This window comes from Chryseobacterium artocarpi (assembly GCF_001684975.1).
Taxonomy (GTDB): domain Bacteria; phylum Bacteroidota; class Bacteroidia; order Flavobacteriales; family Weeksellaceae; genus Chryseobacterium; species Chryseobacterium artocarpi.
In genome coordinates this window covers 1-115,343 of sequence record NZ_MAYH01000051.1, presented here as the reverse complement: position 1 = coordinate 115,343, position 115,343 = coordinate 1, and the positions used below count along the sequence as shown (strand labels likewise).

Here is a 115,343-nt window from a genome sequence, read left to right as displayed (position 1 = left end):
TACAGCCGGCTCACATTTACCATCTTTACTTTCATAATTCACAACATTTACTTCAGTTTCATTATACTCAACAGTATTTTGAGACTCACAGCCATTAGGATAAACAGTTTGGGTTTTGTTATCATAAGTAGTATAAAACTCTCCTTTATACTGATTCCATGTTCCAATGAGTAAAGCCGCTTCTTCTTTTTTAGGACTATCATCATCATTACTACAGGATACCATTGCTGAAAACACAGCAAATGGAAGAAATAATTTTTTCATGATTATAATTTAAAATTGCATTTAAAGCCTTAAGATAATACAATTTCATTTACTTCCCCATTGTTTGAAGTATGAGATTTCTCAGAATCTGTTCAGTTGATAATTCACTGTACTTATGAATAGACTGCCCCGCCCAGATTCCTACAAAATCAAGATTCTGCTGAGATTTTGCTTCTTTGCGTAATGCATTTGTCAGTTTATTCTGATACGGATAAGGTAAAATATAGTCTGAATTTTCCACAATCTGAGTATATTTATTTTTAATCCCTCTTGCATATCGCCCGGAAAAGCTCTTCATTAACATAATTTCATCCTCAGTTACCTGTTTAAGTTTGTCTTTTTCAAAAGGCTCTAAAGCACTTTCCTGAGAAGCTAATAATAGATTTCCAACCTGAAATCCCTGTGCTCCCAATTCTTTTACCGCCTGTAAAGTTTTACCATTATAAATTCCCCCTGCATAAACCAATGGAGCCTTTGTATGATCATAAACCTGTGATAATAAAGACAATCCTCCTATCTGCGGAACATGATCAGGATCAAAAGTTCCTCTGTGTCCTCCAGCTTCCGTTCCTTGTACACAAATGATATCAATTCCTGATTTTTCGAGAATTACAGCTTCTTTTACGGAAGTGCAGGTTCCGATAAGCGTTACTTCATTCTCCTTTAATTTCTGAATGCTCTGGTCGTCAAGATTTCCAAAAGTAAAGCTTACAATTTTACAGTTTTCTTCTATAATCACATCAATTAACTCATGATATCCATTTATTCTAAGAGCTGATAAATCAGGAAGTTTAACCTCAATATTATTTTCTTTGGCTAATTGTTCAAGGAAATTCTTTGTTTTAGAGAAATGATCTTTTAAAGCATCTGTGATTTCAGGAATATAATGAGCAAAAATATTGACAGCAAAAGGTTTATCTGTCAGTTTTTTTGTTGCCCGAATCAATTCAGTAGATTCATTTGATGAAAGATCTCCCAATGCCAATGAACCTAAACAATCTGCTCTCGCAGCCGCTGCTACCATCTGTATCGTACTCACGCCAAACATCGGAGCCTGAATGACAGGATATTTTACACCCACTCTTTTACTGATTGTATCTGACCAAAACATAACAAATTATTTTAATTAAAAAGATACAAAAAATAGGACGATCTCAGTTTCAACAGAATATGACATTCCTCACCATTACATAAAATAAAAATCCCGCAGATTTCACAATATGTGTAATCTGCGGGAAATATTTCATTAATTAAGCTTAAATATCTGCTACAGCATTCAGCATTTTCTGCTCCCATTCAGGATCTTTCGGATCAAAGAATAATCGTTTTCCTGTATCTAAAGAACGAACGACATTCATTTCATCTTCTGTCAGTTCAAAATCAAATACATTAAAATTTTCTTCAATTCTTGACGGAGTTACAGATTTCGGGATCACAACAAAACCTTCCTGTAAATGCCATCTCAGAATTACCTGAGCTACTGTTTTACCATATTTTTCAGCAATTGCTTTTAATTCTGCATTGGATAAAAGGTTTGCATTTCCGTTTCCAAGAGGACTCCAAGGCTGAGTGACGATATTATTTTCTCTATCATAAACCTGCAACTCTTTTTGTTGGAATACCGGATGCAACTCAATTTGATTGATCACCGGAAGAACTGTAGAATTCGCCTTCAATTCATCTAGTTTTTCAACCGTAAAATTACAAACACCAATTGCTTTGATTTTTCCTTCGTTATAAAGTTCCTCCAAAGCCTTCCATGTTCCCAGAAAATCGCCGTAAGGCCAGTGGATAAGATACATATCCAGGTAATCCATCTGCAATCTGTCTAATGTTCTCTGAAAAGCACTTTTTGCCTTTTCATATCCATGATCCTGAACCCAAACTTTTGAAGTAATAAACAATTCGTCTCTATTCACTCCACTATTTTTTACCGCTGCTCCTACCGCAGTTTCATTCTGATAAATAGCTGCTGTATCAATCATTCTGTACCCAGTTTGAATTGCTTTGATAACTGCATTTTCACATTCTTTCAGATCTTCCATCTGCCATACTCCAAAGCCTAAAGCAGGAATATCTACTCCATTATTTAAGGTAACTACAGGCTGCCCTGCATATATTTTCTTTTGCATAAATCTTTATTTTAATGATTAATATAAAGTGATTAAACAAATTTGCGACAAAAAATCGGAAATTATGCTTACCAATTTTACTGTTTCCTGTTAAAAGTTACTTTTAAACTGCCACTAATGCACAAATATTTTTTTAACAGTTAAAAAATAATCAATCATTTATTACTGCATTCGTGTCAAAAAAAATCAGTTGTATATTAAAGTCCATCATTATTGCTTTTTTCAAACTAAAAAATCTTCCATACTATCCCTGATCTCTGGCTTCAATACCCTATTTTCATTATTTTTGTGAAAATTTAAAATCATGTCACATCAATTTAGACTTGCCAATACAGAAGATTATCCAAAAATCATGGAAATCTGGGAATCTGCAGTAAAAGCCACACATAACTTCCTTGCCGAAGAAGATTTCAATGAGTTCAAAGAAGCTATTCCAAGAGATTATCTTCCTCATCTGAACGTTTATTTAATTACAGAAAACAATGATCCAAAGGGTTTTGCTTCCGTAGCTGAAGGCAATCTTGAAATGCTTTTCATTCATGATGATATGCGTGGAAAAGGCTACGGTAAAAAGCTTTATCAATTTATGAAAGAGCAAACCGGACTTACCAAAGTAGATGTTAATGAGCAAAATCCACAGGCTATTGGATTTTATGAAAAGATGGGCTTCAAAAAGGTAGGAAGATCAGAAAAAGACGGCTCAGGGAAAGATTATCCACTTATCCATATGAGTTTGTAGCATGGAACAGTTTACCTTTAATAAAATCGATCAAGACTCGGGAATCCCTTATGAACTGTTGTTGTTAGCAGATGAAACAAGAGATGCTATTTATCAGTATATTTTTAAATGTGATATCTATTTGCTCCACGACGGAAAGGAAAATATTGCTGTAATGGCTTTATATAAAAACAGTGATTCTGAACTTGAAATTAAAAACATTGCGGTTATTGAAAGCTATAGAAGTAAAGGAATTGGAAGTATTTTAATCAATAAAGCGAAAGAAATTGCCCTTGACAGTCATTACAAAATTCTGAGTGTCGGGACTTCCGATACCGGATTTCAGCAGATCAGGTTTTATGAAAAAAACGGTTTCAAAAAAACAGGGATACGTAAAGATTTCTTTATTGAAAATTACCCATCCCCAATTTATGAAAACGGTTTGCAGATGAAAGATATGGTTTTACTTACCCATCATCTTACGGAATAATCCTTTTATATGATCTATTTCTGTTTGATAATTAGTTTTTTTTCTGCAACCAAAATATAAGGTATTTTCCAGTTTTTTCTTGCCTTCCCAGATTAGTTTTACATCTCCGTTATCTATCTCATTTTTGCATAAAAAGTCAGGAACTACAGCCAGTCCAGTACCTCCTTTCAAACAACGGATGATTGAATTTAAGTTAGGAACTATATAATTCGGACGGAAATTCGGTTTGTGACCAAAATTTAAAGTCCAATACTGGAAAAGATGTTCCATATCTCCGGTGGTTCCGTACCATTTCTCATTCTTCAGCCACTCTTCAATCTGTTCTGCATCTTTTGTTTTTAAAACCTTTTTGAATGCATCCGTATCCACATCTTTTCCACCTACCAGAATGATCTGTTCCGAAGAAAACGCTTCATGTTCTATATTGGGTGAAGAGCCTTTTTTAGGAGTAATGATAAGGTCCAAAATCCCTTTATCCAACTGATCCAGCATTTCAGGATATTCTCCAAAACTGATAATCAGATTGAAAGGTAATGAAGATACATATTGCTCCAAAGTCGTCTGAAAAGTTTCAAAGCACATTCCCACACTGATCGTAGGTGTATGCTTTTCCGTAGACTTTTGAAAATTCTTTTCTACATCTTCCAGTTTCGTAAGAGGTTCTGCTACGGCATTAAATAATACCTTTCCTCTTTCCGTAGGAATCATTTTTCTTCCGGTTCTGTCAAACAGCTTATATCCAACATATGCTTCCAGTGAACTTAAATGCAGACTCACACCCGGTTGTGAAATAAATAAAGAATCTGCTGCTCCCGTCAGTGTCCCGGTTTTATAGATCGCCTTAAAAGTACGATACCATTCTAAATTAACCATGACTTAATTATTAATATTATAATGCAAAGTTACAAAATAATTATAATATTAATACATTATCATTTTTTATAAATGAAGCATAATAATCCGGAATATCACTGTCTTGGATTTTCTGTACTACTTCTTCGATCGGGTAACTTAACTGTATGATTTCAGGAATAATCCTTTCTTCAGTCAAGGTCAATATTAAGTACGAAGCCAGCCTGTTTTCTTCTTTGGATCTTCCAACGGAACCACAATTAACAGCCCACTTTTTATTTTCAAACTGTTTTTTGAATGAAAGATGAGTATGTCCCATCACAATCAGATCAGATTTTGATTCTTCCAACTGTTTCATGAATACTTCATCACTTTCTGTTTCATATAGATAAGTATCATTAGTTTCCAGACTTGAATGGACCAATTGAATATTCCAATGCTTCTTTCCTACTTTATAGTTTAATTTTAAATGAAAAGGAAGTTCACGAAGAAAAATTTTATTTTCAGCTTTGATGTATTTTTTAGAATGATCTATCGCAATAAATCTAGCTTTTGTTTCTTCTTCAGAATGTTTAGATAATGGAAAAACAGATAAATCAAAAGCAATTCTTTCATCATGATTTCCCATCAGGCAAGGAATATTTAAACTTTTAATCTTTTCTATAACCTCATTTCCCCAAGGTGCAAAATCCACAAGATCTCCCAAACAGAATTTCTGATGAATTCCTCTATATTCAATATCCTTCAACACTGCTTCCAATGCAGGAAGATTTCCATGTACATCACTGAAAATCGCTATCTGTATCATTCTCTGTCAATTTGTTAATCAAATGTACAAGACGAATGGGAATTACGACTCAGATATGACATGACATTTTACCATGAAGTAGCGAATAATTATAATGAGTTTTTGCTTCGTAAAGTGAATTGTCAATTTGCATGAATGATTACAAATCATAAAAATTGATAAGTGAAGCGAATTCACTATTCTCCTTATATAATATTTTAAATATAATTATTCTGATACATTACTATAATTTATATTATTTTAATTATACAACACTCTAGTGTAACTTTGCAGAGTAAAATTTAAACAATCATAAAGAAATGAAAAAAGTACTTATCATCAACGGAGGACAAAATTTCGGACATTCCGGTGGAAAATATAATCAAACTATTGCAGAAAATACATTAGCCGTTCTTAAAGAATTTGATAATATAGAGGTAAAGATAACAAACGTAAGTGAAAATTATGACAAACATGAAGAAGTAGAAAAGTTTGTCTGGGCAGATTATATCATTTACCATACCCCAATCTGGTGGTTCCAGCTTCCAAACGGACTGAAAAAATACATCGATGAAGTTTTCACGGCTGGTCACGCTAAAGGTATCTATAAAAGCGATGGAAGAAATGCTGAGAATCCTGAAATTAATTATGGTACAGGAGGAATGCTTGGCGGTAGAAAATACATGTTGACTACAAGCTGGAATGCTCCGGCAACAGCATTTACTCTTCCCGGGGAATTTTTTAATGAAAAAAGTGTAGATGACGGACCTTTATTTGGGTTCCATAGAATGAACGCCTTTGTATCCTTAGAAAAAATGGAAAGCTTCCACTTCCACGATGTAGAAAAGAATGCCAATATAGAGCGCGATATGAAGCTTTACAGAGAGCATGTGAAAAATATATTTGAAAAAGAATTAACACCTGAATTAGTATAATGAAAATTCACCTTACCGCAGTTATTAAAGCCAAAGAAGAGCACCAGCAAGAAGTTTTGGAAGTTCTTCAGAATATGGTAAAAGAAACAAGAAAAGAAGAGGCTTGCGAGCTGTATAATCTTCGCCAGGGAATTGAAGACAAAAATCACTTTGTTTTCTATGAAATCTGGAAAAATAAAGAGGGATTAGCACAGCATAATGAACAACCATATATTAAAGCTTTCGGTGCTTTGATTGAGGAAAAGCTTCAGGAAATACCTCAGATTTACACTACAAATCTTATTTAAATGAAAAAACTAGCACTTTTATTTCTTAGCCTTTTCACGATAGGATTTATTCAGGCACAACATCAAAAAAACAATGCTATGAAAAAGAAAATCTTATTCGTTGTCACCAGCCATGATAAAAAAGGCAGTACGGGTGAAAACACTGGATATTACTTAGGAGAAGTTTCTCATCCGTGGGAGGTTCTTCACAAAGCAGGATATGAAATTGATTTTGTAAGCCCAAAAGGCGGAACTCCTCCAGTAGACGGTTTTGACTTAAAAGATCCTGTTAACAAAGAGTTTTGGGAAAACAAGGAATACAGATATAAAATCGATCATTCTTTAAAACCATCACAGGTAAATCCAAAAGATTACTCAACGATCTTTTATGCTGGCGGACACGGAGCTATGTGGGATTTGGCTGATAATACAGAACTGTCAGCTATCGCTTCAAAAATCTATGAAAATGGAGGTATTGTCGCAGGAGTATGTCACGGTCCGGCTGGTTTGGTAAACATCAAGCTGAGTAATGGAAAGTATCTGGTAGATGGTAAAAAAATCAATGCTTTTACTAATGAAGAGGAGTCAGCAGTAAAGTTAACAGATGTGGTACCTTTCTTATTGGAAAATAAATTAAAAGAAAGAGGAGCAAAATTTGAAAAATCAGGGCTTTGGCAGAATCATGTGGTAACTGACCAAAGAGTGATTACCGGACAGAATCCGCAATCTGCAAAAAGTGTGGGAGAAGCTATTTTAAAAGTATTAAATAAATAATCACAATCAATTTTAAAAACAAAAAAATGGAATATAGAAAATTAGGAAACACAGATTTGGAATTATCAACAATTACTCACGGAGCTTTTGCCATTGGTGGAAACATGTGGGGTGGTAATGAAAAACAGGATTCTATTAACTCTATTCATGCATCATTGGATCACGGAGTAACTTCTATTGATACGGCGCCTTTCTACGGTTTCGGATTAAGTGAAGAAATGATTGGTGAGGCAATTAAAGGAAAAGACCGTTCTAAAATCCAATTATTAACAAAATTCGGATTGGTATGGGATGGAAGTAATAACGGAAAAGGAGAATTTTTCTTTGACGCTGAAGATGAGGGAAAAGTAATTCCTGTTTATAAATTCGCTTCTAAAGAGAACATCATTAAAGAAGTTGAAGAAAGTTTACAAAGGCTAGGAACTGATTATATTGATCTCTTACAGCTTCACTGGCCAGACAGCACAACAGCTATCAGTGAAACGATGGAGGCTATGGAATTATTAATTCAACAAGGAAAAGTTCGTGCTGCCGGAGTAAGTAACTATAGCGTTTCACAAATGGAGGAAGCTAACAGAACTTTACAATTAGCGAGCAACCAGGTTTCTTACAGTATGCTGAACCGTTCAATTGAGAACGATCTTGTTCCTTATTCATTGGAAAACAACTCAGGTATCATCGTATACAGCCCAATGGAAAGAGGTCTGTTAACAGGTAAATATTTCAAGGATAACAAATTAAAAGACAACGATCACAGAAATGGTTATTTCTCACAATTTGATCTGAATAAAGTAAAAACTTTCTTAGAAAAAATTGAACCGATCGCTCAGGAAAAAGGAGCAAGCCTATCTCAATTAGTATTAAGATGGACTACGCTACAGCCGGCAATTACAGTAGTATTGGCAGGTGCAAGAAATGCAGAGCAAGCCATTGATAACGCAAAAGCAATGGATATCAACCTTTCTCAGGAAGAACTGAACTTTATCAATGTAGCTTTAAGCGAGATTTAATATAAAAACTGGAAGATGGAAGCTGGAGGATTGAAGTACTGTCAGGATATTGATAACTTTCAATCTTTTGATTCAAATTATCAGACTGTAAGGAGAAAATATGAAGATGAAAGCACTAGCGTGTATGATAAACTTACAGTCTGTTATATCTAATCAATAAAATACCAATTATTATAAGACTTCAAAAACATCCAACTTCCAACTTCCATTCTTTCATCAACCGGAAGCTTCATTTCAATAAACGGAATACCAGTTGTAAAACGACATCCACAACTCCCCTCTTCCAGCTTCCCTTCTTATTCAACTCATAAATCGTAAAAAATGAAAAATAATCTGATCAAAATGTTCGGGTTAACAACCCTATTGACTATAAACAGCATTGTATTAAATGCTCAAACTCTTGTCAATCCAGAAGACAAATCATGGTATCCATCAGCTTATGGAGCTCAGGATGAGATTGGAGCTGCTAATTTATTAACTCCAGAAGTTGTAAAACAGGCACTCGGATTGGTAAAACAAGGTAAAACACTAGCACTTGCTGTTCCTATTGATAAAAACTTACCGGCTTTCAGACATAGAAGCTTTAATTTATATAATATCCAACCTGGTGAACAAGGTGGAAAAAGCATTGGTCCCAATAGATTTACATTCAATGACGAATTGGTAAACGGATGGACCGGAGTAGGAACCCAGCTTAATGGTATCGGACACATAGGAATTGATAATATTTACTACAACGGAAATAAAGCTACTGATTTTGTAACGGTAGAAGGTGTAAAAAAACTTGGTGTTGAAAAAGTACCGCCATTTGTTACCCGTGGTGTAGTCCTTGATATGGTTGCTCATTACGGAAAAGCAATTGTACCCGGAGGAACTGAGTTTACTGTTGAAGACATCAAGGCTGTTTTAAAGAAACAAGGGCTTACGTTGAGAAAAGGTGATGTAATTCTTTTCAATACAGGATGGCTTGAACTGATAGGTAAAGACAATAAACAATTCTTAGAAACCGAGCCAGGAATCGGGATGGATGCGGCAAAATGGCTGGCTGATCAAGATATTGTTGCTTTCGGTGGTGATACCTGGGCTTCCGAAGTATATCCGAATCCAAAAAGTAAAGAAGAGTTTCCTATCAATCAATATATGCTTGCCAAAAAAGGAATCTATAACTTAGAATTGATTGACAGCCGCCCGTTGGTGAAACAAAAAGTATGGGAATTCCTATTTGTATTGGGACAGCCTTTATATGTGGGATCTACACAGGTAAATGTAAACCCTGTGGCTATTTATTAATCTAAGTATCAGAAATAAACCGTAATTTAAGATTCCAAATCTAAGATTCTGATCAATCAATTTTTAAAATATCAATTACAAAATTTAAAAATAATGGAAAATATAACAAAAGGGTTCACACGCGCTAATCACGTAGGAATCACAGTGAAAAACTTAGAGAAATCTATTGTTTTTTATGAAGCGTTAACCGGAACTAAAGTTTCCAATATTGATGAAATAGGTGGAGAAAGAATGGCAAAAACGCAAGGTCTGACAGACACTAAAATAAAATTCGCCAACCTTCGTCTGGATAACATCAATCTTGATATCCTAGAATATGTAATTCCTGAATCTGAACAAGCATCTTACTCCAATAATCAGATCAGTGCCATGCACCTTTGCTTTGAGGTTGACAATATTGATGATGCGATGAAAAGATTAAAAGAAATAGGTGTAGAACCTGATGGTGAGCCTATTATATTTGAAGAAGCTGACGGATTAAAAGCCGGATACGGAACAGCAGTTGCTTATTTCCAGGACCCTGATGGAACTAATCTTGAGATTATTGCTCCACAAGGACCTTTCCAAAGAAAGAATCCATAAAATAATCGACAAAGTAAAGAGATGGTTTCCATAATCAAATTTAATAATTACCATTAAGATTTATTTTAGAATTAATACCCATGGAATTTTCTTGCTTTGTTAATAATAAAAAGAGCTCTTCATTATTGAAAAGCTCTTTTTTCCATTCGTAAATCTCTGCTATTTTACCTCTTCATTAACGTCCATCATTTATTATTTTGCAATCGGTAAATGTGTACTCACAGCAATTCTGTTCCATGCATTAATCGTAATGATTGCCATAATAATCTGTGCAATCTGCGCCTCATCAAAGAATGATTTAGCTTTCTGATAAGTTTCCTCCGTTAATCCTTTTTGGCTAATCAGTGTAATTTCCTCCGTCATTGCCAAAAGTACTTGCTCTTCTTCTGTAAAAAATTCCTTTGCTTCCGTCCATCCATCAAGAATAAAGATTCTCTGAGGAGTTTCCCCATATTTGATCGCATCTTTGGTATGCATATCAAGGCAGAAAGCACATTTATTAATCTGAGACGCTCTTATTTTAATTAATTCCTTTTGAATATGGGTTAAAGAAGTATTCTGTAAATATCCTTCCAGCCCCAACATTGCTTTGTACGCTGCGGCATCAGTAGTTGCCATGTTAAATCTTGCACTCATTATATTTATTTTTTGGTTAATTGATCTATACTAAAAGAATATTGTTGCTGAACAGCCAATAAAAGAGCCGCTGCACTTCCCACCCAAACGGAATAATTGAGTGGAGCTTTAGAACCTAACGCAACAGTCATTGATACAGCAAAAATCAACAATAAGATACTGCTTCCGTAAGCTGCTATTTTCGTTTTAAAGCCAACAATCAGCATTAGTGGAAAAAGAATTTCTAAAAATGTAGCGGCATATGCTGAAAATGTACTCAGAGTTTCAGGAAGAAAAAAAGTAAGTGATCTTGTATATTCTTCAAAGCTCTTCATATTTCCCCAAGAAGAATTTTCCGCATTCCACCATCCGAATCTATCGGCAACTGCAGAAAACATTGTCACAGCAAGAGCAAGCCTTAAAAATAACTGCGGAAATTGATTTTTTGTATCTGTCATTGCATTCGCTTTTAATTACTTGACAAATTTCCGACTTCTGATCCGTAAAAAACTTAAACTGGTTTAAGAACGTAATTTTGCTTTAATTTCGCTCAGATATTCCGGAGTAAAACCAAGAAAAGAAGCGATAAGATATTGAGGAATCCGCTGAATAAACCAAGGATACAACGTACTGAAATGCACATACAATTCTTCTCTTGAATATTCAGTCAGGTAACGTAATTTTCTTTCTGAAGCTGCATACGCTCTCTGATATATAATTCTGAAATATTTTTCCATGACAGGATGTTTCTCCAACAATAATTCCTGATTTTTAAAATCAATGACAAGAATAGTAGACTTTTCCACAGACTGGATATTGAAATCTGTCTGCAACTGTCTTTCATAGGCAAAAGTATCGGTAATCCACCAATTTTCAATAGCAAACTGAGTGGTATGCTCTACTCCTTTTTCATTAATAAAATATTTTCTAAGACAACCTTCCACCACAAAATACATATTTCTGCAAACTTCACCTTCCAACATCAGATCCTGCTTCTTCTTCACCTTTACTACTTCAAAGAATGAAAAAATTGAAACATACTCTTCGTCAGTTACCGTTATGAATTTGTTTAAATGTGCCTTGAAATTATCCATCTTTAGAATTGATTACTCAAACTTAACTTTATTTTTTTAGTTTTACAATGACAAAAACATTAAATCATGGAAGTCATTGCCAAAATTCTGATTGCAATTGTTGCACTTGAACACCTTTATATTCTTTGGATGGAAATGTTTGCCTGGGAAACCAAAGGCAAGGAAGTTTTCAAAGCTGCATTACCTGCAGAAATGTTTAAACCTACAAAAGGATTAGCAGCTAACCAGGGATTGTATAATGGTTTTCTTGCGGCTGGATTAATCTGGTCTTTCCTTATTAAAGATCCGCAGTGGCAGGATAATGTAGCCTTGTTCTTTTTAGGTTGTGTAGCCGTGGCTGGTATTTATGGGGCTATTTCTGCAACGAAGAAGATCTTTTTTGTTCAGGCATTGCCTGCGATATTGGCTATTATTGCTGTTTTATTGAAATAGTTTATTGAAAATATGTTGGAAAACGCAAAGACGCTAAGGTTTTGTGTTATGCAAATGCTTCTAAGACGTAAGGATTTCATCTGCGATAAAATTGAATACTGCTAAATCATTGCTACGAATGCACGGATAAAATCTATGTTCTTATGTGGTTCTAATATTTTTTCGACCACATAGGAACATAGAATATTGTGGAAATTTAAAACATTTTATTCGTGCATCCGTGGCAAAATATCAGCAGAAACATATTGCTACGAACCTTTGAATAATTACGCTTTCCAAAATAATTAAACTACAAACTTACAATTTCAAATCACCCCATTGAAGCTTTAATCTTCTCTCGATGTAATAATCCCCAATTTACCAATGTTTCTGTTACCGGAAATACAGATTTCCCATATTCTGTTACAGCATAGGTGACAGTAATAGGTTTTGTATCCTGAATAGTTCTTGTAATCAAAAGATTTGTTTCTAATTCTTTCAGTTCTTTGCTCAACATTTTAGCAGAAATTCCTTCAATACCACGTTCCAGCTTTTTAAAATGAATCTGTTGATCCGTTCTGTTCGTTAAATAACGTAAAATCATCAGTTTCCATTTTCCACCTAAGACATCAATGCTGTCTCGCATTGCGAACAATTCTTCAGTACAGGTAGCCTCTCTTTCTACACCGTTTTCAATAATTTTTGCCATAATAGTTTCATGAAGGTAACTAGTTACCATTTGTTAACTAGTAGCAAATATAAACTATTCACTCTTTACATTTGTACATCAAATCAATTGTATGAAGGCAGTTATTTTAAATCAGAATTTTGAACTTGAGGATGGTTTTACAGAAAAGCCTAAACCTAAGAGTAATGAAGTATTAATCCAGATTAAAGCTAGTGGTTTTAACCCTATCGATTATCAGATGCTTGAAAATGAATTGGAACGAAAACTAATCAGCTCGCCTATACTGGGAAGAGAATTATCTGGAATTGTAGTGGAAAAAGGCAATGATGTGACAGAATTTAACATTGGAGATGAAGTATTTTGCGGAAGCGGTTCTATGGGAAGTAATGGAACGTATGCGGAATATATTTCAGTTCCTGAAAGTATTGTATCATTCAAACCTAAAAATATTTCCTTTGAACAGGCAGCTGCTATTCCCTCCGCAGGGTTAACTGCTTTACAGATTTTCAAACGATTACAATTACAACCGGAAAAGACTATTCTTATCACAGGAGCTTCCGGAGCTGTAGGATCTTTTTTAATTAAGATTTTGTGGGCTCATCATATTCAAAATTTCATTGTAACGGTAGGTAGTGAAGAAAACAAACATATGTTTCTTCATATGGGTTTAAAGGATCATCAGGTTATAAACTACAGACAAGGAAACCTTACAGAAAATCTTTTAAAAGCAAATGATGATCAGCCTTTTGATATAGGAATTGATATGGTGGGAAATCATATGGCTGAAATTACTGCTGAAGTTTTAAAGATTAACGGAACTTATGCAGATGTTACAGCTCTTGTTACTAAAAATGCTCATGAGATCCTTTTCAACAAAGGAACTGTCATTATAAACATCTCCAATTATGCATACAGCATGATCAAAAACTATGAATATTACAAAAACAGCCTACAAGAAATCTCTCAGTTAATTGAAAACGATATCATCAAAGCTCCTCAATACAAAATAATAGGTGACCTTTCTCTAAAAACTGTTCTACAGGCACATTATTTACTTAAAAATAACAAGACACAAGGTCATAAACTTATCATGAAAAATTCATAAATCCATGAACAAAATACCCAGACGAATCGTAACCGGAATTAAAGATGGAAAATCCATTATTGTGGAAGATCAACAGGTGGAAAATGCAGTAGAACATTTCCCAGGACTCATCATATCAGATATCTGGAATACTCAAAATACTCCTGCAAGCCTTGAGTTTGAAACAAGAATCCCCAACACAGGATTTCCTCAGACACCCAAAAATGGAACCTATTTCAGATATGTAGTAGTTCCACCAGATAAAGATTTAGGAGTTGAATTCAAAAAAGGAGAACCTCATCCCATGATGCATACAACCCAAACATTGGATTATATCATTATTCTTTCCGGTGAGCTATATCTGATTATGGAAGAAGGTGAAACTCTTCTAAAACCAGGAGATATTGTCATCCAAAGAGGAACCAATCACGCATGGAGTAACAGATCTGATGAACCATGCATACAACTTGCTGTTTTAATAGATGCTAAAACTAAAGATTAAAAGATATTCCCACAGATTGCACAAATTTCACAGATAAAAAATCTGCGGGAATATTAATTTGTTGGAAAACGCAAAGACACAAAGAGTTAAGGATAATATTCTACTTTAAGGCGCAAGAAAATCCAAGATTTTCAACAAGGGAGCTCCTAAGAGTTTTGCCACGAATTCACGAATAAAAAACGCTCACTTTTCAAAAAATTTCGTGTATCCATATGGTTACTTTTTTTACCACATATATAGATTGCATACGTAAAATTACACACGTATCATTTTATTAGTGCATTCGTGGCATAAATAAACGGTATTCAATTTTATCGCAGATAAAATCCTTTCGCCTTAAAAGAATTCGAATCACATAAAAGCTTAATACCATTGCGTTTTCCAACCCATTACAAAGCTGAAATCTCAAGCAATCTTTCTTTCATTTTATCAGGAGTAAGCAATCCTTCCTGATAGTAAACAAGATTCTGATTCTTATCCAGAAAAATCCACAATGGATAAACAGGCTGTTCTTTATTTTTAGACAAAGCCAACGCCAGCTCATGAATTCCCGAACTTCCATTGGCTAGATATTCAAACTCTTGTCCTTGAAAATTAATTTTATCTCTGGTTTTTTCAGCTTCAAAATTGATAAGATAAAAATTTTCATTCATGATCTTCACCAAATCTTCATCCTTGTTTAAACGATAAGATTCAATTTTACAGACTGCACACCAATCTGTATAAATATGAATAACAATAGGTTTTGAAAACTCTTTTTGTTGAAGTTCCAATTCAGAAAAAGTCCCTGTCTTCATCTGAGACAGATAAAAACAGGGCACTAACATTAAAAATAAAGCAAAAATTTTCATTTACTTCAAAGTATATTTTACTCCCAAGAACCCTCTGATTCCTTGCATAGGAGCATAACCATATGCGGTATCGAAAGTATAGTGGTTTGGATTGTTGATAGGATCATCAACATGTTTATCAAATGGATCAAAAGGTCTCATCAAGGGATCTTTAGGAGTAAAGTTGAATAGGTTTTTCACACCGCCATATACTTCAAATCCGGATTTGAAACTCTTTGACACCTGAATATTGGCAAGAGAATAAAACGGTGAATATTCCGGGCGGAAATCATTCGGTAAAACAGGAAGTCGCATTGGTCCGTAAAACTGTCCGGTGAAATCTACGGTCAGATTGTGAGGAAATTTATAAGTCAGATTATAAGTTCCACTCCATTTGGGCGCATGAAGTTGTTGTGTTTTTTGATTTTCGTCATCGTATTTTTGGTACACATCAAGATATGTCACGCCGAGATTAACACTTAATGGAAACTGAAAAGTAAAATCCACATTCAGAGAAGCTCCTCTGGAAATACCATATCCATGAAGATTGTCATAAATAATTTTATTCGGGTCAGAATCAAAATCACCCACAATTTTATTACTGAAATAAGTATAAAAAGCATAAGCATCAAGATGTAACATTCTTGTTCCTACCGGAATTTTCCAGATATAATTCAGGTTTCCGTTCACTGATCTTTCGGGCTCCAGGTTAGATTTTACAATGACTTCCCTTGATCCCGTCAAAGCTGCATGATCTTCTGTAAAAAGATTTACAACCCTGAATCCAGTTCCGAAATTGAAGCGTAAAGTATGATAAGGATTAGGAGAGAATTTCCACGCCAGCCTTGGTGAATGCACAGAATGATGCACCTTATCATAATCATAACGATAGCCCAGCAACAAAGTATTCTTGTCATTGATCTCCCATTGATCCTGAATAAACGCTCCCCATATCGGAGACTTCATCGGTTCGTTGGTGATTCCGTCAGAAGCCAGTGTTCCCGGAGTATTGTCGTCATAAAAAGTTCTTTTGAAAGTAAATCCCGCAGTGATATCATGCTTTCCAAAACTTCGGTCCCAATAGGTTTGCACAAAAGCTACTTTCTGAAGAGCATTAAAAGGATTTGATCCATAAAAAGAATTCTGATCATGATAATTATAAGAAAACTGAGTGACAATATGCTCCTTCATAGGCCATTCATACAAACCGAAAACCTCCGCTCTGTTGGTATAAATGCTTTCACCATATACCTCATCACTGCCACGAAAAGATTTATTCCATTGCATTTCACCACCAAAACGGTCTTCGTACAAGTATCTCATTGCAAAACTTGCCTGTCTGTTTTCCTTTCTTTTAAAGTTCCATTTATTAAAAACTGAAATCCTGCTCTGTAAAGTTGTATCCGTAAAATTATCTTTATTCTGATCTATTCTTTCTTTAAAACTGAAGTAATTTAAACTTAATAATGAAGCAGCATTCTTTCCAAGATTGAATTTTGTAGAAAGATCAAAATTATTTTCAGCCCAGGAGCTGGTCATCATATCTACGCTTAATTTGGGAGCCGTCAAAGCATTTTTTGTGATAATATTAATCACTCCTCCCATCGCTTCTGAACCATAAATAGAAGATGCAGGACCTTTTACCACTTCTATCCTATCTACAATACTATTAGGAATACCGCTCAATCCATATACCGTCGAAAGTGAGCTGACAATCGGCATTCCGTCAATAAGAATCATCGTGTATGGACCTTCCAGTCCATTGATATGAATATCCCCTGTATTACAAACGGAACAATTCAGTTGAGGTTTTACTCCATTTACCATTCCTATCGCTTCAAAAATACTTGGAGTAGGATTTTTCTGGAAAAACTTCTGACTGTAGATCTCTACCGCTACCGGACTTTTTGATCTGCTTACCGGTTTTATGGTTCCGGTAACCACTACATCCTCAATATTACTCGTTTTAATCTCTTTAGTTAATTTAAGAACCTTAGCAGAATCAGTTTTTTGAGATTGATTTAAAACTAAACTGTCTGTCTCCTGAGCAAAACAATAAGAAGATAAAAAAGTAATAGAAAATAATATTCGCTTCATGAAATTAAAATTGTTAGACAAATCTAACAATTATTTTTGAAATACAAAACTTGTACGTTTTTTTTTGATTAAGCCAATTCATGAAAAATTATTAAATTTGAGAAACTACATATGAAAGTAAAATGAGATATCATCTAGCGGGAAATATCCCACAAAAAAGACATACAGTCTTTAAATCTCCTGAAGATAAATTTTACTATGAACAGCTTTTCGGAACGGAAGGTTTTCACGGTATTTCTTCTCTGCTATACCATATTCACCGCCCTACCCAGATCAAATCAATTGGGGAACCGAAAGATGTGACTCCAAAAATCGCGGTAGAAAAAAACATTACACCAAGAATGTTTAAAGGAATGAATGTAACTCCTGAGGACGATTTCATGGACAGCCGTAAGATTCTTTTGATGAACAACGACCTGAAAATGGGATTGGCAAAACCTAGAAAATCAATGGATTATTTCTACAAAAATGCGGAGTGTGATGAACTTTTATTCGTTCACGAAGGAACCGGAATTTTAAAAACATTTGTAGGAGACCTTGAATTTGGAGTTGGTGATTACCTTATCATCCCTAGAGGAACGATCTATCAGGTAGAATTAACATCTGAAAATACAGTGTTCTTCGTATTGGAAAGCCACTCTCCTATCTATACACCAAAAAGGTACAGAAATGAATTCGGGCAGCTTCTGGAACACTCTCCGTTCTGCGAAAGAGACATGATTGCTCCTGTTTTCAAAGAACCTGTGGACGAAAAAGGGGAATTTTTAATCAAAGTAAAGAAAGAAAACCAGATCACAGACTTCATTTATGCAACACATCCATTTGATGTTGTCGGCTGGGACGGATATTTCTATCCTTATAAATTCAATATCAAAAACTTTGAACCTATTACCGGAAGAATTCACCAACCGCCACCAGTTCACCAGAATTTTGAAGCGCACAATTTTGTAGTATGTTCATTCTGTGCAAGAATGTATGATTATCACCCACAGGCAATTCCTGCACCTTATAACCACTCCAACATTGATTCCGATGAGGTTTTGTTCTATACCGAAGGTGATTTCATGAGCCGTAACCACATTGATCTTATGGATTTTACCCTTCACCCGGGAGGAATTGTACACGGACCTCACCCAGGTGCAATGGAAAGAAGTATTGGTAAAAAATTCACAGAAGAATATGCCGTAATGGTAGATCCTTTCCGTCCTTTAAAAATCACGGAAGAAGCTCTAAAAGTGGAAGATCCGTCCTACAAAACTTCTTGGTTAGAATAAAACAGTAAAAATCTTTTTCATCATAGAGAAAAACTATTACTGAATACATACAAAAGACGCTTTAAATCCTTTATTTAAAGCGTCTTTTTTCGTAAATTTGTAAGGTATGGTTCACATATATGACCATCATTATTTTTCATATCGCATCCTAAGTAATGGTGGTTTAATAAAAATCAATATTACATGTTAGAAAGAATCAGATTAGAAAGTTTACACGAAAAGGTAACTACAGCTGAAAACGCTGTAAAAATGATTAAAGACGGTATGACCATAGGGTCAAGCGGCTTTACAAAAGCTGGTGACAGCAAAGCAATTTTGCCGGCACTGGCAGAAAGAGGAAAAACAGAAGACCTTAAAGTCACTTTAATGACCGGAGCTTCACTAGGGCACGGTACTGACGGGAAACTGGCAGAAGCTAACGTTCTTAAAAAAAGAATGCCTTTCCAGGTAGATCCTACCTTGAGGAATAAAATCAATAATGGTGAAATTCTTTTCATTGATCAGCATTTAAGTGAAAGTGCAGAACTTCTTCATACCAAAAACCTTCAAAGCATTGACGTAGCAGTTATCGAAGCTGCTTATATTGAAAGAGATGGAAGCATTGTACCTACAACTTCTGTAGGAAACTCAGTTACTTTTGCTGCTCTAGCAAAAAAAATCATCATTGAAATCAATACCGAAGTTCCGGAAGAAGTTTACGGAATTCACGATATTTATCAGGCAGAAGATTACCCTTACAGAAATGTTATTCCAATTGTTGCTCCTTGGAACAAAATAGGTAGAAAAAGTATCCCGGTAGATCCTAATAAAATTGAAGCCATTGTTTTCACCAATCTTAAAGACAGCCCCGCAGATATTGCCGAACCTGATGAGAAAACAACCGCCATTGCAAAACACCTTCTTGAATTCTTTGAAAATGAAGTTCGTTTAGGAAGACTTACCGATAGATTACTTCCTCTTCAGGCTGGTATCGGAAAAGTTGCCAATGCAGTGCTTACAGGATTCAAGGATAGTAATTTCTATGACCTAACCATGTTCTCTGAAGTTCTTCAGGACAGTACATTTGATTTAATAGATTCAGGTAAACTAAGCTTTGCTTCTGCTTCTTCAATCACTGTTTCAAAAGAATGCTATGAAAGAGTACTTGGAAATCTTTCAAAATACAAAGAAAAGTTTGTTTTAAGACCACAGAATATTTCCAATACTCCGGGATTGATCCGAAGGCTGGGAGTAATCGCTATCAATACCGCCATTGAATTTGATATCTACGGAAACGTAAACTCTACCCATATCGGAGGGACAAATATCATGAACGGAATTGGTGGATCCGGAGACTTTGCAAGAAATGCCTACTTAAGTATTTTTGTAACTCAGGCAGCTTCAAAAGGAAACAATATTTCACACGTTCTTCCAATGGTTTCTCATACAGACCATACAGAACATGATGTAGATATTTTGGTGACAGATGTAGGACTGGCAGATTTAAGAGGATTAGCACCAAGAGAAAGAGCTCAGAAAATCATTGATAACTGTGTTCATCCTGATTATAAAGAAGAACTACAGTCTTATTTCGACAGAGCTTGTGAAAGAGGTGGGCACACTCCTCACTTACTTGAAGAAGCCTTCAGCTGGCATCTGCGTTTTTCAGAAACAGGAAGTATGAAACAGGCAACAGCAATGGAAGTTTCCAACTAAAAATTTTACAAATACTAATATTAAAGACCGGATGTGATGCATTCGGTCTTTATTTTTTATTAAATTTATATGATTCATTCATATGATAAAAGTCTTTTAATATCATATAAAATATTTGAAATAAATAACGATATAAAAGTTATCTTTGAGAGAGGTTAGGCATTTTATGAAATAAAAATTAGTCAGAAACATAATAATTAAAAAGATAAAATATGCATAATTATATCAGTGCTGAAGAAGCAATGTATACCATAAAAAGCGGTAACCGTGTATTTTTCCACGGCAGCGCATGTACTCCCAATTACCTGATTGATGAGCTTGCAAGACAGGCACACAGATTAGAAAATGTAGAAATGGTTTCCATTACCCAACAGGGAAATATAGAAATTGCAAAACCGGAGTACAAAGACAGCTTCTTTGTGAATTCTTTATTCGTTTCTACACCAGTACGTGATGCTGTAAACTCAGACAGAGGTGACTTTGTTCCTGTATTCCTAAGTGAGATTCCTATTTTATTCAGAAAAAATATACTTCCTTTGGATGTAGCTCTTATAACAGTTTCTCCACCGGACAAACATGGTTTTTGTACATTAGGAACTTCTGTAGATATTGCAAGAGCAGCCGTAGATACTGCAAAAACTATCGTTGCAATGGTCAATCCAAGAATGCCGAGAACACATGGAGATGGTATGATTCACATCAGCAGAATCCACAAACTAGTATGGCATGAAGAAGAACTTCACACTGTAGATTATGGTTCTAAAGTAGGTCCTGAAGAAATGCAGGTAGGTAAAAATGTCGCTGAACTTATTGAAGATAAGTCTACTCTCCAAATGGGTATCGGAACTATTCCGGATGCCGTTCTGCAATGCCTTCATAACCATAAAGACCTTGGAATACACACCGAAATGCTAAGTGACGGAGTTATTGATCTTATTCAAAATGACGTAATCAATAATAAGTACAAGGGGTACAACGATAATAAAACGATCACCAGCTTCTGCTTCGGAACCAGAAAACTTTATGATTATGTAGATGATAATACTGTTTTTGCCTTCAGGGATGTAAGCGAGGTTAATTTTCCCATTAATATTATGAAGAATAAGAAAATGGTAGCCATCAATTCAGCCATTGAGATTGACCTTACCGGACAGGTATGCGCAGACTCTATTGGAACCTTACAATACAGCGGCATTGGAGGACAAATGGATTTCATGCGAGGTGCTGCATTAAGTGATGATGGTAAACCTATCATTGCTATTACTTCAAGAACTAAAAAAGGCATCTCCAGAATTGTTCCTTATCTTAAACAGGGTGCCGGAGTGGTTACAACAAGAGGACATATTCATTACGTTGTGACCGAATACGGAACTGCTTATTTATATGGAAAAAACCTTCGTCAGAGGGCGCAGGAACTCATCAGTATTGCACACCCTGACGACAGAGAAATGTTGGAAAGAGCTGCTTTCGAAAGATTTAAACACTGATAATCAGTCGTTAATATTTTTAAAACATTATTTTTATTGAGAATTTAAAAACGGTTTTATCATTCAGCCTAAAAAATTTTAACATTTTGGCAGTATTTTTGATAAAACTCTTTGTAAAACGAGGAAATTGAAGACTATATATAATTCGATACGAGAGGAAGTTGTAAAGCATTCGAAGGTAAGGAATTCTGTTTTGGGGAATGTGAATGAATGGAAGAGAAGCCATTATATTATTCTTTCCGAAATCATTAAAGAAGAACTATCTGAAGCTGATGAACTTAAAGGAGGTAAAAAATTTGAGATCGGGAATACCATTTCTCATGTTACCTTACAGCGTTTCTTTGAAAACGACTATCAGGATAAAACGCACAGTGATTTAAGATTTTTAAAAACCCTGGATAAAATATGTATTTTTCTGGGATATAAAGATCTTAACGACTATATTCTTTCTGCTAGGCAAAAAAAACAAAATCATAAAGGAGCTGACAATCATTCTTTTCTGACGCAAATGGTTTACGACTATTGTGCCACAGCATTTGAATTCTGCAAACAGTTTCCAACCCACAACACGGATATCTTCAACGATTTCTTATTTGATGATTCTCCATTTTTAGAACGAGTATCACAGTTCAGTAAAGAGCTCTGTGAAAAAGATTTCCATCTGGTAACCAAAAACAACCGTTCCAATTATGAAGTTTTTGATATTCACGTTGTTACTGATGAGCCAGATAAAAAGATATTGGAAACTCAGGAATTCTGGAACCTTCTATTTAAAGTAGGAGAAACAGGAGAAGAACATTTTGTGAATCAACTTAGTACACAGATTTATTTTATAAAAAAAATAGATGACACCTGGAAGATCTGGGACAATTATAATCCGGATGCCGGAACCCTGAACAGAAAAATAGAAACACCATAAAATAAGAAAGCCGCAGAGATGATCTGCGGCTTTCATGTTCGAAATATTTTTTTCTCACTTGTTTTTTGTAATACAAATGTAGTCAGCTTATTTCAAACTTAAGGAACTTAAATATACTTAAGTGAACACTTCTTGAACTTTATGTTAAATATATTCAATGAATCAGCGGTAATATTTTCGCTATATCCAATAATTTTGTAATTTGCATACCAATAAAATAAAAGTAAAAGAGAAAATATGTCAACACTTACATTTGCCGAGAAAATTGCTCAAGCAGAAAATTTCTTACCGATTAACGGTACAGATTATATTGAGTTTTATGTAGGAAATGCAAAACAGGCTGCTCATTATTATAAAACCGCTTTCGGTTTTCAGTCTGTAGCTTATGCTGGTCCTGAAACAGGAGTAAGAGACCGTGCATCTTATGTGCTTCAACAAGGAAAAATCAGATTAGTACTTACAACAGGACTTAAGTCTGACTCTCCTATCAGTGAGCATGTAAAAAAACATGGTGACGGAGTAAAAATCTTAGCACTTTGGGTAGATGACGCTTATGCAGCATTTGAAGAAACTACGAAAAGAGGTGGAAAACCATATTTAGAACCAGTAACTTTAACTGATGAGCAAGGTGAAGTAAGAATGTCCGGAATTTATACTTACGGAGAAACAGTTCACATGTTTATTGAAAGAAAAAACTATAACGGCGCTTTCATGCCAGGATATGAAACATGGGAAAGTGCTTACAATCCTGAAGAAGCAGGTTTATTATACGTAGACCACTGCGTAGGAAATGTAGACTGGAACAGAATGATCCCTACTGTGGAATGGTATGAAAAAGTGATGGGATTTGTAAACATTCTTTCTTTTGATGACAAGCAGATCAATACAGAATATTCCGCATTGATGTCTAAAGTAATGTCAAACGGAAACGGATATGCAAAATTCCCGATCAACGAACCTGCAGAAGGTAAAAAGAAATCTCAGGTAGAAGAATATCTTGATTTCTATGAAGGTGAAGGAGTACAACACATTGCTGTAGCTACAAAAGACATCATCCATACAGTTACTGAACTTAAAAAGCGTGGTGTAGAGTTCCTTTCTGCTCCACCAGAGGCATATTATGACATGGTTCCTGAAAGAGTAGGTCATATTGATGAAGATCTTAAAAAATTACAGGAGTTAGGTATACTTATTGATCATGATGAAGAAGGATATCTTTTACAGATCTTTACAAAGCCTGTGGAAGACCGTCCTACTCTATTCTTCGAAATCATTGAAAGACATGGTGCACAGAGTTTTGGTGCCGGAAATTTCAAAGCATTATTTGAAGCATTAGAAAGAGAACAGGAAAGAAGAGGTAATCTTTAATTTTACATAAAATATTAAGTTTTGTCAGGATATCAATTCTGGCAAAACTTTTTTATAAAACACAGCATATGAGAAAAATTTTAATCGGAATATTATTCTTTGGAACCTTAGGTGTAAAAGCACAATATGGAACTTTGAATGCTATTTTGGACAAACTTGAAGCAAGAAAAGGAATCAACCAAAATCTTGAAAATGTAAATATTGACAATAAGAAATTTGTTTTCATTAAAGATGAAGCAGATCACACAGAAAGAGATTTTATTGTCATCAAGGGAAGCAATGCAACTTATGTAGAGGTCTTCGATGATAAAGCTACAGGAGAAAGCAGCTCCAATGTATTTACTGGTGATATTGTAAGAAAAAAGAATATTGTTTCATTAAGAGCTAATGTTCTTGAAGGCAAAAAAATCCCAATGCCTGTCACAAAAACATTATTACTTACTAAACAAGATAATATACTCTACCTCATCGATGTCAATACCAGAGATCGATGGATTGATGAAGAATCTTATTCCAAGAAGAAATAAAAAAACGAGAAATAATCCTCGTTTTTTTTATATAATTTCTAAAATAGATTTTTTTACAACTTAAGATTTTGTATAAAACTTTTCAGATCATCATTTTTATCTAATCCTAACTTCTGTTTTAGCCTGTATTTAGTCATTCGTACAGCCATTGGACTTGATTTCAAAATGTTTGATATCTGTTGATTATCCATATTAAGATAAATATAAGAAGCATATCTTAAATCCTGATTTGTCAGTTTACTTACTGCAATTTCCTGAAGTCGTTTGAAAAAATCAGGATGTACGTCCTGAACAATTTTCTGCATTACATTAAAGTCATGATCAATAAGCTGTTCTTCTTTTAATGCACGGCTGATACTGGTATTTTTATCCCCCTTTGCCTTCTCTTTTATTTCATTAATAAAAGTATTTTTCTGATCCAGCTGTAATGAAGTTGCCATAGCATGTTTCTGAAGCTGCTCTTGTTGTATTTCCAGCAGCTCTTGTTCTGCTTTCAGTCGTTCCTGCTCTTTTTGAGTCAATTGTAATAACAAATTGGCTTCATTTTTTTCACCTTCCAGAAGGCTTATCTTTTGTTTACTAAGCTTTTGTCTGTAACGAAGCATATAAAAAAGGAAGATAACCCCAACTATTGAAAGTAAGATAATAAATAAAGAAAGTAATTTATATTTATTGTACATCTTATCTTTTTCCTCCAACTGTCTGATCTGATTATCTTTCTTTTCCGTCTCATAAAATAATTCCAGAGATTTTGTACTATTTTCAAATTTCTCTAAATATCCTTGTTTTTCAAAACTTCTTGCTTCTTTTAAATATTTCAGCTCTTTCTCAGGCTGATGTGTCTTTTCATAAAAATTAGCAAATTTCTCCAAAAATGAAACAATTTTGACAGTAGAAAATTCATAATTATTAGCTACTTTACTTTTAGGAATTAATTCATATGCTTTAAGATAATACTCTTCTGCAAGTTTATTCTTATTTTCATTTTCAAATAATATAGCAATATTATTATAGGTAGCGCATCTTAATTCTTTAAAAGAATCGTCATTCTCAGTTAAATCTAATATTTTATCATAAAGCTTTAGACTTTCCGAAACACTTTCTGTAGAATTATCGGCAAGACTATTAAGATTAAAATAATAGGTTATCAAAGCCTTTTTATTGGCTGTTTTATCTTTTATGTTTTGAATGTGGGAATACGTTTTTTGGATATAAATAACTGCAGAATCACGATATTTTTTAGAATCAGCACCACTCATTGTAAGATGTTGATACGCATAATAAGCACAAACATTATTAGCACTTTGAAAGATCAGGAAATCATTTTTAGACTTCAAAGCATAATTGTATGCTGAGATACAAGCCACTTTGGTATATTTCTCATCTCTATTCAATTTATTTTTAGACAAATACAAAAATTTACTTGTGAACAGAGCACTAAGAATGAAATTTTCCTTCGGAAATTTACTGAATGTAGTGATACTTTCATTGACTGTTTTTACAAAAAAATCATTTTTTTCAAGATAAGCATAGTACAAAGCGTAACCATACTTAACATATGCCATATCGATTTCATTTCGTGTTTTCAATGCTATTTTTTTAGCATTTTCTAAAGCATCAATCTTTTTACTTTCGTCTTTTGGTTTGTCATAACATCTTGATAAATATACATAACCGATTACTTTTCGCGAGTTGTCATCTGATTTTAGTAATCTGGATTCGACGATTTCTTTAGCTTTGATAAAATTTTTAGCAAATAATAAGAGAGAGATTTGATGTTGATCTTCATCTACATCACTTTGTGCGAAACCAAAGCAAGGAAGGAAAAATAAAATTAGAAATAAAAATATTTTATTCAATCTGATTAGTTTAAATGGTTATGCAATAAATATAGAAATATATACTAAATAATTTCAATTAATAAATAAATAATTTTCAACTCTTTTCTAACCAACATACAATTTTCGCTAGAAAACCATCTACAGTACATTTTTAGAAAATCATTCATTTATATTTTTAAAATGGTTTGCAAAACTCATAAAAAAAAGGATTAACAAACAAATTAATAACATTTCAAAACATATACATAAAGTAACAATACATATACAAATAAAATTAAAATACTATTAATCAGCTACTTAAAAAAAACAACTAAAAATATAAATAAGACAAATCAGAGATTAAAACTTATAAAAATATATTTACCCTATAAAAAATCAATACCAACATTTAAAGTATTAATAATCAATTTATTATATAAAAAAACAACTTCAAACACAAATTAAGTCTTTTTTAAACATAATATAAACACCTGAAAAACAAAACATTAAACAAGATGTATATATTCTACACTCCTGGATCTATAAAATGTAAACAAAGTGAAACGACGCATATTCTTATGATCACACAATTTTCATTCAATTTTGCAGCATCAAAAAAACACAATTTAAATAAAGATAGGTCAAGGTATAATATCTCTAACCTATTCAAAAAATGAAAGGTGTTATGGATTCAAATTATTTCGAGACATGCGCCTTTCTTTTTACTCCTTTGGATGCTAAGAAAGATAGTATATAACAACACAAATGATAAAAAACAAAGTGTGACAGTTCCAATTTGTTATTAAAATTTTATGATCATATTACAAAAAACAAGGCTGAAAAATAATGTCTAAAGGATTGATTAAGGCTCTATAGTCAATAATTAAAATGGAGGTCTCAATTCATTGTATTTAGATCCAAAAATAGAAACAGTATTAGTACCAAATTATCTTTTGCAAATATGGTACTGGAAGTGGGGAACAAAATCATGATATTGTCCAAAATAAACAATCTACTAGAAACTATTGCAAAATCCAGCTGTAATATAATTCTATATAACCTTAACAATAATTATATCACAACATTTAATACCATCCAGTGAACGTTCTGAAAATTAAAACTGGAAGGAAATAATTTTAATACAATTTCTTATTTAACATCATATTAAAGTTGGTGTGTTTTTTCCTGTAGAACTGAAATCTGAGATTTCAGTTCTACTTTTTTTATATAAAAATAAATCTCTAACATTTATTTTTTAGGGCTACAATACATTCATAATAAACGTAATTAAATCAAATAATTCCAATTTCATTTCCTTTTCTTCATATAGTAAATATTATAAATAAATTTTAAGTATTTTTGAAAGGAAAACATTTGAATTTTATTATATTGACATCATATTAATAAATCAGGTTTTCAGAACGTAAACGATTAGTTTTAAATCTATATAAAAAGTATAATTCATATTAATAATTCCAGACTTATGAAATCATTTGTAGACTATTCCTCAAATTCGGATTTTTCTATACATAATATTCCTTTCGGAGTAGCAGTATTTAATAAAGAATATATCGGATGCTGTACAAGAATCGGAGATCAGATCATTGATCTTGCCACGTTGTATGACCTTGGCTATTTTGAAGATATTGAAGGATTAGACGACAATGTTTTTGAAGCATACACAATCAACGAATTTATTGAGCTGGGAAAACCGGTTACTAATGCTGTCCGCATTAAAATTCAGACATTATTACAGGAGGGATCCACTCTTTCAAAAGATCAAAAAACTATTGAAGAAGCATTCTATGATCTGGATAAGGTGAAAATGATGATGCCGGTTCACATCCCAAATTATACGGATTTTTACAGCAGCATTGAACATGCTACTAACGTTGGAAAAATGTTCCGTGATCCTGCCAACGCTTTATTACCTAACTGGAAACATTTACCTGTAGGTTACCATGGAAGAGCGTCATCTATTGTTGTTTCTGGAACGGAAATTAACCGTCCGAAAGGGCAAACAAAACCTGCTGATGCGGATAAGCCACTTTTCGGTCCATGTAAGCAACTGGATTTTGAATTGGAAATGGCTTTCATCGTTAATAAAAATACTGAGATGGGTGAAAGTATTTCTACAAAGGATGCTGAAGATGCCATTTTCGGAATGGTAGTTTTCAATGACTGGTCTGCAAGAGATATTCAAGCTTGGGAATATGTTCCACTGGGACCATTCCTTGCGAAAAATTTTGGTTCTTCCATTTCCCCATGGGTAGTAACTCTGGAAGCTTTGGAGCCATTCAAAACAACTTCTCCAGCACAGGATCCTGAAGTTTTAGATTATTTAAAATTTGAAGGAGACAAAAACTACGATATTAACCTTGAAGTATATATCCAGCCAGAAAATGGTGAGCAAAACCTTATCTGTGAAAGCAATTACAAATACATGTACTGGAATATGAACCAGCAATTGGCTCATCATACTATAAATGGATGTAATGTAGAAGTTGGTGATATGTATGCCAGCGGAACAATTTCAGGAACAGATCCAAAATCTTTTGGCTCTATGATGGAATTAACATGGAGAGGTCAAAATCCTTTATCATTAAGCAACGGTGAAGAAAGAAAATTCATTGAAGATAATGATACGGTTACCATGAAAGCATGGGCAGAGAAAGATGGTGTGAGAGTAGGTTTCGGTGAAGTTTCCGGTAAAATCATCCCAGCACTTTAAATTTAACCACAAAAGTCACAAAAGATATTTATGATTACCCAATCATATTTAACTGATTTAACCTATAAGATAAACGGCGCCTGCATAGAAGTTCATAAAATTATGGGCGCCGGTTTATTGGAAAGTGTATATCATAAATGTTTGGAAGAAGAATTCAGATTAAGAAATATCAGGTTCAAATCCGAATTAAAGGTTCCTGTACACTACAAAGGAAAAGAAATACACTGTGATTTCTTTTGTGATTTTTTAATTGAAAACTTAATCGTTATTGAGCTCAAATCAGTTGTTCAATTAAATGATATTCATCGATCTCAACTTCTAAACTATATCAACTTAATGAAGAAACCCAAAGGCATTTTATTAAATTTTAATGTAAAAACCTTTATCACGAAGGTCAGAAAACTTTTGTCAATAAATATTATGACATGCTTTTTTGAGCTTTAAAAACCTAAAGCTATTTTACTTAAACAACTTTTGTGACTTTTGTGGTTATATAATTTTGTAGTTAAACAAAAACATGAAAACAGTAATCCCCTCCGAAATAACTTCCGTACAACTCCAAACGATTATGCAGACAGCCGTTTCACCCCGTCCGATTGCTTTAGCATCTACGGTGGATAAAGACGGTAATAATAATTTATCTCCCTTCAGCTTTTTCAATATGTTCAGTACGGTTCCTCCGATTCTGATCTTTTCACCATCAAGAAGAGTACGTGATAATACCACGAAACATACATTGGAAAATGTATTGGAAGTTCCGGAAGTCGTGATTGGAACAGTAAATTTTCCAATTGTACAACAGATATCCTTAGCTTCTACAGAATATGGAACAGGGGTAAATGAGTTTATCAAATCTGGGCTTACCATGAAGGATGCAGATCTTGTAAAACCTAAACTTATCGAAGAATGCCCTGTAAACTTTGAATGTAAAGTTTTAGAAGTAAAATCTTTGGGAGATCAGGGCGGTGCCGGAAATTTGGTGATCTGTGAAGTTCAGAAAATTCATATCAGGGAAGAATATCTGAATGAAGCAGGAAATCTTGATCAGAAAAAACTGGATATGGTAGCACGTTTAGGAAGCAACTTGTATTCAAGGAGTAATGAAAACAGCCTTTTTGAGGTTCCTAAACCTTTAGTGACCAAAGGTATTGGATTTGATCTACTACCCGACTCTATTAAGTATAGTAAAGTGTTTACGGGAAATGATCTTGGAATGCTTGCCAATATAGAAATACTCCCTGCTGAAAATTTCTACGCTGAAGAAAGTATTCATCTTGATGCTCAGAAACTTCTTCTGGAAAGCAAAGTGGAAGAAGCATGGACTCTGCTTACCATTAAATAAACCCATCAAAATAAAAAACAGCCTGAATATCTCCGGCTGTTTTTTATTGTATACTTATATCGTCTATTACTCATTCAAAGCTTCAATACCAGCAATCTTCCCTTTTTCATTGAAATCAGAGATTTTACCATTATTATCAATGGAAACATTCAGATTATCGTTTTTAGAATCATAATAGATTTTGGTAGAATATCCGGGACAGTCATGTTGTTTACACCCTTTAAGTATATAAATATCATGCTCTAAGGATATTGGAGTTGTTACATCAAAGTATTTTACCATTTCTTCATATTGGTTTCCAACCAGTTTTTTCAATCTTTCTGTGATGTTTTTATCTTCAAAGAATTTGATATCATGAGGATATTTCCCAACATTTTTAGTAATAATATTTTCACCAACAGCAGAAGTTGAAGGCGTTTTTGTAACAGCAGAATCTGTTTTTGGAGCTACGGTAGAATCTTTAGTCATTACTGTAGCCAAGGTATCTTTGCTTACTGAAGATTGTGTTTGAGCTTCTTTTTTACAGGAAAGAACTGTTGTCAATAAGGTCAGTGCCATTGCACCGTAAATCATTTTTTTCATAATTATATTATTTAGAGGTTAATACGGAATAACGCCATTACAATGATATTATTCTCTTACTTCATTTTGTCATTAATAAACTTAATACACATTTCAATCACTGTATTCAGGTCTTTTGGCAGCTCAGTTTCCGTCCAGGGTTCTTTGGCTCCGAAAGTATGATTGGCATTTTCAATAAGAAGCATTTCAGAATTCGGGTTCAGGATGTGAAGATGCTCTGCATGCTTTACATCTACAGCTTCGTCCTTCGTTCCATGGATGATGAACATATGAGCTTTAACCATTTCGGTAGCACGTTCTACATCAAAACGATGAATATTTTGATCATAATCTTCATAAAACTGATAATAATGTGGCATTTCCTGCTTCGTTCGACCATTTAAAGCGTAATAAACACCTTCTTTTTTCCAATTTTCAAAATAATCTCCTTTTGGGAAACGATCTAAAGTATCTACACTTGCCAGAGTAATCAATCCATTAATTCTCTCATCTTCGAAAGTTTTAATAATAGAAATTCCTCCTCCCCTGCTATGACCGATAAGGATGATCTTTTCAGGATCTACATTAGGATTTTGGATAAAATGATCAATTACCACTCCAAGATCGGAGAGTTCCTTAGAATAATTATTATTTCCGAACGCCTCAAGGTCAGCAAAATTATCAGGATCTTCAAGAGTAGTTCCATTATGAGAAAAATTAAACTTCACAAAGAAAAACCCTGCTTCTGCAAACTTTTCTGCCATTAAGCCCCAAGCTCCCCAATCTTTATATCCTTTATAACCATGAACAAAAATGATCAATGGACGTTTTTCGTCTGTTTCATTATAGTAAGCATCTGCAAGAAAATTTTTTGTTTCACTATTCTCCAGATGTATATTCTTTTTAATAATCAGGTTCATAAGACAAAGCCATTTAATTTAAATCGAAATTTATGAAAAAAACTATCAAAAAATAACCTTAATTTTGCTTTATGCAGAATTTAAGAACGGTAACCGTGATGCGTTACATTCTGCCTTTGAGAGAGGGAGGTTCTCTTCCCGCTTTGGCAGAAGCTGATGATGATTTTAAATATGTTTTGAAATTCCGTGGCGCAGGTCATGGAGTAAAAATGCTCATCTCTGAACTTTTGGGAGGAAGAATTACGGAAGCATTAGGATTAAAAATTCCCGAACTGGTTTTTATAAATCTCGATGCCGATTTTGGAAGAACTGAAGCTGATGAAGAGATTCAGGATTTACTGAAATTTTCTGAAGGTTTGAATCTTGGGTTACATTATCTTTCGGAGTCTATTACTTATGATCCGGGTATAAGTGTTGATCCACTTTTAGCCTCAAAGATTGTTTGGCTTGACGCCTTCATTACCAATATTGACCGTACTTATAAGAATACGAATATGCTGATGTGGCATAAAGAACTTTGGATCATTGATAATGGGGCATCGTTTTACTTCCATCACTCATGGCAAAATTTTGATGCTGCAGCAAAAACTCCTTTCAAGTATGTAAAAGACCATGTATTATTACCAAAAGCTACAAAGCTGGATGAAGCAGATAAATTTGCTCATGAGGTATTGAATGACAATCTTTTCAGGGATATTGTCAATTCAATTCCTGAAGACTGGCTGCATTGGAATGATGCTGATGAAACTCCTGAAGAAATCCGTGAGATCTATTTTCAGTTTTTGAAAACCCGATTCGAAAATTCACAAATCTTTGTAAACGAAGCTAAAAATGCAAGAGGATAAAATATATGAATATGCGGTAATACGCTTGGTACCGAAAGTTGAAAGAGAAGAGTTTTTCAATATAGGATTGGTGATGTTTTCCAAAAAGGAAAAATTTATCCGGGTAGAATTTTATTTGTGTCCTGATAAATTTAAGCTGATGCACAGTAAACTTGATTATGAAGATGTGATTCAAAATCTGCAAAGCTTCCAGAAAATTGCCAATGGTGATAAAAGTGGTGGTCCTATTGCTTTGTTTGAAATCCCCGAACGTTTCCGATGGCTTACTGCTGTAAGAAGTGCGGTTATACAAACTTCCAGACCTCATCCAGGAAAATCCAAGGACCTGAATATCACTTTTGATAAGCTTTTTGAAGAGCTTGTAAAATAGTTCATCATATAAAAAAAGAATCTACAATAATCTGTAGATTCTTTTTTATAATTTAGTAATATAGATATCGGATTAGTTCACAAAAACATCTTTCCATTTTTTAACCGTATTACGACTTAGTTTGAAATGTCTTGCTATTTCAGAATTATTTAGTTTATTTTTTCTTTGATAGTCTAATATCTGAAGGATATCTGATTTAAGGTATGAACGGTATTTCTGGCTGGAATTAGTGTCGGGATTTTCTGTTTTATTCCGTTTTCCGAAAAGATCTTCATTAAGCTTTATTACATCCAATGCAGATAGTTCTTCTTTCTGAAACATAGCTTGATATTTTTCAATTTTATCCGGAAATTTCTTCGTCATCATGTCCAAATAAATCCTTTTATAATAAGGTCGTGAACTGTTTTCCATATTTTGGTGTTTTTTTATTTATGATTATTTTTTATACTTCTCGATCCACTTATATAAAGTTGTTTTAGGGATACGATAATCCTTAATCACTTCTGATTTTGTTTTCTCACCTGTCTTTATTAGGTCCAATAGAAAATCTATAATTTCCTTAGTATAAATATTCTTTCTGAACTTAGGAAGTTCAGAAACATTTGAATTTTTCACACTGTATATAGCTTCTCTTTGAGGAGAAAATAAAATTAAATGATGTGAATAAATTCTAAAAAAATCGTATTCCAGAAGTTTACTCCATTTCAAAACAATATCTGTTGGCAAATTGCTTTGGGTATACATTTCAGCAACCTCATCTTCCGTACATTTCATAAACTTGGAAATTCTCTCAGAATCTATATCAGTTTCATCAACTCTGGTTTTTATGATCTGTCCTATATGAATATCTTTAAAATTCATTTTCAAATAAATAACATTGTTAAAACTAAATAACAAAGCTAAAGACAACACCACTTTAATAAATTTATACCATGACTATATTTTGTATACACTAAATTTTTTCCGCGTATACAAAACATATACCGACAACAAATACAACAAATACAAACAACTGTATTACAACCAAATAACTTAAAAAAACATCAATACAAAAGAAAAGGTTTAAGTTTAATAAAACATAGCCCCAAAACAATTCAGTCAATAATTTTATTAAATAAAATCAAACTTTTAAAGATTAAAATCAAGGTTAATTAAAGCTTTTATCATCCGAAAAATTAGAAATTTTAAGAATATTTTTGGTAAGCTTTTTGAGGTATAAACTACTAACACAAAACTTAAAAAAGTTCCATTATGAAATCATCTCCCGATATATCAATCTATAAGTTATTCACAAAACTATTCTTTGTTTTATTTTTAAGTTCTTCTCCTTTATTTTTTTCACAGTCATTTTCACAATCGCCAGACAAAGCTCCAAAGGTAAAAAGCACATTACTTCCTGAGATCGCTTCGGTTACAGAAAATATTGTTTATAAAACCAATAAAAAGGGAGATTCAATTTCTCTTGACCTTTATTCTCCTAAAAATATATCGACAGAAAAGTTTCCGGTTTTAATCTATGTACACGGCGGGGGCTGGGTAGAAGGAGATAAAGTGATTCTTGCCGATGATTACGTAGAAAACACCATCAAAAAATTAATTGCAAAACAATATGCAGTGATTAGTATCAATTATACTCTTCTGAATGAGACCACTCACTTCCCACTGCCTTTGGAGGATACTAAAGATGCGATAAAATGGGTAAGAAAAAATGCTGAAAAATATAATTTTGATACAAATAACATCGGACTTTTTGGAGCTTCGGCAGGGGCACATCTTTCTTTGCTTGCCGCTTATACACCTGAAGATACGTTCAAGGGAAGCTCAGAACTCTTACCTTACTCTGCAAAGGTAAATTATGTGATTGATCATTACGGTCCGGCTGATTTAAATAAGCTTTTCCATACCAGAGCGGGGACCATTCCTGTTTCTATGATTGGATTAATTTCAAAAAAGATCATCACTCTGCAACAAAATCTGGTAAAAGGACTTTCCGGGCTGGATGTCAATAAAGATCAGGATACAGTAATAGAATATTTCAAAACGATCTCTCCTGTAAGCTTTACTTCAAGTGGTGTTCCTACTCTTATTGTACAAGGCAATGCAGATAAAGTGGTTCCTTTAAGCCAATCTAAAAAACTTTACAGAAGATTGAAAAGAGCAAAAGTGGAAACATCATTAATTATTATTGACAAAGGTGTTCACAGCTTTTCAACAACGGATAAGGATCGTCTTGATAAAATGACGGATCAGATGGTGGATTTTATTGTTTCACAGAAAAAGTAAAAAAGAGCCTGTTTAGATGTCTAAACAGGCTTTTAAAATCAGATAACAAGATGTTTATTATCTTTACATATCAATTGTCTATCATTTAATGTATGCCAATAGAAATTAAATAGTTTGCCAGTCATTAAGTCCTTTAAAAACTTCAAATAATTTATTATCTCTATTGAACCTTACTTCTCCTAAAAATCCATGGTACTTTCTTGTAGCTGTAGTATGACTGCCACTAATGGAGATGTATTCCTGATTGGAAACCGTACCAATAACATTAATAAGAATATTATCATTCGCAAAATCAAATCCTGTAATATTCTCAATTGCAGCGCGGAAAGCTACCTGAAGTGGATCTGTTGATTTAAATACATTTGTTGAAATTCTTACATTATTACAATAAGGCACTTTTAAAGAATCATCCTCACCCTTAAGTTCATCTTCATGAATATAAGGATCTGTATCAATAGAATGATGTTTAAACTTTAAATCGTTGTTCTGAATGATCACATTATCATTTTGAGCAACTAAAAATATATTTCTGTACTGAACACTTTCAAGCTTATTTCCTTCTATAATAACATTAGCGGTCTTATGACCACCACATATAATATTCTGTTCACCAGGTATATCAACCTTAGAATAATTATTTATGATTTTCACATCACTAGCCCATCCAACTTCAGCCAAAATATATTCTCCATCTCTTTCTACAGGTGAAGTCTTTTGAAGAGTAAGGTTTTTAACTCTATAAAATCCGGTAGCATTTAAAACTGAACCACATTTTACTTTATTATTAAAGCAGTACACATCTTCTATAATTCCATATCCTGCCACTAAATTAATTGCATGTCCATCCCTATTTTCAGAACATATCAATGTATTATTTGTAATACTTATCCCTTTTACCCCATCCAAGACACCTAAACAAGATATTGCATGATTACACGCAGGTGCGTATACATAGTTTTTATCTATAAAGATATTTCTCATCATTAGCCCCGGAGTTATCCACGGATCCATTTCCAAATCAATTGGAGCTACAAAATCATTTGCTTTTTCCATATGATTGCGTTCAATAATAATATCGATACCAGAAATTACTGCGACATTACTTCTACGAGGATTGAGTAAAACATTATCATAGATATGAATATCTTTATTATACTCCTGTGAATGTTTATTTTCTGTGTGAAGCAACTGAATACAATCTCCAAGAACATTTTCCATTCTGTTCTTGAATATTTTAATATTATTGGAAGATTGAATACCAATAAGAGCCTGTTGCTGACTCAAATTGCTTACACTATCCCATGAACCATCAAGATGGAGACCACTTATTTCGATATATTCTTTACTTGTCTTTTTAGTAATATAGAATATACTATAAGTAAAATAACCCAATTCTGTAATACTCTTACTATTAATTTCTTCCGTGACTTTTAATTTTGGAAGCCCATGTCCTATCGCAGAATGATATAATGTTACTTTTCCAAAAAACTTATAGTAAGAATCAGAATTAATATTACGAATAGACAATGGTAATTTTAAATTGGCTGCTCTCTGAAAAATAGGAGTATTATTAGTAGTTCCATCCTGCTTTGCACCGAAATATACTACATCTACTTCTTTGATAAACTGATGAAACAATCTAATTGTTCCCACTGTTATTAAACTTCCGTCATCATCCGGTTCTGTACTGTCGGATACATAATAATGAATAGGATCAGGGGTATCTCCTTTGATATAATATCCACTAAGTCTTACTCCCTTGTAAATTTTCATCTTCAGTAACAGAACTTCAGTATTGCTTAAAGACTTCATTTCTGCCATAGTATCCTTTTCCAGATACTCATTTTCAGTAGAGGAAATCCTAACATAATAGTCATTCCCTTTTTTTCTGTAAATAACACCATCTGTTTTAGAGTCATCCATTACAGTGTTATCATACCATTGTGTTACTTTTTTAAAGTTTACATTTCTATACGTGTTGCTATCGACCAATTGAACAATATTGTCATTTGGAAAGTTACTGTTCAAGGCGAAAAATTCGTCTGTAAAAATCATAATAATATTTTTTCTTAAGGTTTACATTGCGAAGATAATGGCAGTGTACGACAGAACTTGACGTATAATATATAATCTGAAATTTTTGAAATAGTTTTAAAATATATCTGAAGAAGAAAGCTTAAAAAGGTCCGTTGGTGAGCATAAAAAAACAGCCTGAAAATTTCAGGCTGTTTTTTTATGAATCTAATTATATTTATTAAAAATTGAAATTCAATCTTGAGAAAACATATCTTCCGTTTTGTCCAAATTGTGAAGTAGAACGTGAGTAAACGAACTGATCATTATTGCTGGACGCAGGCAGGTTTTTAGTAGGATAAATATCAAACAGATTGTTTACCCCTAAAGTCAGCCCTATATTTTTGGTAAACTGGTAGGCAATGGAAATATCTGTAATAATCTTATCTCCTATTTTCTGGTGTTCATTGAACTCTATGATTCCGTCTCCGTTGGCATCAAGAACATCAGCTCCTGTTACTTTTCCGAAATAAGTGTTTCTAAGATAGAAACTAAGGTCTTTCCATGTCAGAGTATGAGATAGACTTGCTTTTACTCTCGGAACCGCTTCTTCCAGATATACTCTTGATTTTTCCGAAAAATAAATCTTTTCCAATGTTGGGGATTTTAGCATTCCTGCTGAATGGATATCTCCGACCTGCTTTGTCTGGTTCAGATTAATTGCAAAATTATTATCAAGCTTGATGCCTGAGAATCTTGTATTATGGGAAATAACTATATCTACCCCTTTTGTTTCTGTATCAATGGCATTGGTAAAAAACTGAGCGCCATTGATATTTAATTTTTCAAATTCCAATTGTGCTTCCAAAGGCACATCTTTCTTTAAAAACTGATCCGTAAGAATGATTCTGTTGTCGATTTTTGTAAAATATCCATCGGCTGTAAATGTCAGATTCACAGATGGTATTTTATATGTAAATCCTATACTTGCCGATTTAGAAGTTTCCTGCTTCAACTTAGGCATATTTAATTGTTCAGCCAGTTTGGAATCATTACTGAACGTTCCTACTTCCATAAGCTGATTATTAGTGTATAAAGTAGAAGTTACATTATAATAAATCTGGTGAATAGAAGGAGCCCTAAACCCTGTAGATCCCGCTAATCTCAAATTAAAATTAGGAGCTACTTTGATTCTTGAAGCCAATTTATAATTGAACGTAGATCCAAAATCTGAATAATTTTCATATCTCGCAGCTGCATCTACCAATAACCAATTGGTAAAGTTTAACTCTACATCTGCATAAGCTGCCAATGATTGTCTGTTTTTATTAACTGCATTTTCAGGTCTAAACCCGTTAAAAACCTGTGAACCTCCTGGTAAAGCCTGTCCAAAGAAGTCTGTAGCTCTTATATTAGGATTTCCGTTCCATATATTTCCATACTGATCATAAGTCTGGTAAGAATCTCTTTCTCCTTCAGTTATTTTAAAGTTTTCAAAACGGTGTTCTCCACCAAATGCCACATTCAAACCTTCCAGTACATCATATTTTTTAGAGAAATCTAAATTGATTGTGTTTTGTGTAAATCGTAATCCTCCTGCATCAAATTCACTTGGAGAGGCAAAACGCATTGAAGTATTTCCAGTATTTCCGATATTATACGTAAAGGAATTCTGTCCAAATGTATTACTGAAATCAATATGCCAGCCCTCCCATTTTCCTTTAATTCCTGCAGCTAATGAAATATCCTGAATATCGGTTCCTATCTGTGGTAAATATCCGTTAGGATACAATGCAGTAAATGTTCTGCTCTCTCTTGGCTTTCTGTAAAAACCTCCGGAAGTACCGTGTCTCAAGCTGTAACCGCCAAAAGTATATACTTTCCAATCATCACTTACAGGAACCTCAGCATTGATAAAAAGCTGATGATTATTAAGCTTAGACTGCCCTACCTGCATATTAAAATCTTTTCTTGTCAATCCTCTGTAGGCAAGTTCCTGATCAGTAACATCGGCACTTAATAAAGACCAGAGTCCTTTTTGAGGATTTCCAGATCCGTCTGTAAAATCTGCAAATGTATTAGCATTCTGAATGTCTGATAACTGAGTTGCACTAAAATAATTTACGCCCTGAGCATATTGATGTACATAATCAATAATCTGCTGAGAATTAGGAGTATCTTTTATATTGGTAAAAAGAGAAGACAGGTTTACACCATCCTGCATAGCTCTTTGTTCAATAGCATTATAAGCGTTAAAAATAGGACCTTTCTCTGTTCCTGCTCTGTATGTAGGATTTCTGAACTGTGAAGACCAGGTAATATTGAAGAAACCGCCTTTGGTTCCGATTTTAGTCCCATAGTTTAAATCCAGCTGAATATTCTGTCCGTCAAAATTTCCTGTATGATCATTTGCAGTAGGGGTTAAATTTCCACCATAACTGATCTGCCCGGTAAGTTTTCCTGTATCTCTTTTGAGTTCAAGGTTCATTACTCCGGCAATTGCATCTGAACCATATTGTGCAGCCGCTCCATCCCTAAGAACTTCAATCCTATTCAAAGCAAAAGAAGGAATAGCATTAAGGTCTGTTCCTACTGTTCCCCTACCCGGCGTACCGTTTACGTTTACCAAAGCAGAAGTGTGTCTTCTTTTTCCATTTACCAAAACCAACACCTGATCTGGTCCCAATCCTCTAAGCTGAGCAGGATCCAAATGATCTGTTCCATCCGAGTTAGTCTGAACCGTAGAAGTAAACGAAGGTGCAATAGCATTCAATATCTGTCCTATATTCGACTGTGGAAGAACGACTGAAGCTTCCTTTAAATTGAATACATCTACAGGAACAGGGCTGTCTGTCTTTGATCGTGCTCCGGCTCTTGACCCCAGAATAACGACTTCTTCTACATTATTTGTTTTTACGCTGTCTTTTTTTGTTGAAGCACTGTCTTTTTCCTGTCCGTAAGTAAAAACTCCCAGGAAAAATAAAACAGAAGCGGAAAGAATAGTTTTTTTATTTCTCATATCATTTGATCAATTTGATTAAACATTTATGTTTTTTGCAGGTGCAAATGTAAAGTTTATTTATTAGTCCACAAAAACAATAGACTTTGTTTTTGTAAAAAATGTTAATCGTTTCTATCTATCCCTTATTAAAATTACTAATTTTTAAAATACATTATAAAAAATTCCAACAAAAAAACGAATCCAAAAAATTGAATTCGTTTTATATTATATTAAAAATTATCTAAAGTTTTCTGCTTTAAATCTTTGTAAGCTTAGCGTATTTCAAGATCAGGTTTTTTTCTCCTTCATGAATAAAAATAACTTTTGCCTTTATATTCTGAGGATCTGTTCCATCCAGAAAAGAAACTTCGCCTATTCCAAAACGGTCGTGTCTTACTTTATCTCCCACTTCAATATCCTGAGAAGAAGCTCCGCTTGGATTAATAATTTTCGCGGTACTTACTGGTTTCAGTTTTCTTACCTCCTGCGCTGGTGCTGATTGTTCATTTTTACCAATCGTTTTCTTTTCCACCTTTTTGAAAGATCGCATTTCAGATGGATGCTCATCAAAGATATTAGACTTTACTCCGGAATTATTGATAAATCTTTTTTCCAATACCGGATTAAGGAATTCTATGTATTCATCATCAATCTCACTAAGGAATCTTGATGGTTCTGCATCTGTAATTTTCCCCCACTGGAAACGTGAAACTGCATAGGAGAAGAACACTTGCTTTTCTGCTCTTGTTAATGCCACATAGAACAGTCGTCTTTCTTCTTCAAGATCTTCTCTTGTTGCGGAACTCATAAAGCTTGGGAAAAGGTTTTCTTCAAGACCCACAAGGTGTACAACCGGAAACTCAAGCCCTTTGGAAAGGTGAATCGTCATCAGAGAAACCATATCATCTTCAAGTTCTTTATCCTGAGTATCTGCCGAAAGAGCAATATTTTCAAGGAAATTGGAAAGACTTGGGTCACCATCTTCCAGCTGCATTTGCTCTTCAATGAAACCTTGCATAGAGTTCATTAATTCCTGTACGTTTTCTACTCTGGAAATACCTTCGGGAGTCTGATCATCTTTTAAAAACTTGATCAGCCCACTACGTTTTGCCACTTCCATTGCAACACTGTATGCTGTTTCTGTCTTCAATAATACCTGGAATGCTTTGATCATAGACCAGAAGTCATTCAGTTTGTTTAAAACACCATTATTAAGCCCTAATTGAGGCGCATACATTGGTAAATTATCCAAAACTTTTGACACGGCAATATTCTGAGCATCTGCAAAAACGATCAGTTTATTCTGTGTTGTATCTCCAATACCTCTTGCAGGGTAATTAATGATTCTCATTAAAGCCTCTGAGTCATTTTCATTGATCAAAAGACGCAGGTAACCTATTAAGTCTTTAACTTCTTTTCTTTGATAGAAAGAAAGTCCACCATATACTTTGTAAGGAATATTTTTACGTCTTAGAGCATCTTCAAAAGCTCTGGTCTGAGAGTTCGTTCTGTATAAAATAGCAAAATCACTGTATTTTCTCTGATCGCGGTTACGTAGTTCCCAGATATTTCCGGCAACAAAGTTGGCTTCATCCGCATCGGAAAGAGAACGGTAAATTTTGATCTTATCTCCTTCTTCATTATCACTGAAAACATTTTTTTTGAACTGCTGTAAATTCTTCGCAATAACAACATTCGCGGCGTTTACGATGTTTTGTGTAGAACGATAATTTTGTTCCAATGATACAGTGATTGCATCCGGATAATCCTTTTTAAAGTTCAGAATGTTATAAATATTCGCTCCACGGAAAGAGTAGATAGACTGTGCATCATCTCCTACTACACAAATATTCTCAAACTTGGAAGCCAGTGCTTTCACAATAAGATACTGAGAATGATTGGTATCCTGGTACTCATCTACCATGATATATCTGAACCTGTCCTGATATTTAGCTAACACTTCCGGGAAACGCGTCAACAATTCATTGGTTTTTAACAATAAATCATCAAAATCCATTGAGCCATTTCTGAAACATGCATCTACATACCTCTGATAGATCTGCCCGATGAATTTCATATTTGCCTTTTCATCCGCCTCCATCAATTCGGGATTGTTGAAATAGGCTTTTACCGTAATCAGGTTGTTTTTATAGGTTGAAATCCTTGCCTGAACTTTCTTTGGTTTATAAAGATCCGCATCAATGTTCATATCCTTCAATACTTTTTTGATGACATTCAGTGCATCCTGCTGATCATAAATGGTAAAATTGGAAGGATAGCCCAATAAATGAGCTTCAATTCTCAAAATTCTTGCAAACACCGAGTGAAAAGTTCCCATCCAGAGACTTCTTGCATTACTGTCTCCTACTACCTTTGCAATACGTTCTTTCATCTCACGGGCTGCTTTATTGGTAAAGGTAAGTGCCAGAATATTGAAAGGGTCTATTCCGTTATGAATAAGGTGAGCTATACGCATCGTAAGCACACGGGTTTTTCCTGAACCGGCACCTGCAAGTACCATCAAAGGTCCCTGTAGTGAGGTAACAGCTTCATATTGTGATTCATTGAGTCCTTTCAAATAGTCCATACTGCAAAAAATTTTGGGAACACAAAATTAATGTATTCAGAGGAGAATTCAAATTATGAAATGTCAATAGTCAATTTTGCATCGTAAATAACTAGCGAATTTCTACTGAATGTAAGAATTTATAAGTAAATAAATTGCCCATTCATCATTCAATTTTCATCAAAGTGTAACATTTAATTCACTTTTCCTACTAATTGATAAACAATTTCTAACTTTATGAAAAAGCGACTTCTTTCTGCTGCTGCCGTAGCTTTCTTCGGGCTAATGCTGAATGCACAGCAAATCAAATTCGAAGAGTATGATCTTCCCAACGGTCTTCATGTAATTCTTCATCAGGATAATTCAGCGCCGGTAGTTACTACAGGTGTAATGTATCATGTAGGAGCAAAAGATGAAGTGAAAGGAAGAACCGGTTTTGCTCACTTCTTTGAACACCTTTTATTCGAAGGAACTCCAAATATTAAAAGAGGCGAATGGTTTAAGATCGTTTCATCCAACGGAGGGCAGAACAATGCCAACACAACCAACGACAGAACATATTACTACGAAACTTTTCCTTCCAATAATGAGCAACTTGGATTATGGATGGAAGCTGAAAGAATGCGTCATGCCGTAATCAACCAAATAGGAGTAGACACTCAGAGAGAGGTAGTAAAGGAAGAAAAAAGACTGAGAATGGATAATCAGCCTTATGGAAATCTTTTCTCAACTATTCAGAAAAATCTGTTTACCAATCACCCATACAACTGGCCTACAATTGGTTCTATGGAAGATCTTAACGCTGCAAAGCTTGAAGAGTTCCAGGCTTTCTACAAGAAATTTTATGTACCAAACAATGCAACTTTAGTGGTAGCAGGAGACATCAAACCTGATCAGACTAAAAAATGGATTGAAGAGTATTACGGAGGTATTCCAAAAGGAACAATTTACCCTAAGTCTTTCCCTAAAGATGCTCCTATCACTCAGGAAAAAGAAGTTACAGCTACTGATCCGAACATCCAGCTTCCGGCATATGTTTTTGCTTACAGAACACCTGCCAATAAAGAAAAGGACGCTTATGTTTTAGATATGCTTTCTTCTTATTTAAGTAATGGTAAATCTTCTGTTTTATATAAAAAATTAGTGGATCAGGAGAAAAAAGCACTTCAGGTAGCGGCTTTCAATCAGGGACTTGAGGATTACAGTATTTTTGCATTCTTTGCTATTCCTATGGGGCAAACCACTAAGCAGACTTTACAGGCAGATATTGATGCTGAGATCAAAAAGCTTCAGACAACTTTAATTTCTGATGAGGATTATCAAAAAATTCAAAATCAGTTTGAAAATCAATTTGTAAATCAGAATTCAAGCATCCAGGGAATTGCGGCTTCTTTAGCAACCAACCACGTATTGATGGGAAATACAAATCTTATCAATAAGGAAATCGACATCTACAGGTCTATCACCAAGCAGGATATTCAAAATGCAGCTAAAAAGTATCTGAATTCCAACCAAAGAATCATCATCAACTACGTTCCTGAGAAAAAATAATTTACCCATGAAAAAGCAATTTACATATATAGCAGCGGCATTTTTATTTGCAGGAATGCTTTCTGCCCAAAAAATAGATCTTAATGCAATGCCTAAACCGGGACCAACTCCTGCCATCAACATTGCGAAACCAAAAACATTTCAATTAAGCAACGGATTAACCGTAATGGTAGTTGAAAACAATAAACTGCCAAGAGTAAACACTACTCTTTCTATGGACAGACCTCCCTATTATGAAGGAAATATCTCCGGAGTAAGCCAGGTGATGGCAGAACAGCTTGATAACGGAACAACGAATCTGAGCAAGGATGAATTTAACAAAAAGGTAGACTTTTTAGGGGCAAACTTAAGTTTTTCATCTAATGGAGCTTCATCCAATTCATTATCAAAATACTTCCCTGAAGTATTGGGTTTAATGGCGGATGCTATTGTGAATCCGAAGTTTTCTTCTGAAGAAATTCAGAATGCAAAGGAAAGAATCATTGAAGGATTAAAGGCTGATGAAAAAAATGCTTCTTCTATTGCTGAAAGAGTTTCCAATGCCCTTATGTATGGAAAGAATACTTCAAGAGGAGAATTTGAAACCGTGGAATCTATTAATAAGATACAGCTAGCGGATGTTCAGAATGTTTACAATAAATATTATGCTCCTGATAATGCTTATTTAGTTATTGTAGGAGATGTAAAGTTCGATCAGATCAAGCCTTTAGTTGAAAAAGCTTTTGGAAACTGGAAAAAATCAAATACGAAATTTGCTGCATTAGAACCTGCTTCTAATGTTTCAAAAACTGAAATCAACGTAGTGGATGTACCATCTGCAGTACAATCTGTATTAGCAGTTGGAAATCTGAACACGCTTAAGATGAAAGATCCGAATTACTTCCCTGCTACAATTGCCAACTATATCTTAGGTGGTGGTGGTGAAGCAAGACTTTTCATGAACCTTAGAGAAAAGAATGGATTTACTTATGGCGCTTACTCTAGTATGAATGCAAGCAAGTATTCACCTGATTTTGCAGCTGAAACCAGTGTAAGAAATGAAGTTACGGATAAAGCTATTAAGGAATTAATGAATGAACTTAATGCCATTTCTACTGTAAAACCTGATGAGCTTGACAATGCCAAAGCAAAACTGAAAGGTGCCTTCATTATGTCTCTAGAGAAGCCTGAAACGATTGCTAAATTTGCATTAAATCAAAAGGTTCAGGATCTTCCGGCGGATTTCTACACCAATTATTTAAAATCTATTGACAAAGTAAGTGCAGCCGATGTTTCTAATGCTGTAAAAGCAACAATTCTTCCCAACCAAAGCAGAATTTTTGTTGCAGGTAAAGCGTCTGATATTTCTGAAAGTTTAGAGAAATTGGGATATCCGGTAAAATACTTCGATAAGGAAGCTAATCCGGTAGCAAAGCCAGCTGCACAAAAGGTTGATGCGAATGTTACTATTGCTTCTGTTGCGGATAAATATATCAATGCAATCGGAGGTTTAGCTGCTATTCAGAAAGTGACTTCTATTACCGCTAACGCTACTACCAAAGTTCAGAAAATGGATATGACCATGAAGCTGATTCAGGGCAAAGGTGGAAAAATGCTGGTGGAAATGAAAATGATGGGTAATACAATTCAAAAAATAGTTTTCGACGGTAAGGAAGGCTATATGGAAGGACAAGGACAGAAAATACCCCTGAATGACCAACAAAAAGCATCCATGACAGAGCCGGAACTTTTCCCGGAGCTTACTTTTGCAAAAGCAACAGATATAAAATTAGCAGGAATTGAAAAATATAACAATGAAGATTCTTATGTTGTAAAAGGTCCTAAACAAACATATTACTACAGTGTAAAAACAGGTTTAAAAACCGGAGAAGTAAAAGCTGGAGAAGGAGGCTCTATTCCTACAAGCTATGCTGATTACAAAGAGGTATCAGGAGTAAAACTTCCATTTACCATTATTCAGAATATGGGTGGAATGGATATTAATCTTGCTGTACAGTCTTATCAGATTAATCAGGCTAAAGACTCTGATTTTAAATAAAAAATATCTTTTTATAATAGAAGCTGTCTCACTTTGAGGCAGCTTTTTTTTGTCATTAATGCACGAATTGATTATTCTATATTATCTATGCGGTTTTAAAGAGTTTATCACTATTGTAAAACTATCACCCTTATTTAAAGTCTAAGTAAGAAATATCTTTTTGGGAAACTATACTGCTAACTTTTTGTTTTTTGTCGCTAATGCACGGATTGATTATTTCCGGTCTCTCTGTATTTAATCTTATACACGAAGCTGCACACATTTTATTCGTGAATTCGTGGCTTTTAAACAAGTCTAAAGTTCTCTTTTTGCCTTATTTTTAGTCGAAAATCATTATCTGATCTTTAAACTTTCGGTATTGATTCATATTTCTCCACATCTTTTTTTGTCGTTCAGTAAAAAAAGATTAAATTTGCCCATTCAAAAAGATATCAGAATTAATGGATACTATATTTACACTATTGATGGTTCTTATTATGATTGCCAGTGTTTTATTGGTAATTGTTGTTATGGCTCAAAACCCTAAAGGTGGAGGTCTTTCCAGTACTTTCGGAGGGGCATCATCTGCACAGTTTGGAGTACAAAGAACCAATGATTTCATGGAAAAAGCAACATGGACTCTAGGCGGAACTATCATCGTTCTTATCCTTTTAAGCGTTGTTATTACAGGTAAACCGTCACAATCTGCGGCTACTCAACAGCAACCAGCTAAAAAAGAAGCTCCGGCAAAACAATCTGCTCCGACTTCTTCTACAACTACCACTCCGGCACCTGCACCAGTTGCACCGGCTAAATAAGAAGATTATTTTCTACATATAACAAAAGCAACTCAAATTGAGTTGCTTTTTTATTGTATAATATTTCATTTCAAATTTTCTACTTCAGCCTGATCTTTTCTATCTGATGACGCAGCTTTAATCCAGCCTTTAAGAAAGAATACTGCATTGGCTTTGATTCTTTATAATATTTATCAATAAAGATCTGCATTGCACCATAAAAACGCTTCAGGTAAACTTCATCTTTCACCGTACTTTCTCCTTTATGGTGAAGAAGGGAAGCTTTTCCATAATAATAGTTTTCATATCCTTTTCTTAATAAGGTATAACAAAGATCAATATCTTCACCATACATAAAATAGGATTCGTCTAACCCTCCTATCTCTTCATAAACAGCTCTTTTAATCAATAGAAAGGCTCCCGTAATAACTTCTACTTCTGCAATAGCATCCTCTCCTACATCATTCCTGTAATATGACTTAGAATTATTCTTTTTTAAATTGGTGAATAATTTTTCAAAAGAATTGAACATATCAGGAACTGAACGTTTGCTTTCCGGAAGAAAATTCCCTTCCACATCATGCATTCTCACTCCCAGACATCCAAATTTTACTTTAGAATCAGAAAAATCAAGAAGTTCTTTTATATAAAAACCTTCCAACTCCGTATCAGGATTAAGAAGCAATACATATTCACCCTTTGCTGTTTTTATAGCTTTATTGTTAGCTTTTGAAAATCCTCCATTAATATTTGAAGAAATGAAATGTATATTAGGAAATTCAGGAATTAGCTCTTTCCAGGAAGTGTCTGTAGAAGCATTATCAATGACAATCACTTCATAATTCACATCTTTTATATATTTCTGAAGAGATAAAAGACAGTTTCTGAGTAATTGGGTAACATTATAATTAACAATAATGACAGACAGCTTCATATTAATCCTTTTCGTTGTATGGTAATCTATTAATAATGGATCTTCCGAGAGAAATTTCGTCTGCATATTCCAGTTCGTCACCTACTGAAATTCCTCTTGCAATACTTGAAAAATTCACATTGAAATTTTTGAACTTCTTGTAAATGTAATAAGCTGTTGTATCTCCTTCCATCGTGGCACTCAAAGCAAAAATAAATTCTTTCACTTTGCCCTCATTCAGTTTTCTTTCAATACTTGGAATATTCAATTGGCTTGGTCCTACTCCTTCCATCGGAGAAATCTTACCGCCTAATATCAGATATTTACCTCCGTATTTACCTGTATTTTCAATGGCAATCACATCTCTTACATCTTCAACAATACAGATCAGCTCACCGCTTCTTTTTTCATTGCTGCAGATCTCACAGATGTCAAAATCAGAAAAGTTATGACATTCTTTACAATACTTTATTTCGGTAACAAGATTGATCAGAGAGTTACCAAGACTCACCGCTCTGGAACTAGGTTGTTTCAATAAGTGCAATGCCAATCTTAAAGCTGTTTTTCTTCCAATTCCAGGTAATCCTGAAATCTCATCCACTGCCTTTGCCAAAACTTTACTTGGGTAATCCATAACCACAAAAATAAGGATTATTTGAGGAAAATGATCTATTCCAAAGTGGAGTTTTTGAGCTTTAAAATATCGGAAAGTCAATTGTCAATTGTCAATTCGATTTGCTAGTCAATTTGTAGATTTAAAGTTCAAGGTTGAATATTATTACTCCATCCAATATCTATTATCTAAATTTTGTCAATCTCTTACTTGTAACTTACTTCAACCCAATGTCTCATTCTGATATTTTAAATACTCATTCCCTTCTTATTGAAAATAACTCTAAAAAAACAGCTATATTTGCGGCTTAAATATGAGAAAAATAAACTAACATGGTACTTAAAAATTTAAATTATCCTCTGGATTTCAAATTCAAAATCTCTACATTAGCTAGTGATTTTAATATTACTGACAAAAATGGAAGCTATGTAGCATACGTACGTCAGAAAATGTTCAAATTAAAGGAGGATGTAATTGTTTTCAACGATGAAACCAAATCTAAAGAACTTTTCAGAATCAGAGCCAACAAATGGATTGATTTTAATGCTTCTTATTCTTTAAATGACATTGTTGACAACAAAAATTATGGTAGATTAGCAAGAAAAGGGATGCGTTCTCTTTGGAAATCAAGCTATGATATCCTGGATGCTAATGACCAGCCTAAGTTTAAGGTACAGGAAGATAATGCATGGGTAAGATTCTGGGACAGCTTTGTAGGAGAACTTCCTATCATTGGGATGTTTACCGGATATTTCCTTAATCCATCTTATACAGTTACCGGTATTGATGGAAAAGCTTATTTCAAACTGAAAAAAATGCCTTCATTCTTTGGAAGAAGATTCCAGCTGGATAGATTAATCGATATTGATGATGAGGAAGAAAGTTTAGTAATCCTTTCATTATTAATGATGACCCTTCTTGAAAGAGCGAGAGGCTAAATAAATAATAAAACCACAAACAAATGAAATACTTAATCATTTTCTTTTCTGCATTTCTTTTAGTTGCCTGTAAAAAGGACAAAGAAACAGTTTCCGGTGCTTCCCCTGCCGATTCTTTAAACATAGTAAAAGATTCTGCTACAGCAAGTATTCCTTCTGGAAAAATTCAGATTGAAACCATCTCATTCCCCGAAGAAATTAAGGAATGTTCTTGTTATTTCGCCAGAAATAAAGCTGATTTTGAGGCTGAAAAATATATTTATGCTGATGATGCCGGAAAAACAGCTTATATGAAGCTGGATGGTAAAAGACTTTCTATGAACCTTATCTCTTCAAGTGATATGGAAGTGGACGAAGAACTGACCAAAGAGATAGAAAATGGTGATTACAAAATCTCTGTGAAAGGTAAAAAAATCAAAGGTGAGGAAGCTTTATTATTTGAAGGCACACTTACCATTGAAAAACCAGATGGTTCTGTTATCTCAACCCCCATCTACGGAGAATGTGGATGTTAATAAAAAAGAAAAAGCTAATTGGTCATTTCTACTTTTAGCGATCAATAAAAAATGCTTCTGTATCCCACGGAAGCATTTTTTATTTCGTAAATTTGAGAAAAATAAATTTCAATGGCATTATCTAATATAGAACCGCAGATAATCTGGAAAAATTTCTCCAAATTAAATGCAGTTCCAAGACCATCTAAAAAAGAGGAAAAAGTAATTGCTTTCATCAAAGGATTTGGTGAAGATTTAGGACTTGAAACTACCGTAGATGAAGTAGGAAACGTAATTATCAAGAAACCTGCAACAGCAGGAATGGAAAACAGAAAATCTATAGTGCTTCAATCGCACCTGGATATGGTTTGCCAGAAGAACAATGATGTTAATTTCGATTTTGAGACAGAAGGGATTAAAATGGAGATTGATGGTGACTGGGTAAAAGCAAAAGGAACAACTTTAGGAGCCGATAACGGTTTAGGAGTTGCGACTATCATGTCTATCCTTGAAAGTTCAGATATTCCTCACCCAGCTTTGGAAGCTTTATTCACGATTGATGAAGAAACAGGAATGACGGGAGCTATTGGTTTAAAACCAGGACAGCTTACAGGAGAAATTTTATTAAACCTTGATACAGAAGAAGATGATGAAATTGACATAGGTTGTGCCGGAGGTGTAGACGTTACCATCACTCAAAATTATGCTGTAGAAACTGCGAAAGGACAGGTTGTAAGAATTGAAGTAAAAGGATTACAGGGTGGACACTCAGGAATGGATATCCATAAAGGTTTCGGAAACGCGAACATTATCCTTGGAAGACTTCTTTACAAAGGATTGGAAAACCAAAATATAGAACTGATCTCTATTGACGGAGGTGGATTAAGAAACGCTATTCCAAGAGAAGGTGTTGCTATTATCTCTGTAAGAAATGCTCACGAATTCATCCAGGAAGCAACTGTTCTTAAAGCAGAAATTTTAGAAGAATTTGCGTCTGTAGAAGCAGGTCTTCAGATCAATATTGAAAATTCTACGTCTTCTGACAAAGCTATTTCGGAAGGAGATTCTAAAAAAGTAATTCTTACTTTAAAAGCTCTTCACAACGGAGTATACAGAATGAGCCCTGATGTAGCAGACCTTGTAGAAGCGTCTAACAATGTTGCAAGAGTAGAATTAAAAGGAGGTGAACTTAAAATCTTAAACCTTACAAGATCATCCGTAGATTCTTCTAAATATTCTACAGCAGAACAATTGAAGTCTGTAGCAGAATTAGCAGGAATGAATGTAGTATTCAGCGGTTCATACCCAGGATGGAAGCCAAGACCAGGATCTGAAATCGTACAGATCATGGAAAAAATATATACTGAAAAGTTCAATGAAAAACCTCATGTAGTAGCTTGTCATGCAGGTCTAGAATGTGGTATTATCGGAGCTAACTATCCTGAAATGGAAATGGTAAGTTTTGGACCTACGATCAGAGGAGCACACTCACCTGATGAAAAAGCAAACATCCCATCTGCACAGAAATTCTGGAGCTTCCTGAAAGATATTTTAGCGAATATTCCTCAGAAATAGAACATTAAAATAATTATACTAAATATCCAAAGTCACCTGATTTTGGATATTTTTAATTTTTATGAAGATTAAGATTCTATAGATAGATTAAATAAGCGTAACAATTAAGATAATTATAAATATTTTCTTATCTTTTTTAATCACTTAAATATCTTAATGATTCCAAAAACATTTAAATATGAAAAGTATTACAGTATTCTGCGGCTCAAGTTTCGGCACAGATAAAATTTATGAAGAACAGGCTTTCCTGCTTGGTAAAATTTTAGCCAAACAAAAAATACAGTTAATTTATGGCGGTTCACAAACAGGTTTAATGGGAACCATTGCAGATGGTGCCTTGAGTGAAAATGGTAAAGTGACCGGAGTTCTCCCCCATTTTTTACAGTCAAAAGAAATTGCTCATAAAAATCTTACTGAATTGATTTTGGTAGAAACCATGCACGAAAGAAAAACAAAAATGAATGAGCTTTGTGATGGTGTAATTGTTCTTCCTGGTGGATACGGAACTTTAGAAGAATTCTTTGAAATGATTACCTGGGCACAACTCGGACTTCATAAAAAGCCCATCGGTATTTTAAATATTGATGGATTTTACAATGATCTGATCAGTCTTGTTCAGAATATGGTTGATAAAGGATTCTTAAAATCAGTGAACCGGGACATGCTTCTCATCAGTGACAATATTGATGATCTGCTTGAGAAAATGAGGAACTACCAAGCTCCTACGGTTGGAAAATGGATTTCTAAAGAGGAAATTTAATCATAAAAAGAAGGAATATTTTCAGAATATTCCTTCTTTTCATATATATCACTATTTGTTATATATAGTTTAGTACTTTTGTAATTAAAACTTTATCACTATTAAAAGAAATAATACTATGAAAAACATATTTCTAACAGGCTGCCTATTTTTAAGTCAGATCAGTTATGCTCAATATAATTATCCAAAAACTCCGGAAATACCTGTAACGGATGATTATTTTGGAACAAAGATTACCGACAATTATCAATGGCTGGAAAACCTGAAAAGTCCTGAAGTACAAACATGGTTTAAGGCAGAATCGGACTATAGCCATATTATTATTGATAAAATACCTAACCGTGAAACTCTTTATAATCGTATGAAGCAGGTTCAGGAAATGGGTGGTGACTCCTACAGCTATGCAAAACAAAGAGGAAACTTATATTTCTACATTAAAACAAAAAAGAATGAGAAACTTTCCAAGCTATACACAAGGGACATTTCTACAGGGAAAGAAACATTGATATTTGATCCCGAAACCTATAAGAAGAATGCTCAGATCACTAATTTTTCAATAGATTCGAAAGGCAATAAAGTAGCATTACTATTTTCCCAATCCGGTGGTGAAATTTGTGAGCTTAAGATTTTAAACTTACAGACAAAGAAAATACTTGACGATACACTTACTCCTATTTGGAGTGAGTTCAACTTTGAATTTACCCCGGATGATCAATCTATTATTTACACTAAAATGAGTACCGGAGATCCCAACAGCAATATGCTCCTTAAAGAAATGAAAGCAATGCTGCACAAGATAGGAACCCATTCTGATCAGGATATTGTACTGGCATCAAGAGAGGCAAATCCAGAAATCAATATGCTAACGGAACAATTTCCAATGGTTGAGTTTTCTGAAGATTATCAATACATCTTACTTGATATAGGTTCTACCAAATCGGAAAGTCCTCTATTCTATGCTCCTTATTCTGCTCTAAAGGATAAAAAAATTACGTGGAAACAGTTTGTAAAAACTTCAGACGACATTACTCAAACCTTTATTAAAGGGGATCAGTTATTTTTCCTTAGTCACAAAAATGCACCAAATTACAAAATAGGACTTACAAGCCTGTCAAACCCTGACTTTGATAACGCTAAAATCATCGTTCCGGAAGGGAGTGCTGTAATCAGATCAATACACAATTCTAAAAATTATTTATTCTATGCTTTAAACAATGGTATTACTCAGGAGAAATATCAGATTGACCTTAAAACATTAGCTATAAAAAAGGTTCCTTTACCTGACGGAGTCAATAGTTCCGCTTCTCTTAATTCCCGTGAAAATGATCATCTACAGTGTAATAATAGCAACTGGCTTACTCCGAATACATTCTACGAATATACCCCTCAGGATGGAAAAGTTATTAAAAGTAAATATTTCAATGGGGATAGCAAGTACCCGGATTATTATTCATCCTATGAAGTAAAAGAAGTGGAAGTAAAAAGCCACGACGGCGCTATGGTCCCTCTTTCTATTATCTATCCTAAAAAGATGAAAATGGATGGCAGTACTCCTGCTTACATCACAGGATATGGCGGCTATGGAATTTCTTCTACTCCACGTTTTTCCAACAGATTGTCTGTACTGCTTGAGCAGGGTGTAGTTGTTGCTATTGCCCATGTGAGAGGAGGTGGTGAAAAAGGTGAAAACTGGCATAAAGATGGAATGAAAGCTAAAAAACCCAATACATGGAAAGATTTCATTGCCTGCTCAGAATATCTTGTTGACCAAAAATACACTTCTCCTTCAAAATTAATTGGTAACGGAGTAAGCATGGGAGGGGTTCTTATCGGAAGAGCCATCACGGAAAGACCTGATTTATTTGCGGTTGCTATTGCTGAAGTGGGAATGACTAATGCTCTTCGTTCTCAAAATTCAGCCAATGGAGATAATCAGATTCCAGAAATAGGAAGTATAAAAAACGCTGAGGATATTAAAGGGCTGATCGAAATGGATGCACAAAGCAAAGTTAAAAAAGGAGTAAAATATCCTGCAGTCATTGTCCGTACCGGAATGAATGATTCCAGAATTACCCCTTGGGAACCCGCTAAATTTGCAGCAGCCCTACAAAACAGCACAGCATCTGAAAAACCTGTTTTGTTATATGTCAATTACGAAAATGGTCATTTTACAAGTGATCTGGATGTAGTCTTCAAAGAATATTCAGACATTTTCGCTTTTGCATTATGGCAGGTGGGACACCCGAAATTTCAGCCAGCTAAGAAATAAAATAGAAAATTCATAAAAACAAAAACCCGTTCGAAAAACTCGAACGGGTTTCTTATTAAGATTAAAAAATATTTTCTAAGGATAAGGAGCTATTTCCACTTCAAGTCCCTCCATTTCATTAACCATGTGCAGCTGGCATCCTAATCTGCTGTTATCTTTCACATGGAAAGCTTCAGCAAGCATAGCATCTTCTTCATCACCCATTGGTTCCAAACCAGGATCATTAATTACATAAACCTGACATGATGCACACATTGCCATTCCGCCGCATACACCAATAGTACCTTCTTCAGCCAATTCATAGGAACGGATAATTTCCATTAAGTTCATGGACATATCCGTAGGAGCTACGACATCATGGGTTACCCCTTCTCTGTCGGTGATTTTAATATTAATATCTGACATAATTCTGCAAAATTAGTCAATTTTTTTCACAACAGCCTTCTCTGCTTCTTTACGGCTTCCGTCAAATCCGTCTACTCCACTTACGGTTGTATATTTTAATACGAACTTTTTACCAGGATTCAGTCTGTTATAAACACTCTGACACATTAAAGTAGCCTCGTGGAAACCACAAAGAATCAACTTCAATTTACCAGGATATGTATTGATATCTCCGATTGCATAAATACCGTCGATGTTTGTCTGATAATCAAGAGCGTTGTTTACCACAATCGCATTCTTTTCAATATTCAATCCCCAGTTTCCGATCTCACCTAACTTAGGAGTCAATCCGAATAATGGAATAAAATAATCAGTTTCGATTTCAAAAGCATCCTCACCATCTTTCTGTACAGTAATAGCTTCTACTTTTCCTTCACCTCTGATACCAGTAACTTCAGCAGGAGTAATTAATTTAATTTTCCCTGCGTTTTTAAGATCCTGAACTTTTTCTACAGAATCCAAAGCTCCTCTGAACTCATTTCTTCTGTGGATCAAAGTCACTTCACTTGCTACATTAGAAAGGAAAATACTCCAGTCAAGGGCAGAATCTCCACCTCCGGCAATTACTACTTTTTTATTTCTGAAGTGCTCAGGCTCTTTAACGAAATATTCAAGTCCTTTTTCTTCATAATCAGCTACATTCTCGAAAGTAGGTTTTCTAGGTTCAAAAGTACCCAATCCTCCTGCAATAGCAATAGCCTTACATCTGTGAACAGTTCCTTTGTTCGTTACTACTTCAAACCATTCATCATCAACTTTTGTGTAAGAAACAGCGGTTTCTCCTAAAGTAAATCCAGGCTGAAACTGCTTAATCTGCTCCATCAAATTATCCACCAATTCTCCAGCGTTCACTGAAGGATACCCCGGAATATCGAAAATAGGTTTTTTAGGATAAAGTTCTGCCAATTGCCCTCCCGGCTGTGGAAGTGCATCAATAATGTGGCATTTCATTTTTAAAAGACCTGCTTCAAAAACTGCAAAAAGTCCTGTAGGACCTGCTCCTATGATCAATATATCAGTGGTTATCATAATTTAGATAATTTAATTATACATGTAGCTGCAAATTTACTAATTTTAATGCGAAGCATATTTAATTGATTCTAAATAAAAACCTGAGATTTGTCAAATATCTATCAATTAAGATTTTAAATTTGGCAATGTATTTGTAAATGACATATTATGAAGAAAATTTTAAACCTTTTAGCAGTCTTTGTATTTTTTCTAGGCTCGGCACAGATTGATAACGTTGCAGACGGAGAATCAATCACCCTTAGAATTCACTATGGATTCTTAAATGCCGGAACAGCCAATCTTACCACCAAAAAAACAACGTATAAAGGAACACCTCATTTATATGTAAAAGGTACAGGTGAAACTACCGGTGCTGTAAAAGCATTCTTTAAAGTAGAAGATTTGTATGAAAGTTTCATTGATACTGCCACCGGTTTACCAAGTTTCTACGTTCGAAATGTACGTGAAGGAAGCTATCGCCAGCACCTTGAGACCGCCTTCAATCACGATAATAATACATTAATACTAACAGACAAAAAAACGCCTGCAAATGGTTCTAAAGTCATAAAATCCGTAAAAGGTGTACAGGATATGCTTTCATGTTTCTATTATCTGCGAAGCAAAAGCCCAGACGAATTAAAAGTAGGAACCATTATTAATATGAATGTATGGATAGATGACGAAATGTTCCCTTTCCAATTAAAAGTAGCAGGAACTGAAAACCTGAAGACTAAATTTGGTACAATCAATTGCTTGAAGATCATTCCTTCTGTAAAAAGCGGAAGAGTATTTAAAGAAAAAGAAGGAGTTACCATGTGGGTTTCCAATGACGCCAATCATATTCCTATGCTGTTGAAAGCTGAGCTCGCTGTAGGCTCATTGAAAGCAAGTATTGATAGCTATAAAAACGTAAAATATCCTTTAAAGTTTAGTAAGTAAACGATGAAGTTTTTTCAATAATATAATGTCTGTAATTTTTACAGACATTTTTTTATGTTGAATGTAATAGATAAAGAGCATCGATTGTCTTTATAATAGAAGCAGCAAGAAGGCTGCAATGTCAATACTTCACTCGGTCTCTAGCGGATTTGAACTAAAGTATGGACATAAGAGACAGACACGTGTAAATTTTTCAATAAGATCAGTTTTTAATTGCGTTTTGTTTCTTAGGTCAGTAATTAAAAACAAAAAACCTCCGGAGCTCCGGAGGTTTGATTTTTTATAAAGTCTTGAATTGCTCCAAGGTTCTGATATCATTCTCAAAGAACATTCTGATGTCACTCATTTGGTAAAGAAGCATTGTGATTCTTTCAATCCCCATTCCGAATGCATATCCTGAATATTTCTCAGAATCAATGTTGACATTCTTTAATACGGCAGGATCTACCATTCCACAACCCATGATCTCTAACCAACCTGTTCCTTTTGTAATTCTGTAGTCAGTTTCAGAGTTTAATCCCCAATATACATCAATCTCAGCACTTGGCTCAGTGAATGGGAAATAAGAAGGTCTCATTCTGATTTTAGACTTTCCGAAAAGTTCAGTAGTAAAGAACTGGATCGTCTGCTTTAAATCTGCAAAACTTACATTCTCATCAATATATAAACCTTCAATCTGGTGGAAAATACAGTGAGAACGTGAAGAGATTGCTTCATTTCTGAATACTCTTCCCGGAGATAAAATTCTGATAGGCGGCTGATTTTCTTCCATAAAACGAGTCTGTACAGAAGAAGTATGCGTTCTCAAAAGAATATCCGGATTCTGCTCAATAAAGAAAGTATCCTGCATATCTCTTGCCGGGTGATATTCCGGAAGGTTCAGTGCAGTAAAGTTATGCCAGTCATCTTCAATCTCAGGACCATCTGCAACCGCAAACCCAATTGATTTAAAGATTTCAATAATTCTGTTTTTAACCAGGTTAATTGGATGTCTTGATCCTAAATCCAATGGAAAAGCAGGTCTTGTAAGATCTTCTTTTTCTACGATAATAGAAGATGCAGAAGCATTTTTCAAATCTTCCAATTTCACGGCAACAGCCTGCTTCAGAGTATTGATCTTCTGTCCGAATTCTTTCTTCTGGTCGTTAGGAACTTCTTTAAATTTTTCAAAAAAATCATTCAGAACTCCTTTTTTACCGTTGTACTTGATACGGAAGTTTTCTATCTCTTCCTTAGAGGTAGCGTTGAAGCCGTTTACTTCGATCAGTAGTTCTTCTATCTTTTCTATCATTATTTTACCCTTTCAAAATGTTTTGCAAAAATACGACTTTTAAGTTGAATATTAGGTCAGTCATAAAAAAATCTGCCCCTTTTTCTGGAGGCAGACTTCAATCACTTATTTCACTTAAATAAAAAAATTATTTCTTTTCTAAAGCTTTAACGTTGATCTGAAGAGTTACCTCATCTTTAATCACCCCGTTTTCAGCAGGAGCCTGGAACTTCACTCCAAACTCTTCTCTTTTGATATCTTTCGGCTCAGTAGCTACACTTACCTCTCCTTCTTTCACAGAGACATTAGCTTTAAACTGAACTGGTTTTGTAATTCCTTTAATTGTTAAATTACCATCCAAAAGAGTATTATAATCACCTTCTGTAGCAGGAGTAACCTTTGTGATTTCATAAGAAGCTGTCGGGAATTTTTCTACTTCAAAGAAATCACCACTCTTAAGGTGACCATTTAATTTACCCATATCTTCAGGACTGTCTTTCAAGTCTACAGACGTAAGGGAATTCATATCAGCAACAAATTTACCGCTTTCCAGTTTTCCATCCTTCACTGTTACATCTCCACTTTCAAACTTAATTGTTCCAAAATGGCTCGTATTTTCAGACTTAAATACTTTGTATCCCTTCCATTCAACCTTACTGTTTAGCGTATCCAAAGTGTACTGGCTACCGTCTTTGGTAGTTGTCACCTCATTACTTTCACTGGTAAGCGGTTTATCTTTTTTACAAGAAACCATTACAGCAGCAATAAATAACGCAGGAATAGCTAGCGAAAACAGTTTTTTTCTCATTTTTGATTTATTTTTATTACTTCCGCTAATATAATAAAAAAAATTATTTTTTCATAAAAACCTTACATTTGTAATATGCTATTAGAAATAAACAATTTATTTTTCTCTCACTCCAAGGATAAACCATTGTTTCAGAACCTTAATTTAAGATTTGAAGCAAACAAAATCATTGCCCTTGCCGGAGAAAGCGGATGTGGAAAATCAACCCTTTTAAGTTTGACTTATGGGCTGCTTGATTGGGAAAGTGGAGAAATTATTTTTGATGGGACCAGACTTCTTGGTCCTAAAGGAAATCTTGTTCCCGGAGAAGCAGAAATGAAGTTTGTGGCTCAGAATTTTGATCTTATGCCTTATGCTACCGTGGCTGAAAATGTAGGTAAATTTATTTCAAATATCAATTTAACAAAGAAAAGAGAAACCGTCATGGAGCTTCTTGAAGTGGTGGGACTTCAGGAATTTGCAGATGTACTTCCTAAATACTTAAGCGGAGGACAGCAGCAAAGAGTAGCCATCGCAAGAGCACTTTCTGTTTTACCGAAACTGCTTATTTTAGACGAACCTTTCAGTAATCTGGATTTTCCGAGAAAAATAGAACTTAGAGAAAGACTTTTCAGGTATGTAAAAGAGCATCAGATTTCCCTGATTATTTCTACCCATGAGCTTCAGGATATTATGCCATGGCTGGATCAGATTGTTATTCTTCAGAACGGAAGACTGATTCAGAATGAAAATACAGAAGAAACTTATCGAAATCCTTACAATCCCTATGTTGCCAAATTATTTGGGGAAGTGAATATTTTCAACGAAACAGAAATGACAGATTTCCAGCTTCTAAAGTTCTCTTATTATCCGAAAGAAATAAAAATTTCAGAAAACGGGCTGGAAGCAGAAGTACTGGAAAGCAGGTTTGCAGGAAATTATTATTGGAATAAATTAAGCGCAAAAGGAAAAGAACTTATTATCTATACTGATAATAGCATCTCCGGATCTGTAAATATTACATTTTCTTAAAGGTAAAGTTGCTAAAAAGTTAAAGTGTAAATCGTAAGAAACAACAAGCTATTTTGCGGTCTTACTATTCCTAATTCATGCTATTTTACAATCTTAACTCATACATTCACTTACACTTATAAATAAAAAAAACACAAACATAAGAATCAGTTATAAAACTTTTTCTTACATTTGTATTTCCACAGCATAAGGAAATTTTTGGTTAATTCTCTTTCTGCCTTCTAGACGGACATTAGCAATCTTGCAATTAAGTCTATTGAAAGATTACACTGTCCAATTTTTTCCTTTTTTTATGCTTTCTTTACAAATTCTGACTTTAATGCCATTGCTCCGAAACCATCTATTTTACAATCAATATTATGATCACTTCCTGGTCTTAATCTGATATTTTTCACTTTAGTTCCTGCTTTTACTGGCTTTGGAGCTCCTTTTACAGGAAGATCTTTTACTACAACTACAGAGTCACCATCCTGAAGTTCATTTCCGTTAGAGTCCAATATCTTACCCTCGTTTGCTGATTCAGCGGCAACTTCTTCCGGATTCCATTCGTAGAAACACTGAGAACATACCATCATATTATCGCTCGGATAAGTAAACTCGGAGCTACATTTCGGACAAAGTACTGTATCACTCATATTTTAATTTTTTGCAAAGGTAGTTTTTTTTAAAGGTTAAAGTCAAGAGATAAAAGTCAGTATAGTAGATGATAAGCAGCCTCAATATTATCACCATTAAATGAATTAAGATAAATCAACTAAGGTAAATGTAAAGAAAATAAAGTATACTGATAAGCGTGTACATTTTGTTTGTCATTTTTCTTCATTTAAGCAAAAAAAAAGGAGTTCAATCATCTCTGAATGAAAAGCCACCATTACCGAATAAAAAAAGTAAATCTTCAGAAAAATCTTTAAAAATTCAGTAAAATTTATTCCGATCATTTACACCACAAATTAAATATTATGTATAATTCTTATTCAATCGATACCATTAAGCTTTAAACGCTAATGTTCACAAAGTGGAGATTATTCATATTATATATTATTTGTTCGCAAAGGCACTTCACTCAGCCAAAGGAAATGAGTTCCCTTGCGCTCTTGCAGACTCTTTGTGGAAATTTATTAATATAAAAAAAATTCACAGACAAAACGGATACGAAATTCTCCGTTTGCCAGTATTCATCAATTCTACAACCCTCCTCTTCTCAAACTCTCTTACTCAAATCCACAACTCTCAACTTTAATTCGTATTTTTGCAGATTCAAACAGCGAAGCAAATTTATGGAACTTATTCACAGAAACCTGGCTATCGGAATTCACGATGCCTTACAAGAAACATTTTTTGAGAAAAACAAGTATGCTGATAAGGTTATTGAAAGACTTTTGAAAGCAAACAGAAAATGGGGAAGCCAGGACAGAGCCGTTGTTTCTGAGATCTTCTACAATATTATCCGTTGGAAAAAACGCCTTGAATATTATATGGGCGAAGGGGTAAAACCTAACAACATCTATAAACTTATCATTGCTTACCTTCTTTGGAGCAAGACCAATTATAAAAAGTTTGAAGAATTTGATGGAATCAAGATTGCAGACATTCTTACCAAACTTAAAAAAAACACGGTTCCTACAAAAGCAATAGAACATTCTATTCCTGACTGGCTGGCAGAAACTCTTGAAAAAGAGCTTGGAGCAAATTGGGAAAGAGAAATGATTGCTTTAAATGAGCAAGCGCCTACAGTTTTAAGAACCAACTCTCTGAAAACAACTACAAAAGAACTTATTTCTGATCTTTCAGATGAAGGAGTGGTATCCTTCTCGATCAAAAATTATCCGGATGCAGTACAGCTTGAGGAAAAAAAGAATGTTTTCCTTACCACAGCTTTCAAAGAAGGATTATTTGAAGTTCAGGATGCTTCTTCTCAAAAAATCGGGTACTTCCTTGATGTAAAAGAAGGGCAAAGAGTTATAGATGCATGTGCCGGTGCCGGTGGGAAAACACTTCACCTGGCTGCATTGATGAAAAACAAAGGACAGATTATTGCTTTAGATATTTTCGAATGGAAACTTGCCGAGTTGAAGCGTCGTGCAAAAAGAGCAGGAGCTCACAATATTGAAACTCGTATGATTGCTGACAACAAAGTGATCAAGCGTCTTCATGAAAAAGCAGACAGACTATTGATTGATGCACCATGTTCAGGACTTGGAGTTTTAAAAAGAAACCCAGACAGCAAATGGAAAATTGATCAGGACTTCATTGACAGAATCAAGAAAGAACAGCAACAAATCCTTCAGGACTATTCAAAAATGGTAAAAAAAGGAGGAAAAATGGTGTACGCAACATGTTCTATTCTTCCGTCTGAAAACAATTTACAAGTTGAGGAATTCATCAAGAACAATCCTGGCTTCAAAATGATTAAAGATGAGAAAGTTATGCCTAGTCAAGGATACGATGGATTCTACATGGCATTGATTGAAAGAGTATCTTAAGCTCTCTTAAAATACAATATAAAAACTACTCTATGGGGTAGTTTTTTTGTTTTCAACTGTTAATTTTTAAAAATAAAGTGTAACATTTTACATTCATTCCCTACTAACTCTATAGATTAAACCCGTTTTGAACTGTAAAGTTAGTTTATCAAATTAAATAACTCTATGGTAAACTTATCCGATATGTATAAAAGAATTGTATTGAGCATAGTAATCATTTTCTCTGTATGTCTGTTGTCTGCACAGACCTATGAAATTCAATACACCAGTTCTTATAACGGAAAAGTAATCTCTGATCAGCCTACGACTATTGCCTGGATCAGCGAAAAAGATAATTTCATACTTAATAGTACAATTAAAGAACAAAAAAGCTCCTTCCCTTTTGAAATTACAAAGGTAGAAAAGCCATCAAATACCGTTCTTTCCTATGCTTTTTTAAAACCAGATGAAATTATTTCCAGTTCTGACTCTGAATCAGTAGGAAAACAGAATTTCGAGCTTACTAATGAAACAAAAAAAATTCTTGGATACACCTGCAAAAAAGCAGTTACGAAAGTAAACTCCAATACTATTGAGGTTTGGTACACCAATGATCTGAAATTACAGGGAGGACCATCTGTTTTAGGACAGAATTTAGGATTAGTTTTAGAAGTTGAAAGAAATAAAAATTCATTAATTACAGCGAGTTCAATCAAAAAGGTTAAAAATACAGGAATCGAAAATATTATCAAAGGTTCTGTACAATCAGTAGATCCATTAAGCTATAAAGATCTTTTATGGAAAAGCCGATTTACAACTTTAAAAGTTTTCGACAATGAAATAATTAATTTTTCCGATGCATCAAAATCTGACAATCAGGTAAAAAGATATGCCAACGGAACCATTATTCTTAAAAAAATTAAATTTCCAGCTATAACAGAAGGTGAAAATATCTTTGTAGAATTGAAACAGCAATCCAATGGTGACGCTTATGACAGAACCGGAACTGTATTCTTCATTCCTCAGGATAAGGAAAAATCTTTTTTTGACGGATTAGAAAAGGGAGCAAAAACCCTTCCTGTCTTTGAAAACGGAAATGGAAAACAGTATTATGGAATAGCTGCTACAGAAAATTATGCTCCGGCAATGGAAATGATGAGATTCTTTACAGCATTTGGAATTCAGAAGTTCAATCATATTCAGCTCAAAGATAAGAACTGGCAAACTATAAGTCCTTTCCGACAAGATATTACAGAATTAAAGCCTTCACTATCAAATAAGGAACTTTGGATAGGAACATTCATAGGTAATTATGATAAAGGCGGACATAAAGTAAGTCTGGAAATCACAATCCATAAAAGTGATCAGGCGATTCATAAAAATAATGTATCCATTCCTTTATTCAATACTTTAAATATTATGGAAATGGCTGGACAGGATTATTCAACGATGTTCAATCAGGATAAAGGACTTCTTGTAGACTTTACTTTGGATAAAGATTTAAAAAATGCTCAGCTAAGATATACGACAACAGGACATGGAGGCTGGGAAAATGGTGATGAATTTGTTCCTAAGACCAATTCTATTTTTGTAGACGGCAAGTCTGTCTTTTCTTTTGTACCATGGAGAACAGATTGCGGTTCTTACCGATTGTACAACCCTGCTTCAGGAAACTTTCAGGATGGGCTTTCTTCTTCAGACCTCAGCAGATCAAACTGGTGTCCGGGAACAGTAACCAATCCAAATTTTATTCCTCTGGGAGACTTAAAAGCAGGAAAACATACCGTCCAAATAAAAATTCCGCAAGGACCTACAGAAGGAACCAGTTTCAGTTCATGGAATGTCTCAGGAATTTTATTAGGAACTCAATAAAAACAAAACCTTCTTGCATGAGAATTGCAAGAAGGTAAAAACACAAATGATGAAAAAAAATTATTTCGAGCCACAAAGTAAGGGCTAAAATTCATATAATAAATTACCATAGATTAATAAATATGTCATTTTTATTTCGTATGGAAATTATCATCATTTTTAAGCTAACGAAAAAAATCAATCAAAAACATACTAATTCTCATAAATAGTTAATAATTTTCGTTTAAATAAATTAATTAATGAAAATTATTAACTTATTTAAATTTTTAATTGTTATTTATAAACGTCACTTATACTTTTGTTCCATAAATAAATAATAAAAATATGTGTGGAATTGTATGTCTATTTGACGCCAAACAGAAAACCGATATATTAAGACCTCAGGTTTTGGAAATGTCAAAAAAAATCCGTCATAGAGGACCGGATTGGAGTGGAGTTTTTCAAGATGAAAAAGTGGTTTTTTCTCATGAAAGATTAGCTATTGTAGATCCTACTTCAGGAAAACAGCCCTTATTTACCAAAGATGGAAAAGTTGTATTAGCAGTAAACGGTGAAATCTATAACCATAGAGAACTAAAAGAAGAATTTCCTGATTATGAGTTTCAAACTCAATCTGACTGCGAAGTAATCCTTGCTCTTTATAAAAAATACGGAAAAGACTTTGTTGAAAAACTGAATGGAATTTTTGCATTCTCGTTATATGATACTGAAAATGATGTATACCTTATTGCCAGAGATCATATGGGAATCTGCCCTCTTTACCAAGGCTGGGATAAAAACGGAAACTATTATGTTGCCTCAGAATTAAAAGCACTGGAAGGTGTATGCAAAACCATTGAAACATTTTTACCGGGACATCTTGTTTACAGTAAGGACGGCAGCGAACTTCAGCAATGGTATACAAGAGAATGGGAAAGTTTTGATCACGTAAAAGACAACAAAACTGATATTGCTACCTTAAGAAAAGGGCTTGAGGATGCTGTTCACAGACAATTGATGAGTGACGTACCTTATGGAGTTTTACTTTCAGGAGGACTGGATTCTTCTGTAATTTCTGCTATCACAGCTAAGTTTGCCAGACAGAGAATTGAAAGTGGTGACACTCAGGAAGCATGGTATCCGCGACTTCACAGCTTTGCCGTAGGTCTTGTAGGATCTCCTGATTTGGCTGCAGCACAAAAAGCAGCAGAACACATCGGATCTGTTCACCATGAGGTTAACTTTACAGTTCAGGAAGGACTGGATGCTGTACGTGACGTAATCTACCATCTGGAGACATATGATGTAACAACGATCAGAGCTTCTACCCCAATGTATCTTTTAGCAAGAGTAATCAAATCGATGGGAATCAAAATGGTTCTTTCCGGAGAAGGTTCAGATGAGTTGTTTGGTGGATATTTATATTTCCACAAAGCTCCCAACGCAAAGGAATTCCATGATGAAACGGTAAGAAAGCTTGGAAAACTTCACCTTTATGATTGTTTAAGAGCTAACAAAGCATTAATGAGCTGGGGAATAGAAGGTCGAGTTCCTTTCCTTGACAAAGAATTTATGGACATCGCCATGGCAATTAACCCACAGGATAAAATGATTAATACTGCTGAAGGCAAAATTGAAAAATGGGTATTAAGAAAAGCCTTTGAAGACCTTCTCCCAGACTCCATTGTATGGAGACAAAAAGAACAGTTTTCAGATGGTGTAGGATATTCATGGATTGATACTTTAAAAGAAGTCGCGGATAAAGAAGTTACAGATGAAATGATGACTAATGCCCGATTCAGATTCCCACTCAACACTCCGCAAAACAAGGAAGAATACAGATACAGAACAATTTTTGAGGAACATTTCCCAAGTGAAACAGCAGCCTCAACTGTTCCGTCTGTTCCGTCTGTTGCCTGCTCCACTCCTATCGCTTTAGAATGGGACGAAGCTTTCAAAAAAATGAATGACCCGAGCGGAAGAGCTGTGAAAGTGCATGAGACATCATATTAAAGATATGAGATTAAACTTAATAGATTAATAGTGAATGATCAATTTTAGATGAATAAATTTTAATGCTGGATTTACAGGGATTTTCTTAAAACTTGCATTTTTTGAGATCGTCAGGTGTATCACTCAGCAAAGTATATATATCTGAATAAAGGTAAAATATTTCTGAAAACACGGCGTTTAATTTATACAATCAGGTAATTATCGAATAATATTAATTGACAATTGTGTATCAAAGCTTTGAGTTTAAAATTCAAATTGCATAATAGATAGTGTAAATTTCAGTTTCAAAATTCTACCACAACAATTTATTAATCCTGTAGTAATACGGGATTATTTTTTGAATTAACAATAACAATATGGGATAATTTAACTGACAATCAAAAATAATATCTAATAAATAATTATATTTGGAAATCGAAAATATCAATTATAAAAAAATGAGAAGAAACCTTACTGTTTTATTTGCCTTATTAACCATCAGTTTTGCTTTTGGACAGGGAAAATATGGCAAATACCTGAACTCCAAAAAGCTTGCTTTGGCTTATAAAACTGTGAAAGACGCTGATAAAGACGATTACTATCAACAATTTTACTGGTTGGTAACAGCTGAGCAACTTAAAACGTATCCTCACCTTAAGGACATCAAGCCTATCGTTTTATATGAATTTGTAAAGTATGTAAACCCTCAGAATCCTACAAAAAAATTAGACAGCAGAGGAAAGGAACTTAGAGCAACTGCAGAATTATCTTTAAATCAATATTTTAAAAATAAGAAATTTGAAAACAACTCTGTTTTAATGTATAACCTTGAAACATATGTAGACCCTTCAAAAGGACAATATTACACAAAGGTTGATCCTGAAAAAATCAAAGAACTAGTTCCGAAAGAATTATTTGCGTTCAATTCTTTTAACAGAAACATAGGGGAAGAAAAGACGTATTACCTTTGGATTGATAAGAAAAAAGATGACTTAAATATTGTTGATATCATTCCTAGTGAGAAAGATGATAAAGCATTTTACACAAGATTAAAACAATATCTTCCAAGTTATAAATTCTCTAAATATGTTCCTTCTGTGAAAAAAGGAAACAAATCTGATAAAACAGACTTAGAATATTATTACATTATGCCTTTCGAACAGAATACCGATAATATTGAATATAAAACCAAGGATTTCAAAAATTTCACTCTAAGCCAGTATAGAAAAGCCGGTGATGAATGGAAAGGAGTAGAAAAGCCTAGAAAATAAATCAAAAAGTCCTGTGATATTTCGCAGGACTTTTTTAATTTTATAGGGATTTCTTTATGTAAGAATCAAGATGCTTAAAGCAAGTATTTTTTCAAATTAAATAAGTCTGGAAATTTTTAAATATTTCAGCCTACACAAAATGATAGAAACAAATCCTCAACAGAATTCAGTAAAGAAAATTCTACCACTCATTCTGGCTACTGCTATTTTTATGCAAATGCTGGATTCTACGATTCTGAACACGTCTCTTCCTTCCATCGCAAAGGACCTTCATGAATCTCCTTTAAATATGCAGAATGCTATTATCAGTTATGTTCTGACATTAGCCGTTTTTATGCCGGCAAGTGGGTTCCTTGCTGATAGATTCGGGACTAAAAAAGTATTTATCTTCTCATTGATATTATTCAGTTTAGGTTCATTGTTTTGTTCTTTATCACAAAACCTTACTCATTTGGTAATCTCAAGAGTTATTCAGGGGGTGGGAGGAAGCCTGATGACTCCGGTTGGAAAATTAGCACTTATCAAGACCTTTGATAAGAACGAATTACTTAAGGCTATGAATTTTGCTATTATTCCGGCACTTATCGGTCCGGTTCTCGGTCCGTTGGTGGGTGGCTATATGGTAGATTATCTTTCCTGGCACTGGATATTTCTGATCAATATTCCGATTGGCGTTTTAGGTATTATTTTAGGATTAAAGTTTATGCCTGATTATAAATCTGATGATGTAGATTTTGATTTCAAAGGCTTCTTAATCTTTGCAGCAGCCTCTCTCCTGCTTTCCGTTTCTTTAGAACTTTTCGGAGACATGCAAAATATAACGCCAGTCCTCATAGTATTTATCCTTGGCTTCCTGTTTCTTTATTATTACTATAAACATGCAAAAAAAGAAGGACATCCTATTTTCCCTTTAAACCTGTTTCAGGTAAGAACTTTCCGTGTAGGAATTGTAGGAAATCTTGCCACAAGATTAGGAATCAGCTCTGTTCCTTTATTACTTCCATTGATGATCCAAATTGCTTATAAGCAATCTGCTGTAACTTCAGGCTGGATCATCGCACCTATGGCTTTAACGGCGATATTCGGAAAATCCTCTGTTATTAAAATCCTTGATAAATATGGATACCGCCAGACATTAATGATCAATACCTTTATCATCGGAACATTGATCTGTATGCTTGCAATTCCTGATATTCACACCTCTTTATATTGGTTTATTCCAATTATTGCTGTTTTAGGTTTCTTCAACTCTATACAATTTACCTCTATGAACACTATTTCTATTGCTGATCTTCGAAATTTCCAAACCAGCAGTGGTAATTCATTAATTTCTGTAAATCAGCAACTAGCCATCGGATTTGGAATTGCGTTTGGATTGATCGTTTTAAAAATATTTGAAAATTCGGATCTCATCAAAGGAGAGACTCATAATGCTTTCCGATATACTTTTCTAACCGTAGGAATACTGACAATTTTATCAGGATTAGTCTTTAGAAGGTTACATATTTCAGATGGAAAAAATATGAAATCTAAAGAAGAATAATGATATTTTAATATAAGTTTAAACAGATGCTTTTAAAAATTTATTTACTTTTCGCATTCATACTTTTCACTTTCAGTCCCCTATCGATCTTATCACAGATCAATGTTTTTTCCTCTTAGCTGTGGTATTTTTGTGTATATAAAATCAACAATATGATGACAACTAAAAAAGTACAAACAGTAGTAGCACCAAGACCTGCACATTTTGTAGGCGATGGATTTAGAGTTCATAATTTTATTCCGGGTGTACCTGGATTAGATATGAAAAGAATGGATCCGTTCATTATGCTTGACTATAATTCAAAATTCCACTTCAATGGTTCGGACAGACCAAAAGGTGTAGGCGTTCATCCACACAGAGGCTTTGAAACAGTAACGATAGCATATAACGGAAAAGTAGAACACCATGACAGCGCTGGCGGAGGAGGAATCATCGGACAGGGTGATGTACAGTGGATGACTGCCGCAAAGGGAATTCTTCACAAAGAGTATCATGAAACGGAATGGGCAAAAGAAGGCGGAATCTTTCAAATGGTTCAGCTTTGGGTAAATCTTCCTGCAAAAGACAAAATGAGCAATCCAAAATACCAGGCAATTGAAAATTCAAATATGGAAAGAATTGACCTTGGCGAAAACGGATTCATAGAGCTTATCGCTGGAGAATATGATGGGCATAAAGGTCCTGCATTTACTTTCACTCCCGTTCACATGATGAATGCAAAGCTTAAAGCAGGAGGTAAAGCAGAATTTAATTTCCCTGCTCACTTCAATACAGCAGCCTTGGTTATTGAGGGAAATATCACAATTAATGGAGAAGAACATGTAAAAGCTGATCATTTTGCTTTGTTTAAAAATGAAGGTGAGACATTCACTATTCAGGCAAATGAAAATGCGGTAGTTTTAATCATCAGTGGTGAACCTATCAATGAACCTATATTCCCTCACGGACCATTTGTAATGAACTCCAGAGAGGAAATCATGCAAGCTTTTGAGGACTTCAACACCGGGAAATTTGGTTATTTAGAAGATTAAAAAATTAGAATTAAATTTATCTTAATCTTTAATTATTCCTTTTTTACTAACTTTATAATATACAATTATAACGGATTAAACATAAGAGATCAGAATTTAATATTGTAAACAATAAACTACAAATTCTGATCTCTTATAAAAATCCAAACTTTTTAATACATAAATTATGAAAACTGAATTTGAAAACATTCCACTTGTAAAAACGGAAAAAAGATTTGAAATAGAATTCAATGGGCATTATGCCTTTATTGATTATCATGAAACATCTCATCAGATTTCCTTGATACATACTGAAGCAGAGCCTGAACTGGCTGGAACCGGTGCGGCGGCGGCAGTAGTGGAAAAAACACTTCATTACATTGAAGAAAGTGGCAAAAAGCTTCTTCCATTCTGTCCTTACGTTTTTGCCTTCATTAAAAAGCACCCTGAATGGAAGCGTATCGTTGATGAAAAATTTAATGCATACGATAAACTTTAGACTTTTATATACACTTAATTAAACTTTAAAAGCATTACATCATTATGTCAAATATTGGACTTATCATCGAAGAAAAGGCCGCAGATATAGGAAATTTTCTGGTAGGAAGACTTCTTCCCTTTCGTGAAAAAAGAGCTGTTGGTCCTTTTGTTTTTATTGATCATATGGGACCTTCGGAATTAAAGGATTATCAAAACCTTGATGTTCCCCCACATCCACATGTAGGATTATCCACACTGACTTATCTGCTTGAAGGATCTATTTTCCACAGAGACAGCATTGGAAATGCCATAGAAATAAAACCGGGTGCTGTAAACTGGATGACTGCCGGTAAAGGAGTGGTACACTCTGAAAGAACACCAGAATATTTAAGACACAGCGATAAAAGACTTCACGGATTTCAGATCTGGGTAGGTCTTCCCAAGCATCTTGAGCAATCCGAGCCCACTTTTCATCATATTGAAGCTGATGATATTCCTGTTTGGGAAGAAGACGGAGTTCAGTATAAGCTCATTGCAGGAGAAGCATTTGGCAAAAAATCTCTTGTCCCGGTACACAGTAAATTATTCTTTATTGAAATTAAAACTAAAGAACCGAAGAAAATAAGTATTGGTAAAGACCTTTATGGTGAAGCTGCAATGTATGTTTTGGAAGGAACAGTAACTACGGATGGCAACTCTTATGGTTCAAAACAGTTGATGATTGCCAAGGACACAAAACTTTGTGAATTTGACATGAGTGAAAACGGTACGATTTATCTTTTTGGAGGAGAACCTTTTGATGAAGAACGATTTATATTCTGGAATTTTGTGAATTCCGATAGGGAAATCATTGATCAGGCAAAGGTAAACTGGCATGACCAGAACCATGATGCGTTTCCTTTGGTTCCTGGTGATGATCAGGAATATGTTCCATTGCCCAAAGCGGTTTTAAACAAAAAATAGTTTTACTTATAGAAAAATCATGAAAATATTAGCATTTGCAGGAAGTTCTTCATCTACTTCCATTAACAGAGAACTTGTAAAATTTGTTTTAAAAGATTTTAAAGAAGAAAAAATCAACCTTATAGACCTCAACGATTTTACTATGCCTGTTTTCTCTGTAGACCTAGAGAAGAAAGGATTTCCTGACGAAGCTCACAAATTTTTAAAGGTTATTGAAGAATGTGATGTCATTATCTGCTCGCTTGCAGAGCACAACAGATCTTATAGTGCAGCTTTTAAAAACGTTTTTGATTGGGCATCAAGAATCAATGTAAAAGTATTTCAAAACAAGCCCATGCTTCTTATGAGTACTTCTCCCGGCGGTTATGGTGGTGGCAATGTCATGAATACGGCAAAAACATTCTTTCCTCAATTTGGAGCTGATATCAAGGAAACTTTTTCATTGTCTAAATTTTATGAAAATTTTGACCTTGAAAGTGGATTGATCAACCCTGAAATGCTAAACGACTTAAAAACAAAAATTGAAAACTTTAAAAAACTAGTTAAAACAGAAGATTAAAGAAAAGTATAGTCTTCAATGTTTCTTTGTATTTTATATTAAGGAACTGCTATTTCTTTTTTTTATCCTTATATTGCCATAGGTTTTTATTATCTCGTGGCTCTTAGTATGACTCGTTTTCTAAAGAATCATAATCATTAAAAGACAATTGATATGGAAATACACGAATACCAGAATGGTGATATTACTGTTATCTGGCAACCCAAAAAATGCATTCACTCGGCTGTATGCGTAAAACTATTACCCAAAGTCTATAATCCCAAAAACAGACCTTGGATAAAAGCAGAAAATGCAACACCTGAAGAACTTAAAAATCAAATAGATCAATGCCCTTCAGGAGCATTAAGTTATAAATTCAATAAAGAAATATAATGGCGATAACGGTAAAAGCAACTTTAGGAAAAACGAAATATTATACTGAGGTAACAGCAGGAGAAAATAAGATCATTACCGATGAGCCTATAGATAAAGGCGGACAAAACAAAGGGTTTAATCCTATGGAAATTCTTGCGACCTCTTTAGCAAGCTGTACAGCAGCGACATTAAGAATGTACATTGAAAGAAAGGAATGGGATGTGGAAAACATCAATGTGGAAGTGGAACTTGAAAATTATCCATTGACCAAAAGAGCAATTTTCAAAAGAGATATTACTTTTGAGGGAGTTTTGGATGCTGAACAAATGAAAAGACTCCATACGATTGCAGATGCCTGCCCTATTCATAAAATATTAACAAACGACATAGAAATACTAACTAAATTCTCATAAAATATGATCGAAGTAAAACAAAACAACGACGAAAAACACGGAAGTTTTGAAGCTTTCATAGATGGAAGACGCGCAGGAATGATGACTTACACCTGGGCAGGAGAAGAAAGATTTATTATAGACCACACGGAGGTGGAAGAAGCCTACAACGGAAAAGGTGTAGGTAAAGAAATGCTTTTGGCTGCTGTAGATTTTGCAAGGAAAAACGGAAAGAAAATTATTCCTCTTTGTCCGTTTGCTAAAGCCAGCTTCCAGAAGAGTGAGGAATTGCAGGATGTTTTGGTAAATTAATTACTGCTTCCACCCTTACAATACAAGCCTTTCAGAGTAAATCTGGAAGGTTTTTTCATGTGTTTTTTTATTTTTAACGCTCTGGTCCGTAAAGATTTTTTTGAGTAAAATGCCGTAACGAGGTCACTATTCGTTTCCCCCAGTAAAGTTTAAATTATATTCAATTTTTAATAACTTTTCTAAAGTAATTGTATAAAAAACCTCTCTGAACGAAATTCACGATTCACGATGGTTCTTTTTTATATATTTGCTAAAATTTAAAATTTAAGCATGAATCCAGGAACTATCCTTTTGCTATTCGTTTTTATCTACTTTATCGGTCTTTTGGTGATCTCTTATTTCACCAGCCGAAATTCTGATAACCAGTCATTCTTTATTGGTAATAAAAAAAGTAAATGGTGGCTTGTGGCATTCGGGATGATCGGAACCAGTTTAAGTGGAGTGACTTTCATTTCAGTTCCGGGAACAGTAGGAAAAATGACCGGCTCTGAATATATTTATGGAGGTTTCGAATATTACATGATGGTGATTGGATTTTTCATCGGATATTTTATTGTCGCAGCCATACTGCTTCCCTTGTATTATAAGATGAATCTGACTTCCATTTATACTTATTTGGGAAAAAGATTCAATGTGGAAGCGCATAAAATCGGTTCTATATTTTTTATTATTTCGAGAGCGATTGGAGCTACAGCGAGACTCTATTTAGTAGTGAATGTTTTACAGATATTCCTGTTGGAAGGACTGGGAGTTCCGTTTTGGGTTACTTCGCTTGTCCTTTTAGTGATGGTACTTCTGTATACTTTTGAAGGGGGTGTGAAAACCATTGTAATCACAGATACTTTACAGACATCTTTTATGATCATAAGTTTGGTAGCTTGTATCGTTTATATTTTATCAAATCTGAACCTGTCTTTCGGAGAAGCTTATACTATTTTAGAGCAGAAAAATTATACTCACTTTATCAATTTTGATCCGAATTCCAAAACCTTCTTCCTTAAAACCATCTTGGGCGGAATCTTCATTACAATCGCCATGACCGGATTGGATCAGGAAATGATGCAGAAAAATATTTCCGTGGATAATCTTAAGAATTCAAAGAAAAACATGTTGACGTTTGCTGGGACTCTTCTTTTGGTCAATCTTGCTTTCCTGTTTTTAGGAGGGTTACTTTATCTTTTCGCGATACAACATGGTGCAGGATATGGAACTACAGGAACCGATCCTGTGACTAATATCTTTGGTTTCAAAGATGCAGCAGGAAATATTAAGAACATCATGGGAGATGATCTTTTCCCTGCTTTATCACTTCAGGGGTATTTTCCAATGGCGATTTCCGTTATTTTCATCATCGGATTGATTTCTGCGTTATTCCCTTCTGCTGATGGTGCTTTAACAGCCGTTACAAGTTCTTATTGTGTAGATTTATTAAACCTTAATGAAGATAAAACCAAAACGGAAAAAGAGAAGAAAAGCCTTCGTATGAAAGTGCATTTAACGTTCACTGTGGTTTTCTTCGTCCTGATCATGGTTTTCAAGGCGTTGAATGATAAATCAATTGTTTATCTGATCATGGAAGTTGCAGGATACACTTACGGACCGTTATTAGGGCTTTTTGCTTTTGGAATTTTCACCAAGTTCCAGATTTCAAAGAAGTATTCTATTCTTACAGTAACAATCCTGGCTCCGATATTCACATATCTTATCAACTATGCAGTGACAACTTATACAGACTACAGAATTGGTGTGGAGCTGATTGTCTTAAATGGGTTATTGACCTTTATTGGGCTATGGCTGGTAAAAAACAAACAACATTTGAGAGTTGTATAATTAAGCATAACCATAAAATTATCAGTTATGAAATTATTCATTTTTATAGCCTTTAATCTGTTTTCCGGCATATTTATAAATGCACAAAGCGCAGTTGATTTTGCCAATCTTACAAGGTATAAGGATGAAAATACAAACATTTTAAGTTCAAAGAAAAAAGTGGATATTGTCTTTATGGGTAATTCTATTACAGAAGGATGGGTAAAGAGTCATCCGGAGTTTTTCTCTGAAAACAATTATACTGGAAGAGGAATCAGCGGGCAAACAACATCACAGATGTTGCTACGTTTTCAGAATGATGTTGTCGCTTTACAGCCCAAGCTGGTCATCATTAATGCAGGGATCAATGATATTGCTCAGAATACAGGTATTTATGACCCTGATTTCACTTTTAATAATATCAAAGCTATGGCTGATATTGCTCAAAAAAACGGTATTAAAGTAATTATTACTTCTGTATTGCCCGCAGCAGCATTTCCATGGCGTAAAGAAATAACAGACGCTCCTCAAAAAGTAGATGCACTGAATAAAAGATTAAAGCAATATGCAGACAACAATAAGCTCATATTTGTAGATTATAATACTGCGATGAGGGATTCAAAAGGCGGAATGCGTGAAGGACTTTCAAAAGATGGTATTCATCCTATTCCTGCAGGATATGCAATCATGGAACCAATGATTAAAAATGCGATTAATAAAACACTGAGGAAAAAATAAAATTTCAAAAAAAATATATTTTACTAACTATGAAAAAAATTATTTCACTTTTCATTTTCGTACTGACATTTGTATCTATTAGTGCTCAGGAGAATTTTGAAATATCCACTTTAAGAATTGGTCCTTACAAGATCTTTATGGAAAAAAGTGAGGCAGAAAAAATTGCAGGTATAAAACTGAAAACTTCTGATAGCGAAAGTAAGAATGTTGTGAAATACAATGGAGAGATCATTAATATTGAAATCTTCCAGGGTTATGGTGGAGCAGCAAAACCTGATGCCGTTACCATTGCAGGAATGACAACTACTAGTAAAAAATTCAGAACAAAAAGCGGAATGGGTGTTGGAAGTACCAGAGATGAGCTTATCAATGCTTACAGGAATTATCCTATATTCAGTGTTCGCCCGGAAGTTGATGATAATGGCAAACGTATTAAAGATGCAGGATACTTTAATATTGAGGATTATGATGCAGGAACACAACTTACCTTTAAATTTGTTAATAATATTGTGACTGAAATTACAGTTTACATCAACGAAGGCTGCTAAAAGAGGGAAAATATTCAAATAATTCAAAATCCGGGTTTTTATATCCGGATTTTTGCATTTCCATAAGCCGGTAAAAAATTGTAAATTCGCGTGCAAATAAATCAGATATAATGAGTAAAAGTATTGAAGAGTTAAAATCTCTTACTACGCAGATCAGAAGAGACATTTTAAGAATGGTTCACGCTGTAAATTCAGGACACCCGGGTGGTAGCTTAGGTTGTACAGAGTATTTCACAGCACTTTACGGAAAGGTAATGAACTATAATCTTCCTTTCACTATGGAGGGCAAAAATGAAGATCATTTTTATCTATCAAACGGGCACATTTCACCGGTGTACTACTCTACTTTAGCTAGATTCAACTTCTTCCCGGTAGAGGAACTGAAAACTTTCAGAAAACTTGATTCAAGATTACAGGGACACCCTACTACTCACGAAGGGCTTCCTGGGATCAGAATTGCTTCAGGTTCTCTTGGGCAAGGTCTTTCTGTAGCACTTGGTGTGGCTCAAGGTAAAAAATTGGATGGAGATCAGTCTCTTGTTTACTCTCTTCACGGAGATGGTGAGCTTCAGGAAGGTCAAGTCTGGGAAGCATTGATGTATGCTGCTGCTAAAAAAGTAGACAATATTATTTCTACAATCGATTACAACGGACGTCAGATCGATGGAGATACTGATGATGTATTAAGCCTAGGAAATCTTCATGCTAAGCTTGAAGCTTTCGGATGGATTGTTTTAGAAGAGAAAAACGGTAACGATCTTGAAGCTGTAATTGCAATCCTTGAGAAAGCTAAAACAGAAACAGGAAAAGGTAAGCCGGTAGCCATTATTCTTCACACAGAAATGGGTGCGGGAGTAGACTTTATGATGGGAAGTCATGCTTGGCATGGTAAAGCTCCTAATGATGAGCAATTGGAAACAGCATTCAAACAATTGTATTTAGAAGCTCCTGCTGACTACTAATATCTTTAAAAAATCAGTCATCAAATTTTCATGAAAAAATTCATTTTAATCTGCTTTCTTACCAGTTTTATTCTTGGTATTGCTCAGGAAAAGAAAGTTTCTTTTACAAAGGAACTTACCTATCAGATGATGGGAAATCAACTGTCCAATTCTCAGGTGAAAATGTATGTTAGCAATAATAATGAATTTTTCACCAATGTTACCTTCAAGGATATTCCGATGTACTTCTTTACGGATGCATTGGCTACAAGCCCTGTAAGTCTGGAAATGAACAACCGTCTTACCGGTGAAGGTATGGGAAAGCATTTTTGGAGTTCTATACAAAGTTCCTACTCAGAAAACCCTGATAAGGAATATGTTTTTGAAACGAAAAAGCTGAATACCAAAGAAACCATTTTAGGTATTCCATGCAACCATTATCTGGTCAATTTCAAACCCAAAAAGGATCCGCAATATACCCGTAAGGATGATTTCTTAAAGGTATGTATTGATGAAACTTCTCCTTATAACAGTTTTACTGTTTTCAACGGATTAGTGAAGCAATACCTTACAATACCTAGGCTTGAAAAATCCGGGTTAAAAGGACTTATTCTGAAAGTAGCACCTGAAAAGGATTATGATCGTGAATATCTGGTCATGAAATCTATAGCAGATTCTAAAGATTTTATTTCTGTAGATCATAAGAAAATCATTACAGATCAGCAGAGAAGACGGGATTCTATAATGCTTGCTTATCAAAAAGAGCTGGATGAATATAATACTGCCAGTGCAGACTCGGCAATTGTGGCAGCTGATTCCGCAGCAGTAGAATTTGAAGAGTATTCATTCGTCATTGATTATGTCTCTGACTATAAGAAAAAGCTTTCTTCAGAAGAGGGTTTAGCAATTCATAATATCCATAATGATAAGCTTTGGAAAGGATTACCTCAACACTGTGCTAATTTTGAGAAAAATATTCCTCAATTCAAGAATAAAGAATTAAAGGAACACTTGAGAAATTATACAGGACAAACATGCGACATGTATCTTTCACAGTTTGAACCACATTCTGTAGGTATTAAAGCAACATTGGATGAAATAAGACGGGAAGTTTTATACTTCAACGAAATTCAGGAGAAGCTTGATCCGACTGATAAAAAGAAATTAAACAACTATTTAAACAATCTCGATTAATAAAAATAAAAATGAAATATACATATACAGAAAAAAAGGACACTCGTTCAGGATTCGGAGCCGGATTAGCGGAACTTGCTGACAAAAATCCTAATGTAGTAGCACTTTGTGCAGACCTTATCGGTTCTTTGAAAATGGAGAAATTCATTGAAAAAGCTCCTGAAAGATTCTTCCAGGTAGGTATTGCAGAAGCAAACATGATGGGACTTGCTGCAGGTCTTAGCATCACCGGAAAAATTCCTTTCACAGGAACTTTTGCTAATTTCTCTACTTCAAGAGTATATGACCAAATCCGTCAGTCTATCGCTTACTCTGGTAAGAATGTAAAAATCTGTGCATCTCACGCAGGTCTTACTTTAGGAGAAGATGGAGCTACTCACCAGGTATTGGAAGATATCGGGATGATGAAAATGCTTCCTGGAATGACCGTAATCAACCCTTGTGACTACAACCAGACAAAAGCGGCAACAATCGCTATTGCTGAGCACGAAGGTCCTGTATATTTAAGATTCGGTAGACCAACTGTTCCTGTATTCATCCCTGAAGATATGCCTTTCGAAATCGGAAAAGGAATCATGCTTCAGGAAGGTACTGATGTAACGATTGTTGCAACAGGACACCTTGTATGGGAATCTCTTGTAGCAGCTGATGAGCTTGAGAAAGAAGGTATTTCTTGTGAGGTAATCAACATCCACACGATTAAGCCTCTTGATGAAGAGATCATCTTAAAATCTGTAGAAAAAACAGGTAAGATTGTAACGGCTGAGGAGCACAACTACCTTGGTGGTTTAGGTGAATCTGTTGCGGGAATGCTTGCAAGAAGAAGACCTACAAGACAGGAATTTGTAGCTGTAAATGATACTTTCGGAGAATCTGCAACACCTGCTGAATTGATGAAAAAGTATAAAATTGATGCAGCAGCAGTGAAAGAAGCTGTAAAAAGAATTTTAGCTAACTAATTAGCTTTCTTTAATAATATAATCAGGGGCTGTTTCTTCGAAACAGCCCCTGGTCTTTTTGAATGATTCAATGTTGGAGATTTGTGTAATGCTTTAACCACCCCGTCAAAAATTCTTTGAATTTTTGCCATCCCTCCAACGGAGGGGAATGGTTATACTTATAATTGTCATGGTTGTAGCTTCTACCCTACTTATCGTTTTTACTTTTATCATTCCCGTTCGTTAAAAGAAATCCCTACAGCGATCAGAATTGGGCATAATATTTCTTTTATATATTCATCTTCCCTCTCAATGGATTTCTTAGATCCTGAAAAGTAATTGCTGATCCTGTAATTTTTTACAAACTGATTTCTTTTTTTCCCGATGGAATAATAATATCCACCTCTTTCTTCATTGATAAAATAAGCCATTTCATCAAAGGTCATGATCTTCCTGGACAACATCCATTTTTTATAAATACACCGTTCGGATTTATCAAAGATAAACTTCACAGGAACCCTGAAAAATAGATCAAAGAGTAAATATCCCATACAGACTATCCAAATAGCAAAAACTACTCTAAAGGCATCCCCGGACATTTGATCCATAAAGTAATACATGATCGCAGGAATCGCAATGATAAACAATACCAGCCACCATATTAAAGTATTTAAAGAACTATAATTGGGCATAAAGCTTATTTCGCTTCCGTTCTCTTCAAACTTATAACGGTCTGTGATATTCATTGTTCTGCTCATTCAGTTTCATAATATCTTCGGTTTCATTTACCATTTCCTGTATTCCTCTTTGTGTAAGAGCCTGCCCAATAGTAAGCTGCTTCTCTTTTCCATCTACCTCAAAGTAAATAGACAACGCAACATTAGTGGTAATAAAGCCCATATATTTTGTAGCCAACACATGAAAATTGGTAAAATCCTTTATCTCGTATGTTCTTTCCGGAACAAAGATGGTATGCTTTCCTGTAATGGTTTTCCGATCCATATCAATGATGAATTTCTTTGTAAAGAAGTTGATTGCAATCAGTATAACAACAGCAATCATAATAAGGCTTACAGTTCTTGCATTATTAAAGATCAGCGCCGCTATAACTAAGAAAATAAGACATAAAACAGAGATAAATACCGGTTGATTTTTAAAAATATATTGGTTTCCTTCCTGCTTGTAAAATTTATATGAGTTCATAAAGATTTGGGTTTATATATTTGATTTAGGTTTATAAAAATTTAATATTGAGTTTTTTAAAATCTTCCATAACTGAATCTTTTTACATGATCTGTTGATTTTTCGTCCAATGAATTTTTCCAATGTTAAAAATCACATTAAGAGTATTATCACTCTTGTAAGATGTATCTGAGACAATTATTTTATCCTGCTTCATACGATATATTTAAGTGTGTTTTTTTATTTTACATCCTTTTAATTGCCCCAGGTTTCCATCCAATCCAGATATTCACTTTTATATTCATTATCATTAAGCCTGATAATAATATTCTTCAGATCCTGCTTCTCAAATTCATAATCCGAAACGGTGAAAATCAGGAAAATATCCTTTCCTATAATATTTTTGAAAAAGTTCTCATTTTTAAGTTTTTCAAGCACTTCAATGCAGGTTGCATAAAGTTGAGTCTGAAATCCCTGAAACCATTCATCATCTTCATCATTTTTCTCAAGCTCTGTTCTCAGACCGGTGCAGATGTCATTAAATTCTTTATCTGCACCTTCCATTTCATACGTCCATTCTGCAGGCTCATATTTATAATACATTGTGTCATCTTCATCTACCTCTTTAAGCATTTCCTGTGTATTAGAAGAAGGACATACCGTCATTGCTCCTTCATCACTGTATAAAGCAAAGCTGTAAATTCCTTCAGCACCGTGTTTTTCATACATTTCTAAAAAAGCTTTTCTTGCCGCTGCTTCTATCTGCTGTTTCAACGTTTCAAAATCCATACTTCTTTTTCTTTTTTAAAATGGGCGGTAAAATTACCTTTATCCCTTTATTATATTCTCCAAAAGTGTAGCCGGTTTCATGAATATAGCTACCTGTTTTTATTATACATGATCATACCGGGGATCAGAATGGCGGCTCCCGCGAGTATAGGAGGCAGCTCTCCATATTTGAACAACCATGATGTTTCTTTGGATGGTCCTATTTTAATAACTACCACCAAACAGAACCCGATAATGATCAGGAGAATTCCTAGTATTTTTTTCATAATGTCAAATTTTAATTATAGATAAATCAATCAACAAAATAATTGTAACGGTCGAGAATATATCCGGCTTCTCTCTCCAGATCATCAAGGTCACGGTTAACTTCCTGATTATTTTCATTCAGACTTCGCTGTACAATTCTCATTTTTCCAAGGAAGTCATTTACAGAATTATTAAAAGCCGTATAGCTGCTTTCCTTTTGTTTTTCGGATGAAGGAATACTTTCGTCCATATTTCTTTTATACAGTTTTTCCATTTGTACATATTGCTGGGCGAATTTCTGTTTGTAAGCATCAAGGTCTTTCACATCATAAGAATCATCAATGATTTTCTGAGCAAATTCCATTGTTTCTCTGGATTGAAGGATCTGTTTTTTCAATGGATGATCTTTAAGAGCTTCTGTTTCTGCCTTTTCTGCTCTTGGTGCCAGCTTTGCAAATAGTTCATCAGCCGCTTTTCTGTTTTCCTGAATAAGTTTACTTGCCTTTTCGCTGATTTCCGTTACTTTTTTACCTTTATCATCCTTCCAGTCTTCTGCATCTTTATAAGCTTCCAGTTCTTTTTTCAAGGTCTGTAATTGTGAAGCGGTCTCTTTCATTTTATCTACAGAAGTCTGGTATTCTTTTCCCAGGACATCCGGAGCTTTGATCTCTTGATTTGCCCACATCATAACAACTGGAGTAAATATCGGAGGGATCCCGGAAAACTGTGGATTTGCAGCAACATTCTTTACATAAGCATCCATTTGTTCCAATGAGTTCTGAAAGTTCTTAATGAAATCTGAGTGGGCATCATCCATCTTTACCACCTTATTATTAAAAGCGATAATATCTCTGGTTTCATCTCCTGAATTAACACTGAAAGGATTTGCCTGCTTGGTATTCTTCTGTGATAATTTATCTTTAATCTTCTCAAGTTTGTCACAAGAGATTACGGACAAACTCAGAATAAGCATTCCTGCAATAATCAATAGTCTTTTCATAATATAATATTTAATGTTTGGTGTTTTTACTATGTTTTTTAAGGTCTTCAAGTTCATTGATAATTTCCTGCATCTTCTTTTTACTGAAAGACTGGGATATTACGGGACGTTTAAAATGTGAAACATTCTTAAAATCTGCATAAAGAAAACACCCTAAAGGAATGATAGCAATACGTATTGTCTGTAGTTCAAATCCTTCAAAATCATTAAGGTCATATGTAAATTTCCTGCGATTTAATCCTCTATTAGCAACAGTAAGGTTTTTAGATATAAAATTAAAGGAAACTCTGGGAGGCATAAAAGCAACAATCGTCAACAGAAGAGAAAATACAAACATTATAATTCCTGTTTTCAGATAGCTTGTGCTGATGATCACAATAATTGAAATCAATACCCAAATCATCATAATACAATGCTGTAAAGACACATACTGTTTCACTATGTAATCTGTACCTTCTCTTTCTAAGTGCTTAACACCTTCCATAGCTGCCCCCTATATTTATTTTTATCCGATAAATGAAAACTTACCTTCAAACATTTTCCCGATCAAAGGCAAAGGTTTCTCCACATCATTCGCTACATTTATAATTCCAATAATGGATAATATTAATGGAAGAACACCGAAAAAGGTAAATACTTCCATATGGGTAACGGCGAGTACAATTCTAATAGCAATTGATAAAAGAGCTGTAAAAATCACTAAACCTAAAGATTGCTTAAGGTGATATTTCAAAAATCCGCTAGGTTTGTCTTTTCCCAACACATAGGAAATTATCCACCCAAACACTGTAATATATGATACGATAGATAATGTTTTGTTGTCCATGATAAATAGTTTTTTAATTAATATTTTTGATTTTTTTCCTGATACAAAATTGCTACAGAAAAACAAAACTTCTATTTTTTATATTACTACAAAACAACCTCAACTCTAAAAACAAGTGACTACAAAACGACTACAATACAAAATAACAGCTTAAAATACAGCACTTTACAAATTATTTTCAAATTTGTTTTTTTGAACAGACAATTGATAAGTGTCTACAATTTTTGTACTTTCACTTCATGAAACTGAAGTACTCTTTTTTATACTTAATAATTTTTATCAGCATTCTTTGTCCAGCTCAGAATTCCTTTATTGATAACCTTAAAAATCAGTTGAACAAAGACAATACTTCGGTAGCAGAAAAGTTTAAAATTTATAATGACCTTACAGAATACTACAGAGTAAGTGATCAGTATCCTACTGCAGAAAAATATATCCAACAGCAATTAAAGCTTGCAAAAAATGAACATAACAATACGGAAGAAGTAAAAGCATTAGTACAGGACGGAATTATTAAACTGAACAAAACGGAATATAATAAAGTACCTCCGATCATAGATGCAGCCAATGCTATAGCACAAAAAAGCAAAGATAAAACAGCCATTCTTTATGCTGATTATTTGAACATCTACTATAATAATACGCTCGGTGAATCTGAAAACACCATTAAGCTTATCCAAAAAATATTGCCTCAAGTAGAAAAGCTTCCTACAGAAATTCTGTTGAATGCAAAACTTAATTACCTGCTTTATGGAATTCATTCAGAGCGGGATGATGCTGAAAATGCTACAAAATATGCTCAAAAGGCATTAGAGCTTGCCCAAAAATCAGGAAATAAAAACATGCTTAGCTCGGCTTACTCTGCGCTGGCTGTTTGCTATTCATTCCGATATGAAAAAACGAAGAACCTTAAAGATCTTGATGCTGTCATAGAAATGTGTAAAAAAGCAGTTGCGCTCTATCAACAGTTTCCCGGTCATGTTTCTCCGCACGCTCAGTCATTGGCTTTGCTTAATCTCAATAACTATTATTTAAGCTACCCAACCATCACACCGGAGATTCGTAAAGAAATTCATAATAATACCAACGAAATTCTTACTCTTACTCAACATACTACTTATAATCAAAATATTCAGGCAGGAGCTCTGGGTATTCTAAGCAATCTTGCTACCCGTGATCAGAATGAAACCCAGGCTGAACAATATCTTTTAAAAGCCGAACAACTTCTGCTTACTCAAACTCCGGTCTATTATCATGTCATGATCAATGTTGTGAGTGACCTAGCTCAATTGTATGAAAGACAAAAAAACTATCAAAAAGCGTATGAATATCAGGCAAAAGTAACTGAATATAACAGTATTCTTTACAATGAAGGACAGGCAGAAACGGTAAAAAGGCTTGAAGCACAATTTCAATCACAGAAAAGAGACGCTGAACTGAAAGTCTTAACTGAAAAAACATCCAGTTTAAAGAAAGAAAAGCTTCTCTATATCGGGTTGGGAATTATAGGATTGATCGGAGCATTTTTCATGTTTCGCTCTTATCATTACAAATTACGATATTCTATAGAAAGAGAGAAAAAACTGAATACAGAAAAACATGATGCAGAAATGCAGGTAAAACTACAGGAAGAGGAACAGGCAAGGTTAAAAGCAGAGCAGGAATTGCTTACGTTACAACAGCAAAAACTTCAAAGTGAGGTCTTAGCCAGCCAACTTCATATTCAGCATAAAAATGAGGTTCTTCAGCAGCTTCAGACAAAGCTTTCTGATACAGACATCAATATTCATCAGGTTGTAAAAGAGGAGAACCGTGTGGATAATGATTTTGAAAAAATTAAATTCACTATTCAGGAGCTACATCCTGATTTCTTTAAGAAAATCAATGATAAAGCCCGACAGAAACTTACTGCATTGGACCTGAAATACTGTGCTTACCTTTACCTTGGAATGGATACTAAGCAGATTGCCAACCTCCTGAACGTAGAACCCAAAAGTGTAAGAATGACCAAGTACCGATTGAAAAAAAAATTTGGGCTGGACGAACATACAGCTTTAGATACTTTCTTTCAGAGTGCATTTTCTGAGTAATTCTTTTATTTTCAAGATATTTAAATTACAAATCTATTTTTTTAATCACTTAAGCAATTTTAAGAGATCTATTTTTTCAACTCATTTTTGAAATTTCATGCAAATTCTCATGCAAATTGGGAGAAGTACCTTTTTTGTACAAAAGAATGCAATTTTAACTTTTATTGTATTCATTTGATATTTTACTTCTATTCTACAAAACATCGATTTATACTATTGAAAATTCGGATTACATGATTAAATAATTCTTCATTTTTCACGATTAGTTTTCTGTACAAATTCTATAATCAACTACTGAAAACAATAAAAAAATCTACATATAATTCACAATATTTATCACTTATAAGTGACGTATTATTTTTTAGTTTTGAAAACATCAACGTTGATGAGCTAATTCTATACTTTTAAATTGTATGTGTACAGTACAGGATAAACGTTAAGAATTTTCACCCAATACCAGGGTCTATATGGTAAGCGAATTTTAAAAATTAAAAAACTATCAAAATGAAAAAATTAATCGGTATGAAGAGTAATTCCTCTTCTTTGGAAAACAAAAAGTTAGCAAATACAATAAGTATTATTGGAGGAGGAAGCACAAACGAAAAAACAACTTCTGAAACTGGATCTAATGGTCAGCCAGGGAATTCAGGAGATACTGTAATTTGTGTTGATGGAAAACAGGTAGCTGTGCTCACAATTGATTAAGAAATGACAGGAGGGGCAATCCCCTCCTATTTTCATAAGACAGGAATATAAATTCAACCATGAATATAAAAATAAACGTCATACTGCTTATACTGCTGTTTTTCTTTTCCTGTAAAAGTAAAAAGCTAAACTATATTGAATATTATCACGAAGTATATACTATAGACAGTATTCATAGAGTAAATAAGGATACTCTGGCTACAATTAAAAAGTATAAAAGGCTATTTAGAAAATATTCCCCTGTTCAAAATGAAAGAATAGAAGAATATGAAAACTATATTAAATATGCTGACCGATATAATAAAAACTTCGGTGGGCATAAAAGTCTGGACAAATTAATAGCACAGGTAGCACCATACTGGAAATATAAAAGAGAAGATGCAGAATTTTTTAAGCTTTATAAAAAATATGGTATTGATAGTATGGCTTTAGAACAGAAAGTAAATGAATGGAAGAAAGGATTAAATAAAAAATTGATTGACTCTTTCAGTGTTGCATTTGAAAGAGATCAATATAATGAACGACGTGGACCAGCAGTTGAAATCAATGATAGAAAAAATGCAGATCTCCTCTTATGGACATTTAAAAATTATGGATATCCATCAAAACAAAAAATCGGACTAACCGGGAATAATAGCAGATTTATGCCCATGGGTGTGCTGCTTAATCATATGGCAGGCTCTCAGAACTATGAATATTTTAAAATAAAGTTGCTGGAGTATGTAAGATCCGGAGAATGTACTCCCAGAGATTATATTGAAATGGTGGATAAACATCAATATATTAACAATTCTGAATCTATTTATGGAATGTTCTCTCATTATTCTACTGCTGATTTTAATGCTTCGGACTCAGCACGCATCAATAGAAACCGGAAAGCTATCGGATTTCCAAGCTTAAAAAAGTCTTCAAATATTACCAAAGATTTTCAAAAGAAGATCACACGATAATATACCTATCATCTGTAATTTACCCTATTTTTTTTAAGAAAAACACTTATGATACTTATTATCTCGCAAAAAAATGAAACAGCTACAATAGAAGTAATCAGGCATTTGATGGTTCTGAAGAAAAAATTTATCCGGGTTCATGAAGATGAAGTATTTGAAATCAAAACCATTAACAAAAGAATCTTAATTGAAAGCAGCCGCAATAGATTTTTTATTGATGAAATAGAAAGTGTTTGGTACAGGAGAGGTGGCTTAAACTTCAATAGATTAAAATACAGCAATCCTTCAATTTTTCTTCATATGAATGAAACTCAATATTGGCTTGAAGATTATATACAGAAAACGCTTGAATCTAAAAGACATATCAATAAAGAAAGTACATCACTTATCAACAAACTTATTGTTCTTGATAAAGCCAAAGAATTAGGCTTTGACATCCCTGAATATTTTTTGGCAGAAAACACCAATCAGGTTAAGCTCAATAAAACCATTCTAAAAACAATTAATGGAAATGTGACTTTGGATGAAATCAAAAAAGATTTCAGCGGGTTTATGTATACAACATTAGTTGAAGAGCACGAAAGTCAAGATTTTTTCATCACTTTTTTCCAAGAAAAAATTGAAAAAGACTTTGAGATAAGAACCTTTTATTTGAATTCCCATTGCTGGTCTATGGCAATTTTCTCGCAGAATGATGAACAAACCAAAACAGACTTTAGAAAATACAATAAAAAGAAGCCCAATAGAAACGTTCCGTATGATCTTCCAAAATATTTAGAAGAAAAAATAAACTTATTAATGAAGTCTTTAGATATCAATTGTGGTTCTATAGATTTTATAAAAAGAGGAGAAAAATATTATTTCCTGGAAATCAATCCAATTGGTCAGTTTTCAAACTTATCATATACGTGTAATTATGCATTGGAACAAAAATTAGCTGAATATTTATGAAAAGGTTATATAAAGAAAAAAATAAATTACCATTAACATTTAAATATCTTGATCTATTTAAAACCAAGAATACAGGTAAATTAAATAGTGACTCCTTATACTATTTAAATTCGGACAAATTTCAAACGGTCTTTTATCCTAGAGAAAAACCTCTTAAACCATTGCATCGATTATTATAGAGCATTTTCAAGTATCAGATTCAGATGAATCCTATTGAAAAGAAACCACAAAGTTCAACACAGATATACCTCATTAAACTCAATCACAAATTGAGTATAATCCACTTTAAGATCGTTCTCTATATAAAACTATTAGCTCATGACCTATTTTAATCTATTCAGCAACATTCTACCCACTAAAGGTCAACTCGGATACTTATCTCAGATTTGCAGAGAAACACGTCAGAATTATATCCTTTGGAGCTGTATGAGATTATTGTAGAATTAAAATCCCATTCCATTGAAGATATGATGAAAAATTATGATGAAGAGTCTAAAGAAATTGTACAGGAATACCTCAACCTTTTGCTAGAAAAAGAATATGGATTCATAAGTAAAAATGATTGGGACCGTAATTTCCCTCCCCTTTCCAATGACTATCATGACCCCAGCACCATAAACCATATCTTTATAGAGCTGGAAGAAATAACCCTACTCAATAAGATCAAATCTTCTGTAGAAAATCTCGGAATAAGGCATTTGGTTATTTATTGTTTAAAACCACTTACAGCAAAGGAATTGATAGAGATTGATGTTACCTTTAAAACCTCAGTTTTATCCGGTATAGAAATATTATCCCCATTTCATCAGAACATAGACCTTTCTTTTGTACAGACTATCCATCAAAATACAGTCAGAATATACAGTCTCACTTTCTACAATTGTTCCCAATCTCCTTTCAAAGCTAACAATGAATTCAGGTTCTCTTTAAAGTTCCTTAAACACGAGCTGAAACTATCTGCCTGTGGAAAAGTGGAACTGAAATACTTCAATACCAACATCAGTAAAGTATTGGAAGCCATCAATCACAATTCCTGCCTTCACAAGAAAATCGGTATTGATAAAAATGGAAATATTAAAAATTGTCCCTTAATGCCGGAAAGTTTTGGAAGTATTCATAACAGCAGCCTTGAAGAAGCCATCGATCAGCATGGTTTCAAAAAATATTGGGATTTAACCAAAGACAGCATAGAAATCTGTAAAGACTGTGAATTTCGATATGTATGTACAGACTGCAGAGCTTACACGGAAGGCAGCGATGAAAACAAAGCAGGTCTTGATATTTCCAAACCTTTGAAATGCGGTTATAATCCTTATACAGGCGAATGGAAAGACTGGACAAAAAATCCTTTAAAGAAGAAAATATTCAATTCGTTGGAGATCAGATAGTGTTTTCATCTCTTTATTAATCACGAACTGCTTTTAAATAGAATTTAAAAGCGGTTCGTGATATTTATAATATCGGTTATTTTTATTTAAAAAATTTCCACTTCGGAATAATGGCAAGCATTCCAAAACCTGTAAAAAGGAAAAGGTTCGTTACATCCGTATACAGGAAAGTAGAAAGGTAATAATTGTGCATAAAGAAATGCAGCACCAATAATATCGGGAACATAATGATTCCCACTTTTCTGTAGAAAAACATCAGTACCAATCCTATCATCATCAAAGCATCAATTGAAAAGATAACGTAAAAATACCATCTCGGGATCTCAAGGTACTCATGCTGAAGATATTCATCAACATCAATTCCCAAGCCCATTACGGTAAACAACATTAAGGCTGCAAATGCCAGTACAAATCCCCATCCTTTTTTAGGATCTTCGTCAAAATAGCTGTATTCTTCCATAGGTACAAAAATAAAGAACTTATGAGAGATTTCATAAGTTCTTTTATAGTTATTCGTTTAAAATTTGAATTAAATAGAGATAGCGTTGATCAGTCTATTTTTGTCACTTAAGTATTCTTCCATAGAAATCATACTTTCAGTTCTCATTACATCCTGAATGTCATCGATCTGATAAATAATTCTTTTTGCGTCATCAGTGTTTTTCGCTCTTACTTTACAGAAAATATTATATTTTCCGGAAATAACACTAGCTTCGATTACGTTAGGAATAGTTGACAATTCTTTCAATACTTCCTGAGTACGGTTTGATTTTGTCAAAAGGATTCCGATGAAAGCTGTAAAGTGATAGTCCAGCTTACCATAATCGATGTTAAGAGATGATCCCAAAATAATACCTGCATCTTCCATCTTTTTCACTCTTACGTGAATTGTTCCAGCAGAAACATCCATCTGCTTAGCAATCTCTGTAAAAGGCATTCTTGTGTTTTCTACTAAGAAATCAAGAATCTTCTTGTCTATTTCGTCCAGTTGATAGTTCATATTAGTTAAATTACAATTTCTTTAAAAAATCTATGTATTTTTTGCAAATTTACAAAAAATAATTTAACTAAAAAAAATATATCAAATATTAACAATAATTAACACGGATGATAAAAATCATTAAAATATTCAAATTATTTACTGTTTGATTTTATAGAATCTGTTTTTATTTCAGCTTTGGTCTCTTGAGTTTTTTTGTCTTTTTTCTTCTTTTTAAACAAAGAATTAAAGCTTTTGCTCCACATCACCCCTACTCCATAGGCTTGATTTGCAGAACCGTTTGTACTTACCATACCAATATTGGTAGGTTTAGAATAGCCTCGAACCAATAAAGTACCGTCATTCTTTTTAGAAAGGTCATATTCTATAGACCCTTCACCAGACAGATAATTGTTTTGTGCACCACTATTATTCGCGTCAGTTTTAGACAATGGAATCCCTAATCCTGTTTTAATATTTACCCTAGGCGAAACAGCCACACTGAATCCGGCATTTGCTCTGTCTCCAATGTTAGCATTCTGATCACCTTTTACATAATTAAGGTCAATCTGGAATTCATTACTCATCGTATTCAATACGGAGCCTAATTGTTTCAGAAGCATATTATATCCTGAAGATTCGGCAACGTTTCCTACATTCACATCCACCCCACCGGTATTGGATACATTGAATGTACTTAACAAAAGAACGGAACCGAACTGAAGTACTTTTTCTCCTTCCTGACTCATTTTTGCAGCCAGAGTTTCTCTTACCTGACTGGATACGTCTAAAGCCGTCACATTAAGCTCTACTTTAGGATCTGTAAGAGATTGGGTAATATTAGCCTGTAGCAAAATACTGATGGGCTGCAGTTTTCCCATACTCAGATATTCTCCGGCATTGGAAACCATTCTTACATAGTTTGCGGTAATATCCAGAGCTGGCTTCATCGCATCACCATCCCATCTTATACTACTGTTTCTTTCAATCTGGAATGTTTTATTAAGAATTGCCTTAGAAACAAATGTTCCGTTATCTACTTTATATGTTCCGCTCATGGCAATATTTCCCTGTCTGTTCATCTGGAACTTCAGCGGATCTGCGACTCCTTGCACAGTAATATTCCCAACATCATCTCCTACCAGTACATTTACGGTTGTTCCTTTATCTACAGCCAGATTGAAATCAATATTCATATTGGCACCGGTTTTTTTCTTTTCATCTAAAGTAACCAAACCATCTTTTCCTTCTTTCAGGAACCTTAGCATCTTAAATTCTTCAACGTTTGAGGTCGAACTGGAATTAAAGGTGAAAGTACTTCCGTTAAGAGCCTTCATATTTGGCGTTGTAATACTCAATCCGGAAACAGGTCCGTCCACATAAAGATCTCCCTGTCCGTAAACTCTTCCCCAGAAAAGATCAAAATCTTTTTGAGTAGTATTAAGCATTAACAGATTATCAGCTCTCATTACGAGTGATACCCCCATAGAAGAAAGGGTTTCAAACTGAATCGCCCCGGAAATATTCCCCTTTGAATTGGATCTTCCGTCATGCACTTCAATGTTGTTCAGGATGGCAAGCCCCCTTGTCAGCTGAATTACCGTATCATCGAATGCGTAATCTACTCCTGTAAATAAGAGTTTTAATCCGAAATCTTTTAAAGCAATATCACCGCTGTAATCTAGATTATTAAGTTTTCCATTGATCTTAAGATCTCCGGTCGCTTTCCCCCTCATGTTTCCAAAGATCGTCTGAACAAACTGCTGTGTGAAAGACAAATCAAAATCACGCATTTCTGCAGTTAAATCAATTACAGGTGAGGCTGTATTATTATTTACCGTTCCGGTAAGGTTCAAACTATTATTTCCTAAAACACCCGCAGAATGTACTTTTACATCAATATCATACACATTCAGAGAGAATCCGTTGGTCGCTGAAATGGAAATATCTCCCATATCATTCCCATTCATCTTGATATCGTCTACCGTAAGATCTACAAGCGGCTGTAAGGTACTTTTATCCATTTTAATCTTTACACTTCCATTGGCAAGTCCTTGGATATTCATACCATTTCCTCCTGACTGCATTTCCAATAGCTTTTCTATCGCAAAGTCATTGATATCAGCATCTACATAAAAGTCTTTAGCAGATTTAAATTGTGCTTCCTTAATAAACAAAGCACTTTTATCTGAATAAACCCTAAGATTCCGAATATCAAAATCTCCTGTATTTTTTCTGTAAGTAATAGAATGATTCAGTTCCGGGCTGGTATCTATTGCCCAGGTAACTTCATTGAATTTAACCTCCGTAGGTTCAAACCTAAAGACGTAATCACCTGCTGCATCTGTAGACTGGTCAACATTGATGGCATATTCTTTAAGTTTTTCATTAATCTCATCATCCGGGCTTCCGTGTTTAAATACAGTGGCAAGATGAAGGGTATTTCCGTTTTCATTATTACCCTTAAGCTCGAAATCTTTGATAATATTTTTATTGTATTCTAATCTGTTGATTCGTGCATATATCTGCTGATCAAGATTCGCTGTATTTATCCTTACCTTCACACTATCTACCATCGCACTATCACGGCTAAGGCTTTTCCTTTCATTCACCTTATAGTCAGGATTGGAATCTGCCAATGCCTTATCTGCATCAGTAATTTCCTCTTCTTTGGTCATGATATATTTCAAGGCAGAGGCATCAAGATTCAGTATCAGGTTATTGGAATTACCATCATATTCTCCGTCTACCAAAGCACCATTAGGAAGTTTAAGATCCGGTAAAAAATAATTAACCAATCCTTGCTGAACATCAAATTTCATCGCAAAGTTCTGTCCTCTGTACAGTTTTCTAGGTGGTGGTCCTACAAGAATCTTTCCTATTCCGTTTTCTACCATTCCGGCAAGATCGGCAAGGCTATATCTTCCTGATATTTTCCCTGTTGCTGCTCCCGGTGCATCTACATCAATGACGCGTCCTCCGCCATCTACAAAAGTTTTTAATTTTGCATTCGGGATATTATACTTTTGAGTAGCAGTAGCAAAGTTCAGATTATTAGCATTGACGTCTAAAGTAAGATCATTGATGGATGACATAGACATTTTCCCTTCTACCTGCCCGCTCACAATCTGACTTCCCGGTTTATTGGTGAAGTAGTTCATGTTCAGATATCTTACATCTGCATTTACATCCATTGCTATTTTGGAGGTACTGAAGTCTATCAGTCCTTTAATAGTAGCTTTTGCCTGTTCGTCATCTACCGTTATAAGTCCGTTATATTTTTTATGATCAAGCAATCCGTCCAGATAAAGATTATTAATCTCTTTATCCATAATTTCAATGCTGGCAATCTGGGATTTTGTGGTAAGACGCATGGTATTCACATCAAAGCTCTGTCCGTTAAGATCAAATTTCCCTGAGATCAGCCCTACTGCTTTATTTTTGGTAATCACAGAAGTATTTAAGTCTTTCACTTCTAAATAACCTGAGTATTTTGGCATTGCAGTACTGTACCCTGTCAAAGAAAGCTTTGAAATTTTTGCCTGTCCTATTCCTGTGATCAGATTTCCGCTATCCACATACACCTGATTAGGATTTACTTTTGCTGTTCCATTATATTTTAGCTTCCCAAAATCATCCGCAAAATTTTTCATTTTTTTGGAGATAAAGGAAGGCATCATCGCCTTTAAATCTTTATAGGTAAAATCTGCAGAAAGATCCTTGGTTTCTATAGAGAAATTTCCTTTCAGCAGGTTATCTACCTTCATTGTTTTGGTAGCAATATTTACATCTGGGTTTCGGATGAGAAAGTTTTCCAAATGAAACTTATTCAGTGGTCCCGTCATTACTCCTGAAAGGTTAAATGGCTTAATATTGTCCCAGTTCGTTACAAAATAACTGATATCATAACCGCTTACCTGACTTCCCTGTTCAATATTCATATCCCAGCGAACTTTATCCGCAAAATCTGCCCATGAGCCGTCGTGAAGATTAAATTTAATATCTCCCTGAAGTAAAGTATGATCTGTATTTAAAGTAAGGTCTTTTAATGATAAAAACTGCTTGGTTAAAGACAGTTCCGTTGAAAACGTGTCTACAATATGAGATTTCCCCCATCTTGTCGTCACAAAAGACATATTATTAATTAAAGCTGAAATATTCGGTCCGTTGACCTTTACATTCGGAGCTTTTAAATTAAATTTTGTTGCGGTAAGCCACTTTCCCTGCTCTCCGGGAGAATTTTCGTTGACAATGGAAACTTTAGAATCAAGAATCTGAACTCTTGAATTCAACTGAAATGGAGGCTTCTTAGGATCTCTTTTTTTACCGTCGTCAAAGAGTTCGGTGAATCGTACAAAATTAGAGATACTATCACCTTTATAAGTAATGACTTTTACATCAGCATTAACAAGGGTAAGGGAATTGAAACTTAAAGAATTACTTTTTCCTGAAATAGCATTCACAGCAAGGGAAATCCAGTCTGAGTCTGCCCGGAATTCACGTGCCTGAATAAAGTCTAATCCTTTGTAATCTTTTACTTTTAACCCTTTTATCGTTACATCTCCGAAATAGTTTACATCTACACTTTCAGTAGAAAATCCGGACTTAAAATCATTATTTACAAGCTTTAAAGCCTGATCTGCTGCCCATTGTTTCGTTACCGGAAGATTAATGGTTACAAGAATTCCTGCTACAAGAAAAAGACCCAGCCAAAATAGAATAAGAAGAAGCTTTGCCCACCAGCTATAGCTGGTAACATCTTTAATTGCCTGTTTTCCGAATTCTTCTGCTGTTTCTACAGGATGATTAATAGCGTCCGAAGCCAGTTCAGATGCTTCTTTCACTGTTTCCCGTACCTTTCCCTCTACATTCTCCACAGTTTTCTGTACCTGATCCCCTAGGTTTTCAGCTACTGATTTTTTATTCTCATTCTCGTTATTATTCTCTAACTTTGCCATTATTATGAGCGACTCTATAATTTTAGGTATTGAATCGTCTTGCGACGACACCTCAGCAGCTATCATCAAGGGGAATTCTATTCTTTCAAACATTGCTGCGAATCAGGCTATCCATAAAGAATATGGAGGTGTGGTTCCTGAATTGGCTTCGCGAGCCCATCAACAAAATATAATTCCCGTTGTTGAAAAATCTTTTACCAAAGCAAATATACAACAAAATGCAATTTCCGCTATAGGATTTACACGTGGACCCGGACTTCTGGGATCTCTTCTTGTGGGAACATCATTTGCTAAGTCTTTGGCTATGAGCCTTAATGTTCCATTAATTGAAGTAAATCACCTTCAAGCGCACATTCTTGCCCATTTCATCGAGGATGCAAATCCTGTGCCGCCTACTTTTCCTTTCCTTTGCCTTACGGTAAGTGGAGGACACACCATGATTGTGCTCGTTAAAGACTACTTTGACATGGAAATCGTCGGGAAAACTATTGATGATGCAGCCGGTGAAGCTTTTGATAAAATCGGGAAAATTTTTGATCTTGATTATCCTGCGGGACCTATTATCGACAGGCTTGCCAAAGAAGGAAATCCAGATGCTTTCAAATTCAATAAACCTAAGTTAGAAAATTACGACTATTCTTTCAGTGGTATTAAAACATCTGTTTTATATTTCATTCAGAAAGAGGTAAGAAAAAATCCTGATTTTATTAAAGAAAACCTCAATGATCTTTGTGCTTCTGTACAAAAAACGATCATCGAAATCCTGATGAATAAGCTTGAAAAAGCTGCAAAAGAACTTAATGTAAAAGAAGTTGCTATTGCCGGAGGAGTTTCTGCCAATTCTGCACTAAGAAAGGCGATGGAAAACAATAAAGAAAAATTAGGATGGAATATTTACATTCCAAAATTTGAATATACAACGGATAATGCTGCAATGATTGCCATGGTGGCACAACTGAAGTTTGAAAGAGGTGAATTTACCGATCTGAGAACGACAGCAACTGCAAAATACGACTTATGAAAATACTCTTAGAAGAAAAAATACTGGGAACCCACTCTAAAAAGAACTCCAAATATTACTGGGTTCTGGAAACAGTGACGGGTAAAAATGAAGATTCAGACAATTCTATGGATTATTTTCCAGCAAGTTCTGAAACCGGATACATCCAGGATATAAAAGAAGAAATTCTTGAAAAAATAAACTCAGAACATCTTTTTAGCTTTCCTTACACTCCTAAAGAAGGCGATTATCTATCCATAAAGAATAACTTGAGAAAACAGGAATATTTAAACCTTATTTTCCTGAATGATAAATGGATAGAAGAAATATACATGTGCAGCTACCGTGAATGTGATACGGATATTTATACAACAATCAAAACAGGAGTTGCATTTTTAACTCAGGATATATGAAATTATTTTACGGAGAGATAGCAGATAATAAAGTCATCATCAATGACGAGGAACAGCAGCACATCGTAAAAGTTCTTCGTATGAAGGATGGTGAAGAAATTCATGTAACGGATGGAAATGGAGCTTTGGCTTCAGGGAAACTGCTTATTGAAGGAAAAAAAGCAGGTATTGAGGTTTTAGAAATTAAAAACAATCTTCCGGGGTTCAATCCTAAGCTTCATATCGCTATTGCTCCTACAAAGAATATTGACCGTATAGAATTTTTCGTAGAGAAAGCTGTGGAAATGGGTATTTCTGAGATCAGTATTATCGTGACAGAAAAAACCGAGCGAAAGAATATCAATATTGATAAGATCAGAAAACAGGCTGTTGCAGCCTCCAAACAGAGCTTAAGATTTCACTTCCCTGTCATCAATGATTCTGTAAAGCTCCCTGACTTTTTGAAAACCATCAATCCTGAACATACTTTTGTGGCACATTGCCACGAAAATCTGGAAAGAATGGAGCTTAAAAATATTCCTCAAATGGAAGAGATTACTTTTTTAATTGGTCCTGAAGGAGATTTTTCTGAAAAGGAAATTGCATTTCTGGCTGAGCATAAAATAAAAGCTGTTTCATTAGGAAATCAAAGATTAAGAACAGAAACGGCAGGTGTATTTGTAGCAGCCTGGAATTACTACAATATGATATAGTACAATAAATAGTTTTCTTATTTATTTACGGCAAAAATAAAGGAGGTTAGTTTACTAGCCTCCTATTTTATTTTGAATTGATTATTTCCAGTCGATATTATTCTCTCTCAGATATTTATCAAAAATCTGCTGTCCGCTTCTGATTGAATTTACCGTCCAAAGGATTTTCATTCTTAGAAGCTTTTCCTCATTCAGTTTATAATCAATCCCGGATTTCATCAGCTTCTGTTTTAATTCATACATACAAATGGATGCTGCTACAGAAACATTAAAACTTCTTGTAAAACCATACATAGGAATCGCCAGCGTTTCATCTGCAAAATCCAGAATTTCTTTGGAAACCCCTTCCATTTCAGTCCCAAAAACCAAAGCAATAGGTTCTGTCACTTCATATTCAGGAAGCATTTTAGCATTTTTTTCCAATGAAACGGCTACTATTTTATATCCTCTGTCTTTTATATTCTGAAAAGATTCCATGTTTCTGGGAAGTTTTTCAACCTCTACCCAGGTATCAGCCCCTTTGGTAACACGAAGATTCGGTTCAAAGCTATATTCTTCCTGCAATGCCACTACCTTATGAAAACCGCACGCTTCTACAGAACGTACAATTGCTGCGGCATTTCTAAACTGATAGACATCTTCTACAACCGGAAGTACAAAATCAGAACTTTCCTGGGAAAAATGTTCAATTTTTGTAAGTCTTTCTTCTGTTAAAAACTGTTTTAAATATTCATAAGTTTGTGCTAAGTCTTTCATCTGCATTCAGTTATTTTTTCAATAGCTAAGGTAAACGCCTACCATTTTCAGTTTATTCTGATAAAATTTCAGCATAAGCGTTTCATTCATTTTCAAATCTTTGCAAATTAACGTAATTTTGGGCTATGAAGCCTAATCGGGCATAAATTCTTAATACAATTAGTACATGAAGCGAAAAGTCCTGCTCATCTATACCGGAGGAACCATTGGTATGGAAAAAGATTATGAAACCGGAAGTCTCCGTGCCTTTGATTTTGGAAATATCTTTGAAAAGATGCCTGAAATGAAGCTTATGGAATGTGAAGTTTTTGTACATCCCTTTGCCAAACCATTAGACTCATCGGATATGGGACCTACGGAATGGAGGGTGATTGCTAATTATATCTTTGAAAATTATAAAGATTATGATGGCTTCTTAATCCTTCATGGCACAGACACCATGTCTTACACTGCTTCAGCATTAAGTTTTATGTTGAAAGGGCTGAAAAAACCTGTGATCATGACGGGTTCCCAGCTTCCGATTGGAGACTTGAGAACCGATGCTAAGGAAAATCTTCTTACGAGTCTGTATTATGCAAGCTTGTATGAAAATGACGAAGCAGTTATTCAGGAAGTTGCTATATATTTTGAATACAAACTGCTAAGAGGAAACAGAACATTGAAGTATTCTGCGGAATATTTTGATGCATATGCCAGTCCAAATTACCCTATTTTAGGACAATCCGGGGTTCATTTAAATATTATTAAAGAAAATCTTTTCCGTTGTGATCCTTCTGTAGAGTTTCATGTGGATGAACATATTTCCGAAGACATTCTGTTCTGGAGAATTTTCCCAGGGATGCATTTAAGTCATTTCAGGGAAATTCCTAAGATGAAAGTACTTATCCTTCAGGTTTTCGGTTCGGGAACTATTTTCAGCAGTGAGAAAACTCAGGAAACGCTTCAGGAAATCAGAAATAACGGAACGGAGATCGTCGTGGTAAGTCAGTGTATTTCAGGTGGTATTTCATTCGGAAAATATGAGAACAGTAATATCTTCTCAAGAATCGGAGCCATCAGTGGAAGAGATATGACAGCAGAAACTGCGATTACAAAAGCCATGCACCTGATTGATAATCCTAATTACTCAGGAAGTTTTGCAGATAACTTTACCCAAAGCCTTTGTGGAGAGATTACCGCTGAAAAATTGCATTAAAAAATTTGGTATTTAAAGAAAATATTCTATTTTTGCAATCTCAAAAAGAGAGGTGTCCGAGTGGTTGAAGGAGCTACCCTGGAAAGGTAGTATACGGGTAACTGTATCGAGGGTTCGAATCCCTTCCTCTCTGCAAAGAAAAGTCTTAGGTTTTATGCTTAAGACTTTTTTGTTTTCCTATATACTTTTATAGATCTGGTTATCAACAATCTGTGGATTTCAAGTAAACGAAGCAATACGATTTTGTCGCTGAAGAAACTCCTTGATTTATTTGTCTGCTTAATGAGAATCAACAATGTTAATTCCATCTTTACTTCATACATATAAAAGTATCCCTTTACATTTCAAAAAAATCCCCCGTCTGTATTAAGGTTATTCACAAAATTTGTAAGTTAATTCTGAACTTTATATTCTGCTAAGTATTTATACTCAGCTATATAATTGGTTATTTCTACTCTACATCTTCTGCTTTGTTCTTCGTTACTTTGAAATACAAAATAACCACAAAAAACAATTAATATGACATCTACAAGTGTAAATGCAAACTCTACCGGTCAGCTACAACTGGGAGGCGGAGCACAGTTCTGGGTATATCTTTCACCCCAAAATGATACTGCTAAAATGATTACTAAATGGCGTGTAACATTTTCACAAGGAAATTGGAGCGATTCAATTTCAAGCGACAATCCGACAAAACAAATCCAAACTCCTAATCTTTCAGGTATCTTTGAAATTAAAGTAGAATTATTAAGTGGTTCTACGGGTACCTGGAGACAAATCCCTCCACAAACCGGAAGCAATAATGAGATAGGCTGTAATTCCAACTGTGCTTCAATGGTAGGAATTGTAGCAGACAGTACTCATCCTCTGATCGGGGCTATCAATGCACATTTCTGGACTACCTGGGATGCGATGTGCAGAACGGGAGCATAAAAAAGACAGAAAAATCAATCATTTGAGTTCAGTTTACTGCGGCATTTTTAATACCGCGGTTTTTCTTTGTAAGACCTTTTTCCCTAAATTAGCATTATTAATACAATGCAATTACAATGTACAAAGGGCGGGCAGCATTTTCTCTGCTGTTATTTTTAACTGTTTTTCTTCTTCCTCAACTTACAAAAGCGAGTGCATATTGGATGGAAATTCATGGTTCCGGAAAGGTAAAAGAACAGGTCAAAATTCAGGTTTGTTATGGTTTTATTGACGAACTTAGTGAACGACACAGAACTACAGGTCCTGAATTTCAAAGGATCAAAGATTTCGGTTTCTTTATCCTTAATGCTAAAGGTGAAAAATCAAAGATTCAATTACAGCCGAAAGAGGATCATTGGGAAACAACTTTTACTCCTGACAAAGAAGGAACTTACCGAATTTTTGGAATAAATGATCAACAACCTGTTTTAATCCGTTCAAAAAACCAGGAGGATAATGTACGTCCAATAGATTTTATGTGTGGAGCTTATCAGGTAGGAGCTGTCTTTAATAACAATTTACCACTTCAACAGATGGATATCATTCTTCAGGAAAAGAACAGGATTTACACTGTGTTTCCATATCGTAATATGAAACCTGCGGAGAAAGGAACAATGATTAGAATTTTTAATCCTGAAAACTGGGAAAAAAATATTCCGACAGATGAAAACCACAAGGTTACTTTTAAAGCAACAATGCCCGGACTTTATGTAATCCGACAGGATTGGCAGGATAAGACAAAGGGAACATTACAGGGAATCCCTTATTATACGATACGATACCGCAATAATTACTGTCTTTGGATTAATTAAAAAGAATAAAATATATTAAACAAACAGCCCTCGATCAGTTGAAATCGAGGGCTGTTTTATGATCAATTATATCATTATTAAAACTTCAGAGAAACACTTCCTAAGAAACGTGCCGGAGCTTGTGGTGTTAAACGTACCGACCACGCTTTTTCATTGGTAATGTTATCAAATTTTAACCCTACTCTGTATTTTGGCTGGTCATAGAAAATTCCCAAATCAAACATTTTATAAGATGGAATAATCACCTTTGCAGTTTGTGTATTGGTCTGATAGGAAGAAGATCCCATATTTCCACCTCCTCCTATTCCAAGACCTTTCAGTTTTCCTTCTGAAATCCTGTAGCTAATCCAGAAGTTGAACATATTTGCAGGTCCGGATAACGCAGGTCTTAAGCCATTAACAGAAGGATTTGCGTTGGTAAATTTACTATCGTTGTAAGCATAACCAGCTACAATATTCAATCCGTCAAAAGGGTTCGCTGTTATTTCTGCTTCAAATCCTTTACTTAATTGCGTTCCATCCTGTATTGAATAATTGATATCATCAGGATTTGTTCTTAAAATATTATCTACACGGATATTGTAATAGCTCAATGTTCCTACAAGTCTGTGATTGAAGATATCTCCTTTTACTCCAAATTCCCACTGATTTGCATATTCGGGTTTGAAGGTATTTCCATTGATATCAGCACCACTTACATTATTAAAGCCGTTCATATAATTCCCAAAAAGTGAAACCTTATTTTTAAGAATTTCATAGACAAGACCCAACTTGGGTGAAAGAGCTGTCTGCCCATAAGGACCAGCCTGTGTTCCACTATTGCTTAACCCTCCTTTTATTTCTCCGGTTACAAGATCACGAACTCCTTTAAACTGGAATCTGTCAACTCTTAAACTTGCCATTACCATCAATTGGTCGGTGACATTAAATACGTTGGAAACATATGCTGCATAGGTATTATCACTATTATTCTCCTTTCTCATTGTAGAAGTTGCTGTAAGCGCGTCAATAATACTTCTGTTCACTCGGAAATCTGCAGAAGGATGTACAAAATTAAAAACCTTTGTATTGGTATGATAACGGTCAAAATGATTAGAATTGTTATAATAATCCAATCCTACTACCATTCTGTTTCTGAAACGTCCGATATGAAAATCTCCGATAAAATTCTGTTGGATATTGGTAGCAATAAATGAAGTGGTACCTACCATCACCTGTGCACTTGCCGTAGAATCTGTTTTTCCGTTGATTGCAGAGATATATCCATTGATGGTAGATCTTGCACGGGAAAGAATAGTCTGTGACGTCCAGTTTTCGGAAACTTTATAGTTCAGCTGAGCGAAGATATTCATCATCTGTGTTTCATAAGCCAGGTCATCACCGAGGAAATTTTTATAATATGGAAACTTCATATCGGCAATCGACTGAATTTTATTACTTCCTGTATACGGGTTAAAACGAACTACGGAAGTTCCTTTTGCTTGGTTGAATTCTACATCCAAAAGAAGCGACATACGATCATTAATCTGATAGGAAAAACTTGGAGCAATCGCCAAAGAATTACTAAAGCCCAAATCCTGAAAACTTTTTTCAAAAGTCCCGGCTGCGTTCAAACGGAACAATGCTGTTCTGTCTTTGTTCACCGGAGTATTCACATCTACTGTCAGCCTGTTATAACTCCAGCTTCCACCTACATATCCAACTTCGCCGCCAAAACTGTTGTAAGGCTTTTTAGTTACACGATTGTAAACGCCACCATAGCTGCTTGCTACACTTTTTCCAAATAAAGTTGCAGAAGGTCCTTTTATAGCTTCAATACGTTCTAAATTTACAGGATCAATCACTGAAAATGCTGCTCCTGCTACTCCGTTTCTTGCATTAGGCTCTGTTTCAAAACCTCTTGAACGGAATGTTACTCTTCCCTGATTGGCAATCATTGGAACTCCTGCACCGGGTACATTTTTAGAAATACTTCCTAAATCTACTGCTACCTGTTCCTGAAAAAGCTCCTTTGTAACTGTGTTATAAACTTGTGGATTTTCAAGGTTTTTTAAAGGTAATCTAGCCACAAAACCGCTTTCTTTTTTAGAAAACCTGTTGGTGTTTTTCATGATTACAACTTCCTGAATCGCCTGAATATTTTCTTTCGTCAGCTGATAATCCAATGTTGCTGTTTCTCCTGTTTTTACTTCAACAGGAATACGAATTTCCTTAGAACCTAAAATTTGTAGTTTTATAGTATAATTCCCTGCATTTAGCTGCTCAAATTGATAATTCCCATTATCATCTGTAAGAGTTTGGCGGTTAGTTTCCAATAAAGAAACAGAGATTGCTCTCAATGGTTGCCCATCTACCATACTCACCTTACCGATTATTCCGGTTTTTATTTCCTGAGCATAGATTTGGGTTATACTGATGAGAGAAAAGAAGAAGATCATAAATGGTTTAGACCATTGAATTATTTTACCTGTTACAACGTCTTCCTGCGCTGCTTGTTTGAAATGAATTTCAGGCTTCACGGGAAGCTCATTTTCACTTGATTGTATCATTTTTTTCAGCCTTATTTAAAATAATTATAAATAAAGGTGCAAAATAAAGGATAAACAAATTTTCCCACAATATTAATTTGAATTATTCTAAATAAAACACAGTATTCTATTTCCTTACATCTGAAATAAAATGAAAAATTTTCTAACTTATTTTTAAATTATATTCTGATTTAATTCAATCTATCAGCTTATTTCCAATCATTTCATGCAACAGATCCTTGTTCTTACTACATTTTAAAAATTGGAGATATTAGGTTTTCCACAAAATACTAACAAGTTATCCACAATTTAAAAATATAGATATAACCTTCTTTTTTTAAATTAGCAGATTATCGCAGAAAACTATACCTTAAAGATCATGGAAAATCAGGTTAAGATGTTGAGAGAGAAAATGAATTTAACTCAGAGTGAGCTTGCCGAAAGATCGGGGCTATCTCTTCGAACTGTTCAGAGAGTTGAAGCGGGTAATATTCTAAAAGGGTTTACATTAAAAGCTCTTGCTCAAGCCTTAGAAATCTCACCGGAAAGCCTGATCACCACCTCGAAAGAACAAGTAGATATTCAAAGAGCCAAAATCATTAATCTTTCTGCACTCACCGGAATTATTATTCCTTTTGGAGGTGTCATTGTTCCTACAATTCTAACGTATCAGACAAAGGATTTACGAAATAAAGAGCTTGGAAAAGGTATTATCTGTATTCAGATTATTATATCAGTGATTTTTTCTGTTTTAATGATTATAAGTCCTTTTATTCAAAAGTTTTTATCGTTTAAATTTCCTCTTTTTCTAGCTTTTCTGATTCTGTTTTTAATTTTAAAATTATTCATTATCATTAAAAATGGAATCAGCCTGAACCACCACCAGGATTTAAGTATAAAACTGAAAACCAATTTCTTATAATAAAAGTCACAGAATTGTCGTAAAACTGTCATATCACTTTTATGCAAAATCAGCATTGGATTTCCGAATCTTGTGCAAAAAATCAGCATGAAAATCATCAAGAAAATTTTAGTATCAATTTTAATTCTAATCATTCTAACAGCATTCGGTGGATATATTTATTTCAACCAAAAATTCACCCCGGAAAAGAATTACTTAACACTAGAAAATGAAAGCGGAAGAATTCCTATCAAATGGATTGGAGACGATAAAAATGTATTACTCCTCCCTATCCATTTTCCAAAGGATTCTACAACTTATTATCTGCAATTCGATACCGGAGCAACTTATACTGAACTTTACCATAACTCTATAAAGGATATAAAAGGTATTAGCATCAATAATCATCGGGCAGCTGCAACATTTTACCTCGGAAATACAAAAGTGACTTCTGAGTTGATCAAGGTTTCCAACATAGGAAAATTACATGATAAAAATGATCCTGTTAAAATCATTGGAACTTTAGGAGCAGATATTCTTGAGTATAGAAAAACAGTAATCAATTTAAAGGAAAATTGTGTAGTTTTCAATCTGTCTCAATGCCCAGCAAAGTTTAAAAATAACCTTATTGATTTTGAATTCAAAAAGAGAAAAATCATTATTCATGCAGACTTAGAGGGAAACAGCGAGAAGTTCCTGTATGATTCTGGAACGAGTGCTTATGAACTTTTGACTTCGAAGGAGATCTGGGAAAGCTTAAAATTACCACGATCAAAAGTTATTATTGAGAAACCACAATCGAGGTTTAATATTTTGACGAGCTATACTGCAAAAAGTAACCGCGTCATTACTTTTAAAAATAAGAATGTACCACTTACAGAAGTTACTTACGTAGAAGGCTTTACTGCAACTCAATATATGCTCATGAAGTTTTCAGGAATGACCGGAATGCTTGGCAATAAAATATTTTTAAACAATACAATCTACATTGATTGTGCTCAGGAAAAAATAGGAATTGAATGACTGTATTCCTAAATCTTTCCTAAATCAAATCCCAATTTTGTCATGTTTTTAAACAGTATTTAAGATTTTTGAATAAACAATCTGTTCATAAAGCTCTATAAATTTGTTTTGACAAAATATATTCTCTGTGTATCGCTAATATCTTTACATAACCTCATGATTTCACAGAGATTAACATTAACAGTAAAGTAGTTTTCATGATGTTTAGTATAAAAAAAATCCTTTTAATATCAGGTATAATAGGTTGTATGGGAAATGTACAGGCACAGATCAGTCCACCAGGACTTGGAGATGCTAAAACAGCTTTCTGGTCGGCATTTGGAGTGAAACAACAATTGGATTCTTTGGGTAAAAAACAATCGATGAGTTATATCGCTATTGGCCGTAAAAGCAGCCCGGATAATGACAATTTGTTTTCAAAACAGGCTATTTTTGTTCTGAATCATGAAGTTTATAATTCTTTTGCACCTCATCAGCAATACAGCTATGCCATCAGCTACCGAAGACAGCCTCAGTATGAAAATGAAGCACCCTACGACAAAGAAAATACAGAGCAGGAATTCAGGATTTACGGAAGATATGCCTATACTTTTGATCTTGGGAACAAGCTTAAATTAAAGAATACGGTTCGTCAGGAATTCAGAAAGTTTTTTGATGCCGATTTTCATAAAGTTGAAGAGGATTTCCAATTAAGAACACGCCTTAAGAGCCAATTAACATATAATTTATCTCCAAAAAATAATCAAAAACTGGCTTTGAGTGCTGAGGCTTTATTTTCCATTAGCCATCTTAATGAGCACGATGAGCATTGGAATTCTTTTGGATATAGAGAACTGAGACTTGCTGCTTATTATATGTTTAATATTCCTCATTCACCTTTTACAGTAGACATCGGGTATATGAATGATCTGATCAGTGGCAGCAAAAGTATTCACCACGGAGGTGTTCATTATCTTGCTGCAGATCTGGTCTGGAATATTCCTTATAAAAAGAAAGAAGCAACGGATCAGGATCATCTTGATTAGAAAGATAAAATTAAAAATCCCAGTCATTGCTGTCTGGGATTTTTGTTGGAAAATATAAGATTCTCCGCAATATAATTAAGTATGAATGTTGGTGTAAAATTTAATTGCATAAAGTCAGAAACTGACGGCTCATCTGTACTTTAAATTTGGCTTCTGCTCTTGAATGTGCATAAATAGTATGTTCAAATGCCTGAATGGTTTTTAATTTCTGATCAATATATTCTGCGATCTGAACAATGGAAAAAATAAAATCTCTGTATAATGCCATATTTACTGTTTGCCCGTAATAAGGTAAATACGCTTTCAAAAAAGGGATTGTCATTTGATGCCTGTTATAGCTTACACAATATCCTGCTCCTTCTCTTGAGGTCACAATATCATAATCATTGATATAATCTAGAATATTTTTATTCCCGCTAAGTGCATCTTTATTTTTTGAACAAAAACGATTGATCTTATCCAAAATATGTTGAGCGTATTCCATCATGGAGATTGTTTTCCATTCAAAGACATGGTTCATCCCTTTTTGAGGTGATTTCCCGCTTTCACATCCTGTACAGAAAGAAATACCAATCTTTTCATGGTAAGGAAAGAAGCAGTCTTTAATCTCAATGGTAGCATCTGCCTGTAAACTATCTTCTGCAAAATTATAATAGAGATAAGGGCTGTACATCCCTGCAAGTGTTTTCAGATAATCTGCTTCACCTGTATTGTGATATTCTTCAAACCATTTTTCAAGGTTATCGTAATAATGGGCTTCAAAGTCTTTAAAGTTCAAGTAAAATGGCAATTCCATAGCTCTGTAATTTTGATGAAACAAAGCTATTGACGTAAAGCGACAAAACTTGACGTGTTTTATTTTTTTGTAAAATTAAAAAGTTCAATAATGAATTTTGCTTTGCAAGTGAATCCTAATGCGTATTAAAATTAAACGCTGACGTTCGCTATATCATGTATAATGATATAATATTTATTCGCAAAGACATTTCATTCAGCAAAAGATGTTATTGATAATCTAAGAATTAATGAAATGATTTTTATTTAAAAATTAACGAGCGAAGCGAATTGACTATTCACTATTGATGTTTCTGCTCTCTACGCAATCCTCGCAACTACTTTCATTTATCATAATTTGTCATTATAAACTCAAAATAGTGAATCATTTTAAGATAGTTTTCGATGCTGATATATTCGTTGGTACTGTGTATGCTTTGCTGTTCGGCGCTATTAATTTTAATAGGCATAAAACGATACACATTTTTACTTACAATTTCATATTTTCCGGCATCGGTTCCAGCCATCGTAAGGTATGGAGAGACAATTGCTCCGGGATGAATCTCTTTGACAGCAGCTTCGATCAGCTTAAAAGATTTTGTGTTGGATGGTGATATTGCTGAGGCTTCTCTTGTATTATCGATCTCCTCCACTTCTACATCAAATCCTTTGGTTGCTTCTGCAATATGATCACGAACGTCTTTTACTGTATTTCCGGGAAGAAGTCTGAAATTGACTACAAATTCCACTTCGGGAGAAAGTACATTTGTGCCATCACTTCCTTTCATCATGGTAAGTGCTGTAGTGGTTCTTACCAATGCATTGGTTGTATTATTTTTAGTCAGTTGTGAGATCAACACAGGTTTTAAAAGCCATTGATTTGCTAGTGCCAATCTTGTTGTAAATGGCATTGCACCACCAATGTTTGTAAAGAATTCTTTTATTAATGGAGTGATCTCCGGTTTCATCTGATGATCTTCCAGTCTTTGCATGATCACAGCTGCTTTCCCGATTGCACTCTCCATGGGTGGCATTGAAGAGTGACCTCCAAGTCCTTTTACTTTTATTTTTGCGGAAAGGAAACCTTTTTCTGCACAACCTACCACAGCAACATCTGCATCTACTCCGGCAACATTTCCTTTTCTCATGATCAATCCGCCTTCGTCATATACGGCATCGAATCTTAATCCTTTTTTCTTAAAATAATCAGCAATTTGAATAGCGCCATTTTTCCCTCCTACTTCTTCATCAAATCCAAAGGCAAGATAGATGTCACGTTGTGGAACTTGTTTATTTTTAATCAGGTTATTCATGGATTCCATGAGAGAGAAAAGCATTCCTTTCATGTCTATCGCTCCTCTTCCGTAGATTCTTCCATTTGCCACAGCACCTGAAAAAGGGGCATATTCCCAATCTTCAGCTACTTTTGCAACGGGTTCTAAAGGTTTATCATCCGGGCGGAAAACATTTTGATCATTATTTTTAATATCAGCATCACCGGGAGGAACCACATCCATATGGGAAAGAAATAAAATTGGTTCCAAAGCTGGATTACTTCCTTTGAGCCTGAACACTAATCCATATTTATTGACCTCAACGTTTTCTGTATGTTGATACACTAATGGATAAGTTTTTTCAAGATATTCTTTAAATTGATCAAACGGCGCATAGTCGAATTCTCCTAAGCTTCCCGTGGAAACGGTAGGGATCTTTATTCCTCCTGAAAGTCTTGAGACTGCCGAATCATTTTTTACAGGTTTCCATCCTTCACCTGTTCCTGATGTATTTTTCTTAAAAGGATAAGTGTATGTTTTAATCAACAATACAGCTACAAGAATAATAAGAATTCCAAGGATTACTAAAAGGAACTTTTTCATAGAGGGATTTTATGATGGGTTTGGTTCTATAAATATAGTAAAGTATTTGGTTTTTAACAATTTTAGAAGTGAGGTTTTCAATATATAAACGCCTTTGACGAAGAAACGGGAATATATGTAAAAGGTTGCCTCCGAAGAAACAACCTTTATGCATATTTACTGATATAATCAATCCCATAAGTTAAAATAATACTTTGCAAATAGCTGCATTCCTTCATTCTGTATCTTTTGCAGTTCTTCAAAGCTTATTTCATCGTTGGCTGTTAATAAAGTTGTAAACGAGCTTATCATTTTTTGTAATATACTTGCCCATTCTTTATTTATCAAGCTAATTTCTTCTTTCAAATATTCTCTATTTTGATCTAAAATAAATGGCAAATTATGATCTTCTATCCATAATGGTATAGACATAATATTGTCGTTTTCCACTTCTTTTTTATACGCCTCAAGTCTTGGGACAACAAACTCTGCTATTGAATATTTTAGATCCCATTTTTCCCAATTTTCCATTATTTTAAAATTTAAGTATAATTGTGCCCTTTAGCTATTTACTAGAACTCTAATTAGATATTTTTTATTTGGATACCAATATGATTTTCTTACTTAATTTTTAAATATTATAGGATTATTCACGGTATAGTTATAAGTAATTGTCTTCTATAATTTTCAGAAATTGATATATAAATCGATATTGTACAAGACCTAATATTTATTTTTTCCGTTTAAAGCCGGCTATATTACTTAAATAAGGATTATAAATCAGCGAATCAATATAGGGTCATTAACTCTTTGTAAGCAGGGGTACTTTTTTCTATCAATCTCATCAGAATGAAGTCCATTATATAAACATTTAAAATCAATTCCTTCAACATAATAATTTTTTAAAAAACTATTACTCGTTAATTTTTTATCATTGTGTTCATTGTAATACTCAAGATAATCAGATAAAAAACTTAAAAAGTCATTACTATTAAATCCTACTATTCTATAACTTCTTCTTGTTTTATTGTCAATTGCTAATATGTATTTATCAAATGTTCCAGAAAATATGCCTAAACAGTTAGCTTCGTTTTTTGTCATTTTTTTTACATCATCCAAATTCTTGTTTTTATTAAATGAAAGGTTTATTGCATAAAATTCAATTTTTGGAGCAAACACGGATTCTATTAAATCATAATTACCTCTTTTTTTTAATGTATCCAATTTTAAAATCATATTCTTTTTAAAAACAAAATAAAGTGAATCATTTTTAGTGCAACTAGATAATTCATCATTTTTATCTAAATACAGTTGCATTTTAAATATAGACAATAAATCCATATTTTCTTGAGCTTTCACAAAGCTTAAGAAAAACAATAGTATAAGAAGATATATTTTCGAAATCATTTTTTATGGTTTTCTTTATAAGTTTTATATAATTTATCATATCGTTCCTGCCAATCTACAGCGTCTTTGGATAAAAAACTACTCCTATTAACTGGCAATTGGCAGTTTTGCTCTGGATTAGCCTTTGCTTCTTGGGCATAAGTTATAGAATTCGAAGCAAGAGTAATGCTATGTCCAAACTCGTGAGCCAAAGTATTAGAAGTTATACTAACATTTATACTTAATTTTGTTACAGATTGATTCCCGACAATGTCTCCAGTGTTAGGATCTATTGCTGCTCCGGTAACTCCACCACCATAAGCACTTGCACTTCCTGTAGTAACTATTATATCTAAATTTTTTACTTCATCTGCTTTATTTTTATAAGTTAAATTATCCGCTATTGCAAAACCTTCAGGATCAATGTTTTTAAAATTATCTATACTTTGTTGTGTATGTTGATAATTAGCATCTGCTTTTGCAAAATTCTTTTCAGCTTTCTCTAAAACTTTTCTTGAATCTTTGTAGTTATTCCAATCTGATTTATTAATAAAATCAGATTTTTTCATCTTTCTATTACCTTCATATTCATTATTAAAGTTGTTTTGTGCTGTATTTTTTTGTTGCTCCGCTGCGTTTCTTGTAGCTTCGTCTCCATTTATAACTTTCATACCATCAGGGTCAATGAATCTTACAGGATTGTTAACTGCATAATTATATGGACTATGACGTCTATAAAATTCGGTCAATGGATCCATAACACCCCATCGTCCCAGGTCAGGCATATACATCCTTGCTCCATAATCATACATTCCAGTCTTTTACAACTCCTTCCTGTTGTACTTATAATTCATATAGTTTGCTGAAGGTTACTAATCGTATCTAGCAGGTTTGCCTTCTTCAAAAACAATATCTTCAAGACAATAAACTTGCCTGTTTTTTGTATCAAATAAATAATAATCCGTTCCCACCTCTGCCGAATTTGATTGATTTTCAAAATTTTGCAAGTGATTTAGAGTGCTATTTTTTAAGTATTCATTCAATAAATATTCTTGCTCTATGAAATATCGATTACTCTTATTTTCTACAATAATGTTTTTATAATTTTCTCGTTTATTATATGTATAGTAGCTTTTCCCTTTATCGACATCATATATTAATGCATAAAATGTATTTGTATTAGCTATAGGCATTGTATTTGCCCAAGAAAATATGAGGATTATATTGTCGCTTTCTAATTCAGATTTTAGATTATTCAAAATTATTTTTATTGGCTTAAAGTCCTTACCTAGGTATATTTTGCTTTTACCAGAATTCTGATTTTGCTCATTATGTAATTTTTGTAAATTCTCAACATCCTTAAGTATATTGCTTTGACTCTGACAACTTGTTATAATAAATATCATTATTAATCCTAATAAATTTTTCATAGTTATTTTGATTTTTTACTTTGAATAATTGAGTTAAATATATTTTGAGTAGCAGGATTCAGTTTATAAATTACATTATTAATTAATGGAACCGTTGAAACCTTTTGAATTAATTGTGTATTTGTTGTACCTGGTGAATAATTTAGTCTTAGTGGTAAGTTTTGCTCTGCTCTCAATACATTTTCAATTGTAGAAGAATAAACTTCACTTTTAGGGATTTTTCTATCACCACTTTCTTGTGGAATAGTTGTCCATTCAGATCTTAAAATATTATTATCAAAAACTTGGTTTGAAAAACTATGTCCTAATTCGTGGAACAACGTAACGTGAAAAGGTGATTGTTTACTACCTGAAGTTGTGTCTAATGTAACATCTTGTTTAAATGCTGTAAATACAGTACTTCCATCAAGAGTTGCACCATTCAGTCCTTTATAAGACCCGTTCAAACTGCTATCTTTTATTGTGGTATTGATATCATCATTAGCAAATAAATTTAAATATTGAGACCCAAATGAATTTTCATCTCCTCCCGTAATGGAAGTCAATGCAGACAAAATTTGACCAGCATAACTATCACTTTTCACACTTGCTTCTACGTCCCATTTTTTGGTTTCTGCATTTTGTGTGTAATACTTTCCATTATTATATCTGTAAGTGTTATCACCGTCTTTAATATCAATCCACATTCCTGTCGGGTCAGTGTATTTTACCGGATTATTAGCAACATATGTAAACGGCGACATATCAGGATATTTTTCAGCTAAGGGGTCTATAGTTCCAAACCTCCCAATATCCGGCATATACATCCTCGCTCCATAATCATACATTCCCGTTTCCTGAAGTTCCTTGCTATTATACTTATATTGATAAGCATTCTGAGTTGTAGCAGTATAATTATGTAGCAACCCAAAAGGATAATAATTATTGACTTCTACAATTTCTCCTGGCTTCCATCCATCAATACAATTAGGGATATTGAAAGGTCCAGACGGTTTATCACACTCCCTCCAAAAATATCTCCTAGGCTGAATAGATCCATCTTTATTTGTATCTGAATAACTCAATCTTACATTTCCTAAATGATCTATAAAATTATAAATATACTGTCCTAAAAGCGCATCATAATACCCTTCGGAAGTTGGTATAATTCTCAATTTCATTACAGCAACTTCATTAGTATCTGGTTCAGAAATAATTCCTCCTCCTGGCAAGTTTCCTTCCGAAGGTTTTGTAGATCTGTATTGAAAACCATCTAAATAATCTGTTTCAATATCTCCAAAGACTTTCTTTACTTTTACTCCATCTGCTCTATAGATATAATTTGTTACCTTATCATTCTGAACAATCTGCTTAGGTAAATTTAAATAATTATATTGAATAGAGGAAATCCCTTTATCAGGATGGCTTATCATGTTTCCATTTCCTGCTACATTATCATTATCATATCCTATGGTACCGGGATTTGCCATGTAAGGATAACCCGATGGATTCATTTGCTGATCAGTAACACGTATCAATTTGTTCCCAACATAATCATATTTAAGGTTATCAATAACGAGCGCTGTATTGCTTCCTGGTAATACTCCTGCTGATCTTTGAAGGTTTGTAATATTTCCATTCAGGTCATATTCTAATCTTTCAAAATACTCTTTAGCGAACTCATTTCCTGCTTTTTGATAGAATCCGGCAGTAAGTCTATTGAGCGAGTCATATGCGTACCCATAGGTTTTAAGGGGCTCATTATTTTCAGTAAGAGTTTTCCAGGATACTTCAGCAATGTTCCCGTTGTATTTAGGCTTTACTTTTAAATCCAAATAATCATTATTGGGAATCTCCTGTCCTTCTACTTTATTATAATTAATTTTATACCCAAATAGGTCATTGCCTAAGTTTGCGGGATCATTGATCTGCGTCATCCACCCTCTGATATTATATTTATAATCAATCTGCTGCAGAGAAGAGCCTAAAGTAACTCCGCCTACTTTTTTAGATTCCAGTTGAGATAACTCATTATATTTATTTTGACTAAGAATTTCTTCTGGATTAGAGTCTACCATGTGTTTATGTACCAACAGCCTGTTCTGATGATCATACGTAAAGGTTTCTATAGTTACTTTTTCCGTATCTGTATTCAGCCTTTTATGCTTTGTAACTACCGTTTGAGAATTTCCTGCAAAATCAAGTTTAGATTCTGTTCGGGTATATCCCCCCAAAATGATTAATAGAATGAGTTCCAATGACTCTACTCTTCAGGTCATAATAAGTATAATTCTTGGTCCAACTGTCATCTTCAATGTTTTTGACAAAACTCATAACAGGAAGTCCCTTGGTATTTCTTCCCTCTGGTGATGGAGAACCTGTGAGAATTGGTTCCACTGGAAGAGAGGGATTAAAATCATAATAAGGATAGGTGTCATAATAATTAATACTTAAAACAGTTTCAATATCAAAAAAATATCCGTTGCTATATTGAATCTGTATCCCGTTTTTAGTAAATCCGGAACTATTTCTTTCCTCTACGATGATAAGGTTCCCTGCCTGAGACTGCATACTTATTCTGCTTCCTCCTCCAATGATTCCGGTATAAGCAACTCTTCCCAATGATT

Annotated in this window: 109 protein-coding genes, 1 tRNA gene and 2 pseudogenes (1 of these 112 running past the window's edge); 66 read left to right on the top strand and 46 right to left on the bottom strand. The window is 34.3% G+C overall.

Annotation, left to right across the window (positions count from 1 at the left end; genetic code table 11):
- The 3 genes from BBI01_RS22170 to BBI01_RS22160 form a co-directional block, all read right to left on the bottom strand.
- A protein-coding gene (locus tag BBI01_RS22170) for a lipocalin family protein (RefSeq protein ID WP_065396814.1) crosses the window boundary here: on the bottom strand, window positions 1-264 show its 5' portion. The gene continues 174 nt to the left of window position 1, outside the view; the window shows 264 of its 438 coding nt (coding positions 1-264); its start codon is at window positions 262-264; its stop codon lies beyond the left edge, outside the window.
- Window positions 265-313: 49 nt separating this feature from the next.
- Window positions 314-1,375: an NAD(P)H-dependent flavin oxidoreductase gene (locus BBI01_RS22165; protein ID WP_065396813.1), complete on the bottom strand. Its 1,062-nt coding sequence runs from the start codon at window positions 1,373-1,375 to the stop codon at window positions 314-316.
- A gap of 145 nt (window positions 1,376-1,520) precedes the next feature.
- The gene (locus BBI01_RS22160; RefSeq protein ID WP_065396812.1) at window positions 1,521-2,396 is read right to left on the bottom strand and encodes an aldo/keto reductase; all 876 of its coding nucleotides are present in this window, start codon (window positions 2,394-2,396) and stop codon (window positions 1,521-1,523) included.
- A 304-nt stretch (window positions 2,397-2,700) separates the two neighbouring features.
- On the opposite strand from BBI01_RS22160, the gene BBI01_RS22155 reads away from it, so the two are divergent.
- The gene (locus BBI01_RS22155) at window positions 2,701-3,135 is read left to right on the top strand and encodes a GNAT family N-acetyltransferase (protein ID WP_065396811.1); all 435 of its coding nucleotides are present in this window, start codon (window positions 2,701-2,703) and stop codon (window positions 3,133-3,135) included.
- 1 nt (window position 3,136) lies between these two features.
- Window positions 3,137-3,604, top strand: coding sequence for a GNAT family N-acetyltransferase (locus tag BBI01_RS22150; RefSeq protein WP_065396810.1), 468 nt, complete (start codon window positions 3,137-3,139; stop codon window positions 3,602-3,604).
- On the opposite strand, the gene BBI01_RS22145 is transcribed toward BBI01_RS22150, so the two are convergent.
- Both BBI01_RS22145 and BBI01_RS22140 read right to left on the bottom strand, forming a co-directional pair.
- Entirely contained in the window at window positions 3,578-4,477 is a 900-nt protein-coding gene (locus tag BBI01_RS22145) for a LysR family transcriptional regulator (RefSeq protein ID WP_065396809.1), read from the bottom strand. The two genes, BBI01_RS22150 and BBI01_RS22145, sit on opposite strands and share 27 nt — an antisense overlap.
- A gap of 40 nt (window positions 4,478-4,517) precedes the next feature.
- Window positions 4,518-5,264: a metallophosphoesterase family protein gene (locus BBI01_RS22140; RefSeq protein ID WP_065396808.1), complete on the bottom strand. Its 747-nt coding sequence runs from the start codon at window positions 5,262-5,264 to the stop codon at window positions 4,518-4,520.
- A 299-nt stretch (window positions 5,265-5,563) separates the two neighbouring features.
- Between BBI01_RS22140 and BBI01_RS22135 the strand changes: the two genes are divergently transcribed.
- From BBI01_RS22135 to BBI01_RS22110, 6 genes are all read left to right on the top strand, one after another.
- On the top strand, window positions 5,564-6,178 hold the full coding sequence (locus BBI01_RS22135; RefSeq protein ID WP_065396807.1) for an NAD(P)H-dependent oxidoreductase: 615 nt from the start codon (window positions 5,564-5,566) through the stop codon (window positions 6,176-6,178).
- Entirely contained in the window at window positions 6,178-6,465 is a 288-nt protein-coding gene (locus BBI01_RS22130; protein WP_065396806.1) for a putative quinol monooxygenase, read from the top strand. The genes BBI01_RS22135 and BBI01_RS22130 overlap by 1 nt, the downstream gene beginning before the upstream one ends.
- Window positions 6,466-7,218 carry a type 1 glutamine amidotransferase domain-containing protein gene (locus BBI01_RS22125; protein WP_228394056.1) on the top strand — a complete coding sequence of 251 codons (753 nt, stop codon included), beginning with the start codon at window positions 6,466-6,468 and terminating at the stop codon, window positions 7,216-7,218. It abuts the gene before it with no gap.
- 26 nt (window positions 7,219-7,244) lie between these two features.
- Window positions 7,245-8,228 carry an aldo/keto reductase gene (locus tag BBI01_RS22120; RefSeq protein WP_065396805.1) on the top strand — a complete coding sequence of 328 codons (984 nt, stop codon included), beginning with the start codon at window positions 7,245-7,247 and terminating at the stop codon, window positions 8,226-8,228.
- Window positions 8,229-8,549: 321 nt separating this feature from the next.
- A complete protein-coding gene (locus BBI01_RS22115) occupies window positions 8,550-9,518 on the top strand; it encodes a cyclase family protein (protein ID WP_123862203.1) in 969 nt (322 codons plus the stop codon).
- A gap of 93 nt (window positions 9,519-9,611) precedes the next feature.
- Window positions 9,612-10,100 (top strand): VOC family protein, encoded by a 489-nt coding sequence (locus BBI01_RS22110; protein WP_065396804.1) that lies wholly within the window; start codon window positions 9,612-9,614, stop codon window positions 10,098-10,100.
- Between the two features lie 192 nt (window positions 10,101-10,292).
- Here the strand turns inward: BBI01_RS22110 and BBI01_RS22105 are convergent, their stop codons facing one another.
- The 3 genes from BBI01_RS22105 to BBI01_RS22095 all read right to left on the bottom strand — a co-directional run bounded on the left by BBI01_RS22105 (window position 10,293) and on the right by BBI01_RS22095 (window position 11,809).
- The gene (locus BBI01_RS22105; protein ID WP_065396803.1) at window positions 10,293-10,736 is read right to left on the bottom strand and encodes a carboxymuconolactone decarboxylase family protein; all 444 of its coding nucleotides are present in this window, start codon (window positions 10,734-10,736) and stop codon (window positions 10,293-10,295) included.
- 5 nt (window positions 10,737-10,741) lie between these two features.
- Window positions 10,742-11,173, bottom strand: a complete 432-nt coding sequence (locus BBI01_RS22100) for a DoxX family protein (RefSeq protein ID WP_065396802.1) — start codon at window positions 11,171-11,173, stop codon at window positions 10,742-10,744.
- 63 nt (window positions 11,174-11,236) lie between these two features.
- Entirely contained in the window at window positions 11,237-11,809 is a 573-nt protein-coding gene (locus BBI01_RS22095) for a Crp/Fnr family transcriptional regulator (RefSeq protein WP_065396801.1), read from the bottom strand.
- A gap of 66 nt (window positions 11,810-11,875) precedes the next feature.
- On the opposite strand from BBI01_RS22095, the gene BBI01_RS22090 reads away from it, so the two are divergent.
- Window positions 11,876-12,241, top strand: a complete 366-nt coding sequence (locus BBI01_RS22090; protein ID WP_065396800.1) for a DUF1304 domain-containing protein — start codon at window positions 11,876-11,878, stop codon at window positions 12,239-12,241.
- Window positions 12,242-12,551: 310 nt separating this feature from the next.
- Here the strand turns inward: BBI01_RS22090 and BBI01_RS22085 are convergent, their stop codons facing one another.
- A complete protein-coding gene (locus tag BBI01_RS22085; RefSeq protein WP_065396839.1) occupies window positions 12,552-12,929 on the bottom strand; it encodes a winged helix-turn-helix transcriptional regulator in 378 nt (125 codons plus the stop codon).
- 91 nt (window positions 12,930-13,020) lie between these two features.
- On the opposite strand from BBI01_RS22085, the gene BBI01_RS22080 reads away from it, so the two are divergent.
- Both BBI01_RS22080 and BBI01_RS22075 read left to right on the top strand, forming a co-directional pair.
- Complete coding sequence (locus tag BBI01_RS22080; RefSeq protein WP_065396799.1) at window positions 13,021-14,013, top strand: NADP-dependent oxidoreductase; 993 nt, start codon at window positions 13,021-13,023, stop codon at window positions 14,011-14,013.
- A gap of 4 nt (window positions 14,014-14,017) precedes the next feature.
- Window positions 14,018-14,494 carry a cupin domain-containing protein gene (locus BBI01_RS22075; protein WP_065396798.1) on the top strand — a complete coding sequence of 159 codons (477 nt, stop codon included), beginning with the start codon at window positions 14,018-14,020 and terminating at the stop codon, window positions 14,492-14,494.
- A 389-nt stretch (window positions 14,495-14,883) separates the two neighbouring features.
- On the opposite strand, the gene BBI01_RS22070 is transcribed toward BBI01_RS22075, so the two are convergent.
- Window positions 14,884-15,291, bottom strand: a complete 408-nt coding sequence (locus BBI01_RS22070; RefSeq protein WP_228394055.1) for a thioredoxin fold domain-containing protein — start codon at window positions 15,289-15,291, stop codon at window positions 14,884-14,886.
- A 54-nt stretch (window positions 15,292-15,345) separates the two neighbouring features.
- The gene (locus tag BBI01_RS22065; RefSeq protein ID WP_065396796.1) at window positions 15,346-17,421 is read right to left on the bottom strand and encodes a TonB-dependent receptor plug domain-containing protein; all 2,076 of its coding nucleotides are present in this window, start codon (window positions 17,419-17,421) and stop codon (window positions 15,346-15,348) included.
- 122 nt (window positions 17,422-17,543) lie between these two features.
- Here BBI01_RS22065 and BBI01_RS22060 point away from each other — a divergent pair, with 122 nt between their 5' ends.
- From BBI01_RS22060 to BBI01_RS22035, 6 genes are all read left to right on the top strand, one after another.
- Window positions 17,544-18,695, top strand: coding sequence for a homogentisate 1,2-dioxygenase (locus BBI01_RS22060; RefSeq protein WP_065396795.1), 1,152 nt, complete (start codon window positions 17,544-17,546; stop codon window positions 18,693-18,695).
- Window positions 18,696-18,878: 183 nt separating this feature from the next.
- Window positions 18,879-20,390 carry a succinyl-CoA:acetate CoA-transferase ScpC gene (gene scpC / locus BBI01_RS22055; protein WP_065396794.1) on the top strand — a complete coding sequence of 504 codons (1,512 nt, stop codon included), beginning with the start codon at window positions 18,879-18,881 and terminating at the stop codon, window positions 20,388-20,390.
- Window positions 20,391-20,602: 212 nt separating this feature from the next.
- Window positions 20,603-21,877 carry an acetyl-CoA hydrolase/transferase family protein gene (locus BBI01_RS22050; protein WP_065396793.1) on the top strand — a complete coding sequence of 425 codons (1,275 nt, stop codon included), beginning with the start codon at window positions 20,603-20,605 and terminating at the stop codon, window positions 21,875-21,877.
- Between the two features lie 127 nt (window positions 21,878-22,004).
- Window positions 22,005-22,796 (top strand): hypothetical protein, encoded by a 792-nt coding sequence (locus BBI01_RS22045; RefSeq protein ID WP_065396792.1) that lies wholly within the window; start codon window positions 22,005-22,007, stop codon window positions 22,794-22,796.
- A 237-nt stretch (window positions 22,797-23,033) separates the two neighbouring features.
- A complete protein-coding gene (gene hppD / locus BBI01_RS22040; protein WP_065396791.1) occupies window positions 23,034-24,164 on the top strand; it encodes a 4-hydroxyphenylpyruvate dioxygenase in 1,131 nt (376 codons plus the stop codon).
- 68 nt (window positions 24,165-24,232) lie between these two features.
- Window positions 24,233-24,691: a hypothetical protein gene (locus BBI01_RS22035; protein WP_065396790.1), complete on the top strand. Its 459-nt coding sequence runs from the start codon at window positions 24,233-24,235 to the stop codon at window positions 24,689-24,691.
- 53 nt (window positions 24,692-24,744) lie between these two features.
- On the opposite strand, the gene BBI01_RS22030 is transcribed toward BBI01_RS22035, so the two are convergent.
- A complete protein-coding gene (locus BBI01_RS22030; protein ID WP_065396789.1) occupies window positions 24,745-26,550 on the bottom strand; it encodes a helix-turn-helix transcriptional regulator in 1,806 nt (601 codons plus the stop codon).
- Window positions 26,551-27,994: 1,444 nt separating this feature from the next.
- Between BBI01_RS22030 and fahA the strand changes: the two genes are divergently transcribed.
- From fahA to BBI01_RS22015, 3 genes are all read left to right on the top strand, one after another.
- The gene (gene fahA / locus BBI01_RS22025) at window positions 27,995-29,242 is read left to right on the top strand and encodes a fumarylacetoacetase (protein ID WP_065396788.1); all 1,248 of its coding nucleotides are present in this window, start codon (window positions 27,995-27,997) and stop codon (window positions 29,240-29,242) included.
- A 30-nt stretch (window positions 29,243-29,272) separates the two neighbouring features.
- On the top strand, window positions 29,273-29,686 hold the full coding sequence (locus BBI01_RS22020) for a GxxExxY protein (RefSeq protein WP_228394054.1): 414 nt from the start codon (window positions 29,273-29,275) through the stop codon (window positions 29,684-29,686).
- A gap of 73 nt (window positions 29,687-29,759) precedes the next feature.
- Window positions 29,760-30,584, top strand: coding sequence for a flavin reductase family protein (locus tag BBI01_RS22015; protein ID WP_065396787.1), 825 nt, complete (start codon window positions 29,760-29,762; stop codon window positions 30,582-30,584).
- 66 nt (window positions 30,585-30,650) lie between these two features.
- On the opposite strand, the gene BBI01_RS22010 is transcribed toward BBI01_RS22015, so the two are convergent.
- Both BBI01_RS22010 and BBI01_RS22005 read right to left on the bottom strand, forming a co-directional pair.
- Window positions 30,651-31,166: an Ivy family c-type lysozyme inhibitor gene (locus BBI01_RS22010; RefSeq protein WP_065396786.1), complete on the bottom strand. Its 516-nt coding sequence runs from the start codon at window positions 31,164-31,166 to the stop codon at window positions 30,651-30,653.
- A gap of 56 nt (window positions 31,167-31,222) precedes the next feature.
- Entirely contained in the window at window positions 31,223-32,065 is an 843-nt protein-coding gene (locus tag BBI01_RS22005; RefSeq protein WP_065396785.1) for an alpha/beta hydrolase family protein, read from the bottom strand.
- Between the two features lie 71 nt (window positions 32,066-32,136).
- Between BBI01_RS22005 and BBI01_RS22000 the strand changes: the two genes are divergently transcribed.
- Complete coding sequence (locus BBI01_RS22000) at window positions 32,137-32,910, top strand: HipA family kinase (protein ID WP_065396784.1); 774 nt, start codon at window positions 32,137-32,139, stop codon at window positions 32,908-32,910.
- Window positions 32,897-33,280, top strand: coding sequence for a DUF3037 domain-containing protein (locus tag BBI01_RS21995; RefSeq protein WP_065396783.1), 384 nt, complete (start codon window positions 32,897-32,899; stop codon window positions 33,278-33,280). Before BBI01_RS22000 ends, BBI01_RS21995 begins: the two co-directional genes overlap by 14 nt.
- A 72-nt stretch (window positions 33,281-33,352) precedes the next feature.
- On the opposite strand, the gene BBI01_RS21990 is transcribed toward BBI01_RS21995, so the two are convergent.
- Both BBI01_RS21990 and BBI01_RS21985 read right to left on the bottom strand, forming a co-directional pair.
- Entirely contained in the window at window positions 33,353-33,691 is a 339-nt protein-coding gene (locus BBI01_RS21990; protein WP_065396782.1) for a helix-turn-helix domain-containing protein, read from the bottom strand.
- A 24-nt stretch (window positions 33,692-33,715) separates the two neighbouring features.
- On the bottom strand, window positions 33,716-34,141 hold the full coding sequence (locus BBI01_RS21985; protein WP_065396781.1) for a transposase: 426 nt from the start codon (window positions 34,139-34,141) through the stop codon (window positions 33,716-33,718).
- 390 nt (window positions 34,142-34,531) lie between these two features.
- On the opposite strand from BBI01_RS21985, the gene BBI01_RS21980 reads away from it, so the two are divergent.
- A complete protein-coding gene (locus tag BBI01_RS21980) occupies window positions 34,532-35,563 on the top strand; it encodes an alpha/beta hydrolase (RefSeq protein WP_065396780.1) in 1,032 nt (343 codons plus the stop codon).
- 105 nt (window positions 35,564-35,668) lie between these two features.
- Here the strand turns inward: BBI01_RS21980 and BBI01_RS21975 are convergent, their stop codons facing one another.
- From BBI01_RS21975 to BBI01_RS21965, 3 genes are all read right to left on the bottom strand, one after another.
- Window positions 35,669-37,618, bottom strand: a complete 1,950-nt coding sequence (locus BBI01_RS21975) for a hypothetical protein (protein WP_065396779.1) — start codon at window positions 37,616-37,618, stop codon at window positions 35,669-35,671.
- 199 nt (window positions 37,619-37,817) lie between these two features.
- Window positions 37,818-40,595 carry a TonB-dependent receptor plug domain-containing protein gene (locus tag BBI01_RS21970; RefSeq protein WP_065396778.1) on the bottom strand — a complete coding sequence of 926 codons (2,778 nt, stop codon included), beginning with the start codon at window positions 40,593-40,595 and terminating at the stop codon, window positions 37,818-37,820.
- A 238-nt stretch (window positions 40,596-40,833) separates the two neighbouring features.
- Window positions 40,834-43,164, bottom strand: coding sequence for an ATP-dependent helicase (locus BBI01_RS21965; RefSeq protein WP_065396777.1), 2,331 nt, complete (start codon window positions 43,162-43,164; stop codon window positions 40,834-40,836).
- A gap of 216 nt (window positions 43,165-43,380) precedes the next feature.
- On the opposite strand from BBI01_RS21965, the gene BBI01_RS21960 reads away from it, so the two are divergent.
- The 3 genes from BBI01_RS21960 (at window position 43,381) to secG (ending at window position 47,529) form a co-directional block, all read left to right on the top strand.
- A complete protein-coding gene (locus BBI01_RS21960) occupies window positions 43,381-44,694 on the top strand; it encodes a M16 family metallopeptidase (RefSeq protein WP_065396776.1) in 1,314 nt (437 codons plus the stop codon).
- 7 nt (window positions 44,695-44,701) lie between these two features.
- Window positions 44,702-46,732, top strand: a complete 2,031-nt coding sequence (locus BBI01_RS21955; protein ID WP_065396775.1) for a M16 family metallopeptidase — start codon at window positions 44,702-44,704, stop codon at window positions 46,730-46,732.
- Window positions 46,733-47,172: 440 nt separating this feature from the next.
- Window positions 47,173-47,529 carry a preprotein translocase subunit SecG gene (gene secG / locus BBI01_RS21950; RefSeq protein WP_065396774.1) on the top strand — a complete coding sequence of 119 codons (357 nt, stop codon included), beginning with the start codon at window positions 47,173-47,175 and terminating at the stop codon, window positions 47,527-47,529.
- 79 nt (window positions 47,530-47,608) lie between these two features.
- Here the strand turns inward: secG and BBI01_RS21945 are convergent, their stop codons facing one another.
- Together BBI01_RS21945 and recR are read right to left on the bottom strand one after the other, a co-directional pair.
- On the bottom strand, window positions 47,609-48,448 hold the full coding sequence (locus tag BBI01_RS21945) for a glycosyltransferase family 2 protein (protein ID WP_123862204.1): 840 nt from the start codon (window positions 48,446-48,448) through the stop codon (window positions 47,609-47,611).
- Entirely contained in the window at window positions 48,444-49,055 is a 612-nt protein-coding gene (gene recR, locus BBI01_RS21940; protein ID WP_065396772.1) for a recombination mediator RecR, read from the bottom strand. The genes BBI01_RS21945 and recR overlap by 5 nt, the downstream gene beginning before the upstream one ends.
- A 311-nt stretch (window positions 49,056-49,366) precedes the next feature.
- Between recR and BBI01_RS21935 the strand changes: the two genes are divergently transcribed.
- From BBI01_RS21935 to BBI01_RS21915, 5 genes are all read left to right on the top strand, one after another.
- On the top strand, window positions 49,367-49,972 hold the full coding sequence (locus BBI01_RS21935) for an LURP-one-related/scramblase family protein (protein WP_065396771.1): 606 nt from the start codon (window positions 49,367-49,369) through the stop codon (window positions 49,970-49,972).
- A 23-nt stretch (window positions 49,973-49,995) separates the two neighbouring features.
- Entirely contained in the window at window positions 49,996-50,487 is a 492-nt protein-coding gene (locus tag BBI01_RS21930) for a hypothetical protein (RefSeq protein ID WP_065396770.1), read from the top strand.
- 111 nt (window positions 50,488-50,598) lie between these two features.
- Window positions 50,599-52,041, top strand: coding sequence for an aminoacyl-histidine dipeptidase (locus BBI01_RS21925; RefSeq protein ID WP_065396769.1), 1,443 nt, complete (start codon window positions 50,599-50,601; stop codon window positions 52,039-52,041).
- A gap of 178 nt (window positions 52,042-52,219) precedes the next feature.
- Entirely contained in the window at window positions 52,220-52,801 is a 582-nt protein-coding gene (locus BBI01_RS21920) for an LOG family protein (protein ID WP_065396768.1), read from the top strand.
- A gap of 118 nt (window positions 52,802-52,919) precedes the next feature.
- Entirely contained in the window at window positions 52,920-55,070 is a 2,151-nt protein-coding gene (locus tag BBI01_RS21915) for a prolyl oligopeptidase family serine peptidase (RefSeq protein ID WP_065396767.1), read from the top strand.
- Between the two features lie 75 nt (window positions 55,071-55,145).
- Here BBI01_RS21915 and BBI01_RS21910 read toward each other — a convergent pair whose 3' ends face one another.
- Both BBI01_RS21910 and BBI01_RS21905 read right to left on the bottom strand, forming a co-directional pair.
- On the bottom strand, window positions 55,146-55,475 hold the full coding sequence (locus tag BBI01_RS21910; protein WP_065396766.1) for a 2Fe-2S iron-sulfur cluster-binding family protein: 330 nt from the start codon (window positions 55,473-55,475) through the stop codon (window positions 55,146-55,148).
- Between the two features lie 12 nt (window positions 55,476-55,487).
- Window positions 55,488-56,543 (bottom strand): NAD(P)/FAD-dependent oxidoreductase, encoded by a 1,056-nt coding sequence (locus tag BBI01_RS21905; protein ID WP_065396765.1) that lies wholly within the window; start codon window positions 56,541-56,543, stop codon window positions 55,488-55,490.
- Window positions 56,544-56,693: 150 nt separating this feature from the next.
- Between BBI01_RS21905 and BBI01_RS21900 the strand changes: the two genes are divergently transcribed.
- The gene (locus tag BBI01_RS21900) at window positions 56,694-57,464 is read left to right on the top strand and encodes a DUF3108 domain-containing protein (RefSeq protein ID WP_065396764.1); all 771 of its coding nucleotides are present in this window, start codon (window positions 56,694-56,696) and stop codon (window positions 57,462-57,464) included.
- Window positions 57,465-57,744: 280 nt separating this feature from the next.
- Here the strand turns inward: BBI01_RS21900 and pheS are convergent, their stop codons facing one another.
- Together pheS and BBI01_RS21890 are read right to left on the bottom strand one after the other, a co-directional pair.
- Complete coding sequence (gene pheS / locus BBI01_RS21895) at window positions 57,745-58,755, bottom strand: phenylalanine--tRNA ligase subunit alpha (RefSeq protein WP_065396763.1); 1,011 nt, start codon at window positions 58,753-58,755, stop codon at window positions 57,745-57,747.
- A gap of 127 nt (window positions 58,756-58,882) precedes the next feature.
- Window positions 58,883-59,542, bottom strand: coding sequence for a YceI family protein (locus BBI01_RS21890; protein WP_065396762.1), 660 nt, complete (start codon window positions 59,540-59,542; stop codon window positions 58,883-58,885).
- A gap of 75 nt (window positions 59,543-59,617) precedes the next feature.
- On the opposite strand from BBI01_RS21890, the gene BBI01_RS21885 reads away from it, so the two are divergent.
- Complete coding sequence (locus BBI01_RS21885; protein ID WP_065396761.1) at window positions 59,618-60,553, top strand: sulfate/molybdate ABC transporter ATP-binding protein; 936 nt, start codon at window positions 59,618-59,620, stop codon at window positions 60,551-60,553.
- Between the two features lie 290 nt (window positions 60,554-60,843).
- On the opposite strand, the gene BBI01_RS21880 is transcribed toward BBI01_RS21885, so the two are convergent.
- A complete protein-coding gene (locus tag BBI01_RS21880) occupies window positions 60,844-61,188 on the bottom strand; it encodes a zinc ribbon domain-containing protein YjdM (RefSeq protein ID WP_065396760.1) in 345 nt (114 codons plus the stop codon).
- A gap of 642 nt (window positions 61,189-61,830) precedes the next feature.
- Here BBI01_RS21880 and BBI01_RS21875 point away from each other — a divergent pair.
- From BBI01_RS21875 to BBI01_RS21790, 18 genes are all read left to right on the top strand, one after another.
- Window positions 61,831-63,036, top strand: a complete 1,206-nt coding sequence (locus BBI01_RS21875) for an RsmB/NOP family class I SAM-dependent RNA methyltransferase (RefSeq protein WP_065396759.1) — start codon at window positions 61,831-61,833, stop codon at window positions 63,034-63,036.
- 183 nt (window positions 63,037-63,219) lie between these two features.
- Entirely contained in the window at window positions 63,220-64,887 is a 1,668-nt protein-coding gene (locus tag BBI01_RS21870) for a GLPGLI family protein (RefSeq protein WP_065396838.1), read from the top strand.
- Window positions 64,888-65,211: 324 nt separating this feature from the next.
- Entirely contained in the window at window positions 65,212-66,879 is a 1,668-nt protein-coding gene (gene asnB, locus BBI01_RS21865; RefSeq protein ID WP_065396758.1) for an asparagine synthase B, read from the top strand.
- Between the two features lie 437 nt (window positions 66,880-67,316).
- Window positions 67,317-68,129 carry a hypothetical protein gene (locus BBI01_RS21860; protein WP_083190194.1) on the top strand — a complete coding sequence of 271 codons (813 nt, stop codon included), beginning with the start codon at window positions 67,317-67,319 and terminating at the stop codon, window positions 68,127-68,129.
- A gap of 139 nt (window positions 68,130-68,268) precedes the next feature.
- Window positions 68,269-69,672, top strand: coding sequence for an MFS transporter (locus BBI01_RS21855; RefSeq protein ID WP_065396756.1), 1,404 nt, complete (start codon window positions 68,269-68,271; stop codon window positions 69,670-69,672).
- Window positions 69,673-69,827: 155 nt separating this feature from the next.
- On the top strand, window positions 69,828-70,703 hold the full coding sequence (locus BBI01_RS21850) for a pirin family protein (protein ID WP_065396837.1): 876 nt from the start codon (window positions 69,828-69,830) through the stop codon (window positions 70,701-70,703).
- A 166-nt stretch (window positions 70,704-70,869) separates the two neighbouring features.
- Complete coding sequence (locus BBI01_RS21845; RefSeq protein ID WP_065396755.1) at window positions 70,870-71,181, top strand: GNAT family N-acetyltransferase; 312 nt, start codon at window positions 70,870-70,872, stop codon at window positions 71,179-71,181.
- Window positions 71,182-71,225: 44 nt separating this feature from the next.
- A complete protein-coding gene (locus BBI01_RS21840) occupies window positions 71,226-72,125 on the top strand; it encodes a pirin family protein (protein WP_065396754.1) in 900 nt (299 codons plus the stop codon).
- A gap of 19 nt (window positions 72,126-72,144) precedes the next feature.
- Window positions 72,145-72,684: an NADPH-dependent FMN reductase gene (locus tag BBI01_RS21835; RefSeq protein WP_065396753.1), complete on the top strand. Its 540-nt coding sequence runs from the start codon at window positions 72,145-72,147 to the stop codon at window positions 72,682-72,684.
- Window positions 72,685-72,837: 153 nt separating this feature from the next.
- Complete coding sequence (locus BBI01_RS21830) at window positions 72,838-73,056, top strand: (4Fe-4S)-binding protein (RefSeq protein ID WP_065396752.1); 219 nt, start codon at window positions 72,838-72,840, stop codon at window positions 73,054-73,056.
- Entirely contained in the window at window positions 73,056-73,451 is a 396-nt protein-coding gene (locus tag BBI01_RS21825; RefSeq protein WP_065396751.1) for an OsmC family protein, read from the top strand. Before BBI01_RS21830 ends, BBI01_RS21825 begins: the two co-directional genes overlap by 1 nt.
- 3 nt (window positions 73,452-73,454) lie before the next feature.
- Complete coding sequence (locus BBI01_RS21820; protein ID WP_002984420.1) at window positions 73,455-73,742, top strand: GNAT family N-acetyltransferase; 288 nt, start codon at window positions 73,455-73,457, stop codon at window positions 73,740-73,742.
- Window positions 73,743-74,012: 270 nt separating this feature from the next.
- Window positions 74,013-75,572, top strand: coding sequence for a sodium:solute symporter (locus tag BBI01_RS21815; RefSeq protein ID WP_065396750.1), 1,560 nt, complete (start codon window positions 74,013-74,015; stop codon window positions 75,570-75,572).
- A 27-nt stretch (window positions 75,573-75,599) separates the two neighbouring features.
- Entirely contained in the window at window positions 75,600-76,289 is a 690-nt protein-coding gene (locus BBI01_RS21810; RefSeq protein WP_065396749.1) for an SGNH/GDSL hydrolase family protein, read from the top strand.
- 29 nt (window positions 76,290-76,318) lie between these two features.
- Entirely contained in the window at window positions 76,319-76,837 is a 519-nt protein-coding gene (locus BBI01_RS21805; RefSeq protein WP_065396748.1) for a hypothetical protein, read from the top strand.
- Window positions 76,838-76,944: 107 nt separating this feature from the next.
- Entirely contained in the window at window positions 76,945-77,799 is an 855-nt protein-coding gene (locus BBI01_RS21800) for a transketolase (protein ID WP_262487303.1), read from the top strand.
- Window positions 77,800-77,829: 30 nt separating this feature from the next.
- Complete coding sequence (locus tag BBI01_RS21795) at window positions 77,830-78,972, top strand: hypothetical protein (protein ID WP_065396746.1); 1,143 nt, start codon at window positions 77,830-77,832, stop codon at window positions 78,970-78,972.
- An 11-nt stretch (window positions 78,973-78,983) separates the two neighbouring features.
- Window positions 78,984-79,931 carry a transketolase family protein gene (locus BBI01_RS21790; RefSeq protein WP_065396745.1) on the top strand — a complete coding sequence of 316 codons (948 nt, stop codon included), beginning with the start codon at window positions 78,984-78,986 and terminating at the stop codon, window positions 79,929-79,931.
- A 209-nt stretch (window positions 79,932-80,140) separates the two neighbouring features.
- Here BBI01_RS21790 and BBI01_RS21785 read toward each other — a convergent pair whose 3' ends face one another.
- The 7 genes from BBI01_RS21785 to BBI01_RS21760 all read right to left on the bottom strand — a co-directional run bounded on the left by BBI01_RS21785 (window position 80,141) and on the right by BBI01_RS21760 (window position 83,953).
- Complete coding sequence (locus BBI01_RS21785; protein WP_228394053.1) at window positions 80,141-80,668, bottom strand: hypothetical protein; 528 nt, start codon at window positions 80,666-80,668, stop codon at window positions 80,141-80,143.
- Window positions 80,634-81,113: a hypothetical protein gene (locus BBI01_RS21780; protein ID WP_065396744.1), complete on the bottom strand. Its 480-nt coding sequence runs from the start codon at window positions 81,111-81,113 to the stop codon at window positions 80,634-80,636. The genes BBI01_RS21785 and BBI01_RS21780 overlap by 35 nt, the downstream gene beginning before the upstream one ends.
- A gap of 234 nt (window positions 81,114-81,347) precedes the next feature.
- Window positions 81,348-81,881: a DUF4303 domain-containing protein gene (locus tag BBI01_RS21775; RefSeq protein ID WP_065396743.1), complete on the bottom strand. Its 534-nt coding sequence runs from the start codon at window positions 81,879-81,881 to the stop codon at window positions 81,348-81,350.
- 89 nt (window positions 81,882-81,970) lie between these two features.
- Window positions 81,971-82,147, bottom strand: a complete 177-nt coding sequence (locus tag BBI01_RS22975) for a hypothetical protein (RefSeq protein ID WP_165602287.1) — start codon at window positions 82,145-82,147, stop codon at window positions 81,971-81,973.
- A gap of 26 nt (window positions 82,148-82,173) precedes the next feature.
- The gene (locus BBI01_RS21770) at window positions 82,174-83,127 is read right to left on the bottom strand and encodes a YiiG family protein (RefSeq protein WP_065396835.1); all 954 of its coding nucleotides are present in this window, start codon (window positions 83,125-83,127) and stop codon (window positions 82,174-82,176) included.
- A 10-nt stretch (window positions 83,128-83,137) separates the two neighbouring features.
- Window positions 83,138-83,611: a hypothetical protein gene (locus tag BBI01_RS21765; protein WP_065396742.1), complete on the bottom strand. Its 474-nt coding sequence runs from the start codon at window positions 83,609-83,611 to the stop codon at window positions 83,138-83,140.
- 21 nt (window positions 83,612-83,632) lie between these two features.
- On the bottom strand, window positions 83,633-83,953 hold the full coding sequence (locus BBI01_RS21760) for a magnetosome magnetite crystal formation protein family (RefSeq protein WP_065396834.1): 321 nt from the start codon (window positions 83,951-83,953) through the stop codon (window positions 83,633-83,635).
- A 239-nt stretch (window positions 83,954-84,192) separates the two neighbouring features.
- Here BBI01_RS21760 and BBI01_RS21755 point away from each other — a divergent pair, with 239 nt between their 5' ends.
- The 5 genes from BBI01_RS21755 to gwsS all read left to right on the top strand — a co-directional run bounded on the left by BBI01_RS21755 (window position 84,193) and on the right by gwsS (window position 90,037).
- Entirely contained in the window at window positions 84,193-86,043 is a 1,851-nt protein-coding gene (locus tag BBI01_RS21755) for a helix-turn-helix transcriptional regulator (protein ID WP_065396741.1), read from the top strand.
- A 504-nt stretch (window positions 86,044-86,547) separates the two neighbouring features.
- Window positions 86,548-86,748: a grasp-with-spasm system A modified peptide gene (locus tag BBI01_RS21750; RefSeq protein ID WP_065396740.1), complete on the top strand. Its 201-nt coding sequence runs from the start codon at window positions 86,548-86,550 to the stop codon at window positions 86,746-86,748.
- Between the two features lie 59 nt (window positions 86,749-86,807).
- The gene (locus BBI01_RS21745) at window positions 86,808-87,698 is read left to right on the top strand and encodes a hypothetical protein (RefSeq protein ID WP_065396739.1); all 891 of its coding nucleotides are present in this window, start codon (window positions 86,808-86,810) and stop codon (window positions 87,696-87,698) included.
- A 48-nt stretch (window positions 87,699-87,746) separates the two neighbouring features.
- A complete protein-coding gene (gene gwsG, locus BBI01_RS21740) occupies window positions 87,747-88,649 on the top strand; it encodes a grasp-with-spasm system ATP-grasp peptide maturase (protein WP_065396738.1) in 903 nt (300 codons plus the stop codon).
- Between the two features lie 386 nt (window positions 88,650-89,035).
- Complete coding sequence (gene gwsS, locus BBI01_RS21735) at window positions 89,036-90,037, top strand: grasp-with-spasm system SPASM domain peptide maturase (protein ID WP_262487300.1); 1,002 nt, start codon at window positions 89,036-89,038, stop codon at window positions 90,035-90,037.
- A gap of 82 nt (window positions 90,038-90,119) precedes the next feature.
- Here the strand turns inward: gwsS and BBI01_RS21730 are convergent, their stop codons facing one another.
- From BBI01_RS21730 to BBI01_RS21720, 3 genes are all read right to left on the bottom strand, one after another.
- Complete coding sequence (locus BBI01_RS21730; RefSeq protein ID WP_065396737.1) at window positions 90,120-90,497, bottom strand: hypothetical protein; 378 nt, start codon at window positions 90,495-90,497, stop codon at window positions 90,120-90,122.
- 69 nt (window positions 90,498-90,566) lie between these two features.
- Complete coding sequence (locus BBI01_RS21725) at window positions 90,567-91,037, bottom strand: Lrp/AsnC family transcriptional regulator (protein WP_034682046.1); 471 nt, start codon at window positions 91,035-91,037, stop codon at window positions 90,567-90,569.
- 134 nt (window positions 91,038-91,171) lie between these two features.
- Window positions 91,172-95,974, bottom strand: a complete 4,803-nt coding sequence (locus BBI01_RS21720) for a translocation/assembly module TamB domain-containing protein (protein ID WP_065396736.1) — start codon at window positions 95,972-95,974, stop codon at window positions 91,172-91,174.
- Between the two features lie 4 nt (window positions 95,975-95,978).
- Between BBI01_RS21720 and tsaD the strand changes: the two genes are divergently transcribed.
- From tsaD to BBI01_RS21705, 3 genes are read left to right on the top strand one after another with little or no spacing between them, the layout of a single operon-like run.
- A complete protein-coding gene (gene tsaD, locus BBI01_RS21715) occupies window positions 95,979-96,995 on the top strand; it encodes a tRNA (adenosine(37)-N6)-threonylcarbamoyltransferase complex transferase subunit TsaD (protein ID WP_065396735.1) in 1,017 nt (338 codons plus the stop codon).
- Complete coding sequence (locus BBI01_RS21710; RefSeq protein ID WP_065396734.1) at window positions 96,992-97,387, top strand: hypothetical protein; 396 nt, start codon at window positions 96,992-96,994, stop codon at window positions 97,385-97,387. The genes tsaD and BBI01_RS21710 overlap by 4 nt, the downstream gene beginning before the upstream one ends.
- Complete coding sequence (locus BBI01_RS21705) at window positions 97,384-98,079, top strand: RsmE family RNA methyltransferase (protein WP_065396733.1); 696 nt, start codon at window positions 97,384-97,386, stop codon at window positions 98,077-98,079. The genes BBI01_RS21710 and BBI01_RS21705 overlap by 4 nt, the downstream gene beginning before the upstream one ends.
- Window positions 98,080-98,160: 81 nt before the next feature.
- On the opposite strand, the gene BBI01_RS21700 is transcribed toward BBI01_RS21705, so the two are convergent.
- A complete protein-coding gene (locus tag BBI01_RS21700) occupies window positions 98,161-98,841 on the bottom strand; it encodes a TrmH family RNA methyltransferase (RefSeq protein ID WP_065396732.1) in 681 nt (226 codons plus the stop codon).
- A gap of 160 nt (window positions 98,842-99,001) precedes the next feature.
- Here BBI01_RS21700 and BBI01_RS21695 point away from each other — a divergent pair, with 160 nt between their 5' ends.
- The 4 genes from BBI01_RS21695 (at window position 99,002) to BBI01_RS21680 (ending at window position 101,814) form a co-directional block, all read left to right on the top strand.
- Window positions 99,002-100,030, top strand: coding sequence for an asparaginase (locus BBI01_RS21695; RefSeq protein ID WP_065396731.1), 1,029 nt, complete (start codon window positions 99,002-99,004; stop codon window positions 100,028-100,030).
- A 46-nt stretch (window positions 100,031-100,076) separates the two neighbouring features.
- Window positions 100,077-100,163: transfer RNA gene (locus BBI01_RS21690), tRNA-Ser, on the top strand.
- Between the two features lie 386 nt (window positions 100,164-100,549).
- Complete coding sequence (locus BBI01_RS21685) at window positions 100,550-100,963, top strand: hypothetical protein (protein ID WP_065396730.1); 414 nt, start codon at window positions 100,550-100,552, stop codon at window positions 100,961-100,963.
- 116 nt (window positions 100,964-101,079) lie between these two features.
- Window positions 101,080-101,814, top strand: a complete 735-nt coding sequence (locus BBI01_RS21680) for a hypothetical protein (protein WP_065396729.1) — start codon at window positions 101,080-101,082, stop codon at window positions 101,812-101,814.
- A 77-nt stretch (window positions 101,815-101,891) separates the two neighbouring features.
- Here BBI01_RS21680 and BBI01_RS21675 read toward each other — a convergent pair whose 3' ends face one another.
- On the bottom strand, window positions 101,892-104,363 hold the full coding sequence (locus tag BBI01_RS21675; RefSeq protein ID WP_083190193.1) for a TonB-dependent receptor domain-containing protein: 2,472 nt from the start codon (window positions 104,361-104,363) through the stop codon (window positions 101,892-101,894).
- 358 nt (window positions 104,364-104,721) lie between these two features.
- Between BBI01_RS21675 and BBI01_RS21670 the strand changes: the two genes are divergently transcribed.
- The 3 genes from BBI01_RS21670 to BBI01_RS21660 all read left to right on the top strand — a co-directional run bounded on the left by BBI01_RS21670 (window position 104,722) and on the right by BBI01_RS21660 (window position 107,291).
- Window positions 104,722-105,264 carry a helix-turn-helix domain-containing protein gene (locus BBI01_RS21670; protein WP_065396728.1) on the top strand — a complete coding sequence of 181 codons (543 nt, stop codon included), beginning with the start codon at window positions 104,722-104,724 and terminating at the stop codon, window positions 105,262-105,264.
- A gap of 87 nt (window positions 105,265-105,351) precedes the next feature.
- Entirely contained in the window at window positions 105,352-106,266 is a 915-nt protein-coding gene (locus tag BBI01_RS21665) for a hypothetical protein (protein ID WP_065396727.1), read from the top strand.
- A gap of 248 nt (window positions 106,267-106,514) precedes the next feature.
- Window positions 106,515-107,291, top strand: a complete 777-nt coding sequence (locus BBI01_RS21660; protein ID WP_065396726.1) for a porin family protein — start codon at window positions 106,515-106,517, stop codon at window positions 107,289-107,291.
- Between the two features lie 100 nt (window positions 107,292-107,391).
- Here the strand turns inward: BBI01_RS21660 and BBI01_RS21655 are convergent, their stop codons facing one another.
- The 8 genes and pseudogenes from BBI01_RS21655 to BBI01_RS22970 form a co-directional block, all read right to left on the bottom strand.
- Window positions 107,392-108,087 (bottom strand): hypothetical protein, encoded by a 696-nt coding sequence (locus BBI01_RS21655; RefSeq protein ID WP_065396725.1) that lies wholly within the window; start codon window positions 108,085-108,087, stop codon window positions 107,392-107,394.
- A 322-nt stretch (window positions 108,088-108,409) separates the two neighbouring features.
- Window positions 108,410-109,942, bottom strand: a complete 1,533-nt coding sequence (locus tag BBI01_RS21650) for a M20/M25/M40 family metallo-hydrolase (protein ID WP_065396724.1) — start codon at window positions 109,940-109,942, stop codon at window positions 108,410-108,412.
- 168 nt (window positions 109,943-110,110) lie between these two features.
- Window positions 110,111-110,452: a hypothetical protein gene (locus BBI01_RS21645; protein WP_065396723.1), complete on the bottom strand. Its 342-nt coding sequence runs from the start codon at window positions 110,450-110,452 to the stop codon at window positions 110,111-110,113.
- 249 nt (window positions 110,453-110,701) lie between these two features.
- The gene (locus BBI01_RS21640; protein WP_123862201.1) at window positions 110,702-111,328 is read right to left on the bottom strand and encodes a hypothetical protein; all 627 of its coding nucleotides are present in this window, start codon (window positions 111,326-111,328) and stop codon (window positions 110,702-110,704) included.
- Between the two features lie 647 nt (window positions 111,329-111,975).
- Window positions 111,976-112,155, bottom strand: a pseudogene (locus BBI01_RS22615) (RHS repeat-associated core domain-containing protein); the annotation flags it as partial.
- A gap of 24 nt (window positions 112,156-112,179) precedes the next feature.
- Window positions 112,180-112,737 carry a hypothetical protein gene (locus BBI01_RS21630; protein WP_065396720.1) on the bottom strand — a complete coding sequence of 186 codons (558 nt, stop codon included), beginning with the start codon at window positions 112,735-112,737 and terminating at the stop codon, window positions 112,180-112,182.
- A 2-nt stretch (window positions 112,738-112,739) separates the two neighbouring features.
- The gene (locus tag BBI01_RS21625) at window positions 112,740-114,974 is read right to left on the bottom strand and encodes an RHS repeat-associated core domain-containing protein (RefSeq protein WP_123862200.1); all 2,235 of its coding nucleotides are present in this window, start codon (window positions 114,972-114,974) and stop codon (window positions 112,740-112,742) included.
- Window positions 114,922-115,343: pseudogene (locus tag BBI01_RS22970) on the bottom strand (RHS repeat-associated core domain-containing protein); the annotation flags it as partial. The gene BBI01_RS21625 and the pseudogene BBI01_RS22970, both read right to left, overlap by 53 nt.

Coding starts and splice junctions, on each gene's coding strand:
- BBI01_RS22165 (WP_065396813.1), bottom strand. CDS start 1,375: ATGTTTTGGTCAGATACAATCAGTAAAAGAGTGGGTGTAAAATATCCT.
- BBI01_RS22160 (WP_065396812.1), bottom strand. CDS start 2,396: ATGCAAAAGAAAATATATGCAGGGCAGCCTGTAGTTACCTTAAATAAT.
- BBI01_RS22155 (WP_065396811.1), top strand. CDS start 2,701: ATGTCACATCAATTTAGACTTGCCAATACAGAAGATTATCCAAAAATC.
- BBI01_RS22150 (WP_065396810.1), top strand. CDS start 3,137: ATGGAACAGTTTACCTTTAATAAAATCGATCAAGACTCGGGAATCCCT.
- BBI01_RS22145 (WP_065396809.1), bottom strand. CDS start 4,477: ATGGTTAATTTAGAATGGTATCGTACTTTTAAGGCGATCTATAAAACC.
- BBI01_RS22140 (WP_065396808.1), bottom strand. CDS start 5,264: ATGATACAGATAGCGATTTTCAGTGATGTACATGGAAATCTTCCTGCA.
- BBI01_RS22135 (WP_065396807.1), top strand. CDS start 5,564: ATGAAAAAAGTACTTATCATCAACGGAGGACAAAATTTCGGACATTCC.
- BBI01_RS22130 (WP_065396806.1), top strand. CDS start 6,178: ATGAAAATTCACCTTACCGCAGTTATTAAAGCCAAAGAAGAGCACCAG.
- BBI01_RS22125 (WP_228394056.1), top strand. CDS start 6,466: ATGAAAAAACTAGCACTTTTATTTCTTAGCCTTTTCACGATAGGATTT.
- BBI01_RS22120 (WP_065396805.1), top strand. CDS start 7,245: ATGGAATATAGAAAATTAGGAAACACAGATTTGGAATTATCAACAATT.
- BBI01_RS22115 (WP_123862203.1), top strand. CDS start 8,550: ATGAAAAATAATCTGATCAAAATGTTCGGGTTAACAACCCTATTGACT.
- BBI01_RS22110 (WP_065396804.1), top strand. CDS start 9,612: ATGGAAAATATAACAAAAGGGTTCACACGCGCTAATCACGTAGGAATC.
- BBI01_RS22105 (WP_065396803.1), bottom strand. CDS start 10,736: ATGAGTGCAAGATTTAACATGGCAACTACTGATGCCGCAGCGTACAAA.
- BBI01_RS22100 (WP_065396802.1), bottom strand. CDS start 11,173: ATGACAGATACAAAAAATCAATTTCCGCAGTTATTTTTAAGGCTTGCT.
- BBI01_RS22095 (WP_065396801.1), bottom strand. CDS start 11,809: ATGGATAATTTCAAGGCACATTTAAACAAATTCATAACGGTAACTGAC.
- BBI01_RS22090 (WP_065396800.1), top strand. CDS start 11,876: ATGGAAGTCATTGCCAAAATTCTGATTGCAATTGTTGCACTTGAACAC.
- BBI01_RS22085 (WP_065396839.1), bottom strand. CDS start 12,929: ATGGCAAAAATTATTGAAAACGGTGTAGAAAGAGAGGCTACCTGTACT.
- BBI01_RS22080 (WP_065396799.1), top strand. CDS start 13,021: ATGAAGGCAGTTATTTTAAATCAGAATTTTGAACTTGAGGATGGTTTT.
- BBI01_RS22075 (WP_065396798.1), top strand. CDS start 14,018: ATGAACAAAATACCCAGACGAATCGTAACCGGAATTAAAGATGGAAAA.
- BBI01_RS22070 (WP_228394055.1), bottom strand. CDS start 15,291: ATGAAGACAGGGACTTTTTCTGAATTGGAACTTCAACAAAAAGAGTTT.
- BBI01_RS22065 (WP_065396796.1), bottom strand. CDS start 17,421: ATGAAGCGAATATTATTTTCTATTACTTTTTTATCTTCTTATTGTTTT.
- BBI01_RS22060 (WP_065396795.1), top strand. CDS start 17,544: ATGAGATATCATCTAGCGGGAAATATCCCACAAAAAAGACATACAGTC.
- scpC (WP_065396794.1), top strand. CDS start 18,879: ATGTTAGAAAGAATCAGATTAGAAAGTTTACACGAAAAGGTAACTACA.
- BBI01_RS22050 (WP_065396793.1), top strand. CDS start 20,603: ATGCATAATTATATCAGTGCTGAAGAAGCAATGTATACCATAAAAAGC.
- hppD (WP_065396791.1), top strand. CDS start 23,034: ATGTCAACACTTACATTTGCCGAGAAAATTGCTCAAGCAGAAAATTTC.
- BBI01_RS22035 (WP_065396790.1), top strand. CDS start 24,233: ATGAGAAAAATTTTAATCGGAATATTATTCTTTGGAACCTTAGGTGTA.
- fahA (WP_065396788.1), top strand. CDS start 27,995: ATGAAATCATTTGTAGACTATTCCTCAAATTCGGATTTTTCTATACAT.
- BBI01_RS22020 (WP_228394054.1), top strand. CDS start 29,273: ATGATTACCCAATCATATTTAACTGATTTAACCTATAAGATAAACGGC.
- BBI01_RS22015 (WP_065396787.1), top strand. CDS start 29,760: ATGAAAACAGTAATCCCCTCCGAAATAACTTCCGTACAACTCCAAACG.
- BBI01_RS22010 (WP_065396786.1), bottom strand. CDS start 31,166: ATGAAAAAAATGATTTACGGTGCAATGGCACTGACCTTATTGACAACA.
- BBI01_RS22005 (WP_065396785.1), bottom strand. CDS start 32,065: ATGAACCTGATTATTAAAAAGAATATACATCTGGAGAATAGTGAAACA.
- BBI01_RS22000 (WP_065396784.1), top strand. CDS start 32,137: ATGCAGAATTTAAGAACGGTAACCGTGATGCGTTACATTCTGCCTTTG.
- BBI01_RS21995 (WP_065396783.1), top strand. CDS start 32,897: ATGCAAGAGGATAAAATATATGAATATGCGGTAATACGCTTGGTACCG.
- BBI01_RS21990 (WP_065396782.1), bottom strand. CDS start 33,691: ATGGAAAACAGTTCACGACCTTATTATAAAAGGATTTATTTGGACATG.
- BBI01_RS21985 (WP_065396781.1), bottom strand. CDS start 34,141: ATGAATTTTAAAGATATTCATATAGGACAGATCATAAAAACCAGAGTT.
- BBI01_RS21980 (WP_065396780.1), top strand. CDS start 34,532: ATGAAATCATCTCCCGATATATCAATCTATAAGTTATTCACAAAACTA.
- BBI01_RS21975 (WP_065396779.1), bottom strand. CDS start 37,618: ATGATTTTTACAGACGAATTTTTCGCCTTGAACAGTAACTTTCCAAAT.
- BBI01_RS21970 (WP_065396778.1), bottom strand. CDS start 40,595: ATGAGAAATAAAAAAACTATTCTTTCCGCTTCTGTTTTATTTTTCCTG.
- BBI01_RS21965 (WP_065396777.1), bottom strand. CDS start 43,164: ATGGACTATTTGAAAGGACTCAATGAATCACAATATGAAGCTGTTACC.
- BBI01_RS21960 (WP_065396776.1), top strand. CDS start 43,381: ATGAAAAAGCGACTTCTTTCTGCTGCTGCCGTAGCTTTCTTCGGGCTA.
- BBI01_RS21955 (WP_065396775.1), top strand. CDS start 44,702: ATGAAAAAGCAATTTACATATATAGCAGCGGCATTTTTATTTGCAGGA.
- secG (WP_065396774.1), top strand. CDS start 47,173: ATGGATACTATATTTACACTATTGATGGTTCTTATTATGATTGCCAGT.
- recR (WP_065396772.1), bottom strand. CDS start 49,055: ATGGATTACCCAAGTAAAGTTTTGGCAAAGGCAGTGGATGAGATTTCA.
- BBI01_RS21935 (WP_065396771.1), top strand. CDS start 49,367: ATGGTACTTAAAAATTTAAATTATCCTCTGGATTTCAAATTCAAAATC.
- BBI01_RS21930 (WP_065396770.1), top strand. CDS start 49,996: ATGAAATACTTAATCATTTTCTTTTCTGCATTTCTTTTAGTTGCCTGT.
- BBI01_RS21925 (WP_065396769.1), top strand. CDS start 50,599: ATGGCATTATCTAATATAGAACCGCAGATAATCTGGAAAAATTTCTCC.
- BBI01_RS21920 (WP_065396768.1), top strand. CDS start 52,220: ATGAAAAGTATTACAGTATTCTGCGGCTCAAGTTTCGGCACAGATAAA.
- BBI01_RS21915 (WP_065396767.1), top strand. CDS start 52,920: ATGAAAAACATATTTCTAACAGGCTGCCTATTTTTAAGTCAGATCAGT.
- BBI01_RS21910 (WP_065396766.1), bottom strand. CDS start 55,475: ATGTCAGATATTAATATTAAAATCACCGACAGAGAAGGGGTAACCCAT.
- BBI01_RS21905 (WP_065396765.1), bottom strand. CDS start 56,543: ATGATAACCACTGATATATTGATCATAGGAGCAGGTCCTACAGGACTT.
- BBI01_RS21900 (WP_065396764.1), top strand. CDS start 56,694: ATGAAGAAAATTTTAAACCTTTTAGCAGTCTTTGTATTTTTTCTAGGC.
- pheS (WP_065396763.1), bottom strand. CDS start 58,755: ATGATAGAAAAGATAGAAGAACTACTGATCGAAGTAAACGGCTTCAAC.
- BBI01_RS21890 (WP_065396762.1), bottom strand. CDS start 59,542: ATGAGAAAAAAACTGTTTTCGCTAGCTATTCCTGCGTTATTTATTGCT.
- BBI01_RS21885 (WP_065396761.1), top strand. CDS start 59,618: ATGCTATTAGAAATAAACAATTTATTTTTCTCTCACTCCAAGGATAAA.
- BBI01_RS21880 (WP_065396760.1), bottom strand. CDS start 61,188: ATGAGTGATACAGTACTTTGTCCGAAATGTAGCTCCGAGTTTACTTAT.
- BBI01_RS21875 (WP_065396759.1), top strand. CDS start 61,831: ATGGAACTTATTCACAGAAACCTGGCTATCGGAATTCACGATGCCTTA.
- BBI01_RS21870 (WP_065396838.1), top strand. CDS start 63,220: ATGTATAAAAGAATTGTATTGAGCATAGTAATCATTTTCTCTGTATGT.
- asnB (WP_065396758.1), top strand. CDS start 65,212: ATGTGTGGAATTGTATGTCTATTTGACGCCAAACAGAAAACCGATATA.
- BBI01_RS21860 (WP_083190194.1), top strand. CDS start 67,317: ATGAGAAGAAACCTTACTGTTTTATTTGCCTTATTAACCATCAGTTTT.
- BBI01_RS21855 (WP_065396756.1), top strand. CDS start 68,269: ATGATAGAAACAAATCCTCAACAGAATTCAGTAAAGAAAATTCTACCA.
- BBI01_RS21850 (WP_065396837.1), top strand. CDS start 69,828: ATGACAACTAAAAAAGTACAAACAGTAGTAGCACCAAGACCTGCACAT.
- BBI01_RS21845 (WP_065396755.1), top strand. CDS start 70,870: ATGAAAACTGAATTTGAAAACATTCCACTTGTAAAAACGGAAAAAAGA.
- BBI01_RS21840 (WP_065396754.1), top strand. CDS start 71,226: ATGTCAAATATTGGACTTATCATCGAAGAAAAGGCCGCAGATATAGGA.
- BBI01_RS21835 (WP_065396753.1), top strand. CDS start 72,145: ATGAAAATATTAGCATTTGCAGGAAGTTCTTCATCTACTTCCATTAAC.
- BBI01_RS21830 (WP_065396752.1), top strand. CDS start 72,838: ATGGAAATACACGAATACCAGAATGGTGATATTACTGTTATCTGGCAA.
- BBI01_RS21825 (WP_065396751.1), top strand. CDS start 73,056: ATGGCGATAACGGTAAAAGCAACTTTAGGAAAAACGAAATATTATACT.
- BBI01_RS21820 (WP_002984420.1), top strand. CDS start 73,455: ATGATCGAAGTAAAACAAAACAACGACGAAAAACACGGAAGTTTTGAA.
- BBI01_RS21815 (WP_065396750.1), top strand. CDS start 74,013: ATGAATCCAGGAACTATCCTTTTGCTATTCGTTTTTATCTACTTTATC.
- BBI01_RS21810 (WP_065396749.1), top strand. CDS start 75,600: ATGAAATTATTCATTTTTATAGCCTTTAATCTGTTTTCCGGCATATTT.
- BBI01_RS21805 (WP_065396748.1), top strand. CDS start 76,319: ATGAAAAAAATTATTTCACTTTTCATTTTCGTACTGACATTTGTATCT.
- BBI01_RS21795 (WP_065396746.1), top strand. CDS start 77,830: ATGAAAAAATTCATTTTAATCTGCTTTCTTACCAGTTTTATTCTTGGT.
- BBI01_RS21790 (WP_065396745.1), top strand. CDS start 78,984: ATGAAATATACATATACAGAAAAAAAGGACACTCGTTCAGGATTCGGA.
- BBI01_RS21785 (WP_228394053.1), bottom strand. CDS start 80,668: ATGAGCAGAACAATGAATATCACAGACCGTTATAAGTTTGAAGAGAAC.
- BBI01_RS21780 (WP_065396744.1), bottom strand. CDS start 81,113: ATGAACTCATATAAATTTTACAAGCAGGAAGGAAACCAATATATTTTT.
- BBI01_RS21775 (WP_065396743.1), bottom strand. CDS start 81,881: ATGGATTTTGAAACGTTGAAACAGCAGATAGAAGCAGCGGCAAGAAAA.
- BBI01_RS22975 (WP_165602287.1), bottom strand. CDS start 82,147: ATGAAAAAAATACTAGGAATTCTCCTGATCATTATCGGGTTCTGTTTG.
- BBI01_RS21770 (WP_065396835.1), bottom strand. CDS start 83,127: ATGAAAAGACTATTGATTATTGCAGGAATGCTTATTCTGAGTTTGTCC.
- BBI01_RS21765 (WP_065396742.1), bottom strand. CDS start 83,611: ATGGAAGGTGTTAAGCACTTAGAAAGAGAAGGTACAGATTACATAGTG.
- BBI01_RS21760 (WP_065396834.1), bottom strand. CDS start 83,953: ATGGACAACAAAACATTATCTATCGTATCATATATTACAGTGTTTGGG.
- BBI01_RS21755 (WP_065396741.1), top strand. CDS start 84,193: ATGAAACTGAAGTACTCTTTTTTATACTTAATAATTTTTATCAGCATT.
- BBI01_RS21750 (WP_065396740.1), top strand. CDS start 86,548: ATGAAAAAATTAATCGGTATGAAGAGTAATTCCTCTTCTTTGGAAAAC.
- BBI01_RS21745 (WP_065396739.1), top strand. CDS start 86,808: ATGAATATAAAAATAAACGTCATACTGCTTATACTGCTGTTTTTCTTT.
- gwsG (WP_065396738.1), top strand. CDS start 87,747: ATGATACTTATTATCTCGCAAAAAAATGAAACAGCTACAATAGAAGTA.
- BBI01_RS21730 (WP_065396737.1), bottom strand. CDS start 90,497: ATGGAAGAATACAGCTATTTTGACGAAGATCCTAAAAAAGGATGGGGA.
- BBI01_RS21725 (WP_034682046.1), bottom strand. CDS start 91,037: ATGAACTATCAACTGGACGAAATAGACAAGAAGATTCTTGATTTCTTA.
- BBI01_RS21720 (WP_065396736.1), bottom strand. CDS start 95,974: ATGGCAAAGTTAGAGAATAATAACGAGAATGAGAATAAAAAATCAGTA.
- tsaD (WP_065396735.1), top strand. CDS start 95,979: ATGAGCGACTCTATAATTTTAGGTATTGAATCGTCTTGCGACGACACC.
- BBI01_RS21710 (WP_065396734.1), top strand. CDS start 96,992: ATGAAAATACTCTTAGAAGAAAAAATACTGGGAACCCACTCTAAAAAG.
- BBI01_RS21705 (WP_065396733.1), top strand. CDS start 97,384: ATGAAATTATTTTACGGAGAGATAGCAGATAATAAAGTCATCATCAAT.
- BBI01_RS21700 (WP_065396732.1), bottom strand. CDS start 98,841: ATGCAGATGAAAGACTTAGCACAAACTTATGAATATTTAAAACAGTTT.
- BBI01_RS21695 (WP_065396731.1), top strand. CDS start 99,002: ATGAAGCGAAAAGTCCTGCTCATCTATACCGGAGGAACCATTGGTATG.
- BBI01_RS21685 (WP_065396730.1), top strand. CDS start 100,550: ATGACATCTACAAGTGTAAATGCAAACTCTACCGGTCAGCTACAACTG.
- BBI01_RS21680 (WP_065396729.1), top strand. CDS start 101,080: ATGTACAAAGGGCGGGCAGCATTTTCTCTGCTGTTATTTTTAACTGTT.
- BBI01_RS21675 (WP_083190193.1), bottom strand. CDS start 104,363: ATGATACAATCAAGTGAAAATGAGCTTCCCGTGAAGCCTGAAATTCAT.
- BBI01_RS21670 (WP_065396728.1), top strand. CDS start 104,722: ATGGAAAATCAGGTTAAGATGTTGAGAGAGAAAATGAATTTAACTCAG.
- BBI01_RS21665 (WP_065396727.1), top strand. CDS start 105,352: ATGAAAATCATCAAGAAAATTTTAGTATCAATTTTAATTCTAATCATT.
- BBI01_RS21660 (WP_065396726.1), top strand. CDS start 106,515: ATGGGAAATGTACAGGCACAGATCAGTCCACCAGGACTTGGAGATGCT.
- BBI01_RS21655 (WP_065396725.1), bottom strand. CDS start 108,087: ATGGAATTGCCATTTTACTTGAACTTTAAAGACTTTGAAGCCCATTAT.
- BBI01_RS21650 (WP_065396724.1), bottom strand. CDS start 109,942: ATGAAAAAGTTCCTTTTAGTAATCCTTGGAATTCTTATTATTCTTGTA.
- BBI01_RS21645 (WP_065396723.1), bottom strand. CDS start 110,452: ATGGAAAATTGGGAAAAATGGGATCTAAAATATTCAATAGCAGAGTTT.
- BBI01_RS21640 (WP_123862201.1), bottom strand. CDS start 111,328: ATGATTTCGAAAATATATCTTCTTATACTATTGTTTTTCTTAAGCTTT.
- BBI01_RS21630 (WP_065396720.1), bottom strand. CDS start 112,737: ATGAAAAATTTATTAGGATTAATAATGATATTTATTATAACAAGTTGT.